105 protein-coding genes, 3 tRNA genes and 1 pseudogene (2 of these 109 running past the window's edge) are annotated in these 114,945 nt (G+C 70.3%); 54 read left to right on the forward strand and 55 right to left on the reverse strand.

What is annotated here, in order from left to right; genetic code table 11:
- Positions 1–488, forward strand: the 3' portion of a protein-coding gene (locus CK206_RS10475) for a 4Fe-4S dicluster domain-containing protein (protein ID WP_096906357.1). Its footprint begins 478 nt before the window's first position; the window shows 488 of its 966 coding nt (coding positions 479–966); the start codon falls outside the window, past its left edge; it ends in the stop codon at positions 486–488.
- A complete protein-coding gene (nrfD, locus tag CK206_RS10480) occupies positions 488–1,594 on the forward strand; it encodes an NrfD/PsrC family molybdoenzyme membrane anchor subunit (RefSeq protein WP_096906358.1) in 1,107 nt (368 codons plus the stop codon). Before CK206_RS10475 ends, nrfD begins: the two co-directional genes overlap by 1 nt.
- Before the next feature lie 71 nt (positions 1,595–1,665).
- Here nrfD and selB read toward each other — a convergent pair whose 3' ends face one another.
- From selB to CK206_RS10495, 3 genes are all read right to left on the reverse strand, one after another.
- Positions 1,666–3,429 carry a selenocysteine-specific translation elongation factor gene (gene selB, locus CK206_RS10485; RefSeq protein ID WP_173674786.1) on the reverse strand — a complete coding sequence of 588 codons (1,764 nt, stop codon included), beginning with the start codon at positions 3,427–3,429 and terminating at the stop codon, positions 1,666–1,668.
- The gene (gene selA / locus CK206_RS10490) at positions 3,429–4,691 is read right to left on the reverse strand and encodes an L-seryl-tRNA(Sec) selenium transferase (RefSeq protein WP_254050688.1); all 1,263 of its coding nucleotides are present in this window, start codon (positions 4,689–4,691) and stop codon (positions 3,429–3,431) included. The genes selB and selA overlap by 1 nt, the downstream gene beginning before the upstream one ends.
- Positions 4,692–4,810: 119 nt before the next feature.
- Positions 4,811–4,906: transfer RNA gene (locus CK206_RS10495), tRNA-Sec, on the reverse strand.
- A gap of 71 nt (positions 4,907–4,977) precedes the next feature.
- On the opposite strand from CK206_RS10495, the gene selD reads away from it, so the two are divergent.
- Positions 4,978–5,988 carry a selenide, water dikinase SelD gene (selD, locus tag CK206_RS10500; protein ID WP_096906360.1) on the forward strand — a complete coding sequence of 337 codons (1,011 nt, stop codon included), beginning with the start codon at positions 4,978–4,980 and terminating at the stop codon, positions 5,986–5,988.
- Positions 5,989–6,178: 190 nt separating this feature from the next.
- Here selD and CK206_RS10505 read toward each other — a convergent pair whose 3' ends face one another.
- From CK206_RS10505 to CK206_RS10525, 5 genes are all read right to left on the reverse strand, one after another.
- Positions 6,179–7,366 (reverse strand): M20 family metallopeptidase, encoded by a 1,188-nt coding sequence (locus CK206_RS10505; RefSeq protein WP_096906361.1) that lies wholly within the window; start codon positions 7,364–7,366, stop codon positions 6,179–6,181.
- Positions 7,344–9,233, reverse strand: a complete 1,890-nt coding sequence (locus CK206_RS10510; protein WP_096906362.1) for a prolyl oligopeptidase family serine peptidase — start codon at positions 9,231–9,233, stop codon at positions 7,344–7,346. The genes CK206_RS10505 and CK206_RS10510 overlap by 23 nt, the downstream gene beginning before the upstream one ends.
- Positions 9,226–11,832 (reverse strand): glutamate-cysteine ligase family protein, encoded by a 2,607-nt coding sequence (locus CK206_RS10515; RefSeq protein ID WP_096906363.1) that lies wholly within the window; start codon positions 11,830–11,832, stop codon positions 9,226–9,228. Before CK206_RS10515 ends, CK206_RS10510 begins: the two co-directional genes overlap by 8 nt.
- A 67-nt stretch (positions 11,833–11,899) precedes the next feature.
- The gene (locus tag CK206_RS10520; protein WP_254050545.1) at positions 11,900–14,482 is read right to left on the reverse strand and encodes a carboxylate--amine ligase/circularly permuted type 2 ATP-grasp protein; all 2,583 of its coding nucleotides are present in this window, start codon (positions 14,480–14,482) and stop codon (positions 11,900–11,902) included.
- Between the two features lie 73 nt (positions 14,483–14,555).
- Entirely contained in the window at positions 14,556–15,356 is an 801-nt protein-coding gene (locus tag CK206_RS10525) for a crotonase/enoyl-CoA hydratase family protein (protein WP_096906365.1), read from the reverse strand.
- Between the two features lie 500 nt (positions 15,357–15,856).
- On the opposite strand from CK206_RS10525, the gene CK206_RS10530 reads away from it, so the two are divergent.
- Entirely contained in the window at positions 15,857–16,567 is a 711-nt protein-coding gene (locus tag CK206_RS10530; RefSeq protein ID WP_007627198.1) for a GntR family transcriptional regulator, read from the forward strand.
- Positions 16,568–16,820: 253 nt separating this feature from the next.
- Here CK206_RS10530 and fadD5 read toward each other — a convergent pair whose 3' ends face one another.
- From fadD5 to CK206_RS10555, 5 genes are all read right to left on the reverse strand, one after another.
- A complete protein-coding gene (gene fadD5, locus CK206_RS10535) occupies positions 16,821–18,413 on the reverse strand; it encodes a fatty-acid--CoA ligase FadD5 (RefSeq protein ID WP_096906366.1) in 1,593 nt (530 codons plus the stop codon).
- Between the two features lie 59 nt (positions 18,414–18,472).
- Positions 18,473–19,264 (reverse strand): enoyl-CoA hydratase-related protein, encoded by a 792-nt coding sequence (locus CK206_RS10540; RefSeq protein WP_096906367.1) that lies wholly within the window; start codon positions 19,262–19,264, stop codon positions 18,473–18,475.
- Positions 19,261–20,247 (reverse strand): nitronate monooxygenase family protein, encoded by a 987-nt coding sequence (locus CK206_RS10545; protein ID WP_173674843.1) that lies wholly within the window; start codon positions 20,245–20,247, stop codon positions 19,261–19,263. The genes CK206_RS10540 and CK206_RS10545 overlap by 4 nt, the downstream gene beginning before the upstream one ends.
- A gap of 313 nt (positions 20,248–20,560) precedes the next feature.
- Positions 20,561–21,640, reverse strand: coding sequence for an oxygenase MpaB family protein (locus tag CK206_RS10550; protein ID WP_096906369.1), 1,080 nt, complete (start codon positions 21,638–21,640; stop codon positions 20,561–20,563).
- Positions 21,641–21,646: 6 nt separating this feature from the next.
- On the reverse strand, positions 21,647–23,143 hold the full coding sequence (locus CK206_RS10555; protein ID WP_007627191.1) for an aldehyde dehydrogenase family protein: 1,497 nt from the start codon (positions 23,141–23,143) through the stop codon (positions 21,647–21,649).
- Between the two features lie 134 nt (positions 23,144–23,277).
- Between CK206_RS10555 and CK206_RS10560 the strand changes: the two genes are divergently transcribed.
- The 4 genes from CK206_RS10560 to CK206_RS10570 are packed head-to-tail and all read left to right on the forward strand — an operon-like array spanning position 23,278 to position 25,693.
- Positions 23,278–24,420: an acyl-CoA dehydrogenase family protein gene (locus tag CK206_RS10560; protein ID WP_096906370.1), complete on the forward strand. Its 1,143-nt coding sequence runs from the start codon at positions 23,278–23,280 to the stop codon at positions 24,418–24,420.
- 45 nt (positions 24,421–24,465) lie between these two features.
- The gene (locus tag CK206_RS20320; RefSeq protein ID WP_254050546.1) at positions 24,466–24,699 is read left to right on the forward strand and encodes a GXWXG domain-containing protein; all 234 of its coding nucleotides are present in this window, start codon (positions 24,466–24,468) and stop codon (positions 24,697–24,699) included.
- An 8-nt stretch (positions 24,700–24,707) separates the two neighbouring features.
- A complete protein-coding gene (locus CK206_RS20325) occupies positions 24,708–24,842 on the forward strand; it encodes a DUF4334 domain-containing protein (RefSeq protein ID WP_253702292.1) in 135 nt (44 codons plus the stop codon).
- A gap of 50 nt (positions 24,843–24,892) precedes the next feature.
- Entirely contained in the window at positions 24,893–25,693 is an 801-nt protein-coding gene (locus CK206_RS10570; protein ID WP_096906371.1) for an LLM class F420-dependent oxidoreductase, read from the forward strand.
- Between the two features lie 202 nt (positions 25,694–25,895).
- On the opposite strand, the gene CK206_RS10575 is transcribed toward CK206_RS10570, so the two are convergent.
- From CK206_RS10575 to CK206_RS10595, 5 genes are all read right to left on the reverse strand, one after another.
- On the reverse strand, positions 25,896–26,120 hold the full coding sequence (locus CK206_RS10575; protein ID WP_007627187.1) for a hypothetical protein: 225 nt from the start codon (positions 26,118–26,120) through the stop codon (positions 25,896–25,898).
- A gap of 6 nt (positions 26,121–26,126) precedes the next feature.
- The gene (locus tag CK206_RS10580) at positions 26,127–26,972 is read right to left on the reverse strand and encodes a carbohydrate ABC transporter permease (protein ID WP_067720228.1); all 846 of its coding nucleotides are present in this window, start codon (positions 26,970–26,972) and stop codon (positions 26,127–26,129) included.
- A gap of 98 nt (positions 26,973–27,070) precedes the next feature.
- Entirely contained in the window at positions 27,071–28,060 is a 990-nt protein-coding gene (locus CK206_RS10585; RefSeq protein WP_096906372.1) for a carbohydrate ABC transporter permease, read from the reverse strand.
- Positions 28,061–28,249: 189 nt separating this feature from the next.
- Positions 28,250–29,518, reverse strand: a complete 1,269-nt coding sequence (locus CK206_RS10590) for an ABC transporter substrate-binding protein (protein ID WP_096906373.1) — start codon at positions 29,516–29,518, stop codon at positions 28,250–28,252.
- Between the two features lie 279 nt (positions 29,519–29,797).
- On the reverse strand, positions 29,798–30,853 hold the full coding sequence (locus CK206_RS10595; RefSeq protein WP_096906374.1) for an ABC transporter ATP-binding protein: 1,056 nt from the start codon (positions 30,851–30,853) through the stop codon (positions 29,798–29,800).
- Between the two features lie 206 nt (positions 30,854–31,059).
- Here CK206_RS10595 and CK206_RS10600 point away from each other — a divergent pair, with 206 nt between their 5' ends.
- The gene (locus CK206_RS10600) at positions 31,060–33,174 is read left to right on the forward strand and encodes a PhoX family phosphatase (RefSeq protein WP_096906375.1); all 2,115 of its coding nucleotides are present in this window, start codon (positions 31,060–31,062) and stop codon (positions 33,172–33,174) included.
- Between the two features lie 87 nt (positions 33,175–33,261).
- Here CK206_RS10600 and CK206_RS10605 read toward each other — a convergent pair whose 3' ends face one another.
- Complete coding sequence (locus tag CK206_RS10605; protein ID WP_096906376.1) at positions 33,262–34,074, reverse strand: alpha/beta fold hydrolase; 813 nt, start codon at positions 34,072–34,074, stop codon at positions 33,262–33,264.
- A 112-nt stretch (positions 34,075–34,186) separates the two neighbouring features.
- Here CK206_RS10605 and CK206_RS20605 point away from each other — a divergent pair, with 112 nt between their 5' ends.
- The 3 genes from CK206_RS20605 (at position 34,187) to CK206_RS10620 (ending at position 36,565) form a co-directional block, all read left to right on the forward strand.
- The gene (locus CK206_RS20605) at positions 34,187–34,720 is read left to right on the forward strand and encodes a MarR family winged helix-turn-helix transcriptional regulator (RefSeq protein WP_069389855.1); all 534 of its coding nucleotides are present in this window, start codon (positions 34,187–34,189) and stop codon (positions 34,718–34,720) included.
- Positions 34,721–34,729: 9 nt separating this feature from the next.
- The gene (locus CK206_RS10615) at positions 34,730–35,404 is read left to right on the forward strand and encodes an SDR family oxidoreductase (protein WP_096906377.1); all 675 of its coding nucleotides are present in this window, start codon (positions 34,730–34,732) and stop codon (positions 35,402–35,404) included.
- A gap of 72 nt (positions 35,405–35,476) precedes the next feature.
- On the forward strand, positions 35,477–36,565 hold the full coding sequence (locus CK206_RS10620; RefSeq protein WP_096906378.1) for a 2-dehydropantoate 2-reductase: 1,089 nt from the start codon (positions 35,477–35,479) through the stop codon (positions 36,563–36,565).
- 57 nt (positions 36,566–36,622) lie between these two features.
- Here CK206_RS10620 and CK206_RS10625 read toward each other — a convergent pair whose 3' ends face one another.
- Complete coding sequence (locus CK206_RS10625; protein WP_067720093.1) at positions 36,623–36,904, reverse strand: Lrp/AsnC family transcriptional regulator; 282 nt, start codon at positions 36,902–36,904, stop codon at positions 36,623–36,625.
- A gap of 38 nt (positions 36,905–36,942) precedes the next feature.
- On the opposite strand from CK206_RS10625, the gene CK206_RS10630 reads away from it, so the two are divergent.
- Positions 36,943–37,632, forward strand: coding sequence for an AIM24 family protein (locus CK206_RS10630; RefSeq protein ID WP_096906379.1), 690 nt, complete (start codon positions 36,943–36,945; stop codon positions 37,630–37,632).
- A 49-nt stretch (positions 37,633–37,681) separates the two neighbouring features.
- Here the strand turns inward: CK206_RS10630 and CK206_RS10635 are convergent, their stop codons facing one another.
- Positions 37,682–38,056 (reverse strand): SgcJ/EcaC family oxidoreductase, encoded by a 375-nt coding sequence (locus CK206_RS10635; RefSeq protein WP_096906380.1) that lies wholly within the window; start codon positions 38,054–38,056, stop codon positions 37,682–37,684.
- 180 nt (positions 38,057–38,236) lie between these two features.
- Here CK206_RS10635 and CK206_RS10640 point away from each other — a divergent pair, with 180 nt between their 5' ends.
- The gene (locus tag CK206_RS10640; RefSeq protein ID WP_096906381.1) at positions 38,237–39,667 is read left to right on the forward strand and encodes a sugar porter family MFS transporter; all 1,431 of its coding nucleotides are present in this window, start codon (positions 38,237–38,239) and stop codon (positions 39,665–39,667) included.
- 175 nt (positions 39,668–39,842) lie between these two features.
- On the opposite strand, the gene CK206_RS10645 is transcribed toward CK206_RS10640, so the two are convergent.
- Positions 39,843–40,451: a GyrI-like domain-containing protein gene (locus CK206_RS10645; protein ID WP_096906382.1), complete on the reverse strand. Its 609-nt coding sequence runs from the start codon at positions 40,449–40,451 to the stop codon at positions 39,843–39,845.
- A 187-nt stretch (positions 40,452–40,638) separates the two neighbouring features.
- Here CK206_RS10645 and CK206_RS10650 point away from each other — a divergent pair, with 187 nt between their 5' ends.
- Together CK206_RS10650 and CK206_RS10655 are read left to right on the forward strand one after the other, a co-directional pair.
- The gene (locus CK206_RS10650) at positions 40,639–40,821 is read left to right on the forward strand and encodes a hypothetical protein (protein ID WP_069389860.1); all 183 of its coding nucleotides are present in this window, start codon (positions 40,639–40,641) and stop codon (positions 40,819–40,821) included.
- Positions 40,818–41,705, forward strand: coding sequence for a hydrolase (locus CK206_RS10655; RefSeq protein WP_096906383.1), 888 nt, complete (start codon positions 40,818–40,820; stop codon positions 41,703–41,705). Before CK206_RS10650 ends, CK206_RS10655 begins: the two co-directional genes overlap by 4 nt.
- 7 nt (positions 41,706–41,712) lie before the next feature.
- Here the strand turns inward: CK206_RS10655 and CK206_RS10660 are convergent, their stop codons facing one another.
- The 3 genes from CK206_RS10660 to CK206_RS10670 form a co-directional block, all read right to left on the reverse strand.
- Positions 41,713–42,114, reverse strand: coding sequence for a helix-turn-helix transcriptional regulator (locus CK206_RS10660; protein ID WP_254050548.1), 402 nt, complete (start codon positions 42,112–42,114; stop codon positions 41,713–41,715).
- Complete coding sequence (locus CK206_RS10665) at positions 42,111–42,599, reverse strand: SRPBCC domain-containing protein (protein ID WP_096906384.1); 489 nt, start codon at positions 42,597–42,599, stop codon at positions 42,111–42,113. Before CK206_RS10665 ends, CK206_RS10660 begins: the two co-directional genes overlap by 4 nt.
- Positions 42,600–42,748: 149 nt before the next feature.
- Entirely contained in the window at positions 42,749–43,723 is a 975-nt protein-coding gene (locus tag CK206_RS10670) for an SDR family NAD(P)-dependent oxidoreductase (protein ID WP_096907403.1), read from the reverse strand.
- Positions 43,724–43,883: 160 nt separating this feature from the next.
- Between CK206_RS10670 and CK206_RS10675 the strand changes: the two genes are divergently transcribed.
- From CK206_RS10675 to CK206_RS10685, 3 genes are all read left to right on the forward strand, one after another.
- On the forward strand, positions 43,884–45,098 hold the full coding sequence (locus tag CK206_RS10675; RefSeq protein ID WP_096906385.1) for a lipase family protein: 1,215 nt from the start codon (positions 43,884–43,886) through the stop codon (positions 45,096–45,098).
- 278 nt (positions 45,099–45,376) lie between these two features.
- Entirely contained in the window at positions 45,377–46,246 is an 870-nt protein-coding gene (locus tag CK206_RS10680) for an alpha/beta fold hydrolase (protein WP_096906386.1), read from the forward strand.
- A gap of 89 nt (positions 46,247–46,335) precedes the next feature.
- The gene (locus CK206_RS10685) at positions 46,336–47,193 is read left to right on the forward strand and encodes a hypothetical protein (RefSeq protein WP_096906387.1); all 858 of its coding nucleotides are present in this window, start codon (positions 46,336–46,338) and stop codon (positions 47,191–47,193) included.
- A 23-nt stretch (positions 47,194–47,216) separates the two neighbouring features.
- Here CK206_RS10685 and CK206_RS10690 read toward each other — a convergent pair whose 3' ends face one another.
- Entirely contained in the window at positions 47,217–47,939 is a 723-nt protein-coding gene (locus tag CK206_RS10690; protein ID WP_096906388.1) for a methyltransferase domain-containing protein, read from the reverse strand.
- Positions 47,940–48,336: 397 nt separating this feature from the next.
- On the opposite strand from CK206_RS10690, the gene CK206_RS10695 reads away from it, so the two are divergent.
- Positions 48,337–49,704: a lipase family protein gene (locus tag CK206_RS10695; RefSeq protein ID WP_096906389.1), complete on the forward strand. Its 1,368-nt coding sequence runs from the start codon at positions 48,337–48,339 to the stop codon at positions 49,702–49,704.
- Positions 49,705–49,761: 57 nt separating this feature from the next.
- On the opposite strand, the gene CK206_RS10700 is transcribed toward CK206_RS10695, so the two are convergent.
- Positions 49,762–50,196, reverse strand: a complete 435-nt coding sequence (locus tag CK206_RS10700; RefSeq protein ID WP_096906390.1) for a nuclear transport factor 2 family protein — start codon at positions 50,194–50,196, stop codon at positions 49,762–49,764.
- Positions 50,197–50,220: 24 nt separating this feature from the next.
- Between CK206_RS10700 and CK206_RS10705 the strand changes: the two genes are divergently transcribed.
- From CK206_RS10705 to CK206_RS10715, 3 genes are read left to right on the forward strand one after another with little or no spacing between them, the layout of a single operon-like run.
- Complete coding sequence (locus tag CK206_RS10705) at positions 50,221–50,751, forward strand: nuclear transport factor 2 family protein (protein WP_096906391.1); 531 nt, start codon at positions 50,221–50,223, stop codon at positions 50,749–50,751.
- Positions 50,748–51,644, forward strand: a complete 897-nt coding sequence (locus CK206_RS10710; RefSeq protein ID WP_096906392.1) for an SDR family NAD(P)-dependent oxidoreductase — start codon at positions 50,748–50,750, stop codon at positions 51,642–51,644. The genes CK206_RS10705 and CK206_RS10710 overlap by 4 nt, the downstream gene beginning before the upstream one ends.
- Before the next feature lie 2 nt (positions 51,645–51,646).
- Complete coding sequence (locus CK206_RS10715) at positions 51,647–52,072, forward strand: hypothetical protein (RefSeq protein WP_096906393.1); 426 nt, start codon at positions 51,647–51,649, stop codon at positions 52,070–52,072.
- Between the two features lie 152 nt (positions 52,073–52,224).
- Here CK206_RS10715 and CK206_RS10720 read toward each other — a convergent pair whose 3' ends face one another.
- Both CK206_RS10720 and CK206_RS10725 read right to left on the reverse strand, forming a co-directional pair.
- On the reverse strand, positions 52,225–55,278 hold the full coding sequence (locus tag CK206_RS10720) for a leucine--tRNA ligase (RefSeq protein WP_173674787.1): 3,054 nt from the start codon (positions 55,276–55,278) through the stop codon (positions 52,225–52,227).
- 122 nt (positions 55,279–55,400) lie between these two features.
- Positions 55,401–55,595: a hypothetical protein gene (locus tag CK206_RS10725; protein ID WP_143337727.1), complete on the reverse strand. Its 195-nt coding sequence runs from the start codon at positions 55,593–55,595 to the stop codon at positions 55,401–55,403.
- Positions 55,596–55,711: 116 nt separating this feature from the next.
- On the opposite strand from CK206_RS10725, the gene CK206_RS10730 reads away from it, so the two are divergent.
- The 3 genes from CK206_RS10730 (at position 55,712) to CK206_RS10740 (ending at position 57,525) form a co-directional block, all read left to right on the forward strand.
- Positions 55,712–56,227: a MarR family winged helix-turn-helix transcriptional regulator gene (locus CK206_RS10730; protein WP_096906394.1), complete on the forward strand. Its 516-nt coding sequence runs from the start codon at positions 55,712–55,714 to the stop codon at positions 56,225–56,227.
- Positions 56,224–56,817, forward strand: a complete 594-nt coding sequence (locus tag CK206_RS10735; protein WP_096906395.1) for an SdpI family protein — start codon at positions 56,224–56,226, stop codon at positions 56,815–56,817. The genes CK206_RS10730 and CK206_RS10735 overlap by 4 nt, the downstream gene beginning before the upstream one ends.
- 138 nt (positions 56,818–56,955) lie before the next feature.
- The gene (locus CK206_RS10740) at positions 56,956–57,525 is read left to right on the forward strand and encodes a hemerythrin domain-containing protein (protein WP_096907405.1); all 570 of its coding nucleotides are present in this window, start codon (positions 56,956–56,958) and stop codon (positions 57,523–57,525) included.
- Between the two features lie 60 nt (positions 57,526–57,585).
- Here the strand turns inward: CK206_RS10740 and CK206_RS10745 are convergent, their stop codons facing one another.
- A complete protein-coding gene (locus tag CK206_RS10745; RefSeq protein ID WP_096906396.1) occupies positions 57,586–57,957 on the reverse strand; it encodes a DUF202 domain-containing protein in 372 nt (123 codons plus the stop codon).
- Positions 57,954–58,355, reverse strand: a complete 402-nt coding sequence (locus tag CK206_RS10750) for a YidH family protein (protein ID WP_096906397.1) — start codon at positions 58,353–58,355, stop codon at positions 57,954–57,956. The genes CK206_RS10745 and CK206_RS10750 overlap by 4 nt, the downstream gene beginning before the upstream one ends.
- Before the next feature lie 68 nt (positions 58,356–58,423).
- Between CK206_RS10750 and CK206_RS10755 the strand changes: the two genes are divergently transcribed.
- On the forward strand, positions 58,424–59,428 hold the full coding sequence (locus CK206_RS10755; protein WP_096906398.1) for a bile acid:sodium symporter family protein: 1,005 nt from the start codon (positions 58,424–58,426) through the stop codon (positions 59,426–59,428).
- A gap of 33 nt (positions 59,429–59,461) precedes the next feature.
- On the opposite strand, the gene CK206_RS10760 is transcribed toward CK206_RS10755, so the two are convergent.
- From CK206_RS10760 to CK206_RS10770, 4 genes are all read right to left on the reverse strand, one after another.
- A complete protein-coding gene (locus CK206_RS10760; RefSeq protein ID WP_256385629.1) occupies positions 59,462–60,034 on the reverse strand; it encodes a VanZ family protein in 573 nt (190 codons plus the stop codon).
- A gap of 83 nt (positions 60,035–60,117) precedes the next feature.
- Entirely contained in the window at positions 60,118–60,633 is a 516-nt protein-coding gene (locus CK206_RS10765; RefSeq protein WP_254050549.1) for an alpha/beta fold hydrolase, read from the reverse strand.
- The gene (locus CK206_RS20115; protein ID WP_216824130.1) at positions 60,603–60,968 is read right to left on the reverse strand and encodes an alpha/beta fold hydrolase; all 366 of its coding nucleotides are present in this window, start codon (positions 60,966–60,968) and stop codon (positions 60,603–60,605) included. The genes CK206_RS10765 and CK206_RS20115 overlap by 31 nt, the downstream gene beginning before the upstream one ends.
- Positions 60,969–60,978: 10 nt before the next feature.
- A complete protein-coding gene (locus CK206_RS10770; protein WP_096906399.1) occupies positions 60,979–61,677 on the reverse strand; it encodes a type 1 glutamine amidotransferase domain-containing protein in 699 nt (232 codons plus the stop codon).
- Between the two features lie 913 nt (positions 61,678–62,590).
- Between CK206_RS10770 and CK206_RS10775 the strand changes: the two genes are divergently transcribed.
- Positions 62,591–62,920 carry a hypothetical protein gene (locus CK206_RS10775; protein ID WP_096906400.1) on the forward strand — a complete coding sequence of 110 codons (330 nt, stop codon included), beginning with the start codon at positions 62,591–62,593 and terminating at the stop codon, positions 62,918–62,920.
- Positions 62,921–63,040: 120 nt separating this feature from the next.
- Entirely contained in the window at positions 63,041–63,598 is a 558-nt protein-coding gene (locus tag CK206_RS10780) for a GNAT family N-acetyltransferase (protein WP_096906401.1), read from the forward strand.
- A gap of 53 nt (positions 63,599–63,651) precedes the next feature.
- Here the strand turns inward: CK206_RS10780 and CK206_RS10785 are convergent, their stop codons facing one another.
- Positions 63,652–64,104: a MarR family winged helix-turn-helix transcriptional regulator gene (locus CK206_RS10785; RefSeq protein WP_235027764.1), complete on the reverse strand. Its 453-nt coding sequence runs from the start codon at positions 64,102–64,104 to the stop codon at positions 63,652–63,654.
- A gap of 72 nt (positions 64,105–64,176) precedes the next feature.
- Between CK206_RS10785 and CK206_RS10790 the strand changes: the two genes are divergently transcribed.
- A complete protein-coding gene (locus tag CK206_RS10790) occupies positions 64,177–65,421 on the forward strand; it encodes a cytochrome P450 (protein WP_096906402.1) in 1,245 nt (414 codons plus the stop codon).
- Between the two features lie 22 nt (positions 65,422–65,443).
- Here CK206_RS10790 and CK206_RS10795 read toward each other — a convergent pair whose 3' ends face one another.
- Positions 65,444–65,779 carry a branched-chain amino acid transporter permease gene (locus CK206_RS10795; protein ID WP_096906403.1) on the reverse strand — a complete coding sequence of 112 codons (336 nt, stop codon included), beginning with the start codon at positions 65,777–65,779 and terminating at the stop codon, positions 65,444–65,446.
- Positions 65,776–66,480, reverse strand: a complete 705-nt coding sequence (locus CK206_RS10800) for an AzlC family ABC transporter permease (protein WP_096906404.1) — start codon at positions 66,478–66,480, stop codon at positions 65,776–65,778. The genes CK206_RS10795 and CK206_RS10800 overlap by 4 nt, the downstream gene beginning before the upstream one ends.
- 84 nt (positions 66,481–66,564) lie before the next feature.
- Here CK206_RS10800 and CK206_RS10805 point away from each other — a divergent pair, with 84 nt between their 5' ends.
- Positions 66,565–66,996, forward strand: a complete 432-nt coding sequence (locus tag CK206_RS10805) for a VOC family protein (RefSeq protein ID WP_096906405.1) — start codon at positions 66,565–66,567, stop codon at positions 66,994–66,996.
- Positions 66,997–67,159: 163 nt separating this feature from the next.
- On the forward strand, positions 67,160–68,905 hold the full coding sequence (locus tag CK206_RS10810) for an RNA-binding domain-containing protein (RefSeq protein ID WP_096906406.1): 1,746 nt from the start codon (positions 67,160–67,162) through the stop codon (positions 68,903–68,905).
- A gap of 160 nt (positions 68,906–69,065) precedes the next feature.
- On the opposite strand, the gene CK206_RS10815 is transcribed toward CK206_RS10810, so the two are convergent.
- Complete coding sequence (locus tag CK206_RS10815) at positions 69,066–70,313, reverse strand: MFS transporter (protein WP_254050550.1); 1,248 nt, start codon at positions 70,311–70,313, stop codon at positions 69,066–69,068.
- Between the two features lie 85 nt (positions 70,314–70,398).
- Positions 70,399–71,031 carry a YqgE/AlgH family protein gene (locus CK206_RS10820; protein WP_067720162.1) on the reverse strand — a complete coding sequence of 211 codons (633 nt, stop codon included), beginning with the start codon at positions 71,029–71,031 and terminating at the stop codon, positions 70,399–70,401.
- A gap of 103 nt (positions 71,032–71,134) precedes the next feature.
- Here CK206_RS10820 and CK206_RS10825 point away from each other — a divergent pair, with 103 nt between their 5' ends.
- Positions 71,135–72,541 (forward strand): MFS transporter, encoded by a 1,407-nt coding sequence (locus CK206_RS10825; protein ID WP_096906407.1) that lies wholly within the window; start codon positions 71,135–71,137, stop codon positions 72,539–72,541.
- Here CK206_RS10825 and CK206_RS10830 read toward each other — a convergent pair.
- From CK206_RS10830 to CK206_RS10845, 4 genes are all read right to left on the reverse strand, one after another.
- Positions 72,476–73,774, reverse strand: coding sequence for a hypothetical protein (locus tag CK206_RS10830; protein ID WP_096906408.1), 1,299 nt, complete (start codon positions 73,772–73,774; stop codon positions 72,476–72,478). The genes CK206_RS10825 and CK206_RS10830 overlap by 66 nt on opposite strands.
- Positions 73,775–73,809: 35 nt before the next feature.
- Positions 73,810–75,093 carry a glycosyltransferase 87 family protein gene (locus CK206_RS10835; RefSeq protein WP_096906409.1) on the reverse strand — a complete coding sequence of 428 codons (1,284 nt, stop codon included), beginning with the start codon at positions 75,091–75,093 and terminating at the stop codon, positions 73,810–73,812.
- Entirely contained in the window at positions 75,090–76,643 is a 1,554-nt protein-coding gene (locus CK206_RS10840) for a CCA tRNA nucleotidyltransferase (protein ID WP_069389326.1), read from the reverse strand. Before CK206_RS10840 ends, CK206_RS10835 begins: the two co-directional genes overlap by 4 nt.
- A gap of 312 nt (positions 76,644–76,955) precedes the next feature.
- On the reverse strand, positions 76,956–77,288 hold the full coding sequence (locus CK206_RS10845; RefSeq protein WP_069389324.1) for a putative quinol monooxygenase: 333 nt from the start codon (positions 77,286–77,288) through the stop codon (positions 76,956–76,958).
- A 225-nt stretch (positions 77,289–77,513) separates the two neighbouring features.
- Between CK206_RS10845 and CK206_RS20340 the strand changes: the two genes are divergently transcribed.
- From CK206_RS20340 to CK206_RS10885, 8 genes are all read left to right on the forward strand, one after another.
- Positions 77,514–78,839, forward strand: a complete 1,326-nt coding sequence (locus CK206_RS20340) for an NUDIX hydrolase (protein WP_254050551.1) — start codon at positions 77,514–77,516, stop codon at positions 78,837–78,839.
- Positions 78,836–81,481, forward strand: a complete 2,646-nt coding sequence (locus tag CK206_RS10855; protein WP_096906410.1) for a hypothetical protein — start codon at positions 78,836–78,838, stop codon at positions 81,479–81,481. Before CK206_RS20340 ends, CK206_RS10855 begins: the two co-directional genes overlap by 4 nt.
- Positions 81,478–83,349, forward strand: coding sequence for a lipid II flippase MurJ (locus CK206_RS10860; protein WP_096906411.1), 1,872 nt, complete (start codon positions 81,478–81,480; stop codon positions 83,347–83,349). The genes CK206_RS10855 and CK206_RS10860 overlap by 4 nt, the downstream gene beginning before the upstream one ends.
- A gap of 89 nt (positions 83,350–83,438) precedes the next feature.
- Entirely contained in the window at positions 83,439–85,124 is a 1,686-nt protein-coding gene (locus CK206_RS10865) for a protein kinase family protein (protein ID WP_096906412.1), read from the forward strand.
- Between the two features lie 192 nt (positions 85,125–85,316).
- Positions 85,317–85,874, forward strand: a complete 558-nt coding sequence (gene sigM, locus CK206_RS10870) for an RNA polymerase sigma factor SigM (RefSeq protein ID WP_067720252.1) — start codon at positions 85,317–85,319, stop codon at positions 85,872–85,874.
- Positions 85,875–86,012: 138 nt separating this feature from the next.
- Positions 86,013–86,945, forward strand: coding sequence for a thioredoxin-disulfide reductase (gene trxB / locus CK206_RS10875; protein ID WP_069389400.1), 933 nt, complete (start codon positions 86,013–86,015; stop codon positions 86,943–86,945).
- Between the two features lie 57 nt (positions 86,946–87,002).
- Positions 87,003–87,347: a thioredoxin gene (trxA, locus tag CK206_RS10880; protein WP_096906413.1), complete on the forward strand. Its 345-nt coding sequence runs from the start codon at positions 87,003–87,005 to the stop codon at positions 87,345–87,347.
- A 156-nt stretch (positions 87,348–87,503) separates the two neighbouring features.
- Positions 87,504–88,694, forward strand: coding sequence for an N-acetylmuramoyl-L-alanine amidase (locus tag CK206_RS10885; protein WP_096906414.1), 1,191 nt, complete (start codon positions 87,504–87,506; stop codon positions 88,692–88,694).
- Between the two features lie 58 nt (positions 88,695–88,752).
- Here CK206_RS10885 and CK206_RS10890 read toward each other — a convergent pair whose 3' ends face one another.
- The 9 genes from CK206_RS10890 to rpmH form a co-directional block, all read right to left on the reverse strand.
- Entirely contained in the window at positions 88,753–89,421 is a 669-nt protein-coding gene (locus CK206_RS10890) for a hypothetical protein (RefSeq protein ID WP_096906415.1), read from the reverse strand.
- Positions 89,418–90,536, reverse strand: a complete 1,119-nt coding sequence (locus CK206_RS10895; protein WP_096906416.1) for a ParB/RepB/Spo0J family partition protein — start codon at positions 90,534–90,536, stop codon at positions 89,418–89,420. The genes CK206_RS10890 and CK206_RS10895 overlap by 4 nt, the downstream gene beginning before the upstream one ends.
- Positions 90,536–91,477 carry a ParA family protein gene (locus CK206_RS10900; protein ID WP_254050552.1) on the reverse strand — a complete coding sequence of 314 codons (942 nt, stop codon included), beginning with the start codon at positions 91,475–91,477 and terminating at the stop codon, positions 90,536–90,538. Before CK206_RS10900 ends, CK206_RS10895 begins: the two co-directional genes overlap by 1 nt.
- Before the next feature lie 100 nt (positions 91,478–91,577).
- Positions 91,578–92,273, reverse strand: coding sequence for a 16S rRNA (guanine(527)-N(7))-methyltransferase RsmG (gene rsmG / locus CK206_RS10905; protein ID WP_254050553.1), 696 nt, complete (start codon positions 92,271–92,273; stop codon positions 91,578–91,580).
- A 228-nt stretch (positions 92,274–92,501) separates the two neighbouring features.
- The gene (locus CK206_RS10910) at positions 92,502–92,990 is read right to left on the reverse strand and encodes a R3H domain-containing nucleic acid-binding protein (protein ID WP_096906418.1); all 489 of its coding nucleotides are present in this window, start codon (positions 92,988–92,990) and stop codon (positions 92,502–92,504) included.
- Between the two features lie 129 nt (positions 92,991–93,119).
- Entirely contained in the window at positions 93,120–94,313 is a 1,194-nt protein-coding gene (gene yidC, locus CK206_RS10915) for a membrane protein insertase YidC (protein WP_096906419.1), read from the reverse strand.
- A gap of 17 nt (positions 94,314–94,330) precedes the next feature.
- Positions 94,331–94,627, reverse strand: coding sequence for a membrane protein insertion efficiency factor YidD (gene yidD / locus CK206_RS10920; protein ID WP_082924143.1), 297 nt, complete (start codon positions 94,625–94,627; stop codon positions 94,331–94,333).
- On the reverse strand, positions 94,624–94,986 hold the full coding sequence (gene rnpA / locus CK206_RS10925; protein ID WP_067720195.1) for a ribonuclease P protein component: 363 nt from the start codon (positions 94,984–94,986) through the stop codon (positions 94,624–94,626). The genes yidD and rnpA overlap by 4 nt, the downstream gene beginning before the upstream one ends.
- A gap of 18 nt (positions 94,987–95,004) precedes the next feature.
- Positions 95,005–95,148: a 50S ribosomal protein L34 gene (gene rpmH, locus CK206_RS10930; RefSeq protein WP_007629603.1), complete on the reverse strand. Its 144-nt coding sequence runs from the start codon at positions 95,146–95,148 to the stop codon at positions 95,005–95,007.
- 538 nt (positions 95,149–95,686) lie between these two features.
- Between rpmH and dnaA the strand changes: the two genes are divergently transcribed.
- From dnaA to CK206_RS10990, 12 genes are all read left to right on the forward strand, one after another.
- Positions 95,687–97,192, forward strand: a complete 1,506-nt coding sequence (dnaA, locus tag CK206_RS10935) for a chromosomal replication initiator protein DnaA (RefSeq protein WP_067720197.1) — start codon at positions 95,687–95,689, stop codon at positions 97,190–97,192.
- Between the two features lie 884 nt (positions 97,193–98,076).
- On the forward strand, positions 98,077–99,252 hold the full coding sequence (dnaN, locus tag CK206_RS10940; protein WP_096906420.1) for a DNA polymerase III subunit beta: 1,176 nt from the start codon (positions 98,077–98,079) through the stop codon (positions 99,250–99,252).
- A 25-nt stretch (positions 99,253–99,277) separates the two neighbouring features.
- A complete protein-coding gene (recF, locus tag CK206_RS10945) occupies positions 99,278–100,567 on the forward strand; it encodes a DNA replication/repair protein RecF (protein WP_096906421.1) in 1,290 nt (429 codons plus the stop codon).
- Positions 100,564–101,118 carry a DciA family protein gene (locus tag CK206_RS10950; RefSeq protein ID WP_067720203.1) on the forward strand — a complete coding sequence of 185 codons (555 nt, stop codon included), beginning with the start codon at positions 100,564–100,566 and terminating at the stop codon, positions 101,116–101,118. Before recF ends, CK206_RS10950 begins: the two co-directional genes overlap by 4 nt.
- Before the next feature lie 86 nt (positions 101,119–101,204).
- Positions 101,205–103,334: a DNA topoisomerase (ATP-hydrolyzing) subunit B gene (gene gyrB / locus CK206_RS10955; RefSeq protein WP_096906422.1), complete on the forward strand. Its 2,130-nt coding sequence runs from the start codon at positions 101,205–101,207 to the stop codon at positions 103,332–103,334.
- Positions 103,335–103,931: 597 nt separating this feature from the next.
- A complete protein-coding gene (gene gyrA, locus CK206_RS10960; RefSeq protein WP_096906423.1) occupies positions 103,932–106,460 on the forward strand; it encodes a DNA gyrase subunit A in 2,529 nt (842 codons plus the stop codon).
- Positions 106,461–106,463: 3 nt separating this feature from the next.
- Positions 106,464–107,093, forward strand: a complete 630-nt coding sequence (locus tag CK206_RS10965; RefSeq protein WP_096906424.1) for a DUF3566 domain-containing protein — start codon at positions 106,464–106,466, stop codon at positions 107,091–107,093.
- 78 nt (positions 107,094–107,171) lie between these two features.
- Positions 107,172–107,245, forward strand: a tRNA-Ile gene (locus CK206_RS10970).
- A gap of 59 nt (positions 107,246–107,304) precedes the next feature.
- Positions 107,305–107,377 (forward strand) — tRNA-Ala (locus CK206_RS10975).
- Between the two features lie 448 nt (positions 107,378–107,825).
- Entirely contained in the window at positions 107,826–108,833 is a 1,008-nt protein-coding gene (locus tag CK206_RS10980; protein WP_254050554.1) for an EAL domain-containing protein, read from the forward strand.
- 317 nt (positions 108,834–109,150) lie between these two features.
- A complete protein-coding gene (locus CK206_RS10985) occupies positions 109,151–110,179 on the forward strand; it encodes an NAD(P)-dependent oxidoreductase (RefSeq protein ID WP_096906426.1) in 1,029 nt (342 codons plus the stop codon).
- Complete coding sequence (locus CK206_RS10990) at positions 110,176–111,540, forward strand: sugar transferase (protein ID WP_096906427.1); 1,365 nt, start codon at positions 110,176–110,178, stop codon at positions 111,538–111,540. Before CK206_RS10985 ends, CK206_RS10990 begins: the two co-directional genes overlap by 4 nt.
- A gap of 12 nt (positions 111,541–111,552) precedes the next feature.
- Here the strand turns inward: CK206_RS10990 and CK206_RS10995 are convergent, their stop codons facing one another.
- Positions 111,553–113,736, reverse strand: a complete 2,184-nt coding sequence (locus tag CK206_RS10995) for an Rv1355c family protein (protein WP_096906428.1) — start codon at positions 113,734–113,736, stop codon at positions 111,553–111,555.
- Positions 113,729–114,247: a hypothetical protein gene (locus CK206_RS11000; RefSeq protein ID WP_254050555.1), complete on the reverse strand. Its 519-nt coding sequence runs from the start codon at positions 114,245–114,247 to the stop codon at positions 113,729–113,731. Before CK206_RS11000 ends, CK206_RS10995 begins: the two co-directional genes overlap by 8 nt.
- Positions 114,248–114,875: 628 nt before the next feature.
- On the opposite strand from CK206_RS11000, the pseudogene CK206_RS11005 reads away from it, so the two are divergent.
- Positions 114,876–114,945, forward strand: a pseudogene (locus CK206_RS11005) (IS110 family transposase); its annotated part runs 1,115 nt beyond the window's last position; the annotation flags it as partial.

The raw sequence follows: 114,945 nt of genomic DNA on the forward strand, positions 1-114,945 counted from the left end.
GCACCGTCGTGGTGCAGAGCGACATCTGCAACGGCTGCGGATACTGCGTGAGCGCGTGTCCGTACGGTGTGATCGAGCGCCGCTCGGGCCCCGCGGGCGACCCCGCCGTGGGCATCGCCCAGAAGTGCACGCTCTGCTACGACCGGCTCACCGAGGGCCAGACCCCCGCCTGTGCCAAGGCGTGCCCCACGGAGTCGATCCAGTTCGGTGACCTCGACGAACTCCGCGAGCGCGCTGCCGGCCGCCTGGACCAGCTGGTCGAGGCGGGCGAGCCGAACGCCCAGCTCTACGGGCACGACTCGAACAACGGAGTCGGCGGCACGGGCGCGTTCTTCCTCCTGCTGGACGACCCGGAGGTGTACGGACTGCCGCCGGATCCGGTGGTGACGACCCGGTTCGTGGGGAAGATGTGGCGGCAGGCCGCTCTGGCCGCGGTGACGCTGCTCGGCGGCGCGGTGGCCGCCTTCGCCGTGGGAGGCGGGGCCTGATGAGCGACGGCGACGGGGCCGACCACAACCGGGCCGACCACAACCGGGCCGACCACAACCGTGCCGACGACGACAAGGTGGGCATCCCCGGAGGACCGGGGCAGCAGACCCGGACCCGCCGAAAGGGCAAGGGGGGCCGCGAGCAGCTCGTGGTGCCCCCCGCGGAATTCCGCTCGTACTACGGCACGCCGATCGTCAAGGCCCCGCCGTGGGAGTACGACATCGCGGCCTACCTCTTCCTCGGCGGCCTGGCCGGTGGCTCCTCACTGCTCGCCGCCGGGGCCGACCTGGCGGGCCTGCCGAGCCAGCGCCGCTCCGCGCGGATCGTCGCTCTCGGCGGAATCACCGGCAGCCTGTACTACCTGGTCCGCGACCTGGGGCGCCCGGAGCGGTTCCACCACATGCTGCGGGTGCTCAAGCTGACCTCCCCGATGAGCGTGGGCACCTGGCTCCTGTCGGCGTACGGCCCGTTCGTGGGTCTGGCCCTGGGGCAGGAGATCGTGCCGCTGCTGCCCGCCCGCCTCGCGCATCGCCTGCCCACCGACCTCATCACCCGCGCCTCGCGACCGGCCGGGATCGTCGCCGCCCTCGTGGCGCCGGCGGTCGCCTCGTACACGGCGGTACTGCTCACCGACACCGCCGCCCCCAGCTGGAGCGCCGCCCGCCGGGAGCTGCCGTTCGTCTTCGTCGGCAGCGCCGCGGCCGCGTCCGGCGGGGTGGGCCTGATGCTCAACCCGCTCCACGAGACGGGCCCCGCCCGACGGCTGGCCGTGGGCGGCGCGACGCTCGAGCTCGCCGCCGACCGGATCATGCAGCAGTCGATGGGCATCACCGCCGAACCGCTCCACGAGGGCCGGGCCGGGGCGTACCACCGCGCCGCCCAGATCCTCACCACCGCCGGCGCGGTGGGCGCCGTGCTCGGGCGACGCAACCGGGCGCTGTCCGCGGTCGCCGGCCTCGCGCTGGCGGCGGGGTCGGCGTGCACCCGGTGGGCGGTGTTCCACGCCGGGATGGCGTCGACGAAGGACCCGAAGTACGTGGTCATACCCCAGCGCGAGCGGCGTGACGCCCGCGGTGGCGGGGAGGCCTACGCGGGCGAGCGGTAACCGGACCTACCCGCGGGCTCGTCCGGCCGGCGGGGTCCGGGGCGGCCCGGCGCGGCAACCGACAGGTCGGGTCAGACAATGGCGTGGCCGTCGTCGCCCTCGCGGCGGGTGAGCCCGCGTTCGGCGAGCACCTCGAGCAGCGGCATCACCACACGCCTCGAGGTGTCGAGGTGGGTGCGCGCGCCGCTCGGGGTGAACGGCTGCGGTAGTTCACGGAGCCGCCGTACCGCCTCCCCGATCACGCCCGGACCCAGCCACACGCCGGGTCCGACGCCGGTGAGGAGCCCGGCCCGTTCGCAGGCGGCGAGCTCACGCGGTCCGAGGCCCAGCCCGGCCAACTCCCCGGCGGTCGGGGCGTCGAACGGCCCGACCCGGAACCGCTCGGCCAGGGTGTCCGCTGCCGCGCGGACCGCCGGGGGCAGGCCCGGCCCGTCCCCGGCGACCACCCGGCCCCCCTCCACCCGCAGCGAGGCCGCGGCCGGGTGATCGAGGACGGCCATGAGCAGGGATGCGTCGGGCAGCCCGAGCGCGCGGCGGGCGGCCTCGGTGGGCAGGCCCGGATCGAGCGGATCGGCGCGGTCGTGCTCGCGCACGGCCTCGACGAGGGTCTCGGCGAGGACGGCGACGCGCCCGGGGTCGATCAGCCACCCGCGGTGGGACTGGTCGCGGACCGGGATGGCGATCCCCCATGCGCGCAGGTCATCGACGTGGGCCACGCCGCGCCGACGCAGCTCCGAGGGCAGGTCGGGGCGCTCCGGTGTCGCCGCCAACTCCTCGGCGCGGTGGCGGGCCGCACCGCGGCGACGCAGCGCCGGCGGGGCGGGATCCAGCACGACGGCGCCCGCCGGGATACGGTCGGCTCCCGGCTCGCGCAGGATGAGCCGGTCCCCCACCCGCAGCGGCAGCGGGTCCGCGAGCGCGAGGCGGGCATGACCCTCGTCGAGGGGCCGCACGCGAGCGGCTGTCGAGGCGGATCCGATGTGCACCATCACCTGCTCCGGCAGCGCATCCGTCCGCCCGTCGACGCGCACGTCGAGGGTCCCGACCGAGCGCCACCGTCGCGGGGTGACCAGAGTGCTACCCCGCGGGATCTCGTCCGCGGCGACCCCGCGCAGATTCACGGCGACCCGCGCCACCGCCGCCACCTCGTCGCGCCGGTGCCCGAGCGACTGCAGACCACGGACGGTGACCTGGGGACCGCCCGGGCCCAGTTCCAGCGTGTCACCCGCCCGTATGGTGCCCGCGGGCAGCGTGCCGGTGACGACGGTGCCGGCTCCGCCGATGCTGAACGACCGGTCCACCCACAGCCGCACGTCGGCGCAGCGATCGGCCTCCGGCAGCAGCGTGCCCAGCCGGGCGAGCTCCCCGCGCAGCGCGTCCATCCCGGCGCCGGTGACGGCCGAGACGCACACCGCCGGTATGTCCGCCAGGGGTGTCCCGGCCATCGCGTCACGGGCCTCCGCCAGCGCGAGGTCCGGGTCCAACAGGTCGCTGCGCGTGATGACGAGGACGCCGTGCTCGACGCGCAGCGCCGTGAGCGCGTCGAGGTGTTCGGCGGACTGCGGCATCCACCCGTCGTCGGCGGCCACGACGAACATCACCGCGGGCACCGGCCCGACCCCGGCCAGCATGGTGGGGACGAACCGCCGGTGGCCGGGCACGTCGACAAAGGAGATGGTCTGGCCGTCGTCGAGGGTGGTCGAGGCGTACCCCAGACCGATGGTCAGGCCGCGGCGGCGTTCCTCGTCCCACCGGTCGGGCTCCTCGCCGGTGAGCGCGCGGACGAGCGTCGACTTCCCGTGATCGACGTGGCCGGCGGTGGCGACGACGAACATCAGGCGGGCGCCTCCGCCCGGAGCACGAGCCGCGCCAGCTCGTCGTCGTCCCCCGGCGGCACTGCACGCAGATCCAGGAGGCACCGGCCGTCGGTCACGCGCCCCAGGACGGCGGGGCGTCCCGCGCGCAACGTCTCGGCACAGCGCTCCGGCAGGGACACCGCGGCGCTCGAAAGGTCGACACCGGGCGCGCCCCCACCGCCGACGGCGGCGACGGACCGGACGGCCTCCGCATCCAACCCCGCCGCGCGCAGTAGTGCGGCGATCCGCTCGGCCCGCTCCCACAGTTCGGCGGGGTCGGCCTCGAGACCGGCGACGACGGGCGGACGCGGACCGCGCAGCGTCGCCTCGAGAGCGGCCAGCGTGAGCTTGTCGACGCGCAGCGCGCGGGCGAGCGGATGGCGGCGCAGGCGCTGCACGAGGGCGGCGTCGCCGGCCATGATCCCGGCCTGCGGGCCCCCGAGGAGCTTGTCGCCGCTGGACGTCACGAGGTCGACGCCCGCCGCCAGCGTCGTGGTCATGTCCGGTTCATCCGGAAGCGTGGGATGGGGCGCGAGCAGCCCCGAGCCGATGTCCACCACCAGCGGCACCCCGAGGTCCCGCAGCTCGGCGGGCGGGACGGACGAGGTGAAGCCGCTCACCACGAAGTTGGAGGGGTGGACCTTGAGGACGAAGGCCGTGGTGTCGTCGATCGCACGCGAGTAGTCCTCGGCGTTGACCCGATTGGTGGTGCCGACCTCCCGCAACCGGGTCCCCGTGGATTCCAGCAGCTCCGGCAGGCGGAACCCGTCGCCGATCTCCACCATCTCACCGCGCGCGATGACGATCGTCCGTCCCGGCCCGCCCAGCGCGGTCGCCGCGAGGGCCAGGGCGGCCGCGCCGTTGTTCACCACGTGGACGTCGCCCGCCGTGGGCACGGCGGCCCGCAGTGCGTCCAGCGCGCCGCGGCCCCGCCTGCCCCGGCGGCCCGTCACCAGGTCCAGCTCCACGTCATTGGTGCCCGCGGCCTCGGCGAGCGCGCGCACGGCGGCGTCCGACAGCGGCGCCCGACCGAGGTTGGTGTGCAGCAGGACGCCACTGGCGTTGAGGACGGGCGTCAACGTCACGGGCGCCGTGGGCAGCGCGTCGAGCACCGCGTCGACGATCCCGGCGGGCGGGAGCGCTCCCGACCGGGCGCGGTCCTGCGCGCCGCGGATCTCACCCTTGACCAGCTCGCGGCCCAGCCCGTCGACCGCCGCGGCGAGGCGGGGATCGCGGAGCAGGACGTCGGTGGACGGGATGAGGCGACGCGGATCGGGCGACGACGGCCCCGACCCCTCGTGCGGCTGCTCGGTGATCGTCCGTTCCCCTTTTCGGATCGGTGCCGGTGACGGTGAGGTTGTGGCGGAGGCGGACGGGAATCGAACCCGCCTGACCGAGATACTCGGCCACGTCGGTTTTGAAGACCGCGGGGACCACCAGGTGCCCGGACGCCTCCCTGCCCCACGAGACTAGGCGGTGTTCCCCGGCCGCGCCCACCGATCGGCGCCGCCTCGTTAGGGTCGGACCATGACCACCGAACCCATCTCGCCCGCCGCCCGGCTCACCTCGTACGCGCACGGTGGCGGGTGTGCCTGCAAGATCCCGCCCGGTGCTCTGGAGAACGTCGTTGCCGACCTCATCGGGGCCCCGGTCCGGGATCCGGCCGCGGAACTCATCGTGGGCCTCGACGACGGCGACGACGCGGCGGCGGTGCGGATCACCGGTGGCCGGGCCGTCATCAGCACCGCCGACTTCTTCACCCCCGTCGTCGACGACCCGTACGACTGGGGGCGCATCGCCGCGGCCAACGCGCTGTCCGACGTCTACGCGATGGGCGGGACGCCGATCATGGCGATCAACCTGCTGTGCTGGCCGATGGACGTCCTGCCGTACGAGATGGCCGGAGAGGTGCTGCGTGGCGCCCAGGAGGTGGCCGGCGCCGCCGGATGCCACGTGGCCGGCGGGCACAGCGTCGACGACCCCGAGCCCAAGTACGGCATGGCCGTCACCGGGCTGGCGGACCCGGACCGGCTGCTGCGCAATGACGCGGGCCGGGCCGGGATGCCGCTGTCGCTCACCAAGCCGCTGGGGATCGGGATGCTCAACTGTCGGCACAAGAACACCGGGGAGGTGAGCCGCGAGGCGATCGAGACGATGACCACCCTCAACGACGTCGCCTCCCGGGACGCCCTGGCCGCCGGGGTCGAGTGCGCCACGGACGTCACCGGGTTCGGCCTGCTCGGCCACCTGTACAAGATGGCCCGGGCCAGCGGCGTCTCGGCCGTGATCGACCCCGCCGCGGTGCCCTACCTCGAGGGCGCCCGTCAGGCGCTCGCCGACGGATACGTCAGCGGCGGGACGCGCCGCAACCTCGACTGGGTACGTCCGCACCTCGCGGCCGACGTGGACGAGGACGAGCTGCTCCTGCTCGCCGACGCCCAGACCTCCGGCGGGCTGCTCGTGGCCGGGGAGATCCCGGGGGGCACCGTGATCGGCGAACTCGTCCCCGCCGGAGACGCGGCGATCACCGTGCGCTGACGGGGCCGGTTTCCCCGCACCTCGCCGAGCAGAGGGTTTCGCACACCCGCTCTCGGGCGATACCGGCGAAATCCTCTGCTCGGCGGGAGAGTGAGCGCCCAAAGGCGGGAGGGTGAGCGCCCAAAGGCGGGAGGGTGAGCGCACGAGGGCGGGAGAGTGAGCGCGCGCGGCCGGGATCCGCCCCGCCAGCTCAGGCGGGGCGGTCGAGGCGGGCGAACGCGTCGAAGATGCGGGCACCGTGGGCCAGCGCCCGCTCGTCCAGCACGAAGCCCGGATGGTGGAGATCCGTCTCCTCGGACTCGCCGTCCCACACCCCCAACCGCAGGTAGACGCCGGGGATCTCCTCGGTGTACCAGGCGAAGTCCTCGCCGCCGCTGGACTGGTCGGCGGTGCCCACCCCGTCGGTTCCGAGCACCGATTGGACGGCCTTCGCCGCGAGGTCGGCGCACTCGTCGTCGTTCACCACGGGCGGCACACCCTGGATGTACTCGACCTCAGTGCGCGCCCCGTACAGGGCACCGATCCGCTCGACCGTCTCGCGGACCAGCGGCTCGACGGTCGCCCACACGTCCCGGTCCGCGCTGCGCAACGTGCCCCAGATCTCGCCCGAGTCGGGGATGACGTTGGGCGCGGACCCGCCGGCCTTGATCGAGGCCCACGTGAGCACGGTGCCGGACCGCGGGTCGATCCGCCGGTCGATCACGCCCGTGACGCCCGTGACGATCTGGGCGAGGGTGAAGACGGTGTCCTGGGTCTCGTGCGGACGCGCGGTGTGCCCGCCGTCCGAGTGGACGGTGATGCCGATCTTGGCGTTGGACGAGGTGATGGCCCCGCCGGTCACGCCCACCTCGCCGACCGGGCGGTGCGGGTCGCAGTGCAGCGCGAGGATGCGGTCGACGCCCTTGACCACGCCCTCCTCGACGCAGTCCTTGGCACCGCCGGGCATCGTCTCCTCGGCCGGCTGGAAAATCAGGCGCACCGGGCGGGGCGGCGGGTCGGCGACCAGCATCTCGGCGGCGCCCAGCAGCATCGCCGTGTGGCCGTCGTGCCCGCAGGAGTGGCTGACGCCCTCGACCTCGGAGGAGAAGGACTCGCCGGACTCCTCGCTCATGGCCAGCGCGTCGATGTCCGCGCGCAGCGCCACCACGTCGGTCGACGTGGCCCCGTCGGCGGCCGCGACGTCGCACCACAGCCCGGTGCCCACCTCGAACCGCTCGGGCTTGAGCCCCATCGAGCGGAGCTCGCCCTCGATGTACTCGGTCGTCTCCCGCTCCTCGTAGGACAGCTCGGGGTGGGCGTGGATGTGCCGCCGCCACCCGACGAGCCGGCCCTCGAACCCGGTCGGGTCGGGGGTCTCATTCTTCTTGCGTCCGAACATCGAACACCTCCTGGCAGAACTGGACCACCCGGTCGCCGAGACGCTGCCGGTTGGCCAATTTCACGAATTCATGACCTTCGTCCTCGAACAGCAGGACGTCCACCGGTACGCCGCGCCGGCGCAGGAACTCCACGGCCTGATCGGTCTCGCTGAGCGGCACATTGGTGTCGTGCGCGCCGTGGACGAAGAGCATCGGGACGTCCACGTGGTGGTACCGCCGTAGGGGCGAGGCCTCCCGCAGTAGCTCACGTTCCTGGAGCGGGTTGCCGTACTTGGGGTAGGCGGCCGCGGCGATCCACGGTTCGGTGGTGCGGTAGAAGGTCTGCAGGTCGCTCATCCCGCACGCGGCGATTCCGCCTCGCCACCTGCCGGGGTGGCGGACCAGGGTGGCGTTGACCAGGTAGCCGCCGTAGGACCGGCCCGAGACCACCGCCCGGCCTGGATCGGCGATGCCCTCGTCGATCAGGTGCAGCAACGCGTCCTCGACATCGTCGATGCCGGAGAAGCGACCGTAGCGGTCGTCGGCGTGACTGAAGAAACGCCCCGAGCCGGTGGAGCCGCGCACGTTGGGCAGGAAGTAGTTCACGCCGATGTCGAGGTAGCGGCGGGCGATGTCGTTGTACCCGGGGCGCGACTGCCCCTCGGGACCGCCGTGGAGGTGGACCACGGTCGGGCCCGGTTCGTCACCGATGTCGGGACGGTAGAGCCAGCCGCTGAGCTGGAGCCCGTCACGGGCGGTGAACTCGACCAACGTCGGCGCGGGGTCGGGTTGCTCGGGCGGCCGCCCGGTCCACCTGCGGTTGTCCACGTCGTACATCACCACGCGCGGCGGCTGGTCGAGGCTCTCGATGGTGAGCGCGAGCAACCGGCCGTCTGCGGTGAGCGTGGGTGAGGTCGCCACGACCTCGGGCAGCGGTGGCCGAACGATCACGCGGGGGCGCTCCGGCCGTAGGTCGAGGACCTCGATCTCCGACAGACCACCGCGCACGTTCCACAGCAGCACCGCGGTCGAGCGGTCCAGGCTCACCTCGACGCGGTCGAGATCGGCGTCGGTGCGGAACGCCACCGGCCAGGACTCGGTGGAGTCCTCGTCCGCCTCGACCGCGAGCAGACCCATCCGGTCCGCCGAATGGTCGCTGCGGACGACCATCCGCATGGGACGGTCGTCGTCCCCCGCGTCGAGGATGACCCCGGCGTCCGTGGTGGAGCCGGTGTCGACGGGTAGCAGTGGCCACCACCGGCCGTCGGGGACGATGCGCAGCAACTCGCGGTTACCGCGGGCACCCACCCGGAACAGCGCGGCTCCGTCCCACGCGTGGACCAGTGCACCGCCCATCCGTCGATCGACGACGGTGTGCTCCCCGGTCTCGGGGTCCACGAGGCGGCCCTCGGCCAGGCCCTCGGAGTCGAACGCCGTCACCGCGAGCAGGTCGCCGTCCCAGCCGACGATCTGGACGGTGGCGTCGCCCACGGTGTCGACGGGGTAGACGTCGTGATCGTCGGGGTCGGTGGTGACCAGCCAGATCCGTTCGCGCTCGCCGCCGTCCGGGGCGACCTCGCAGGCGAGCCACCTGCCGTTGGGCGAGTAGGCCACGCGGCGCACGGGGCCGTCGACGGGCAGCACGACGTCGCGCTCCGGCCCGGCCCCGTCCAGCCCACCCGGCCCCAGCGGCCGCTGCACGGCGCGCGGGTAGCCGGTGCGCTCGGTGACCACACACGCCAACATCGACCCGTCGGGCGACAGGTTGGGGGACGTGGTGTGGCGGATCTGGGTGGGCCCCCCGGCGGCGTCGTCGGGTGGTCCCGCGACGTCGCGGGACTCGGCCTCCTCGGTGACCTCGACGTCGACCTCGGTGGTGTCAGGCACGGTGAATCCAGGTGTCCTTTCCGCCGCCTCCGCTCGAGGCGTTGACGACCATGGTGCCCGCCGGGGCCACGCGCGTCAGTGCGACAGGCGGGGCCGTGGCGGCGATCTCTCCCCCCTCACCGTGCCGCAACATGACGAACGCCCGCATGTCGACGTGGCGTCGCTGCAGTTCGCGGCCGTCGAACGTCGGCAGGGTGGACAGCGACTGCACCTCTTGCGCGACGAACCGGTCCCCGTGGCGGCGCAGCTCGTCCCGACGCTCGTCGAGCTCCCGGGGCGAGCATTCCGGGCCCACGGTGATGTCGGACCCGCCGTAGCCGTCGATCGGCTTGACGACCAGCTCGCCGAGCCGGTCGAGGACCTGTCGACGCTGGTCCGGGTCGGCGCACAGGTACGTGTCGACCTGGCCGATGAGGGGCTTCTCGCCCAGGTAGAAATCGATGATCTTGGGGACCATCGCGTAGATCGCCTTGTCGTCGGCGGCCCCGTTCCCGGGCGCGTTGACCACGGCGACGCCGTGCTCCGCCATCGCGTTCAGAAGCCCACTGCGCAGCGCGGTGCCATCTGCGCCCGTAGAGGACAGGAGCATCTCCTCGTCCATACGGACGTAGAGCACGTCGATCTTCTGCCGCTCCCCGCCCTCGACCCGCCACAGGGCGGAGTCCTCGCACACCAGGTCCGAGGGCGTCACCAGGGTGCCACCGACCGCCTCCGTGACACTCTTGAGGTCGTACGCCTCGAGTTCGTCCTCGGCGACCACCACGCCGATGGCGGGATCGTCGACCCCCTCGGGCGCGGCCGCCCGCAGGGTGTCGGTCAGCATCGCCAGCGCCTCGCGGGGGTCGTGGACCTCCGACCGCGCACCGAACTCGGGGAAACCCTCGGCGATCCGGTCGCGCAGTGCGACCGCCATCGCCATCCCCCCGGGCATCCGCAGGTTGTCCTCGAGCACGATCCACTCGCCCGGCGCCGTGGAGACCAGGTCCACGCCACACACCGGGGCGTGCAGGACGCCCTCGGGCACCGCGCGTCCGGTGGGACGGAACCCCGGTGCGCGCTGGAGCGCCTCGGCGGGGACCACGCCGGCCCGGCTGATCTCGCCCGCCCCGTAGATGTCGCGCAGGAACATCTCCATCGCGCGCGCCCGCTGCTCGATGCCCGCGGAGATCCGTGCCCACTGGTCGGCCGGGACGATCCGCGGGACCGAGTCGAGCGGGAAGACCTGCGGCTCGTCCTTGCCGTACACCTTGAGCGTGATGCCCATGGAGCGCAGCGTGTCGTCCACCTGCTCCTTGCGCTCGCACAGGACCTCGGGGCCCATGTCGGACACGGCCTTGAGCAGGTCCACGTACTCGGGCCGCGGGTTGCCGTCCTCCGAGATGGCCTCGTCGTGCACCTCCTCGGTCACCGCCTCGCCGAGCGGCGAGTAGGAGGCGAGCATGTGTCGCATCCCGCGGTCGTCGGCGGTGTCCCGGGGACGGATCCGCTCGACGGTCTCGGCGAGCAGGACGGCGATCACGTCGCTGCGGCGTCCCCGTCGGCGGTGCGCCGCGCGTTGGCGGGTGGCCGAGGTCGCAGAACCGCGGACTCCGTCGAGCAGGTTCAGCACCAGGTCGAGTTCGCCTCCGGCCCGGAGGTGGTCGACGTGGTCGTCGACCAGTCCGGTGAGCACCTCGGTGGCGGGGCGGGGGCGCCCGGTCGCCACGTCCACGAGGTCCCCCTCGAGTCCGGAGCGTGCGGCGCGCCAGAACGCCGCGGCCAGCACGGCGTCGGAGGGTCCGTCCCACCCACCGGATCCGGAGTCCTGACCGGCGTCCCGTTCGGCGAGGACGCGGTCGACCGCCGCGCGGAACAGGGCGGCGACGACGACGAGGGTGTCGATCGTGCTGCAGGAGTCGCAGGCCACGAGTTCGATCCCGTCGCCGTCCCGGGAGGGGCGGACGTCGACCGCGATCCCCTCCCGTCCCGCGACGACGCCGGTGGCGACGATCTCGTCCTCGCAGGCCAGCGCCTCGTCGGCGGTGTCGGCGGCGTAGGCGGGCAGGTGTGCGGGCGACCACTGGCTCTCGAAGTAGCGGGTGGAGGCGTACCCGGAGTCGGTGCCGTCTGCCCAGTAGGGGGAACTCGCCGACAGTGCCAGCAGCACCGGCGCGAGGGCGGCGACCCGTCGGGCCGCGTACTGGGCCTCGTCGGCGTCGGCGGTCTCGACCACCACCCGGAAGCCGGCCGAGGCGCGGGTCTGCGACTCGCGGCCCGGCGCGGGGTGGGGGTCCTGCGGGGCGGGGTCGAACTCCACGCCGGGCGAGGCCAGCGACCCTGCCGCGACCACCCCGGTCCGCAGTCCGTTGGCGGCCTCCGCCAGGCGGGTCCGGTTGCGGCGGATGGTGTCCCCGAGCTCGCCGAGCCCGGTGTGGGCGCCCGCGTCCGCGACCACGATCGCGCCGTGTTGCTCCGGCCGGACGTGGCCCTCCTGTCCCCGTTGCCCGGTGTCGCCGAGAGCGGCGAGCACCTCCGTTGCCCGCCGAACCGGTCGCCGGGTCCTCGTGTCGACGAGGTGGAGTTCCTCTTCGACTCTGATCCATCGCTGTGCGTCGGTCATCATTCCCACGCTAAGGGAACCCGGGCGAGCCCGCACCCGCAGCAGCTCCCCGGGCCCGGCGCGGGGGTCACCGCATGATCCACGTGTCCTTGCCGCCGCCGCCCCGCGAGGAGTTGACGATCATCGATCCCGCCGGCGCGACCCGGGTGAGCCCGGCCGGGACCGCGTGCGCGGTGGTCCTGCCCCCCTCGCGTCGGACGTGGGCGAACGCGCGGAGGTCCACGTGCCGGCGCTGCATCCGGGTCCCGTCGAAGGTCGGCAACGTGGACAGGGGCACGACCTCCTGGGCGATGAACCCCTCCGGCCGGGTGAGCAGGTCCTCCCGGCGGGCGGCCAGCTCCGCCTCCGAGCACTCCGGCCCGATGGTGATCCCGAGTCCGCCGTACCCGTCGATCGGCTTGACCACCAGCTCGCCGAGGCGGTCCAACACGAGGTCCCGCTGCGTCCGGTCGGCACACAGGTAGGTGGGGACCTGCTCGAGGATCGGGGTCTCCCCCAGGTAGAAGTCGATCATGGCGGGGACGGAGGCGTAGACGGCCTTGTCGTCGGCCACCCCGTTGCCGAGGGCGTTGGCGATGGTCAGGCGTCCGGCCCCGAGCGCGTCGAGCAGCCCGTCGCGCAGCGGGATGCCGTCGTCGCCCGGCGAGCTGAGGAGCATGTCCTCGTCTATCCGGGCGTACATGACGTCCACCCGGTGCAGATCGCGGCCCGCGCGATGGTGCAGCACCCCGTCCCGGAAGGTGAGCCGGTCGGGCGTGACCAGCGGCAGTCCGGTGCGCTGCGCGATGAGTCGGTGCTCGAACCAGGCCGAGTCGGTCGGCCCGGAGGAGACGACCGCGAGCTGCGGCTCGTCCCCGGCGGCCGGCGGCGCGGCCGCCTCGAGCGTCTCGCGGATCATGCCGAACGCCTCGTCCGGCGCGTGGAGATCGAACCCGCCCGTGAGGTCGCCGAACAGGGAGGTGGTCATCTGTCGCAGGGCGTGGGAGAAGGCGATCCCGGAGGGCACCCGGACGTTGTCCTCCAGCACGAACCACGTGCCGTCGTCCCCGCACACCAGGTCGATCCCGCAGATGTGCGCCCGCGTCCGACCCGGCCGCTGTACGCGTCCCGTGCTGCGGTGACCGGGGGCGCGGTCCAGGGACTCGGGCGTCATGTGCCCCGCGCGCACGAACTCGCGCTGGCCGTAGATGTCGTCGAGGAAGGCGTCCAGGGCGCGGGCGCGCTGCTCCGTGCCGGCGGCCAGCACCCGCCACACTTCGGGCGAGATGATGCGGGGTACGAAGTCCATGGGGAACGCCTGGGGCCGCTCCTGTCCGGTGACCCGGAACGTCACCCCGGCCACCGAGGCCTCCTTCTCCGCCGTCACCTGTCGCGACCGGAGCCGCACGGTGCCCGCCCGGTCCAGGGCCGACATCACGGGAGCGTAGGCCTCACGGGGGGCACCCCCCTCCTCGACCGCCTCGTCCCAGCTCGGGTCGGCGTCGAGGCCCTCGATCGGTTCGTAGACGCCGAACAGTCGTGAGTGGGCATCGGGGACCGCCGACCGGGGACCGCTGATCCCGGCGGTCTCCGCCGCGAGCAGGTCGACCACGTCGTGGGGGTGCCCCCGCCGGCGGAGGGCCTGGCGCTGCCGGAACGCACTGCTGCCGTTGTAGAGCGCGTTGTCGAGCAGGGTGCGCACGGTGTCGAGGTCACCCGACCGGTTCAACTCGCCGGTCAGGGACTCCACCAGATCCGAGACGACGTCGGTGGCGGGCCGGGCCCGGAAGGTGACGGGGTCCACGAGATCACCCTCGAGGCCCGACCGGGCCGCGCGCCACAGGGCCGCCCGCAGCCTCGTCTCGGCGGGGGCCGCCGACCCGGCGCCGTCGGCGACGGCGGTCGCCTCGCGCTCGACGAGGGCCCGGAACAGGGCGGCGGCCAGAACGGTGGCTTCGGCGGAGGGACAGGCGTCGCCCACCTGCAGCTCCACGGACCGCCGGTCGGCCCCGGGCTGCACACCGAAGCCCACCATCGACGCATCGACGACCACCCCGCTGGCCACGAGGTCGGCCACCAACTCGTCGTACTCGGCGGCCGAGCACACGCCCGCCACGGGCGCCGCCGTGGGCCACTGCGAGGCCGCCACCGAGCGGCAACTCGCGTAGCCGGAGTCCGACCCGTCCCTCAGGAAGGGCGAGCTCGCCGTGAGCGCGAGGAACACCGGCAGGTACGGAGCGATCCGGCAGGACACCGCGACCGCCTCGTCTGCGCCATGGGCCTCGACCCGGATCCGGACGCCACAGTAGATCTGATCCCGGGCCAGGTACTCGTAGTCGGCCAGGAGTCGACGAGTCCTCGGCGTCTCGTCGACGAGGGCGGACCCGGGGGGCACGAGCGGGACGGCCCCGGCGGCGACCACCGCCAGCCCGAGCTCGGCCCCCGCCCCGTTGAGCCCCGCCCGCTCCGCGCGGAGGGCCGACCGCAGCTCCGTCGCGGACCCGGCAGGGGCGGTCGCGGCGCGGATGACGCAGTTGCGCAGTTCCTCTCCCGCGCCACCTCCACCCCGCAGGGCCAGCAGCTCCGCCGCCCGGGGCGTCAACTCCCTGCTCGCGGTGTCGAGGACGTGCAGGTCCTCTTCGACGACCATCGACCTCAACACTGCTTCCATAAAGGAAATGTAGGGCCGGGGGGCGGAGTTCACATCCGGTCGGATTGTGGGATGGGTCTCATCGGATCCGGGTTCAGCGCGCCTTCCACACCGGGGCACGCTTCTCCGCGAACGCCCTCGGGCCCTCGGCCGCGTCCTCGGAGGTCATGACGGTGATCGTCTCCGTGTCATTGACCTTCCACTTGTCGACCTCCGCCGGACGCCCGCCGTCGGTGATACCGAGCGCGACCCGCTTGGTCCCCTGGACCGCCAGCGGCGCGTTGGCGGCGATGGTCCCGGCGAGCTCGAGCGCGGTGTCGAGCAGCCGGTCGGCCGGGACGACGTGGTTGATCAGGTGCAGGTCGAGCGCCCGCCCGGCGGTGATCGGCTCGCCGGTGAGCATCATCTCCATGGCCACCCGGTGGGGCAGCTGGGCCGGCAGCCGGAACGCGCCACCGGCGGCGGCGATGAGCCCACGCCGCACCTCCGGCAGACCGAACACCGCGTGGTCGGCGGCCACCACGAGGTCGCAGGCCAGGGCGATCTCGCAGCCCCCACCCAGTGCGGTGCCGTTGACCGCGCCGATCACGGGGACCGAGACGTACTGCTGCATCATCCCCGCGAATCCCCACCGCCGGTTCTCGGCCGGGAAGATGTCCTCACCCCGGGAGATGGCCTTGAGGTCGGCGCCCGCGCAGAAGGACCGCTCTCCCGCGCCGGTGATCACCACGACCCGGATCTCGGGATCGGTGTCCGCCTCGTGCAGCGCGTTGCCCAGCAGCGTGCTGACCTCGCCGTTGACGGCGTTGCGGGCCTCCGGGCGGTCGAGGGTGACGAGTAGGACGTGGTCCCGGCGCTCGGTACGGACGGCGGGACGGTTCTCGGTTGACGTCATGGGCCCAGTCTCGCCCGGCGGTGGCTGCCACGCAGCCCCTCCGCGCTATTCGGCCCTCTCCGCAGGAAGGTTCGTGCGGATGTCCGCGCATCGCACGCTCGAGTGGCACGGCCGACGTCGCTGCGCGTAAACGCATCCTTCCCCTCGGCCGGTCCCGGTGCGGGCGGGCCCGGGCGCCCCGCCGGTCGGGCACCGTGCCCCGCCGGTCGGGCTCCATGTCGCGGGTCGGGGGCGCCACTCGCGGGTCGCCGACGGTCGCCGCGGGGCCACCGCCGAACTGTCGCCGATTCCGACCCGCGCTGCAGCGCCCCGAGGAGACGGGCCGGTCGAGGGTTGTCATAACCGAAACGAAGGCGAGCGAGAGATGTTTCACGTGAACCCTTCTCGGCGGTGGGTGGATGCCCCGCCCCCGGCGAGGTAGTGTGAGCCACTACAGATATATTTGATTTAGATCATCGGTCTCGGCGCTCCGGGTGGGTGCCCTTCTCTCGTGGAATGAGGTGGCGGACGTGGCCCCCACACGACTCGGCCAGCGCCCGCAGCTCTCCGAGGAGGTCGCCGACCACGTGCGGACTCGGATCATGAGCGGCGATGTCCGCCCGGGGTCCTTCATCCGGCTCGACGAGACCGCCTCCGCACTCGGGGTGAGCGTGACCCCGGTCCGGGAGGCACTACTCACCCTGCGCGGCGAGGGCCTCGTCGATCTGGTGCCGCGGCGCGGCTACCTGGTCTCGCCGATGAGCCGCCAGGACATCGAGGACATCTTCTGGCTCCAAGCGGAACTCTCCAAGCGCATCGTCGACCGGGCCATCACCCGCTACGACGCGGAAACTCTCGAGTTCCACGGTCGTCTGATCGACGAATTCGAGAAGGCATCCGCGTCAGATGACACCGACGGCGTGGTGCACGCCCAGTACGCGATCCACCGGTGCCTCAACCGGGCTTCCCGCTCGGACAAGCTGTCCCGGTTCCTGTCCAACGCCGCCCGCTACATGCCCTACCGGCTGTACGCGGACGACCCCGAGTGGCGTGCGGGCGCACTGACGGACAACCGCCGCATGCTCGAGGCGCTGCGTGACGGCGACGTCGAGACGGCCCACGAAGTGGTGGACGCCGAGTTCACCGGTGGCGCGAGTCTGCTCATCGCCCATCTCGAGCGAGCGGGCGTGTGGGACGACGAGCGCGCACCGGAACTCGACCCCGAGCACTGAGTCCCACTTCAGTGATCGGTCCGTCCGCACTCTCCACCTCAGATCGGTTTGAACAGGATGCGGTAGGTGGCCGTCCGAACCGTCCGGGGGAGTTCGTCGGGCCGCGTGCGAACTCCACGGGATTCCGAGTTCATTCCGGAACGGTCGCTGCAGGAAGCCGGTGGTCGCGCACCTGTGGATCCGGCCCGACGATAGAGCTGGTGAGCACTTCCCTGCTCTCCCGGAGTGGTCGGACGGGAGCCGTGACACCAGCTCAGACGCCCACGGTGCCGTGCTCGGAACGCAGTGTGCCCTTGACGACCTTGCCGCTGGCGTTGCGGGGGAGTTCGTCGACGTGGACCAGATGCTTGGGGAGCTTGAAGCCGGCGAGCTTGTCCCGCAGCCACTCGCTGAGCTCCTCGAGGGTGAGATCGGCAACGCCGTCCTCCACGTTCTGGGCGACCACTGCGACGGGGACCTCGCCCCACCTGTCGTCCTTGCGGCCGATCACCGCGACCTCGCGGATCCTCGGGTGCCCGGCGATGATGTTCTCCACCTCGGCGCAGTAGATGTTCTCGCCGCCGGAGATGATCATGTCCTTCTTGCGGTCCACCACGTAGACGAAGCCCTCGTCGTCCATGCGGACCAGGTCGCCGGAGTGGAACCACCCGCCCTCGAAGGCCTCCGCCGTCTCCTTGGGCTTGTTCCAGTAGCCGGACATGGTGGTGGGACCGCGGTAGACGATCTCGCCGACCTCACCCGGGCCGACGAGCTCGCCGAAGGCGTCGACGACGCGGGCCTGGAGGGTGGGGATGACCTTGCCGACGGAGCCGATCTTGCGGATCGCGTCATCGCCGTCGAGGGCACAGGTGATGGGGCTCATCTCGGTCTGGCCGAACACCGCGCAGTTCAGGGCGTCCGGGAAGGTCTCGGCCATGGCGCGCAGGATCGTGTCGGTGGACGGGGCCGCGCCCCAGGAGATGGTGCGCAGCACCAGGCTGCGCGGGCGGGCCTGCTGCTCGGCACAGACGGCCTGCCACTGCACGGGGACGAGGAAGATGCTGGTGATGTGCTCGGCCTCGAGGGTGTCCAGGACCGCTGCGGGGTCGAAGGCCTGCAGCGGGTGGACCACCGTGACGCCGCCGAGTTGGAGGCTCGGCGCGATCGAGCCGAGCGCCGCGATGTGGAACATCGGGGCGGCGCACAGTGCGCGCCCGTCCTCCTCGAACAGTCGGAACACCCGGATGCAGGTCAGGGACTGCGCCGTGAGGTTCTCGTAGGAGAGCATCGCGCCCTTGGGGCGACCCGTGGTGCCCGAGGTGTACATGATGAGCGCGGTGGAGTCCTCGGGGACGTCGACGGGCTCGTGCGGCTGGCCCTCCTCCGCGATCGCGTCCGCGTACGTGGTCTGGTCGGGCGTCCCCGGTTCACCGCCGATGACGATGTGGTGGCCCGGCTCCTCGCCCTGGGCGCGGATCGCGCCGACGAGCGGGGCGAGCATCGCGTCGGTGATGACGCCCTTCGGCGTGCAATCGCTGACCAGGTAGGCGAGCTCGCCGGGGGTGAGACGGAAGTTCACCGGGACCGCGATGGCACCCAGCTCGTTGATGCCCAGGACCGCCTCGACGAACTCCGGGTTGTTGAGCGTGATGAGCATGACCCGGTCGCCCCTGCCCACACCGCGGCGGGCCAACGCGTCGGCGAAGCGGTTGCTGCGGCCGTGCAGCTGGGACCACGTGGTGGTCTGGCCGAGGAACCGCAGCGCCTCGGCGTCGGGCTGCATCTCGGCGTGGGTGGCGACCCACGTGTTCCAGTTGTTGCGACGTGCCGCGTGGAGTTCGGCGATGGGATCCGTGGCGGTGGTCATGATCTCGGCCTTTCGTCGGGCGGTGGGTGACGGGAGGGGCAGGTGACAGGAGGGACGGTTCAGGAGAAGTTCGGGCGCCGTTTCTCGAGGATCGAGGACACGCCCTCGGCGAAGTCGGGGGAGATCAGCAGCTCGCACTGGCCCTCGTGTTCCCTGGCCAGGGCCGCGTCCAGCTCGGCGAGCGTGGCCCCGGTGACGGCCCTCTTGGTCAGTTCCAGGGCGCGGCGCGGACCCCGGGCCAGTCGGCGGGCGAGCTTCGCGGCGGCGGGCTCGAGGTCCGCGGTCGGGTGGACCTCCATGGCCAGTCCGACGTCGTGGGCCTCCGCGGCGGAGACGGCGTCGCCACGCAGCAGCATGCGCGAGGCGATCGACCGTCCGACGGCCGCGGGCAGCAGCACGCTGGCGCCGCCGTCGGGCATGAGTCCGATGTTGGTGAACGCGAACAGTAGGTAGGCGTCCTCCGACATGAGGACGAGGTCGGAGGCCAGCGCGAGCGAGACGCCCACCCCGGCCGCCGGGCCGGTGACGGCGGCGATTACCGGGACCGGGACCGTGAGGACCGCGCGGACCAGTGCGGCGGCCCCGGCCATGGTCGCGTCGGGGCTGGGCGCGTCCGCGCCGGCGTCCTTGATCGCCTGCAGGTCAGCTCCGGTGGTGAACGCCCCGCCCTCCCCTGAAAGCACGATGACCCGGGTGCCCGGATCGCTGCCGTGTTCGATGATGAGCTCGGTCAGCGCGGTGACGGTGGGGTGGTCGAGCGCGTTCATCCGGTCGGGCCGGTTGATACTGATCGTGGTCACGCCCAGGTCGTCATGGTCGACCTTGATGGCGTCACGTCCGGTCGCGGTCATCGGACCGTCTCCCCCGCCTCGACCATCCCGGCCAGCCTGCCGGTGATGATCTCCTCAGCCTCGGCCATCATCCGGTCGACGAGCTCCGCCGCGGTGGGCACGTCGTGGATCAGACCCTGACACTGGCCGGCGCTCCAGATGCCCGCGTCCAGGTCGCCGTCCTCGAAGACCTTGCGTCCGCGGGCTCCGGCGACGAGGTGCTGGATGTCGGAGAACTCGGCACCCTGGGCCTCTTTCGACACGACCTCGGCGGAGACGGCGTTGGCGGCCACCCGCGCGGTGTTGTGCAGTGTCCGGAAGATCAGCTTCGTGTCGAGCTCGGTGTTGGCCACGATCTGTTGTTTGACCTGCTCGGCCACCGGCGACTCGGCCGTGCACATGAAGCGGGTGCCCATGTTGGCGCCGTCGGCTCCCAGCGCCAGTGCTGCCACCATGCCGCGGGCGTCGGCGATCCCGCCGGAGGCGAGGATCGGGACGGACAGCCTCGCCGCCGCGGCAGGGATGAGCACCAGGCCGGGGACGTCGTCCTCCCCCGGGTGGCCCGCGCACTCGAAGCCGTCGATCGACACCGCGTCCACACCGAGCTGCTCGGCCTTGATCGCGTGGCGGACCGAGGTGCACTTGTGGATCACCTTGATGCCGGCCTCGTGGAACACCGGTAGGTGGTCCTTGGGATTGGACCCGGCCGTCTCGACGATCTTCACGCCCGACTCGACGATCGCCTGCCGGTACTCGGCGTACGGGGGCGGAGAGATCGCGGGAAGGATCGTGAGGTTGACGCCGAACGGCTGGTCGGTCATCTCCCGGCAGCGCGCGATCTCCTTGACCAGGTCCTCGGGCGTGGGTTGGGTGAGTCCGGTGATGATCCCCAGCGCGCCGGCCTCGGACACGGCGGCGGCGAGTTCGGCGCGGCCGACCCACATCATGCCGCCCTGGACGATGGGATGACGGACGCCGAACTCCACGGTGAATCGGGTGCGGATCACGGCTGGACCTCCTCGTAGGTGCCACCGGAGGTGGCCTCAGGACTTGGCATGGGCGACTGATCCCTTCTGCAACCGACCGCGATGACGTCGTCCCTCCAGAACGACCATGGATCCGATCACATATATGTGTAAGTGTCGCTACGCGATGCCCACTGTAGCCGGTGTTGTCAAGATCACACCGTGTTCCACCTAACCCGGAAAGCGCACCCATGTGCCCCTCACGCCCTCGTGGGTCACGCACCCTCTCCGGGCATCGGGTTCGGCGTCCCGACGTGCGGAAATCGCGGGGCGCGGCGGCAGTTCCGCCGGGTTAGGCGGCTCCGGTGGAGCCGGCGGCTGGAGCGTGCACGACCGGGCAGGCGACCACCCGGTCGCGCGGCTGGATGGGGCAGGCCCCCAGGTCGGCGGGACGGTAACCCTCCGGGTATCCCGGGTACGTCCGGTTCTCGGTCCCACGGGACCCGAGCTCGCGGCGGCGGACCGGCAGCCACCGCACCACCTTCGACCGCATCCGCAGCGCCGCGTAGGCGGCCTCGCGGAACGCCGGAGGTTGCCACGGGAAGCCGAAGGCGCGGGTCATGTCGTCGTCGATCAGCGCCTGCACGACCTTGCGGACCACCGGCCGGGCCGGCTCCGGGTACCAGGAACACATGAGATCGAGCGTGTACGTCCCGATGAGCTCGTTGGTCCGGGCGTAGCGCATGGTGCGCGCCTCGTAGTCGTCCCGCCAGCGCCGGAACTCCCCGATGCCCTGCGGGATCCCCTTGATCTTCATCCGCTCCCCGACTGCGCGGTAGAAGTGGAACGCCGCGAGCCGTTCGTTCGGATGCAGACGCCGCCAGCCGTTCGCATCGATCCACTCGAGCGGTTCGTAGATGAACGTCGACAACACATAGAGCATGTCGTCATTGGTGATCTCGTACATCGCGTGTTGGCGGTTGATCACCCGCAGCGCCTCCTTGCCGCGGGGCGAGTCGTACCCGTGCTCGACCAGCTCCACCATGAGCAGCGCGGTGTCGTCGTACCGCTTCTGCGGGTGATCGCGGAAGTTGCCCGCCTGCTCCAGGACCGCCGACACCGAAGGGATGCAGTAGGTCCGGTACAGCGCCAGCTCGAGCGCCCGCTGATAGTCCCACGGGAACTCGTACGCGGAGGTGATGCGGTGGATCTCCGCCGCGTCCGCCACCGGATCGAGAGTCGCGATGAGATCACGCCAGTACCAGCGCCCGGGCCTGAACGGGACCCCTGCCGTGAGCGGGTGGTCGACGGCGGCGTCGGCGACGAGGTCGGCCGGGATCGATCCGAACACCCCGGGCACGGCGGGCCGCTCGGTGGCCGCGGCCCTCGTCGTCGTCGTCATCTCCTCGGTTCTCTCGGAGGTGGCGGTCATCTCACCTCACATCCTTCCCTGGACGTTCGCGAGCATCCACTTGACGATCTTGATGTCACGCGGCTTGCGGGTCATGGTCATGAGGTTCAGCGGGGCCGCGAACTTCTGCGCGGTGATGGCCTTGGGACGGGCGAACTCGCGCAACCCGTCGGCGCCGTGGATGCGGCCGAAGCCCGAGTCACCCGAACCGCCGAACGGCAACGCCGGGATGCCGGCGAACGCGAGGAACGAGTTGACCGACACCATGCCCACGTCCAACTTCTCCGCCAGGGCCAGCCCCCGCTTCTTGTTGCCGGTGAAGATCGACCCGCCGAGGCCGTAGCTGCTGGCGTTCGCCTTCTCGATCGCCTCCTCCAGGTCCGCGACAGGGTTGATCACGACGGTGGGGCCGAAGGTCTCCTCGGTGATCGCGGACGAGTTCTCGGGGACGTCGACCAGGACGACCGGCTCGATGATCTTCTCGCCGACGGAGTCCTCGCCGCCGAGTACGGCCCTGCCCCCCTTCGCGAGTGCGTCCTTGACGTGCCTGCGGACGATGTCGACCTGTGCCGGCAGCGTCATGGGCCCGTAGCTGGAGGAGATCGAGTTGCCCGGGGTGAGCGCGCGGACCTTGGCCGTGAACTTCTGGACGAACGCGTCGTGGACGTCCGAGTGGACGTAGATCCGCTCCACGCCCGCGCAGGTCTGGCCCGCGTTGCCCATGGCGCCGAAGACCGCCTGGTCGGCGGCCGCGTCGAGATCCGCGTCCGAGTCGACGAGCAGGGCGTCCTTGCCACCGCCCTCGATGACGACCGGCGTGAGCGTCTCCGCGCAGGCGGCCATGACCTTGCGGCCCGTCGCGGCGGAGCCGGTGAACGCGAGCTTGTCCACGCCCGCCCGGCACAACGCCGCACCCGTCGAGCCGTCACCGGTGATCGTCTGGATGAGCGGCTGGGAGGCGCCCAGGGAATCCCACACCTCCGCCAGCCACACGCCCACACCCGGCGTGAGCTCGCTGGGCTTGAACACCACCGCGTTGCCCGCGGCCATGGCGTAGGACAGCGTGCCCATCGGGGTGAACGCGGGGTAGTTCCACGGGCCGATCGCGCCGACCACGCCGTAGGGCTGATATTCCACGTAGGCGGCCTGGTTGCTCATGAGCAGCCCGGCCGAGACGGAGCGCCGTCGCAGGACCTTGTCCGCGTTCTTGGCCGCCCACTCCAGATGGCTGACGGTGAGCATGACCTCGAGGGTCGCGTCCTCGTCCGGCTTCCCGGTCTCGGCGGAGATCAGGGACGCCAACTCCTCGGCCCTGGACGAGATCGCCCGCTTGTACTCCAGCAGCCACTCACGGCGACCCCGCGGACCCTGGTTCGCCCACCAGCGGGCCGCGGCACGCGCACGCTCCACGGCGAGGGCGACCTCCTCGGGACCGGCGACGGGGTACTCCGCGAGGACGGTGCCGTCGCGGGGGTCCAGGCTCGCGAACGTGGGGCCGGTCTTGCTGGGCTCGGTGGTCGTCATCTGAGGTCCTCTCGTTTCCGATCACATATATTTGATGTAGCGTACCGTGATACGGGCCACAGTAGTCCAGTGTGCACCCAACCGACACCCCGTGACAGATACCGGGGCAACCACACAGAAAGACGAGGCGAGAAGTGTTCGACATCCTCACCGAAGAGCAGCGTGACTTCGCCAAGTCGATCGATGACTTCTGCGCGCGCGAGGTCGGCGGCGTCGAGAAGCGACGCGAGCTCACCACCGAGGGCGGCACCCACTCGCCGCACATCTACTCCAAGATGGCCGAGCTCGGATGGTTGGGGCTGACCGTCCCCGAGGAGTACGGCGGCTCCGACGCCGGTGCCGTCGAACTGTGCCTCCTGCTCGAGCACTCCCTGCGCGGCCTCGCCCCGATCGGCGGCATCGGCCCCACCCTCATCACGGCCGCCGCGTACCAGAAGTTCGGGACCGAGGAGCAGCGCAGACGCGCGCTCGAGTTGGTCGTGAACGGCGGCACCCTGTCCATCTCGATGTCCGAGCCCGGCGCCGGGTCCGACGTCGCCGCCCTGCGCTGCAAGGCCGAGCGCGACGGCGACGACTGGGTGATCAACGGGCAGAAGACCTGGTGTTCCAACGCCCACTTCGCCGACCGCATCCTGCTCGTCGCCCGCACCGACTCGTCGGGCAAGAAGCACGAGGGCATCACGATGTTCGACGTGCCCGCGGACATCGAGGGCCTGCAGATCACCGGGATCGAGACCATGGGCGGCAAGGAGGTCAACGACCTCTACTTCACCGACGTCCGCCTGCCCGCCGACTCCGTGATCGGAGAGGTCGGCGGCGGCTGGGCGCAGCTCATGACCGGGCTCAACACCGAGCGCCTCATCCTCGCCGCCATGCAGCTCGGCGTGGCCCAGCGGGCGTTCGACGACTGCCTGACCTTCATCAAGGAGCGCGAGCAGTTCGGCCGCCCCGTCGGCTCCTTCCAGGTGCTCCGCCACCGTATGGCCGACCTCGCCACCGAGATCGAGGCCACGCGCCTGCTCGTCTACGCGGTCGCCAGGAAGGTCGACGAGGCCGACCCCACGGCCCTGTTCCCCCGCGAGGCCTCCATGGCCAAGCTCAAGGCGTCCGAGCTGAGCAAGCGGGTCACGCTCGAGTGCATGCAGTCCATGGGCGGATACGGGTACGCCACCGAGTACGGGATGGAACGTCTGGTCCGCCAGGCGGTGGTCTCCACCATCTACGGCGGCACCAACGAGGTCCAGCGGGACATCATCGGCAAGACGCTCGGCCTGTGAGCACCGCCGGTACAGCCGGGGCGGCCGGGACCGCCGGGACCGCGGGTGTCGCCGCGCGACGACATCGCGGGCAGCCGCTGGAGGGGCACCGGCCTGGACACCGGGCACCCCATGTTCGGCATGCTCGGGCAGATGCGCTGGTGGGGTAAGGACTTCACCGAGGCCCGCAAGGTGGACCCGATCCTCGTCACCGACGACTCCGGTGAGGTCGTGCCGGACACCTCGGCGACCGGCGGGGGCGGGGCGTCCCTGTGGGTGGTCTCCTTCCGCGGCCCCTGACCGCCTCCATGGTGTACGACCGCCTGCCGGTGATCGACCACTTCGCCGTCGTCGGACCCGACACCCTTCTCGCGGTGATGAACGGGCGCGGCACCGTGCACGAGGGCGAGCACTTCTGGTTCGTCCTGGAGCGCGAGCGCTGAGACGCACGGGCCGGGTGCGCGGGGCGGCGCCACGCCCCACAATGGGGCGCATGACCCCGAACCCCACGCGCCCGGTCCGCATCGCCGTCCAGCTCCAGCCGCAGCACTCGCCGGACTACGGACTGATCCGGGACGCCGTCCGACGTTCCGAGGATGCGGGCGTGGACGTGGTCTTCAACTGGGACCACTTCTTCCCGCTCTACGGTGATCCCGACGGCGCCCACTTCGAGTGTTGGACGATGCTGGCCGCGTGGGCCGAGCAGACCGAACGCGTCGAGATCGGCGCCCTGGTCACCTGCAACACCTATCGCAACCCCGACCTGCTCGCCGACATGGCCCGGACCGTCGACCACATCTCCGGCGGCCGCCTCATCCTGGGCCTGGGCAGCGGATGGTTCGAGCGGGACTACGCCGAGTACGGCTACGAGTTCGGCACCAAGGGCTCGCGGCTCGACGACCTCGGGCACTCCCTCGATCGGATCGAGCAGCGCTTCGCCACGCTCACCCCCGCCCCGACGAGGGATATCCCCTTGCTGCTCGGTGGCGGCGGTGAGAAGAAGACCCTGCGACACGTGGCCCGCCACGCCGACATCTGGCACTCGTTCGTGGACGTGGAGACCTACCGCCACAAGTCGGAGGTGCTCGCCGGGCACTGCGCGGACGTGGGGCGCGATCCGGGCGAGATCGAGCGGTCGACGGAGATCGGCGGGGCCAGCTCGCCCGACGAGGCGAAGCGGCTCGCCGAGGACCTGCACGCCGAGGGCGTCACCCTCTTCACGGTCGGGCTCAACGGCCCCGACTACCCGCTGGACCTGGTCGAGTCGCTGGTGGCCTGGCGCGACGGCCGCTGACTCGGCGCTGACCCTGCCCGTCGGCGCCGAGCCTGCCCGTCGGCGCCGGAAATCCGCTACTCCGAATCCGGATCCGCTATCCCGATCGGCGTAGCGAATCCGCATTCCGAGTAGCGGATTTCGGGTTGGGAGGGAACCGGGCGGGCTGAGGGGGAACCGGGGCGGGCTGGGGCGGGCGCGTGTCGGCGCGGGCCGCGGCGGGTCAGCCCCGCTTGACCGCCCGGTCGACCCGGCGCCACGTCCGGTACGTGTACCACGACGCCACCAGCATGAGCACCAGCACGAGCGAGGCGAAGATCGACGGTCGCCCGGTGAGGATCAAGCCCACCGCGTTGACCAACGCCAGCACGGTGAAGAACCCGACGAACCCGCCGATGACCTCCAGCCGCTGCCGGGCGCCCAGGGCGTCACCGCCGCTCCGAGCCACCGCCGATCAGCTCTTCAGGCCGCCGGCGGTGAGGCCGGAGATGATCCGTCGCTGGAAGATCAGCACCATGATCACCAGCGGCACGGTGACGAGCGCGCCGGCGGCCATGATCGCCGCGTGCGGCGGCAGGTACGGGTTGACCCCGGAGAACCGGGCGATCGCCACCGTCACGGGCTCGGTCGCGGTCGTGGACAGCTGCTGCGAGAGCACGAACTCGTTCCACGTGATGATGAACGCCAGGATCGCGGTGGTGAACAGGGCCGGCGCGGCGAGCGGGAGGATGATCTTGATGAACGCCTGGCCGCGGGTCGCACCATCGACGCGGGCAGCCTCCTCCAGCTCCCACGGCAGGTCGTTGAAGAACGACGTGAGCGTGTAGATGGTCAGCGGGAGCGCGAACGAGATGTTGGGGATGATGAGCGCCTGGTAGGTGCCGATCCAGCCGATGTCCGTGAACAGCTGGAACAGCGGCGTGACCAGGGCGACGCCGGGGAACATCGACGCGGCGAGGATGATCCCGGTGACGAGGAACTTGCCCCGGAAGTCGACCCTGGCGAGGGCGTAGGCGGTGAACACGCCGAACGTCAGCGCGAGGGCGGTGGTGATCGAGCTGATGAGCACGGAGTTGATGATCGCGCCCAGGAAGTTGTTGCCGCCGTCCGTGGCCAGCGCCTCACGGAAGTTGTCGAGCGTGAGGTGCGAGGGCACCGGGCTGGCGGAGAAGATGAACCGGTTGTCGCGGAACGCGGTCACCAGCATCCAGTAGAACGGCGCGAGTCCCCAGATGAGGATGAGTAGCGCGCCGACGTAGGTGCTGACGGTGGGGCCGAGCGGTTTGCGTGGTGGCTTGATGTCCTCGTCGTCGCGGCGCCGGTCGGGGCCGCGGGTCGACGACGACGAGGTGGTCGTCGGCGCGGTCGGCGAGGTGCTCGGTTCAGACGCTCGGTGGCTCACCGGATCTCCCCCTTCTTGCCCGTGCGATCCTCCACGACGTTCGCGCCGAGGAATTTGACCATGATGTACGCGACGGCGAAGACCAGCAGGAACACCAGTGTCGATATCGCGGAGGCACTGTTGAAGTTGCCCATTCTCATCTCGTTGACCACCAGCATCGACACGGTCGCGGTGGGCGAGTTGGAGTTGGCCGACACGAGGATGACGGGCAGGTCGTACATGCGCAGCGCGTCGAGGGTGCGGAACAGGATCGCCACCATGAGGGCGGGACGCACCAGCGGAAGGGTGATGCGGACGAATTGCTGCCAGCGGGACGCGCCGTCCACGCGGGCCGCCTCGTAGACGTCACCGGGGATCATCTGCAACCCGGCGAGGATGAGCAGCGCCATGAACGGCGCGGTCTTCCACACGTCGGCGATGATGATGGCCATACGGGCGTAGAACGGGTCGGTGGTCCAGGCGATGTTCGTGCCCAGGATGGTGTTGGCGATCCCGTTGGGGGCGAAGATGAACGCCCACAGCTTGGCCGTGACGGCGGTGGGGATCGCCCACGGGACGAGCACGGCGGCACGCAGCAGGGAGCGTCCCCAGATGCTCTTGCCCATGACCACGGCCATGGCGAAACCGAGCACCGTCTCGAGGGAGACGGTGGTGACGGTGAAGAACAGCGTGTTGCCCATGGCGGGCCAGAAGTCCACGGACGAGACGCCCGGCGGACAGGTGACCGTGCCGTCGCCGCCCGGAGCGGGGCAGGCCTGCGTCAGCCAGTAGAGGTAGTGCTGGAAGCCGGCGAACCCGCCCTCCGAGAACATGCCCGTGGCCGGGTCCAGGCCGCGGTCGGCCATGAACGACAGGTACACCGCGCGGATGACCGGATACCCGATCACCACCGCGAGGATGGCCAGGGCCGGACCCACCATCCACACCGGCCGCCAGTCGAACTTCTTCTCGACCAGTGGCGCCGGGGAGTTCTCGCTCGTCGTCATCGCCTCGCTCCTCGCCGGATTCGCGCCCGCCCCACCACGGAGACCGGTGGGCCCCGGGAACGTTACCCGGGGCCCACCTGCCCTGGTCCGACAGCCGTCTGCCACCGGACCGTGTGCCGATCACCCGGACCGCGGTGATCGTTGACCTCGTTCGATCACCGTGCTCGGTGGATCACTGTGCGTTGTGAATCACTGTGCCTGTTCGATCGCGGCCGTCATGTCGTTGAGGGCCTGCTCCACGTCCTTCTCCCCGCGAAGCGCCGCGAAGGTGTTGTCCTGGATCGCCTTGGACACGGAGGGATAGAACGGGGTGACCGGGCGCGGCTCGGCGTTGTCGAGCGCCGCCTTCAGGGCCGGCATGTAGGGGAACTCCTGCTGGAGCGCCTCGTCGTCATAAATCGAGGACAGCACCGGCGGGAACGACTGCTCGGCGAAGCCCATCTGGACGTCCTCGGAGATGATGAACTCGAGGAAGGCCCGCGCGGTCTCCTTGTTCTCGGAGAACACGTTGATCGCGTTGTTGTAGCCACCGAGCGTGGACTGACCGGCGCCGTCCTTGCCGACGATCGGGGCGACCTGGAAGTCACCCTGGACCTGCGACGTGGGGTCGGACTGGCCCGACTCGTACATGTACGGCCAGTTGTAGGAGTACATGGTCTCGCCGGCGAGGAAGGCCTGCGCGGTCTCCTCCTCCGTGAACGCGTCGGTCTTCTGGGGGATGACGCCGCCCTTGTAGGCGTCGACGAGGGCGGTCAGGCCCGCACGCGCCTCCTCGGTGTCGAGCTCGGGCGTCTTCCCGTCCTCACCGACGACCTGCCCGCCCCAGCTGTGGATGAACTGGGTGGCGGCGACGGTGAGACCCTCGTACTGGCTGAGCTGGGTCTGCAGGCAGTCGACGTTCGCACCCTCCGCGGCCTCGCAGGAGGAGACGAGCTCCTCCCAGTTGGCGGGCGCCTCCGGCTGGAGGTCGGTGCGGTAGTACAGGAGCTGGGCGTTGGTGTTCTGCGGCACGCCGTAGAGGGTGCCGTTGTAGGTCGCCGAGTCGACGGCGGCCTCGATCAGCCCGGAGGTGTCGACCTCGGTCTCGTTCTCGATCGGCTGCAGCCACCCGTTGGCCGCGAAGTACGCGGTGTCGGTGACGTCGAGGGCGAACACGTCGTACTCGCCGCTCTCGGTCTGGAGCGACTGCGTCAGGGTGTCGCGCTGCCCGTCCTGCTCGGCCGGCAGCTCGCGGAGGGTGACCTCCTGGTCGGGGTTCTCCGCGTTCCACTGCTCGATGACGGGACGGAGCTTGTCGGTGTCGTTGCTGCCCATCGCGAAGGTGATGGGGCCGACGCCCGAGGTGCCGGCCTGCGCCTGCTCGTCGGATTCATCGCCACCCGATCCACACGCCGTGGATACCAGGGCGACTACGGAGGCGGCCGCCGCCGCCTTGAGGAACCTGCCGTGAACGGCCATGCGCTCTCTCCTACTGTCGTGTCTCGACTCCCCTCGGCGAGTGCCGACGGGGCAGTGGACCGGTGCCGCCTGTGACGCGGGTCTCACTGAGGACCTGCTGAGCGTAACCCACGAGACGGCGGTGGCGCGGGACCACGTGCGGACACGCGACCGACGCGCCGTCGCTCCCGCCACCACGGATGGTCACGGGAGCGAGGTCACAGGAGTCACTCTAGCAACACCCGATCGGGGCGGACGCCGGCGTGCATCGCCGTTTGCACGGGCCCCGGCCCCACGGGGTCAGCGCAGTCTGAGACCGGATTCCACGTCGAAGAACCGCACCTCGTCGTCGAGCGCCTCGAGGTACATGGTGTCGCCCTTGCGGGGGTGGTCACCCGACTCCGCGCGATACACCACCGGGTGGTTCTCGCGGGTCGAGCAATGCAGGTAGCTGTCCGCCCCGAGCTCCTCCACCAGGTCCACCGTCACCTCCAGCCCGTGGCCTTCCGCGGCCATCCGCAGGTGCTCGGGCCGCACGCCGACGGTGACCCTCGACCCCGAGCCGGCGGGCACGGGCTCGCGGAACCCCTCGAGGTCCACCGCCCCGTCGGCGACCGGGGCGTCGAAGAGGTTCATGGACGGTGACCCGATGAAGCCGGCCACGAAGGCGTTGACCGGGTTGTTGTAGAGCTCGCGCGGGGCGTCGACCTGCTGGAGCACCCCGTCCTTGAGCACCGCGACGCGGTCGCCCATCGTCATGGCCTCGACCTGGTCGTGCGTCACGTAGATCATCGTGGTGTGCAGGTCCCGCTGCAGCTTGGCGATCTGGGCGCGCGTGGCCACCCGGAGCTTGGCGTCGAGGTTGGACAGCGGCTCGTCCATGAGGAAGACCTGCGGGTTGCGCACGATCGCCCGCCCCATGGCCACGCGCTGACGCTGGCCGCCGGACAGCTCCTTGGGCTTGCGGTCGAGATACGGCACCAGGTCGAGCATCTCCGCCGCGCGGTCGACGCGCTCCGTGATCTCCGACTTGGACGCCTTGGCCAGCTTCAGTGCGAAACCCATGTTCTCGCGGACCGTGTAATGCGGGTACAGCGCGTAGTTCTGGAACACCATCGCGATGTCGCGGTCCTTGGGCTCGGTGCCCGTCACGTCCCTGTCACCGATGAGGATCCGTCCCGCCGCCACGTCCTCCAGACCGGCCAGGGCGCGCAGGGTCGTCGATTTTCCGCAGCCGGAGGGTCCGACCAGGACGAGGAACTCGCCGTCGGCGATCTCCAGATCCAGACGGTCGACACTGCGTCGCGCGGCCCCCGGATAGATGATGGACACGTTCTCGAAGGTCACCGAGGCCATGAGAAATAATTCCCTTCACCGGCAGGAACGTGCCGGACGATCCGAGATAGAGGGCGAACACGGGTGACTGTAGCGGCCCGGGGCGGAGTTCACCCGCACTGCGCACACAGTTCACGCGGGCGTGGCCCGCGCGCGGCCGCCCGGTCGTCCCGCGCGCCTAGCGTGCATGCGTCCACTACGACTGTTGACGCCTCCAGGAGACCCGAATGTCCGCCCGCCGCCTGCTCCCGATCGCCACCGCCCCGACGCCGGGGATCTCCAACCGACAGCACGTGACCTGTGTCTACAAGTGCGGGGACCAGTGCGCCGCACCGGTGCCCAACACCACCGACAACCCGTACTTCGGGGATATCGCCACCGAGATCAGCCGCCGCGGTGCACTCAAGGCCGCGGGGGTCGTGGCGCTGGCGGTGGGCGCCACCCAGGTGCTGCCCGCGACCGCCGCGGCGCAGGGCTCGTCCGCCGCCGGCTCGCTCGGACCCACCGGGTCCACCGGCGGGGCCACGATCGACACGGGGTTCGCCCCGGTCGCGCCCAACACCGCCGACGCCGTCACCGTCCCGGCGGGATACTCGAGCGATGTGGTGATCCGGTGGGGCGACCCCGTGCTGCCGGGCGCCCCGGAGTTCGACTTCGAGAACCAGACCGCCGCCGCGCAGGCCATGCAGTACGGCTACAACTGCGATCTGGCGGTGATGTTCCCGATGGACGACCGCGACGAGCGCTTCCTGCTCACCGTCAACCACGAGTACACGACCGAGCCCTCGATGTTCCGCGAGTACGATTCCTCGGCCCCGACCCGCGAGCAGGTCGAGATCGCCTGGGCGGCCCACGGGCTGACGGTGGTCGAGCTGGCCAGCCGCGCCGGCGACGGCGGGCTCGACCCCGTCATGGGGTCCTACAACCGGCGCATCACCGCCACCACCCCGTTCGAGCTGCGCGGACCCGCCGTCGGCCCCCTGACCCGGACCACGGCCGACCCGACCGGCACCCGCGTGCTCGGCACACTGAACAACTGCGCCGGCGGGCACACACCGTGGGGCACCGTCCTGTCCGGGGAGGAGAACTTCAACCAGTACTTCGGCACCACCGGGACGGTCACCGACCCGGAGCGTCTCGAGGCCCTGCGCCGCTACGGCGTGTCCGTCTCCCGCTCGGGGCGCCGGTGGGAGGAGTTCGACGCCCGCTTCGACCCGGCCGCCGAGCCCAACGAGGTCAACCGCTTCGGTTACGTCGTCGAGGTGGATCCCTGGGATCCGACCTCGACCCCGGTCAAGCACTCCGCGATGGGCCGGTTCAAGCACGAGGGCGCCTCGGTCCACGTCACCGGTGACGGCACCGTCGTCGCCTATTCCGGCGACGACGAGCGCTTCGACTACCTCTACAAGTTCGTCTCCAGCCGCCGGATCACACCCGGGACCGGCTCGGCCGCGCGGGCCGGGAACATGAAGATCCTCGACGAGGGCACCCTCTACGTGGCGACGTTCACCGGCAACTCCCCCGCCGCGCAGATCGACGGCTCCGGGGCGCTGCCCGCCGACGGCGCGTTCGACGGCACCGGCACCTGGATCCCGCTGATGACCGTCGCGCCCGGTGGGAACGCCGTCTCACACGTGCCGGGCATGACCCCGGAGCAGGTCGCGGTGTACACCCGCATGGCCGGCGACCGCGTCGGCGCCACCAAGATGGACCGCCCCGAGGACGTCGAGCCCAGCCCGACCACCGGCAGGGTCTACATGGCGCTGACCAACAACACCCGCCGCACGACCGCGAACGTGGACGAGGCCAACCCGCGGCACAACAACAAGCACGGTCAGGTCGTCGAGATCACCGACGACCACGCCGGCACCACCTTCGGCTGGAACCTGCTGCTGGTGTGTGGCGACCCGGCCGAGGCGGACTCGTACTTCGGCGGCTTCGACAAGTCGAAGGTCAGCCCCATCTCCTGCCCGGACAACGTCGCCTTCGACCCGGCCGGGGGACTGTGGGTGTCCACCGACGGCAACGCCCTCGGCTTCAACGACGGCCTCTACTCGGTGGCGACCGAAGGTCCGAACCGCGGCGAGACCAAGCTGTTCCTCACGGTCCCCGTCGGGGCCGAGACCTGCGGACCGCTGGTGTTCGACAACCGGGCGATCGTCAACGTCCAGCACCCCGGCGAGAAGGACGGCGCGTCGATCGAGAACCCCGCCTCGCACTGGCCCGACGGCGGCACCTCGCAGCCGCGGCCGTCGACCGTGGTCGCGTGGCGCAACGGGTTCTCCGGTGGCGCCGGCTCTCTCGGTTCGGGCTCCCTGCCGACGGGCCTGATCGGCTCCTGACGGCGGACGGCCGGGGCGGGTAGGCGGACTGCCGGGCCGGCGGGTCGGGTCGGTCAGGCCCGGCTGCCGGGCCGGCAGGCGGGCCGGTCAGACCCGACTGCCGGCCCGCGCGTACGCCAGGCCGCGCTCGGCGCAGGCGGCGATCGACGCGGCGACGCCCTCCGGGTCGTCGGACATCGGCACGTGCCCGTCGGCGCTGACCTCGACCCTCGCCTGCGGGAACAACCGCGTGGCGAGTGAGACCTGCCGCACCGGCAGGACCATGTCGAACCGGCCCCACCGGATGGTGATCGGCAAATCCTCGTCGACGGGGGCGGAGAACACGAACGCCCGCCGGTCGGCCCGGTCGAGCACGGTGTTGGACACGATCGCCTCGCTGTCGATGGCCGCGGCCTCCGCCGGGTACCGCCACGGGCGGGCGCAGAACACTGCCATCATCACCGCGCGTCCGGCGGCCCGCTCGGTCAGGGCCGGGGTGTGGCGGCCGATCCGGCCCGCCGCCCGGCGGAGACTCCGGAACACGGTGACCGTGTAGCGCCACTCGGCGTGCGAGCGGAAGAACCCGGCGGGCGACAGCGCGGTGACGCTGCTCGCCAGTCCGCGGGCGCCGAGCTCCAGCGCGAGGAAGCCCCCCAGGGAGTTGCCGGCGATGTGGGGGCGCTCCCCGGCCGGGACGACCTCCTCCAGGAGGCCGACGAGCTCGGAGACGACGTAGTCGAGCACGTCGCCGGTGTCCGGCAGATCCGCGGACCTGCCGTGGCCGGGCAGGTCCACGACCACCACGCGGAAACGGTCCGCGAGCAGCGGCACGACCGGATCCCAGGCGTGCGCCCGGTGGCACACGCCGTGCAGTAGGACGATGGTCGGGCCGGCCCCGGTGATCTGGTGATACAAACCCATGCGATCAGTATCCACCCCGGGACGAGGTGGCGCCCCATGACGGGAGAAGTTCGGCCTAGATTCGGTGCCGCGAGGCTTCCGGGGCGGAAGCCGGTGTCGAGGGAGCAGGGTCATGGAGACGACGACGAGCGATCCGGCGATACGGGAAGGTGAGCCCGGGCGGGGACTCGCCGAGAAGTTCCGACCCATCCTGTTGCGCCTGGACCTGCTTGTCCGCCGGCAGAGCACCCAGTACGCGCTGAGTCGCGCGCAGACCTCGATCCTGCACACCCTGGCCTGCCACGGGAGGCTGCGGATGTCGGACCTCGCCCGACTCGAGAACGTCCGCGTACCGACCACCAGCAATTCGGTGAGCGTCATCGAGGCCATGGGGTACGTCGAGCGCGAACCCGACGCCTCCGACCGACGCGGGGTCTGTGTCCGCCTCACCGACCTCGGTCGGGCCCGCATCGAACAGGTCCTCGCCGATCGTGACCGGGACTTCGCCGAGCGGATGTCCTATCTGAGCCCCGAACACCGCGATCTGCTCTCCTCGGCGGTGCCCGCCCTCACCGCCCTCCTCGACGCCTTCGACGGCGATGTCGACGCCCTTCCCGACTCTCAGCAGTCCGACCCGCAGCACTCCGACGCCCCCCGGTCCGTCTAGCCTCGGGGCATGAGCACGGTTCTCGTCACCGGCGCCTCCCGCGGGATCGGGGCGGCGACCGCCCGCACGCTGTCCGCCCACCACGACCTGGTCCTCGTGGGCAGGGACGTCGATGCGCTGCAGGCCGTGGCCGCTGATTGCCGCTCAGCTCGGGTGGTGGAGGCCGACCTCACCACCGGCGACGGGGTCGCGCGCGCCGCCCGCGACATCAGCACCCTCGACGGCCTCGTCCACTGCGCCGGCGTCGCCGAACTCGGCCGGATCGACGAGTCCGAGGCCGGCCAGTGGCGCCGGGCGTTCGAGGTCAACGTGCTGGCCATCGTCGAGCTGACCCGGGCACTGCTCCCGGCGCTGCGCGCGGCACGGGGCCACCTCGTCGTCGTCAACTCCGGCGCGGGGACCACCGCCAAACCGGGCTGGGGCTCCTACAGCGCCTCCAAGTTCGCCCTCCGCGCCGTCACCGACACCCTTCGCGGCGAGGAACCCGACCTGCGCGTCACGTCCATCCACCCCGGCCGCGTGGACACCGACATGCAGCGCGCGATCGTCGCCGCCGAGGGGCGCGACTACGACCCGGGCGCCTTCCTCCGCCCGGACTCGGTGGCCACCGCCGTCCGGCAGGCGTTGGGGTCCACTCCGGATACGCACCCCACCGAGGTCGTCCTGCGGCCGCGCCCGCACTGATTCCCCCGTCCGGCGGACAGGTACGTCGAACGGCTCCCCCGCCGCCGCGCGTGTCGTATCCTCTGCACCACCATGACCAGCCCGAACCCTCCTCTTCGGATCACCGTGATCGGCGCGGGCGTGATCGGCTGCTACCTGGGCGGCCGGCTCGCCCGCCACGCCGACGTGACCCTGGTCGGGCGCCCCCACGTGCTCGACCCGATCCGGGCGGTGGGACTGACCGTCGAGTCCGGAGACGGCGAGGACGCCCGGCTCCACATCCCCGCCGACGCCCTCACCCTGGCCACCGGGCCCGAGAGCGTCCGCCGCTCGGACGTCGTGCTGGTGTGCACCAAGGCCGGACAGACGGCCGCCGCCACCGCCGAGTTCTCTCCCTACCTTCGGCCGGACACGCTGGTCGTGGGCCTGCAGAACGGTCTGCACTCGGCGGACCTCATCCGGGAACTGGTCGACAGGACCACGGTGATCCCCGGCGTCATACCGTTCAATGTCGCGCGCACCGGACCCGCCACCTATCGGCGGACCTCCACCGGGGTGATCCGGCTCGCCGAACACCCCATGGCCGTCCCGCTGATCCGCACCATGGCGGCGGCCGAGCTGCCGGTGAGGCCCACCGACGACATCCAGGCGGTCCTCCACGGCAAGGTCCTGCTCAACCTCAACAACGCCGTCCAGGCGCTGTCCGGACTCCCGCTGCGCACGGAGCTGCTGGACCGGGACCTGCGGCGCTGCGTCGCCCTGTGTCAGGCGGAGGCCAACCGCGTGTTCACCGCGGCCGGGGTGGTGCCGCGGGTGCCGCTGGCCATCCCCGCCGGCGCCCTCCCGGTGGTGATGCGGCTGCCCAACCCGCTGTTCCGCCGCCTCGCCCGGGCCGCGGTCCGCGTCGACGCGGACGGCACCTCGTCCATGACGGACGATCTCGTGCGCGGCCGGCCCACCGAGGTCGAGTACCTGCAGGGCAAGGTCGTGAAGATGGCCGGTCAGCTCGGACTGGGGGCTCCGGCCTGCGCGCGGATGGTGGAGCTGGTGCACGAGGCCGAGGCGGCCGGCGAGGACCGGCGGCAATGGACCGGCAGGGAGCTCCTCACCGAGCTTCAGCGGGCCCGACGCCGGGCCCGCCGCCTGGCCCGGATACAGCAGATGACCGGCCAGCCGACCTGACTCCCGGTCCCCGTAGCCGATGCGGCCCCCGTAGCCGGTTCGGTCCCCGTACCCGGTTCAGTCCTCGTACCCGATCGAGAACGCGGCCTCGAGATCGTGCTTGGACTGGGTGCGGAACGCGATGTGGGTCTCGGTGTCCACCACGCCGGGGACCTTGTTGAGGCGGTCCGAGACAATGTCGGCGATCTCGTCGTTGCGCCGGGCCCGCACCAGCACGATGAGGTCGATGGTGCCGGTGACCGAGTAGACCTCGGAGACTCCGTCGATATCGGCGATGGCCCCGGCGACCTCGGGGATCCGCGCCGTCTCGGCGTGGACGAAGACGATTGCGGTGATCATGACCCCAAGGCTAGTGGAGCGGGCGTACCGTTCGCGCCATGATCCACGGGGACCTCTTCCAGTCGGCGCGCGAGACGGAGACGAACCGCCCGTTCGCCCTCCAGAACTCCAAGATGCTCAAGGTGACGCTCGCCGACCAGCCGATCCTCGCGCGGACCGGATCGATGGTCGCCTACCAGGGGCAGGTCGGGTTCGAGAACGTCGGCAGCGGCGGGATCGGCAGGATGTTCAAGGCGGCGGCGACGGGGGAGGGTGTGCCCCTCATGCGCTGCACCGGGCGGGGTGAGCTGTTCCTCGCCGACCAGGCCTCCGAGGTCCAGGTCCTCTACCTGGAGGACGACATGATCTCGGTCAACGGTGCGAGCGTGCTGGCGTTCTCCGAGGGGATCGCGTGGGACATCCACCGCATCGCCGCCAAGGGCGCCGTGATGACCGGCGGGTTGTTCAACGTCTCCCTGCGGGGGACCGGGTTCGTGGCGGTGACCACCAAGGGCCAGCCGGTCGCGCTCGACGTGACCTCCGCGCCGACGTTCGCCGATCCCCAGGCCGTGGTCCTGTGGACCGCCGGCGTGACGATGGACATCCGGGTGGACACGGGCGGGGTGAAGTCCCTGCTCCGGGGCGGGTCCGGGGAGACGTTCCAGTTGGCGTTCGGCGGCGCGGGACTGGTGGTCGTGCAGCCGTCGGAGAACGTGCCCCAGGGGGCCGGGAGCCAGGGCGGCGCGTAGTCCGCGCGCCCCGGCGACCCCGGCCGGCGCGGGGTTCAGGGGCGCGGGGTCAGCGCATGTTCTCCGGGGTCCAGTAGGCGCGCATCGAGGTGACTTTGCCCTGCTCGTCGTGGGTCATGAGGTCCCACACGTTGATGGTGGCCTTGGAGTCGGCGTCGAAGTGCGTGGTGATCTCGAAGTTGAACAGCAGGTCGTCGCCGCACACGCGGGCCTCGAGCACCTCGCCCTCGATCTTCATCGCCACGACGCTGGCGTAGAACTCGCGGATGGCCGCCTTGCCCTCGTGGACGGTGCCATTGCCCACCGGGTCCTCGACGGTGGCGCCCTCGGCGTAGAGGTCCATCACGGCCTCGAGGTCGCCGGCGGTCAGTGCAGCGATGTAGGAGTCGGCGGTGGAACGGATCTGTTCGGGTGAGGCGCTCAAGGCGGTGGCCCTTTCGGTGACGACGACGAGGTGACCCCGAGCCTAGAACGTGTTCTCGTCCCGCGGGGGCGGGCCGGGCGGAACAACGGTTTCCTTTATCGCTTGCGTCACTTGCACCGCGTGCCTACGCTCCCTTCACCACCTGGAGCAGGTGCGTCGGACAACAGAGCGGGGTACGTCATGTCCACGCAGCAGACCTCACCCACACCCGCCGAGGAGGAGACGTTCAACACCGGCCGGGTGGTGCTCATCTCCCTGGTCGCAGCGTTGGGCGGCTTCCTGTTCGGCTTCGACACCGCGGTGATCAACGGTGCCGTGGACGCCGTGCAGGAGACCTTCGAGATGAACGCCGGGCTGACCGGCTTCGCCGTGTCCTCCGCCCTGCTCGGGTGCATGGTCGGCGCTTACGTCGCCGGTCGTCTGGCCGACCACTGGGGTCGCACCCGCGTGATGATCCTCGCGTCGGTGCTGTTCACCGCGAGCGCCCTGGGGACCGGGTTCGCCTTCGGCCCCGTCGACCTCATCATCTGGCGGCTGGTCGGCGGGCTCGGGGTGGGCGCGGCGTCCGTCATCGCACCGGCCTACATCGCCGAGGTCGCCCCACCGGCGATCCGCGGTCGGCTGGGATCGCTGCAGCAGCTCGCGATCGTCTCCGGCATCTTCGTCGCACTGCTCTCCGACGCCTGGCTGGCCGGCATCGCGGGCGGCGCGATCGAGGAACTGTGGTTCGGCGCCGAGGCGTGGCGGTGGATGTTCTGGGCGGAGGTGATCCCCGCCGTGACCTACGGCGTGCTCGCGCTCACCATCCCGGAATCACCGCGCTACCTGGTGGGCAAGGGCATGGTCGACCGGGCTCGCGAGGTCCTCCGCTCCATTCAGCAGGGCGGTGTCGACTCCCGGATCAGGGAGATCCGCGCGACGGTCCGCGACGACCGCAAGCGCTCGTGGCGCGACCTGGTCAAGCCGGGCGGGGTCAACCTGCTGCCCATCGTGTGGATCGGCATCATCCTGTCGGTCTTCCAGCAGGCCGTGGGCATCAACGTGATCTTCTACTACTCCACCTCGCTGTGGCAGTCGGTCGGCTTCACCGAGGAGGACGCGCTCACCCAGACGGTCATCACGTCCGTGACGAACATCGTGGTGACGATCGTGGCGATCGCACTCATCGACAAGATCGGCCGCCGCAAGCTCCTCATCACCGGGTCCGTGGGCATGACGATCTCGCTGGCCGTGATGGCGCTGATGTTCAGCACCGCCACCATGGGACCGGGCCCGGACGGCGAACTCGCCCCGCAGCTCGCCGACACCCAGGGGCTGATCGCGCTCATCGCCGCGAACGGGTTCGTCGTGTTCTTCGGCATGTCGTGGGGCCCGGCCGTGTGGGTGCTGCTCGGCGAGATGTTCAACAACCGCATCCGCTCCGCGGCCCTCGGCCTGGCGGCCGCCGCGCAGTGGCTGGCGAACTTCGCCGTGTCCACCGCGTTCCCGCCGATGGCCGAGTTCAGCCTGACGTTCACCTATGGCTTCTACGCGGTCTCCGCGCTGCTGTCGCTGCTGTTCGTGGCGAAGTTCATCCCGGAGACAAACGGTCGGTCGCTGGAGGACATGTAGCGGCGCGGCCTACCCTGCCGCCCGGCCCGTCGCCCGCAGCGACGGCGCTGGGCGGCGATGGCCTGTGAGCGCTCGCCGAGAAGAGGAATTCGCGCACTGCTTCTCGAGAGATACAGGCGAAATCCTCTGCTCGGCGACGGGCGACGGGCGGGGGGCGACGGGCGATGAACCCGGGTCAGGCGGCGTCGTCCGGGGTGGGGGCGGGGCAGAACAGGTCGGTCCGCAGGGTGGCCGGGTCCATGTCGGGGCTCGGCTCGGTCACGTAGACCTCCCAGAACGGGCTGCCCGGCGCGCGCCCCATCGCGCCGATCGCGCCCATGAACTCGCCCCAGGCCTGCCCGAGCCCGTCGTAGGAGCCGAGATGACTGGTCACCGCCACATCCCCGGCCGGGAGCTCGGACGCGATGACCTGCATCCCGTCGATCTCGGTCGGCTCGTCGGGGTGCAGCTCGGGCAGCGGACGCGCGAGGGGGAACCCGATCTCCAGGTCCGCGGCGGGTTCGGGTTCCTCGGTGGTGCGCGTGTAGAGCGCGAACGCCGGCCCGGCCGGGGTGACGCCGGCGGCGAACAGGGCAGGAAAGGCCGTGCCGAAGGCCGAATCGAAGAACCCGGCGATCGTGGCCATGGGCACGCCGGTGGCGCGGACGACGGCGGTCGGCACGGCCGGTGCGCGCAGCAGCCGCACCCCCTCCACCGGCTCGGGCCCGAGGTCGGGGTACCCGGGCGGCGGGTCGGCCGGCGCGGCGTCGCGTGGGTCGTGGGACGGGGAGGATGACGACGACATGGTGTGCCCTCTCGCTGCGGCGGCGGTCTGTCCAGTGTGCGCCGCGGACGCGCACCGGGGAAGACCCGCCGGGCAGCCGGGACCGTCGCGCGTCGGTCATCGGTGGTCGTCGGTCTCCTGTCGACGGCGGGGGCCACCGGCCTGTCGGTCGGATGCGACCCGGGCGTACGGCAGGAACAATCGTGGCATGCCCCACTACCGCCTCCACACCCCCGACCAGACGATCGACCTCGGCGACTTCGACAACGCCCAGGAGGCACTTGAGTCCGCCGTCTCCAGCCAGTCCGAGAAGATCCCCGTCGACGGGTCGCTCGAGCTGCAGATAGGCGACGACTGGCATGCCGTCGACATCGAGGGGGACATGCCGTGAGCCCCGGTCGCGGTGCGGACGCGGGCGGCGCACCCGTGGGCTCGGTGACCCAGTGCGCGACCTGCGGGGTCGAGCGCGCGCAGCCGCTACCGGAGGTGTGCCCGATCTGCGCGGACGAGCGCCAGTACGTGCCGTCCGGTGGGCAGCGGTGGACCGACCCGGAGGAGTCCCGGGCCCGTGGCGCGTCGATCGAGTTCGCCGAGCGCGAGACCGACGTCATCAACCTCGTGCAGATCAACTCCCCCGGCATCGGGCAGAAGCCGGCGCTCATCCGCACCGAGCACGGCAATGTGCTGGTCGAGGCGCCGAACTACATCAGCGACGAGGCGGTCGCCGCGGTGCGCGGGTGGGGCGGCCTCGCCGCGATCATCGCCTCGCATCCGCACATGTACGGGGTGCAATCACTGTGGTCGTCGGCGTTCGACGACTGCCCGGTCTACGTCTCCGCGCCGGACGAGAAGTGGCTGGGCCTGCGGCCGGGCAACACGGTGGTGTGGGGCGGGGGCCACGCCGCGGACCCGGCGGACGGCGGCGAGATCGAGATCGTGCCGGGCGTGCGCGCGTCCCAGCCCGGCGGGCATTTCCCGGGCAGCGTGGTGGTGCACTGGACCGCCCCCGACGGTCGCGGCGTGTTGTTCACCGGTGACACGATCGGTTCGGTCGCGGATCCGGGGTGGGTGACCTTCATGCGCTCGTTCCCCAACTGGATGCCGCTGTCCGGCGCCGTCGTCCGCCGGATCGCCGACCACGTCTCGCGTTACGACTTCGACCGCATCTACAGCAACTTCGGGGGCTGCGTGCCGCAGGACGCCCGCGGTGCCGTCCAGCGCTCGGCGGAACGCTACGCCGCCTGGGTTGACGGCGAGTTCGACCACCTCACCTGACCGGCGGTCACTCAGCGGGCTCGGCGCGCTCGGCGTGTTCGGCGTGTTCCGCGTGCTCCTTGACCAGGGCGAGCCTGCGATCCCAACCCCGGGACACCGCGCCGAGCAGATCGGAGATCTCGCGGATCCGATCGGGCCGGACCGCATGAACCTGCCGTCGCTGCTGTGGGCTCGCGATGACGAGCCCGGAGTCCACCAGTATTCGCAGGTGTTTGGCCACCGCCTGCCTGCTGATCCCGAGGTCGGCGGCCACCGCGCCGGCGTCGTCCGGCCGATCGGCCAACCGGACGAGGATGCGGCGGCGGGTCCGGTCGGCGAGAGCGGCGAAGACGCCGTCCGCCTCGGGCGCGAGCAGGTCCGACAGCCCCTCCCCCTCGGCCGCGCGGGAGTCGGTGGGGGCGTCGCTCACGCCCGATCCTCCGCCCGGCGCCGGGCGAGGTCGAGTTCGGTCGCCCACCCGGCGGAGTTATCCTCGAACCGCTGGCGGCGCACCACTGCGTCGCTGCTCAGGCCGGCGAATCCGGTCTCCCGCACCGTGAGCACCACGCCGGAACCCTGCGGCTCGACCGTGAACTCGATCGTGTTGGACGGGAACTCGTCGACGCTGCCGACCTGCCCGCCCAGCCAGCGGAACACCGCCCGGCGGGGCGGGTCCAGCTCGACGGTGCGGATGCTGAACTCGCCGTGCACCGGGTCCACCACGCGCGAGACGTCCCCCTCGGTGGTGATCTCGTGCTCGGTCCACTCGCCGTCGTTGATGAACCACCCCGGTTCCGAGATGATGCCCCACACGGTCTGCGCCTCGGCGTCGATGCGGATGCTGCGGACGATCTCGTCCGGCACGTCATCGGTCGTAGCGGCGGGGCTGGTTCCGGCCGTTCGGTTCTCGCTCATCGGGCTTCCTTCCCTCACGGTGCGTTCCGCTCGGTGGATGCTGGGTCGCGGGGTGCACCTGTGCTTCCAAGTTGGCACGCGCAGAGCCGTAGTGCAACCCCTCGGTTGCACTAACCCTCGGACGAGCCCGCGGGCTGCCCGCGGCGGCCTCAGTCCGTCGCCGTCTCCGCCGCGGCGAACTCCCAGAAGCGCTCCGCGATCGCCGGGTCCGACGCCTCGGCGCTGCGGCCGATGAGCGTCGGCATCCCCCGCAGGTGCCGCATCGCGTCCGGCCCGGTGTAGCTGCACGGCGGCAGCGGACGGGTCGCGGCGAACATCGTCGTGAGCGCGGCCTGCGCGGCGGGCTGGGCGAAGATCGAACAGACGCCGGTCACCACCCGGTCGATCGCCGCGTTGCCGGTGGCGTTCGAGATCCCCGTGGCCGCCCAGCCGGGGTGGGTGAGCTGCACGTCCACCCCCGCCGCCGCCGCCTCGGCCCTCCCGTCCCGCAGCCGCTGGTCCAGCGCCAAGCCCCACAGCATGTCGCCGAACTTGGACTGGGCGTAGGCCGCGGCGGGGGTCCACCGTCGACGGCGACAATGCGGGTCATCGACATCGAAGGATCCACTCTTGTGCGCGTTGGACGCGACGATCACCACCCGTCGCCGCACCAGCGGCAACAGCAGGTTCGTCAGCAGGAACGGGCCCAGCACGTTGACGCCGAGAAGCATCTCGAACCCGTCGGCGGTCTCGCACCGGCGCGGGCTTATGGCGCCGGCGTTGTTGACCAGCACGTCGATCTGCTCGACCTCCCCGTCGGCTTTCTCGCCGGCCACCCTGCCGATCTGCCCGCCGATCTGCCCGCCGACCCGCCCTTCCGCGTCGCCACCACCGACGCCGGTCAGCTCGCCCGCCGCCCGACGGACGCTCTCGAGCGAGGCGAGGTCGACCTCCACCACCCGGGTTTCACCGGGCAACCGCGCCGCCACCTGCCGCCCGCGCTCGGTGTCACGGACGGCGAGGATCACCCGCGCTCCCGCCCGGGACGCCGCCCTGGCCGTCTCCAACCCGACCCCGCTCGTCGCGCCGGTGATGAGCCAGGTCTGTCCGGCGAGGTCAGGGATGTCGATCGTCTCCTCAGGCACCGTCGCAGCCCACGACGCTCCCGCGTGGAATTCGGCCGTCGCCACGGACAGGCCGGCCGTAGCCGCGGGGGCGGATCGGCCGACGGGGCTCCCGCCGAGCTCTCGCCGGGGCATCGTCAACAGCCCCGAAGCGGGGCGAGGAACCGACTACCCTCCGGGTATGAACTCCCTCACTCCTCGGCGCTCCCCGCGGACGCTCACGGTGGCGGCAGCGGCCCTCGTCGTCGTCGCTTCCCTCACCGCTCCGACCGCGAACGCGCAGCCCGCGCCCAACCCCGAGCCCACCTGGTCCGGGCTCGACACCCGCGAATGGAACCTACCCGTCCCCTCCCCCGGCGTCGCCGCGGCGACGGTCCCGCTCGACCCGGCCCTCTCGCTGCCGCAGGCCGGGCGGGCGGTGCGGCAGGCGTACGGGACGGTCGACCAGCACGGCCGCACCGCGATCGCCACGTCCGCCGTGTTCCTCCCGCACGGAACCCCGCCCCCCGGCGGCTGGCCCGTCGTGGCGTGGGCGCACGGCACGACCGGCCTCGGCGACGACTGCGCTCCGTCCACCCAGCCACGCTCCGAGCGCGACGCCGACTACCTCGGCCACTGGCTGGACCGCGGATACGCCGTGGTGGCCGCGGATTACGTGGGACTCGGCACCCCCGGGCTGCTCAGCTACCTCAACGGGCAGGCGGCCGCAAGCGGGATCGTCGACTCGATCACCGCGGCGCGAGCAGACGGACTGCCGCTGTCCGCCAGGTGGGGACTCGTCGGGCAGTCGCAGGGCGCCGGCGCCGCACTCGTCACCGCGACCCGTGCCACCGCACTGGGCGCGCCGGCGGGCCTCGACTACCGGGGCGTCGTGGCGACCGGCGCGCCGGCGAACATAGAGCACTTGTTCCAGTGGGGCGGCCCCGGATTCCCGCCGGTGAACCTCCCGACCGGGCTCAACCTGTACGCGATGTACATCCTCGCCGGGTTCCGCGACCAGCACCCGGAGCTCGACATCAACGGGCTCCTCACACCGCAGGGTCGCGAGATGGTCGACGCCGCCGAGACGCTCTGCTACTCCGCGATGCGGGAGAAGGTCGGCGGCTTCCAGGTTTCGCAGGCGCTGGCGCGGCCACTGCAGGAGATCCCCGACGTCTTCGGACACCTCCGCCGCTACATGGGCACGCCGGCAATGGGCTACGACCGGCCCGTGTTCCTCGGCCAGGGGCTGCTCGACATGGACGTGCCCGCCCCCTCGGCGCTGTCACTGGCTGCGGAGATGTCCCTCAACGCGCAGCCGCTCGAGCTGCACGTCTACCCGGACCGGGACCACAGCGGGACCGTTTACGCCGCCATCCCGGACGCCACCGCGTTCCTCGACCGGGTCATGAGGTGACGCCGGGGTGACGAGCCCGGGGTGGCCAAGCGGTCATCGCCACCCCCATCTACACCGACCGTCCATATGTGGCACTTCATAAATGCTGGCCAGCGTCAACGGCGTTAGTGCAGCCGGCGTGACACCCGTCATAATTGTTACCGACTTGTCACCCAGCGCGATTTCAGGTTAGAGTTTCGCCATCGCCGCGCGGGGATGTTTCAGGGACTCCCCGCGCGGCTGACTTAATTTCGGACGACGGTGGGATTCCTAGAACGTGTTCTAGTAGCGTGGGGGGCATGAGCGCCCTCGACTTCGAGTCCACCAGCAAGACCATCACCGCCGGCCGCTTCGAGCTGCACTACCACGAGGCGGGCGAGCAGAGCGTCGCCGAGCCCGAGAGCGCGGTCCCCGTCCTCTTCCTGCACGGATCCGGCCCCGGCGTGACCGCGTGGTCCAACTTCGCCGGCAACTTCCCCGTCTTCGCCGAGCGTTTCCACACCATCCTGCTGGACATGCCGGGATTCGGGAAGAGCTCCGACCTGGAGTGGGAGAAGGCCTACCCGCTCATCGCCGCCGAGGCTATCGACGCGTTCTGCGAGGCCAAGGGCATCGAGAAGGTCGACATCATCGGTAACTCCATGGGCGGCAACGTCGCCTGCGAGACCGCTCTGGCCTACCCGCGCCGGGTCCGCAAGATGGCGCTCATGGGCCCCGGCGGCCTGGCTGCTCCCCTGTTCACGCCCGAGCCGAGCGAGGGATCGCGTCGGCTGTTCGAATTCCTCGCGGAGCCGTCCGACAAGGCCATGGCGGCCTGGGTCGACACGATGGTCGGCAACAAGAAGGTCGTGGACGAGGACCTAATCCGCGCCCGAGCCGAGGCCGCCACCGCCCCAGGCGCCGTCGAGCGGATGTACTCCGTGTTCGGCTCGATCCTCAAGCCCGAAAACGCCTACACGCCGCTGTACGCCCGCGCCTCGCAGATCCGGCAGGAGACCATGCTCATCTGGGGCCGCGACGACCGCATGCTCCCCTACGAGCAGGCCCACTTCGCCTTCCGCCAGCTCCCGCGCGCCGAGCTCCACGCCTTCTCCCGCTGTGGCCACTGGGCGATGATCGAGCAGAAGGACAAGTTCGAGCGCCTGGTGATCGACTTCCTGCTCAACTGACCCGGCGGCATCGCGGGCTGGGCGGCGGTGCGGGCGCGGTGGCCGGTCGCGGCAGTGCTGCGGCAGGGGCGAGGCGTTAGCCTCGGGCCATGACCGACACGCCGCAGCCCGACCAGCCCGCCGTCGACCCGCAGACCGGCGAGGACCTGTCGTGGAAGCAGACCCCGGTGGCGATCGTCCTGCTCGACCGGCCCGCCCCCGGCCACGACGAGGTCGGTGAACTCCTCACGGAGATCTTCGAGGGGTCGTACGAGGTCGAGCAGGGCAGCGACGACGACCCCGCCACCGCCGTCTACGTCGAGGACGCGACGGTCATCGTGTCCGCGGTCGACGCGCCGGTGCCGGAGGCCATCGAGTACACGCGTGACCTTGCCGCCTGGAACGGCGGCGAGGCCGTGGTGGAGACGCACCGGTCCCAGGTCGTCGTGGCGGGGTTCCGGTGGGGACCGATCGGGGACGACGGCGAGCCGGGCGAACCCGAGTACCTGGACCCCCGGCTCGACACGCTCCGTTGCGAGTTGGCGGTCGCGAACGTCACGGCGGCCCTGACCGCGCTGCCCGGCGCGGTGGCCGTGAGCGTGGGCGGCGCCGCGGCGACCCTGCCGGCCGGCCCGTACCGCGATCTCGTGACGGGCAACCCCGTGCCGGCGCCGGCGCTCGTCGGGGTGCGGGCCGGGATGCAGACCGAGACCACCTCGTGCGTCTACACCAGCGGGTTGGGCCGGTTCGGCAGGATGGACCTCGAGCGACTCGACGTGGACGCTCCGCCCGCCGCCGTCTACGCCGAGATGTGCAACCTCGTGGCCTACTCGCTGGCCACCGGGACGATCTTCCAGCCCGGCCTGACCCTCGAGGTGGGCGGCCCACAGCCGCTCGTCGCCACCGCCGGGGTCTCACCGTTCACCGGGCAGGAGATCCTCCGGTTGGCGCCCGCCGACCAGCCGTGAACCCTGCCGGCCCACCGTGAACCCTAGGGGCGTTGGCGGCCGTTCCGCTCGACGACCAACCGGGTGGTGGCGGCCAGCTGGAAAGGCCGGATCACCGGCTCGATGCGGCTGATCAGCCGCTCCTTCTTGAGCTTGGCGATCACACTGCGCACCAGTTCCGGCAGCGGGTTGCCAGCGTGGTCGACCAGCGGGTAGATCCGCACCTCCGGCGCCACGCGGGCCATCTCCACGATCGCGTCGGCATGGTCGGCCAGATCCATGCGGTCGGCATAGGTGAACAGCAGGTGCGAGCACAGCACCAGGTCGGCCGAGTCGTCGGCGAGAGGGAGCGAGGGAAGAGCCCCGGCCACATACCGCTCGGGGGCGGTGGCCAGGTGGCCCAGCATCCGGTCGGCCGCCGAGCGGCGGATGACCTCGTGCCCCACGACCCCGCCGCGGACGTCCCAGTCATAGTCGAACTCGCGCGCGTGTTTCTGCGCCAAAGACCGCTCGACGTCCTCGAGGATCCGGCCGCGGAGGTCGTCCGCGCCGAGCGCGTACTGCGGGTCCACCGCGACGGCGTCGCCACCGGCCGCACAGATCTCGGCCACCACGCTGGCCGCGCCACCGGGGCAGTCGACGATGCGCCCCTTCAGGTCGGCCTCGTCCAGGCCGAACATATCGGTGTACTCGTCCAGCGACCGTGCACTGACGAGGACATCGGTGTCCTCGAGCGCGTGGAAGGTGGTGTGGGGACTTGCGGTCACCTGGGGACTCTCCTGAAGTCGGCTGGCCCGGTCCTGTCCCGAGCCGTGGGGTCTGAATCGTTGACCCGGGTTCCGTCGGAGACCGCCTCGCATGGCGGATGCGGCCCGACCGATCCCGGCGGGCCCTCGCATCGTCGGTACTACGCCAAGACGGCGTGGGCGATGCGGGACCACGTCGGTCCGGATCGCCAGCACATCAGCACGTCTTTGGGCACGCCCTCACCGTAACAGCGGGGTCGGACACCGGCCACCGGGAAGTTCACGGTGTTCAGGAGGGGCTGCCACACGAGGGCCCGGACGGCCGTGAGGTGGGACACACCTACGACTCGACACGCGTTAGGGTTCTGCCCCATCGGCGCGGGTCCCCTGCCGCGCGGTCTCGACCCCGGGAGCATTCGTGAGAACACCGTCCAGCCGGCGCACATCATCCGGACCATCCACCGTCGCCGGAGCCCTCGCGCTGGGTGTCGCGGTCGGGCTGGCCCCCGCCCTGGCCCTTGTCGGCGCCCCCGAGGCCGCCGCCCAAACCTCCGCCGAGGGCTCATCCACCGCGCCGGATCGCACCGCGTTCTACGTCCCGCCGGCCGAGCTCCCCGCCGACCCGGGCGCGATCATCCGCACGCAGCCGATGACCATCACGCCGAGCCTGCCCGATGTGATGAACGGCGGTGCGCTGCCCGCCGACGCCCAGCGGATCATGTACCGCTCCACCGGCGCCGCGGGCGGTCCGATCGCCGTCACCGGCACGTTCCTGCAGCCCGAGGCACCCTGGACCGGCCCCGGGCCGCGCCCGCTCGCGGTGGTGACGCCCGGAACGCAGGGGCAGGGCGACCAGTGCGCGCCGTCGCGCTCCATGGAGGTGGGCCTGGGTATCCAGACCGCGCCCCCGTCGATGGCCGCCGGGTACGCGATCATCGACGCGCTCACGATGGTGATGGAAGGCTTCGCCGTCGTCGTCACCGACTACGAGGGGCTCGGCACGCCCGGCCACCACCCGTACGTCAACCGCGACTCCCAGGGCCGGTCGGCCCTCGACGCCGCCCGCGCGGCGCTGCGGATTCCCGGCGCGGACCTCGCGCCCGACTCCAAGACCGTGGTCAGCGGCTACTCGCAGGGCGGTGGTGCCGCCGCCGCGGCCGGGGAGATGCAGCCGGACTACGCACCCGACGTGAACCTGGTCGGCATCGCGGCCGGGGCGCCGCCGTCCGACATGCTCGGCACGCTCGACCGCGTGGACGGCGGACTGCTCACCGGCGCGGTGGGGTACGCGATCAACGGCATCCTGCAGGTCCACCCCGAGCTGCGTCCGGCATTCGACCGGCATCTCAACGCCGAGGGGCAGCGCATGCTCGAGGTGACCGCCGGGCAGTGCGTCGCCGAGACCGCGTTCGCCTACGGCCTGAAGCGTACGAACGAGTTCACCGTGGACGGCCGCTCGCTCGGCGATGCCGCGCGGTCGGAGCCGGAGATCGTCCGGGTGCTCGAGGGCTACAACCTGGGCAGGGTCGCGCCGGCGGTGCCGGCGCTGGTCATGATCGGCAGGAACGACGACGTCGTGCCGCACCACACGGCCGTGGACCTCGTCCGCGACTGGTGCGAACAGGGCACCACCGTGGAGCTGCGGACGGCCGAGGTGCCGTCGATCGCCCCCGGCCTGGTGATCGACCACGCCATCCCGATGCTCTCCGAGCGGTCCACGAACGCCCGCTACCTCCTGGACCGTGTCCTCGACCGCCCGGCGACGAGTTCCTGCGGGACCGTCTGAGGCGGCCGGCGCGAACCGGGCCGGGCCGGGGCCGGGCCGGGGCGGGCCCACCCCGGCTCAGGGCAGGTTGTGGTGGAACGCCTGCTGCTGGCTGAGGCGGGAAATCCGCCAGCCGTCGCCCGTGCGGGCGAAGTCGAGCAAGTACCAGAGCCCGTAGAAGAACACCTGCTGGTCCTTCTCCTCCACCGGCTTCAGCGCCATCGGGTTGAAGCACATGCAGCGCCCGGTGGCCGAGTCGCCGTCAAGACGGACCTCGAGGTTGCCCATGAGGTGCTGTGTGGCGGCGAAGATCGGCAACATCTCGGCCAACCACGCGCGCACCGCCGGGTAGTCGTCGTCCGGGCCGCCGGACGCGGCGTAACTCACGCGGGCGTCCGGCGTGAACACCCGGTCCAACCCGTCGAAGTCGCGCGAATCGATGCAGGTCGCGTACCTGGTCATGAGGTCCTGCAGGTCCCAGCGGTCGGATAGTTCGACCAGTGTTCGGCTCATGCCCCCTACGCTAACGTGAGCCCTATGCAGTACGAGGAGGAAGTCCGCGCCCGCGAGGCGATCGAACAGCTCAAGTACCGGTACTGGCGGGCGTGCGACGCCAAGGACCCCGAGGGCTTCCGGTCCTGCTTCGTGGCCTCCGGCGGGGTGCTGGACTTCGGACCCCTCGGGCGGACCGACCCGGACACGATGGTCGGGATCTTCCGCCAGATCGCGCTGGCGACCGCCTCCGACGGCGGCCCGCGGATCCTCGACATGCACCACGGCTTCATGCCGTCTATCAGCGTGCAGGGCGGCGGGCCGAGCAGCCCGCCGCAGCGCGCCACCGGCACCTGGACCCTGCAGTTCCGCCAGGTGGACCGCGAGAAGGGCACCGAGACGCTCTCCACCGGCGAGTACTCGGATGCGTATGTCATCGAGGACGGCCGCTGGGTGATGGCCGAATGCCTGTTCACCCCGGGCTGGTCGGTCACCCGCACCCTCGACGACGCCACCGTGACCTACCCCGAGGTCCACACCGTCCCGGGGGCCGCCACCGCCGGAGCGGACTCGTGAGCGCCCGCGTCGCCCTGGTGACCGGTGGCAGCCGCGGCGTCGGACGCGGGGTGGCCACCGCACTCGCGCAGGCCGGGTGGACGGTCTACGTGACCGGCCGGTCCGCCGAGCGCCTGCAGGGCACGATCGACGCGGCCTCCGGCGCCCCGGGCGAGATCCGCCCACTCGAATGCGACCACTCCCGGAACGACGAGATCGTCGCCGTCGTCGCCCGGATCGCCGAGCAGGCCGGACGCCTGGACCTGCTGGTCAACAACGTGTGGACCAACCCCAAGGGCTTCATGGGGTTCAACGGCAAGTTCTGGGAGCGGCCCGCCGGCGACTGGGACGCCCTCATGGGCGTCGGTCTGCGCGCGCACTACGTCGCCAGCTGCGAGGCCGCCAAGGTGATGGTGCCGCAGGGCTCCGGGCTGATGGTGAGCATCTCGTCGTTCGGTTCTCGCGCACCGTTCCACACCGTGCTCTACGGGATGAGCAAGACCGCCCTCGACAAAATGGCCTCCGACATGGCGCACGAACTCGCCGGCACCGGGGTCTCCACCCTCTCGCTGTGGTTGGGCCTCATCCGCACGGAACTGCTGCTGTCGCTGGGGATGGACGACTTCAACGGCTTCCCGCTGGACCGCGCCGAGGACCCCACCTTCGTCGGACGGGTCATCGCCGCCCTCGCCGAGGACCCCGACCTGACCCGGATAAGCGGCTCGACCGTCATCACCGCCGAGTACGGGCGCGAGAAGGGAATAAGGAACGACGACGGCGAGGTGCCCTTGTCGCACCGCGGTGCTTTCGGCGGGGGTCCGCTCTTCCCGCCGGTGACCGACGAGCAGCTGGGTCTGGACACGGTGGACGAGGTGGCCGCGGCGGGCGGTCACAACGGGTTCGGCGGGCGGTAGGGATGACATCCGGCGACCACGGGAACCGCAGCGACGGCGGAGACCACAGCGCCCACGGGGACTTCGACGACCCGCTCGAACGCCTCGAGCGGAACGAGCGGCAGGCCAACCAGGCCTTCCGGTACGTGCTGCTGTCGATCGTCGCGATCGTGGTCATGGCGACCGTGATCGTGATGCTGGAGGGCGGCATCGACGAGGAGTGCACGGACGAGGGGGCGCTGTGTATGACCGCCGACCGCGTCGAGGTGGTCGTCCTGCCACTGCTGCTGTCGGTCATCCTGGCGGTGACGGCGGGCGTGACGACCTACCGGCGGTGGAAGCAGCGCATCCGGTGGCGGCCGTGGCTGTTCGCGACCTACGCGATGTGGATGGTCACCACCGCGTACCTCATCGTCTCCTCTTCGGCGGTGTTCGTCCGGGCCGGCTGAGGGCGGCCACTTCCCTAAAGACCTCGCCCACGCACGAAATGCGCTACCCGGATTCCGGATCGGCTACCCGCACGGGAGTAGCGGATCCGGAATCCGGGTAGCGGATTCGGGGCCGGGCCGGGGCCAGGTCGGCCAGCCGCATCGCCCAGCCCTCAGGGGACGATGTTGACCATCTTGCCCGGCACCACGATGACCTTCTTCGGCGCCGCCCCGCCGAGATTCTCCTGCACCTTGGCATCCGCCAGGGCCGCGGCCTCGACATCAGCGGGCGTGGCGTCGGCGGGAACGGTGATGCGCGAGCGCACCTTGCCCTTGATCTGCACCGGGTACTCGACGGAGTCCTCGACCAGGTAGGACTCGTCGTGCTCGGGGAACGGCCCGTGGGCGAGCGACCCGGTGTGCCCGAGCCGCGACCACAGTTCCTCGGCCAGGTGCGGGGCGACGGGCGCCACCATGAGCACCAGCGGCTCGACGACCGAGCGCGGCGCGCCCGGCCCCTCGGTCGGGTACGTCTTGGTCAGGGTGTTGACGTACTCGATGAGCTTGGCGATCGCGGTGTTGTCGCGCAGGCCGGCGAAGTCGTCGCGGACCCCGGCGATGGTCTTGTGCAGCGCCTTGAGCACGTCCTCGCCCGGCGCGCCGTCCGTCGACTCGGTGTCGGTCACGCGGACCTCGCCGGTGTTCTCGTCGATCACCACGCGCCAGAGCCGCTGCAGGAAGCGGTGCGCGCCCACGACGTCCTTGGTGGCCCAGGGCCGGGAGGTGTCGAGCGGGCCCATGGACATCTCGTATACGCGCAGGGTGTCGGCGCCGTAGGAGTCGCAGATCTCGTCCGGGGAGACGGAGTTCTTGAGCGACTTGCCCATTTTCCCGTACTCCTGGAACACCTCGATCTCGGCGGCGTCGGCACCGGCGGAGGTGTCGGTCCAGTAGAACTTCCCGTCGCGCTCGGTCACCTCGGCCGCCGGCACGTACACACCGCGGGCGTCGGTGTAGGCGAAGGCCTGGATGTAACCCTGGTTGTACAGGCGTCGGTAGGGCTCCTCGCTGGTGACGTGGCCCAGGTCGAACAGCACCTTGTGCCAGAAGCGGGAGTAGAGCAGGTGCAACACGGCATGCTCGACTCCACCGACGTAGAGGTCCACTCCCCCGGGGTCGCCCTCGCCGTGGATCTCGGGCCGGGGCCCGGTCCAGTAGCGCTCGTTCTCCAGTGCGCACAGCTGCTCGGAGTTGGTGGGGTCGATGTAGCGCAGCTGGTACCAGCTCGAGCCGGCCCAGTTGGGCATGACGTTGGCGTCGCGGGTGTAGGTCTGCAGGCCGTCCCCGAGGTCGAGCTCGACGGTCATCCAGTCGGTGGCCTTGGCCAGCGGCGGGGACGGCACGGAGTCGGCGTCGTCGGGGTCGAACGAGACGGGCTTGTAGTCCTCGACCTCGGGCAGCTCGACGGGCAGCAGCTCGTCGGGCAGGGCGTGGGGCACACCGTCGGAGTCGTAGACCACCGGGAACGGCTCGCCCCAGTAGCGCTGGCGGGCGAACAGCCAGTCGCGCAGCTTGTACTGGATGGTGCCCTCGCCGGTGCCCTGGCCCTCGAGCCACGCGATGGTGGCGGCCTTGGCCTCGTCCACGGCCAGCCCGTCGAGCACCAGCCCGCCGGAGTTGGTGGAGTTCACGGCCACGCCGTCGCCGGTGAAGGCCTCGGCCTGCTCGTCGATCTCCGAGCCGTCCGCCGGCGCCACGACCTGCACGATGGGTAGGCCGAAGGCTCCTGCGAACTCGTGGTCGCGGGCGTCGTGGCCGGGCACGGCCATGATCGCGCCGGTGCCGTAGCCCATGAGCACGTAGTCGGCGACGAACACGGGGATCTGCTCGCCGTTGACCGGGTTGATGGCGTGGACGCCGAGGAAGACGCCGGTCTTCTCCTTGTTCTCCTGGCGTTCCAGGTCGGTCTTCTGCGCTGCGCGCCGGCGGTACTCCACCACGGCCTCGGCGGGCGAGGAGTGGCCGCCGGTCCAGCGCTCGTCGAGCCCGCCCCCGGCGCCCGCACCGGTCGCACCGGTCGCACCGCCCGCGCCGGTCTCCGGCCAGAACGGGCCGGCCAGCTCGTCGACCAGCGGGTGCTCGGGCGACAGGACCATGTAGGTGGCGCCGAAGAGGGTATCGGGGCGGGTGGTGAACACCTCGATGGACTGGTCGGCCACGGCGAAGCGGACGCGGGCGCCCTGCGAGCGGCCGATCCAGTTGCGCTGCATGGACTTGACCTTGTCGGTCCAGTCGAGGCGGTCGAGATCGTCGACCAGCCGGTCGGCGTAGGCGGTGATCCGCATCATCCACTGGCTCAGGTTCTTGCGGAAGACGGGGAAGTTGCCTCGCTCGGAGCGGCCCTCGGCGGTGACCTCCTCGTTGGCCAGGACGGTGCCCAGCCCGGGGCACCAGTTGACCGTGGAGTCGGAGAGGTACACCAGCCGGTGGGCGTCGAGGACCTTCTCCTGCTCGGCGCGTGAGAGCTCGGCCCAGTCGCGGCCGGCGTGCTCGCCCGGCAGGGGGCGGGCACCGGAGACGAACTGCTCGACCAGCTCGGCGATGGGCCGGGCGCGGCCGGTGCGGGTGGGGTGCTCGCCGCCGTCGATCGCGCGGGCGGGGGCCTCGGGGTCGTACCAGGAGCCGTGGATCTGCAGGAAGATCCACTGGGTCCAGCGGTAGAAGTCGGTGTCGGTGGTGGCGAACACGCGGCGGCGGTCGTGGCCCAGGCCGAGGCGGCCGAGCTGGCGCTCCATGTTGGCGATGTTGGCCTCGGTGGTCACGCGCGGGTGCTGGCCGGTCTGGACGGCGTACTGCTCGGCGGGCAGGCCGAAGGCGTCGTAGCCCAGGGTGTGCAGGACGTTGGTGCCGAGCATGCGGTTGTAGCGGGCGAAGACGTCGGTGGCGATGTAGCCGAGCGGGTGGCCGACGTGCAGGCCGGCGCCCGACGGGTAGGGGAACATGTCCTGGACGAAGAGCTTGTCCTCGGGCGGGGCGGCGCCGTCCGGGTCGGCGAGGGGGCCGACGGGGTTCGGGGCCTCGAATGTGCCGCGCTCGGCCCATTCGGTCTGCCAGCGCGACTCGATCTCCCCGGCCAACCCGGCTCCGTAGCGGTGGGCCGGTCCGGTGTCGGACTGCGGTCCGGTCTCGGACTGCACGCCGGTGACGGTCTGGTCGCTGCTGCTCACGGTTGTCTGCTCTCCCTGGTATCGCCGGTGCCCACACGCAGGCGGTGTCCAGCCTAAACCCTGGGGCGGGTCGGGCCGCGTCAGCGTGTGGGCACCGCCCCGTCGGCCGAGGGCGGGGTTGATCAGCCCCTGGCGGCGCGACGCCCGGCGATGAGGGCGTCGAGGCTGTAGCGCCCGGTGCCGACCAGACCGAACACGGCGACGGCCAGGCCGATCACGGCGACGAGCTCCCAGCCACCGTCGGCGGCGTAGATGCCGGCGGCCTTGTGGACGTAGGCGTAGGCACCGACCATGACGACGACGACGAGGACGGCCACCGCCTGGGTGAGTGGTGGCGGTCGTGGTCGGCATGCGACTCCCTCAGTAGATGATGTGACACACATTCCTAACCGGGCCCTATGTGTTGTGTCAACTAACCGGGTACGCTGGGTGCATGGCTGAACAGGTTCCGGGTCAGGACGTGCGATGGTTGGACGACGAGGAAAAGGCGCTGTGGCGTGACTACCTCGCGATCCAGGGGCGCCTGCATCTGGAGATCCAGCGCGACCTCAAGACCTCGTCGAGCCTCACGGAGCCCGAGTTCGAGGTGCTGGTCTACCTCAGCGAGGCCGACGGTCCGCTGCGGATGACCGCGCTCGCCGACGCGTTGCAGTGGGAGCGCAGCCGCCTGTCCCACCAGGTCACCCGGATGGTCAAGCGCGGACTCGTGGAGCGCACCAGCTGCCCCGACGACGGCCGCGGGGCGTTCGTGTCCACCACCGACGAGGGCATGGCCGAGATCGAGAAAGCCGCGCCCGATCACGTCGCCACGGTGCGGCGGGAGTTCCTCGACCGCCTCAGCGCGAAGGACAAGCGCGAACTCGCCCGGTTGCTCGCCCAGGTCCGGGGTCCCGGCGGGGCTGAGTCGAATCGGAGATCCGACGTCGCGGGCGTACCCTCGGTGGCGTGAACGCAGTGCTCGTGGTGGTCATGGTGCTCCTCGTGGGGCTCGCCCTCGTGCTCGCGGGCACGGGTGTCGCGGCGCTCGTCGGCAGACTGCCCGGCAACGGCGTCCTGGGCGTACGCACCCCGGAGACCCGCCGCTCCCCCGAGGCCTGGGAGCTCGCCAACCGCGCCGCCGCACCCTCGTTCCTCGGCTCCGGTCTCGTCCTGCTGCTCGGTGCGCTCGCCCTGGGACTGATCGGCGGATGGGTCGGCGGCCTCGTCGTCGTCGTCTCCCTCGTCGCCTCCCTCGCCCTGCTCAGCGTCGCCGGCCTGGCCGGGGCACGCGCGGCGGCCAGGTGGGACGCCACATCCGGCGACCAGGGCGGCTGTGGCTGCGGCCCCGACGGCTGCGGCGGCCACTCCGCCGGCGCACCCGACCCCGCCGCCTCCGACGCCTCCACCTGCGGTGACGCGGGCTCCTCCCCCGACGGCGCCGCCTCCTGCTCCCCCGCCGGCTCCACGCCCGGCGACCCCGCCGCCGACTGCGGCGTCACCGGCGGCTGCGGCACCTGCGTCCTGCAGGGCATGTGCGAGACGGAGAGCACGGGCCCCTGACCCGGCCGCGAGCCGGCCACTGAGCCCCCACCGAACCGGCCACCGGCTCGTCCCGTGGCAGTCGGTCCGGTGGCCGTCGCGCACGGCCGCCTCTACGGTCGAGAGGTCCATCCGTCTCACACCGCGAAGGAGAGCCTCATGGCCGACACCGCAGCCGCCGGGGACGTCGTCGACATCCTCACCGCCGACCACCGCGAGATGGTCGGACTCCTCGAGTTGATCGAGGACACCGCCGACCCGGAGGAGCGTCGCTCGCTGGCGGACTCCGCCATCGCCGAGGTCGTGCGCCACTCCGTGGCCGAGGAACTGTTCGTCTACCCCGTCTACGAGCGCGAGGTCCCGGACGGCGCGGACGAGGTCGAGCACGACAAGGAAGAGCACCAGGAACTCGAAGAGGTGATGAAGGAGCTCGAGGGCCTGGACGCCGGGAGCGCCGAGTTCATCGCCACCGTGAAGCGGTTCAAGGAACTCCTCGACCACCACGCCGACGACGAGGAGGCGGACCAGTTCCCCAAGATGCGGAAGCACATCTCCGCCGAGGACCTGGTCGACCTGGGCCGCAAGGTCGAGGCCGCCAAGAAGATCGCCCCCACCCGGCCGCACCCCGGCTCACCGCACTCCGAGCTGTTCCACATGACCCTGGGGCCCGGCGTCGGCATGGTCGACCGCCTCCGCGACGCCCTCAGCGGGCGGGCCAAGAACACCTGACACCTCCGCTCCCGGCCCCGGCGACCACCCGCGCGGGGCCGGGCCGCGCGCTCTCAGCTGCTAGTTCGACAGGCTGACCAGCACGGCGACCAGGCCGCAGGTGGCCATCACGACGACCAACACCACCAGACCGACGTTGTGGGCCGCCCGGGTCTGCGGCACCTCGGCCCCGCGGACGAACCGCCCGACCCGCCGCTCGTGGTGGCGCTGCACCCGGAGCAGCGCCAGCAGCGGGACCACGGTGAGCAACGAGAACACCGACGCCCAGAACACCGACGTCTCCGCCACCAGCTTGGCGATGAGGATGATGTTCACGCCCACCACGGCCCACGTCCGGGCCCACGACAGGCTGGTGCGCTCGGCGGCCAGTCCCGCGTCGGGCGGCACCGCCCGCGGCTCCACGCCGATCCGCCGCTGCCGGGGCGTGCTCATGCGAAGGTGCCGCCCAGGATCGCCACGATGAGCAGGACCGCGCCGATCGAGATCCCCAGCACCAGCAGGATGGATGCCTGCGGCATGGGCAGCGGCCGCTGGTGACGCATCGAGGCCTCGATCCGGATCCACCGCCGGAACGCCACGATCGCGAGGACCGCCGCCAGCACCAACAGGATGCAGGCCAGCGGCGTGCGGACGATCTCCGGGATCTCGTCCCCCGCGAAGGCCTCCATCGCCACCGCGCCCGCCGTCAACCCGAGGCTGGTGCGGATCCAGGCCAGGAAGGTGCGCTCGTTGGCGAGCGTGAACCGCGGGTCCGGTTCCTCGCCGTCCCGCAACGCCCTGGGCCGCCACCCCTCCGGGGCCTGGCCGGCCTGTCCGGCCTGTCCGGTCATCGCCTGCGCTCCGTCATGGTGCCGAGCCTATCGGTCGCCCCCCGACGCCCTGGTGGTGGAATAGGCGGATGGGCATTCTGCGTCGTCTCCGGATCGAGCCGTTCATCCTGGCGATCCTGGCGGCGGTGGTGGTCGCCGCGTTCCTGCCCGCCACCGGTGGCGCGGCCGACGCGCTCGACTGGGTGACGACGATCGGCATCGCCGTGCTGTTCTTCCTCTACGGCGCGCGCCTCGAGCCCCGGGAGCTGGTGGTCGGCCTCACGCACTGGCGGCTCCACTCGGTCGTGCTCGCCTCGACGTATCTCCTGTTCCCGCTCCTCGGCCTGCTCGGCCAGTGGCTCCTCACGCCCGTGCTCGGCGCCTCCCTGGCCGCCGGGTTCCTGTTCCTCACGCTGGTCCCGTCGACCGTCCAGTCGTCCATCACCTTCGTGGCGATCGCCCGCGGGCACGTCAGCGCGGCGGTGGTGTCGGCGTCGGTGTCCAACCTGCTGGGTGTGGTGATCACTCCCCTGCTGGTCTTCGCCCTGATGACCACCGACGGGTCCGTGGTCATCACGTGGGACTCGGTCGGCACGATCGCCCTGCAGCTGCTCCTGCCGTTCGTGGTGGGCCAGCTCCTGCGGACCTGGGTCCTGCCGGTCATCCGCAGGATCAAGCGGATCGCCCTGTTCGACAAGACCGTCATCGTGCTGGTGGTCTACGCGGCGTTCTCCGACGGGGTCGCCGACGGGATCTGGTCGACGATCGGCGTCGGCGAGTTGGCCTGGCTGATCGTCGCGTGCTGCGTGCTGCTCGCGGTGGTGCTGGGTCTGACCGAACTCGCCTCCCGGGCCCTGGGTTTCGAGGACCGGGACAAGCGCGTCGTGCAGTTCTGCGGGTCCAAGAAGTCGCTGGCCACGGGGTTGCCGATGGCGGCCGTGCTGTTCGTCGGCCAGCCGATCGGGCTCCTGGTCCTGCCGCTGATGCTGTTCCACCAGATCCAGTTGATCGTGTGCGCGTGGCTGGCCGGCCGGTACGGGCGGGCCGCAGACACTGGCACCGACGCCGACACCGACCGCGGCGCGGGAGCGTAGGAGGCTCCGGGGGCGTGACGAGCCCGCCGCGGGTCACCGCGCCGGCGGCCTGTCCGTCCCCAGCTCCACCACTGCGGCGGGGTCGCCCAGGCGCGGACCGAGGACGACAAGGACGGCGAACACCGCAGCGGTGGTGAGCGCGAGACCGATCCACAGTGGGTGGAGGCGCGGGCCGCAGGCGCGCGCTATGAGGGCGCCGACCAGCGCCCCGGCTGTGTTGAACAGCAGGTCCGTGACGTCGGAGTGTCCCAGGGCGAGGACGTACTGGAGGACCTCGACCGTCGCGCTGATCGCCGCTCCGGTGACGACGACGACGAGGACCGCCCTGGCCCGGCCCTCCAGCAGGATGTACAGGAGCACCCCGAGCGGCACGAAGAAGGCCAGGTTGCCGAGTGCGTCGAACAGTGGGCCGAACCAGGTCTGGGCGTCCCGGAACTGGGCGAACGGTACCCATTCGACCGAGCGACCGCGCTGGGATTCCGGTCGCCACAGCAGCCCGATCACGAAGAAGGCCTTGAGCATGGTCAGCGCCACCACCACGGCGCCGTAGGCGACCACGGCGAGCGCGGCCCAGCCTCGGACCTTCGACTCTGACGGTTGCGTCACGGGCACAATCCTCACACGGGCCCCGGCAACGGCGGCGGTCCCGGGTCGGCCGGGACCTCGGGCCCGGAGCGCCGTGGGTCCCGTCAGCCCCGGTGTGCGTCGAGGAATGCCCGGAGTGCCGCGGCGACCTCGGCCGGGCGTTCCTCCGGCGCGAAGTGGCCACAGTTCTCGATGAGATGCAGTTCGCTGCCGGGGATCGCGGCGTGGAGGCGGTGCGCCCAGTCGGTGACCTGCCAGGTGTCGTCGGCGCCCCAGACCAGCTGCACCGGGATCCGACCGAGCCTGTCCAGCTGGTCGGAGATCTCCAGCGTGTGGCGCGGGTCGTAGTGCGCGACCTGGTGCCGGAAGAAGCTCGGTTGGCCGATCGGCCCGCTGATGAGGTCGACATACACGTCGAGCGCGGCGGGGTCGAAGTTCGCCGGGTCGCTGTGCGTCGACAGCAGCCAGTCCCGGAAGTGGGCCCGGTGCTCGGCGTCCGGCGTGCGGGCCAGCTCGTCAAGCCCGTCGGCCATCTGTTCCCGGGTCCGCTCGGAGGGGTAGCTGTCGAAGCTCACCACGTCGATGAGGGTCAGGGACCGCAGGCGCCCGGTCGACTGCACGCCGAAGCGTTGCGCGATCCCGCCGCCGATGTCGTGGGCCCCAAGTGGAACGTGTCGAGTCCCCACTCCCCCAACAGCCCCTCGAGGACGGCGACCTGACCGGTGATCGACGTGTCGACGTCGGGGTTCCGCGGCCGCTCCGACAGCCCGTATCCGAGGAGATCGAAGACGTGGACGCGGTACCCGGCCTCGGTGAGGACGGGCACCACGTCGCGCCAGATGTACGACGACGAGGGCGTTCCGTGGAGACGGACGACGGGTTCGCCCTCGCCGTGCACGCCGAACGAGGTCCGGTGGCCGTCGACGACGGCGTGCCGGTCGACGATGTGGCTCACCGGCACGGAGTCAGCCGAGGTCGGAGACGATCCGCTTGGCGAGCTCCTCCGAGGACTGGGGGTTCTGACCCGTGTACAGGTTGCGGTCCACCACCACGTGCGAGGCCCACGGCTCGGCGGCCGAGGAGTAGTCGGCGCCCAGCTCGACGAGCTTGTCCTCGAGCAGCCAGGGCGCCCCCTCGGCCAACCCGACCTGCTCCTCCTCGACGTTGGAGAACCCGGTCATCTTGTACCCGGCGAACGGCGAGGACGACGCGTCCTCCGAGGCCGCGAGCACGGCCGCGGGGGCGTGGCACAGCATGGCCAGCGGCTTCTCCGCGGTCACCCGCTCGGCGAGAATCGCACCGGAGGTCTTGTCCACGGCGAGGTCCTGCAGGGGACCGTGACCGCCCGGGTAGAACACGACGTCGAACTCGTTGTGATCGACGGAGGCCAGGTCGGCCGGGGAGTTCAGGACGGGCGCGAGCCGGTCGAGCGAGGCCTTCACCTTGTCCAGGGTCTCGGGGTCGCCGGCGCCTTCGCCGAGGCTGGCCTGGTCGACGGTGGGAGCACGCCCACCCGGGGTCGCGACGGTGACGGACCAGCCGGCGTCGGTGAACACCTCGTACGGGGCCACGAACTCCTCGGCCCAGAAACCGGTGGGATGCTCCGACCCGTCCTTGAGGGTCCAGTGGTCGGCTGCGGACATGATCATCAGTACGTTAGCCATGCCGCGACAGTACGGATCTCGGGGCGACTCGCAACTGGGCACGCGATATCCGTGCGGGTTACCTTCCGCTGTGATCCCGATCACTCATCGGAGTCTTCTCACACAATCGTGATGTCACCGCGATTCACTTACCGATCGCTGTTACCTGCGGGTTCACCTGAGGCCCCGAGTTAGGCGACATATCAGCAGGCCACAGGATTATTCGCCAGTCGATCTCGTTAGGGAGGAAAACGTTGAGGCACCGCCGACACAGTCTTAATGTTCACGCCGCATGAGCTGAGGGGTTCAGCATCCGCCCGGACGACTGGCGCACGGGCATATGACTCGAGGAGGGGTGCCCATGCGGTCAACGCGTCCGCCATTCGCCCGATCCATGTCGCTCATGGTTCTCGCCGGACTGGCCCTGCTCGGGTTTTCGGCGGGAGCGGGAGCAGCTTGGCTCTCCGGGGGAACGGCGACAGCCACAGCGGCTGGGCCGGTGGCGTCCTCGGTGCAGCAGTCCGGTCTCACATCAGCCGCACCCTCCCCTACCTCGACGCAACCTTCGTCCTCCACCTCCGCGACCTCGACCGCGCCGGTGAGCAGCGAGCGCCTGCCTTCGTCGAGACGCGAGCCGTCGCCGGCCCGCCCGGCCGCCGCGCACGCGCCGGTCGTGCCAGCTCCGCCGCCGGTCGTCCGGGCGCCGGTGTTCCCCGCGCAGCCGGCCGCTCCGGCCCCGTACCGGCCCGCACCGGCGCCCGCTCCGGCTCCCGCGCCAGCGCCTGCACCAGCGCCACCGGCCCCCGAAACCATCACCATCGACCTCGGCGGACGCGGGGAGATCATCCCCCAGGCGCCAATCGCCCCCAGACAGCTCAACATCCCCTGACGCCGAACACGTCAGGTCCACCCACCAAGAGAAAGAAGATTACTCATGCTCGCAGCAGCCACCGCCATCTCCGGAATGATCATCTCCGCCCTGATGGCTCTCGGCCCCATCGCAGCACCTGTCGTCGGCGCCGCGATGGCGGCCGGCCCAGTCGCCACCGCTGGCACCGCGATCGCTGGCATGGTCGGCACTGGCGCTGCAGCAGGCGGTTCAGCCGCCCTGGGTGCAGGTGCAGGTGCCATCGGAGCCAATCCCCACGCCGCAGTCGGAGTGCAGAACGGAATCACCGATGCGCTCAACCAGGCGAAGGACGCCGCTGCCGGGTCCGTCAACGACCTGAACCTCCCGGGTGTTCCGCACATCTCGTTCAACTGAATCGGTACGACAAGCGGTCAGCCGAACAGCGCAGGTTCCGCCCCTCGCGTGGCTGATCTCCTCGCCGCCCTCCCCCCGCGAATGTTGGGTCTGGGAGGGCGGCGGTGCTTCAATAACCCGATGACCAGCGTGACCTACTTCCAGCAGACCGACGCCGACCACCTGCGTCCCGCTGGCCGTGCGGAGCTGACCATCTCCCGCGTCTTCCCCGCCGAGCCGTCGTTCAACTCGCGGATGTACCGCGAGATCGGCGGCGACTGGAACTGGATCGATCGGTTGGAGTGGGCAGAGGGCGACTGGGCTTCGTACTGCTCCGACCCGTGCGTCAGCACGTTGCGAGCGACCCGGGGCGGCGAGGTCGTCGGGTTCGCCGAACTCCGCATGAGCCCCTGCGACGAGACCACCGGCCCAGTCTTCAACAACTCCGGCGGCGTCGGGGACGACGGCGTCGACGTGGAGATCGTCTACTTCGGCCTGCTCCCCCGATTCGCCGGCCGCGGCCTGGGCGGATGGTTCCTCTCCGAGGTCTGCCGCATCGCCTGGAACGTGCCCGGGTGCCGCCGGGTGTGGCTGCACACCTGCGACGACGACTCCCCCGCCGCCGTCCCCAACTACCTCTCCCGCGGGTTCGTCGAGTACGCCCGCGCGGACACCGGCTGCGCTACCTGCTCGGCCTGATTCAACGACCGATCTGATTCAACGGCCGGCGTGCCCCATCGGCCGAACTCGACTCACTGCTCGGGGAGCCGGCTCAGCGCCCGCCCGCTCATCCGGGAGACCAACTTCTCGGACACCGCGCCGAACGCCTGCAGCTCGTCGTCGTCGAATCCTTCGAACAACCACTCGGCGAGTCCGACGCGCGCGGTCACCACCTCATCCACGATCCGGCGTGACTTCTCCGTCAGGTTGACCAGCCGCACCCGCCGGTCGTCCGGCGGCATCGTGCGCTCCACGTGCCCACTGGCCACCAGACCGTCCACCAGCGCGGTCACCTGGCGCGGCGAGCAGTCGAGATAGGTGGCGAGTTCCACCTGCTTGCACTCGCCCTGCAGACCCAGGACGAACAACAGCTCGAGCCGCGGCACCGTCAGGTCGTAGTTCGCCGCCGCGCGCGCGATCGATCCCGACATCTGCTCCGCCAGCATCAGAGCGCGGTCGAGAATCTCACTCGAGGATAGTGCCACGTGTATATAGTTACCACTATTCACGGTTTCATCCCCGCCAGACCCGGCGGGCGACCAGCCCCAGGAGACACCATGGACGTCACCATCCCGGCAGGCTTCGACTTCACCGACCCCGACCTGTTCGAGAAGCGGCTCCCCCACGACGAGTGGCGCAAGCTCCGGCAAACCGAACCGATCCACCGCGTCGACAAGCGCGCGGGCTCCGACGGGTTCGACGACGACCACTACTGGCTGGTCACCAAGCATGCCGACGTCAAGGAGATCTCGCGCCTGACCGGGGAGGTGTTCTCCGCCGGCGAGAACACGATGATCCCGCGATTCGCCGAGGGAACCGACCGATCGATCATCGAGGCCCAGCGGTCGATGCTCGTCAACGAGGACGGCGAGATCCACAAGAAGCACCGGCGCATCATCTCCCGCGGGTTCACCCCCCGGGGCGTGGCCGGCATGCGCGACGAGCTCGCCGACCGGGCACGCAAGATCGTCACCGCCGCCGCCGAGTCGAACGCCGACGACTTCGTCACCGCCATCGCCTCCGAGCTGCCGCTCCAGGCGATCGCCGACCTACTGGGCGTGCCGCAAGAGGACCGCCACAAGATCTTCGAGTGGTCCAACATCATGACCAGCTACGACGCCGGCGGCGACCCTGACGCTCCCGCCATCGCGTCCATGGAGCTCATCGGGTACGCGAACGCCATGGCCGAGGACCGCGCCGCCAACCCGCGCGACGACATCGTGACCAAGCTCGTCCAGGCCGACGTCGACGGCGAACATCTCTCCGCCGAGGAGTTCGGTTGGTTCGTCACCCTCCTGGCCGTGGCCGGCAACGAGACCACCCGCAACGCCACCACCCACGGCATGGTCGCCATGCTCGAGCACCCCGAGCAGTGGGAACTGTTCAAGCGCGAGCGGCCCGAGACCGCCTACGACGAGATCCTGCGGTGGGCCTCGCCGATCACCCAGTTCCAGCGCACCGCCATGGAGGACACCGAGATCGGAGGCGTGTCGATCGCGAAGGGCGACCGCGTCCTGATCTGCTACGGCTCCGCGAACTTCGACGAGGAGGTCTTCGACGACCCCTTCAGTTTCAACATCCTGCGCGATCCGAACCCCCACGTCACCTTCGGCGGCCAGGGCCCGCACTACTGCCTCGGCGCCAACCTCGCGAAGATGCAGCTCGAGCTGATCTTCAACGCCGTCGCCGACTACTTCCCGGATCTGACCGCGCTCGGCGACCCCACGCGGCTCCGGTCGGGGTGGCTCAACGGCCTGACCGAGTGGAAGGTCGACCTGGGCACGTGCCCGGTGGTCCACTGAGCGGCAGGCGGGGTCGGCAGGCTCACACCAGCAGGGTCTGCAGCAGCATGTAGGTCGCGGTGCCCAGCACGATGCTCGCCGCGGCCCGTCGAAACGCCAGGTGCACAGCAAGAGTGAGCCCCAACGCGACGGCCGCCGGCACCCACGAGCCGAGCTCGGTGGTCGTGTCCCGCAGGGTGTAGACCACCAGCACGACCATCACGCCGGCGGGCATCGTGCGGCCGAGGTAGCGGACGACGCCGGAATCGCGCAACCGGGTCAGCGCCACGAACGGGGCGGCCCGCAGCGCGAGCGTCACGAGGAACATCACGCCCAGCCCGGCGAGCAGGTAGGCGGTCCCGGGCACCGCGGCGGTCACGTCGCGGCCCGCTCGGTGCGCGCGGCCCAGACGTAGCGCAGCAACAACACCACGACGAACGCGCACAGGCCCACGATGAGCATCTGCCCGGGCGCGACCACCGCCGCGACCAGGCCGCAGACCAGGCCGATCACCGGCGCCGGCAGGTCTCCCGAGGACCGCCACGCGTCCACCGCCAGCACGGCGAACAGGGCGGTCAGCGCGAACTGCAGCCCGTCCAGTCCTTCCGGCAGCGCGGATCCCACGAGCGCACCGACGATGCCCGGCACCACCCACAGCGACTGGCAGGTGATCGCGATGGTCAGCGTCCGGGCGCCGGTCATCTCCACGCGCCGCTTGGTGGCGGTGATCGCGTACACCTCGTCGGTGAGGGCGTAGACGGCATAGAGCCGACCGAGCCGCGAGCGGATGGTCTCGATCGGGAAGCTCAGCCCGTAGAAGACGTGCCGGAAGTTCACCAGGAACGCCGCGGCGGCCAGCGAGTACAGGGGAGTGACCGCGGTGAGCAGGCCGATCGCGAGGAACTCCATGGAGCCGGCGTAGATGACGATGGAGAACACCGGTGCCCACCACCAGTCGAACCCGGCCTGCGTCATCAGCACCCCGAACGCCAGACCGAGCGGGACGAGTCCCAGCCCGACGGTCGAGCAGTCGGCAAGACCCTTGCGGATCTCTGCGCTGGTGGAGGGGGCGTGCGGCACGCCGGGCAGTCTAGCCAGCCACGATTTGGCATCACCCCCGTCGGAGCCCTTCCGCGCTCGCGCCGGTCGGCGCAGACTCGGGGCATGAGCGCACACCAGCCCGGGACCCAGCCCGCTCCCACCGTGTGGCACTGCTTCCGGTGCTCGGACGCCCACGCCGTCATCGACTGGTTGGTCGAGGCACTGGGTTTCGTCGAAACCGTCTCCCATGCCGAGGACGGCCGCATCGTGCACGCCGAACTGCTGTGGCCCGAGGGTGGCGGCATCATGCTCGGTGACCAACGGCCGGGGCCGGATGATCCCCATGCGATGCCGCCGGGAACCGGGTTGGCCTACGTGGTCACCGCCGACGCGGATGTCGTCTACGAGCGCGCCCGGGCGGCGGGCGCCGAGATCGTCATGGAGCTCCACGACACCGACTACGGGGATCACACCTTCTCCGTCCGCGACCCGGAGGGCAACGTGTGGTCGGTGGGGCAGTACCGAGGCGAACCATTTCCGGAACCGGCACCGTGACATAACCGGGGTCGGAACCACCAAGGACAACGCAGAACAACTCAGAACAACTACACACGAGGCTCTGAACTGCACCGACGCTATAAGCCAACATCCCTGGCAGGCCGAAGTTGTTTGCTAGTTGTTTCAATAACTCCACAACAACTCGGGCTACTCTGTTCCCATGATGAGCACGCTCCCTCAAGAAGTGGCCCACGCGCTGGACGCGATCAGAGCGGGAGCCACTGGCGATGCGCTCGAATCCTCGACGCTTGATTTCAAAGAAGACCCCGCCCGGGTACCGACCAGACAGCGTGGCAGCGGAAACCCGGACGCCAAGGTGGTCGAGTCCGTTCTCGATGCGGCGATTTGCTTTGCAAACGGCTCCGCCGGAGAAGCCCACATCGTCCTCGGGGTGGCGGACAAACGTGCTGGACTGGAAGCGTTCAGCGGGACGGATCGCGACGCACAGTGGGTCGAGCGGAAAGTATTCGAGAGCACGATCCCACATTTGCGGGTCGAGGCGCGCGACCTCAGCTACCACGAAGTTCGTCTGCTGTTGATCCGGGTCCCCGAAGGTCTGTCTGTCTACACGAGGACGAATGGCGCAGCGCGTCGCCGAGTCGGCACCCAGTGTGTACCAATGACTGAAAACGATCGGCGCGCCCTGCAGTATGCGCGTGCGAATCCGGATCTCACCGCCCGACCCTCCTCGTCGACCCTCGACGATCTCGACTACCTCGCCCTGAAACGGGCAACAGAACTACTGTCCGCAAGACGAGCCGCCACCGGTGATGGCACCGCCGCCCCCGCAGAGCCGCTGGCACTGCTGAGAGAACTGGGCCTACTCACCGACTCCGGAGAAATCACCGAGGCCGCAGTCCTCTTGTTCGGCCGCAGTCGCCCGGGGGCGGTAGTCGCCAGGCACCTGCTTCGTCAGGTTCCAGGCGGCGATCCGACCGTTACTGAAATCTCAGGGCCCGTCGTGCTCGCAACAGAACAACTGCAAACCCTCATTCAACGGCACTCCGACGCTGAAATCGCTCGGGTCGACCTCGGGACCGGCCAGGAGGTCCCTGTCCCGGCTTTTCCATCGACCGCCGTTGACGAGGTGGTGTCTAACGCGTTGGTCCACCGAGACTGGTCAATGTCATCACCCGTCGTCGTCGACCAGGCTCCTCGTCTGCTGAAAGTCTGGTCGCCGGGCGCGCTTCCGTTCGGAGTGGATATTCACCGACTACTCACTGTTCAATCGGTTCCGCGAAATAACAAACTAATGGCGGGAATGCGCCAACTGGGCCTCGCGGAGGAATCCTCTCGTGGCTTCGATCGAATGTGGCGGTCGATGTTGGCCACAGGGCGGGAAGCCCCCGAGGTCGATGCCGACGACTTCCACGTTGAGGTGAGACTCGTCGCATCTAGACCTGACACCAATTTCATAGCCGCTCTTAACCGATTCAGGAGGCAGTTCGGCGACAACATCATCGACGCGGTTTCCACGTTAATCGTGCTGCGACATCTGTCCCGCGCGCCTCTGATGACAGTTCGTCAGGTGCAGCGCGAGACTCAAGGTGGGCCGGCTGAATCACTTCAGGTAATGATTTGGCTCGAGGACGAGGGACTGGTGCAGCCGGTGACGAGCCGTGGCGACGAGTGGGTTTTGACTTCCGCTGCTCTCGCTTGTCTGGGGTCCGCGGTGCCGGCAGGGTTGTCGACGGTATCGGTTCAGGAGTGGGTGGAGGAGCACCTCAGAGCCGGTGACTCCTTGACCAATCGCGACATTGTCGAAGCGACGGGGCTGGACGGGCGGGAAGTAACCCAGCTCCTGCGGTACCTGCGGCAGACAGGCCGCGCACAGATCGACCCGGACGGACCGAGCCGGGGTCCCACGGTGCGATGGCGGGCGGCCGGTACGGGGCCCGCGGGATAGGCAGCGGGAACTGGCCGGAGCAGGTCGAGAACAACTCTGAACAACTTGCGTAAACGCCTATCGGAGTCCTGAACTGGGCTTTCGCTCCGGTCTAGTCGGTCGAGCCTGCGGCAGTTGTGCAGCCTGACCGGCTCACAAACAACTACCCACCAGCCCCTCGTCAGACCCGCACGACGTCTGCGCGCGGCACCAGCGGGATCGCCACCGCGGCGACCACCGCCGCGCCCGCGAACACCGGCCAGTAGCCGACCGCCTCGATCACGGCAGCGACCAGGGGAGTGGACGCCGCGATCGCCACGAACTGCGCGGTGTTCTGCACGCCCAGCGCGCGCCCGCTCCACCGCGGGCCGGCGTACTCGGCGACGGCGGTGAACGCCAGGCCGTTGTCGGACACCGAGAGCACGGTCGCGACCACGCCGAGCGTCACGGCGATCACCCCGGGAGCTCCCAGCGCCTCGGCCACAGCGAGGGCTGCCAGGCCGCCGGTGACCGAGATCGCCACAGCGCGAAGGGGTCTCATCCGCGATCCGACGCGGTCCGACACCGCTCCGGCCACGATCCTGGCGACCGCCCCGAGCACCTGACTCGCCGTCACCACGATTCCCGCGGAGACCGCCGACCAGCCGTGCCCCAGCACGAGCCACGCCAGCAGGAACGCCTGCAGCATGCCCTGCGGCAGGACGAGGAGCACCGACGCGCCGTGCACCCGGGCCAGGTAGCCCGAACCGCGGTACGGCGACCCGTCCGACGGGGGACGGGTCGCTGACGCCGTGCCGGTCACCCTGGGAGCCGCGGCGCTCGGCGCCGGCGGGGGAGCAGCCAGGTGGCCAGGCGGGTCGGTGACGACGACGAGGGCCGCGACCGCCGAGACCACGGCCATGGCCAGGGGTACCGCGAAGGCCGCGGCCAGACCGTACGACTGCGCGAGGAGCGGCATGGTCATGGCCGCGACCGCGGATCCGGCGGGCTGCGACATCTGCCGGACTCCCATGGCGAGCCCGCGGCGGTGGGCCGGGAACCAGCTGACGACCAGCCGCCCGCTCGCGGAGTTCCCCGAGGCGGTGAAGGCGCCGGTAACCAGCAACAGGATCGCCAGCAGCGTGAACGACTCGACGAACAGTGCGGCGGTGAGGGCGAGCGCGGCACCGACCGAGCCGGAGACCAGGACCAGCTTCTCGCTCGTCCGGTCGACGAGCCAACCCCACGCGATCAGCGCCGTGGCCATCCCCACCAGCGGCATCGCGACCAGCACCCCGGCCCGCGAGAGTGACAGCCCTTCGACGGTCGTGAGGTGGGGGAGCAGGAAGCCCACGCCGACGACGAACGCCGAGCCCGACGCCGCGACGAACGTGGCGACCGCCAGCACCAGCCAGTGCCGCGGGGTCACCGCGGTCGACTCATGCTTCACCGTCTCCACCTGCACGAGCCTAGACTCGATCCCACAAACTAGAACCTGTCTCCCATATCATGAGACCCATCCGGGGCGCCGGCCGTCAGTTGACGTCCCCGTCCTGCAGGAAGGTGGCGTACAGCGGCAGCGGCATCTCCTGACGCCGCAGTACCGCACCCCACACGTCGACGCGGGCGGGGGCGAGCAGGTCGCTGGGCAGGCTGGGGGCGACGTACCAGTCGCCGCGGTCGAGTTCGTCCTGCAGCTGTCCGGGGGCCCAGCCGGTGTATCCGACGAACACCCGCATCCCTTCGACATGGTCGCGCAGGAGATCGGGGTCGCTGTCCAGGTCCACCACGTGCACCCGACCCTCGATCTGCTGGAGCCCGACGAACCGGTCACCGTCCACGCCGGAACCGAGCACCACCAGTGCGATCCCGGTGTCGGGTTTGACGGGACCGCCGATGTGGAAGACGGACGGGGGAGCGCAGATCTCGGCCCAGGCGGGCAGGATCGACTCCACCTCGGTCTCGCTCGGGCGGGTGATGACGACGCCCAGGGAGCCCGAGTGGTCGTGCTCGATCATGTAGATGATCGCGCGCTGGAAGTTGGGATCGGGCATGTCGGGCGCCGCGATGAGCAGCGACCCGGCGACGGGGTCACGCTTGTCCATCGCGGAGTAGAGGCGGTCGCCGAACAGGCCGCCACCGCCCAGATCGTCCGGTCCCGTGTCCATGTCCCCATGATGCCCCCGTCGCCGACGACCCACACGCGCGTCCCCTCGATCGGGTCCCGCCGCGGTGGTCACCGCTCGTGCGGCGAGCGCTACGGTGATTCGCGTGACCTCACTGTCCGCCGATCCGGTCGGCCCCCCGCGCGGACGACTGGCGGCCGCACTGCGGGAGTCGGACGGCCTCGGCCGGTTGTCCACGGCGCGCCTGGCCGCCCTGCTCAGTGAGGGGATCCACCAGGCCGCGCTGGGCGGAATCGTGCTGTTCAGCCCCGAGTCCGCGACGACGCCCGCCGCCATCGTCGGCGGGTTCGCCGTCATGCTGCTGCCGTACTCGGTCGTCGGACCCTTCGCCGCCGCCGCGCTCGACCGCTGGGATCGTCGGGTCGTCGTCGCGGTCGCGGCGCTGGTCAGGACGGTGTCCATCATCGCGACCATCGCGCTGGTCGCCGCCGGCGCCGTGCACACGGGGGCGGGCCTGGCGGCGTTGTTCGCGCTCTCGCTCGTGGCCATCGGGCTGGGCCGCCTCATCAACACCGGAATGACCGCGGCCATGCCCAAGGTGGTGCCCGATCGGATCCTCGCCGCCGCCAACTCGGTTCTGGTCACCGTGGGGTCGATCATCACGGCCGTCGGCGCGGTCGCGGCGTTCGCCGTCCTGGCCGTCCTCGGCGCCGGGGACGCCGCGGTGTCGTGGACCCTCGTGCCGTCCGTGGTCGCCGCGCTGGTGGGGGTGTGGGCGATCCTGGCGCTGCCGCGCCGGCACCTGGGACCCGACGACGACGAGCTCAGCGCTGATCCCGGCCGGGGCGTGGCACTAGATGCGCTGTCCCTGTTCGCCGGTGGATTGGCCGAGGGCGCCCGGGCCGCCCGGTCCACGGCCCTCGTGTGGGTGTCGCTGACCGGCGTGACGCTCGGCCGGGCGGCGTTCGGGATCACCACGATGCTGGCGATCCTGCTACTGCGCGACGCCGAGTCCGGCGGCGTGGGCGGCCCTGTCGTGGCCGGGATGGGTGGATTCGGACTGATGTCGGCGGCGGTGGCCGCAGGAATGGGCCTGGCCGCCGTCGTCACCCCCTGGGCCATCGCCCGTCGGCGGCGGATCGTCGTCGTGGCATCGGGCGCGGTGCTGTCGGGGGTCGCGCAGCTCGCGGTCGGCCCGACCCTCGAGCCGACGGCGCTGGTCGTGGGCGCGGTGGCGATCGGTCTGGGCGCCCAGGTGGTCAAGCTCGTCGCGGACAACGCCATGCAGACCGACGTCCCCGACGCCCGCCGCGGCGGGGTCTTCGCACTGCAGGACGCGCTGTTCAACTCGGCGTTCGTCGTGGGGATGGTCGCGGTCCTGCCGTTGGTGCCCGCCGACGGACGGTCGGTGTCGTTGATGCTGGTCCCGGCCGCGCTGTACGCCGCCGCCGCGGTGATCGCGGCGTTCGTCGCCGCGCGCAGGCGGTCAGGAGCCGAGCCCGAGCGAACCCGCGGCGATCGAACCGCCACCGACCGAGCCACCACCGACTGACCCTCCGCCCACAGAACCACCGCCCACAGAGCCCGCGGCGACCGAACCGCCACTCACCGAGCCTGCACCCACCGAGCCGCCACCGACCGAACCTGCGCCGACCGAACCCGCCCCGACCGAACCCGCGCCCATCGACCCGGCGGCAGCGGAACCCGCCGCAGCCGAGCCCGCCGCGGCGGAACCGACAGCTCCGGCGTCCCCACCGGCCGAGCCACCACCAACCGAGCCACCGCCGAGCGCGCCGGCGTCGATGACCCCCACGTCGAGCGATCCGGCAGCCGAGCCCGCGTCGATGTGCGGGAGCTCCAGGTGAGGCGGCTCGAAGGGCAGCGCGGCGTCGAGCCGCCCGTCGCCGTTCATGTCCGCCACGGACAGCATCCCGCTGCCCGTGTCGACGGTGATGGAGCCGTCGTCCTCGACGACCGGTTCCGCGGGTTCGGGAACGGTCCCGCCCTGCACCGGCGCGGGTTCCGGGGCCGGGGTGTGCGCGACGGGCGGGGGCGGCGGCACCGGATCGGGTTCCGTGACCGGGGGAGTGGACCACCTTGCCGAGTCCGCTGCAGCGGCCGACCCGTGGTGGATCGCGCCGATGGCATCCGACAGCAGGGCGCCCCAGTCCGGCAAGCCGCCCATCGCGTCCGACCCGGCGGCCAGCCCGTCCGCCCCTGCGGCCAGCGAACCGCCCATCAGCGCGCCCGCACCCTCGGCTCCTGCCAGCACCGATCCGGCCGCCAGGGAGCCGGCCCCGACGGACCCCGTGCCGAGCGAGCCGCCCCCCACCGACCCCGCGCCGACAGACCCACCGCCCGCCGAACCGGCGGCAACTGATCCACCACCCACCGAGCCACCGCCCACAGACCCGCCCGCGACAGACCCGCCGCCCACGGACCCCGCGGCGAGCGCGCCGGCTCCCCCGGCGTAGACGTTCCACACGCCGCGTCCGCCGTCATCGGCGTAGGCGGCCTGGGCGCCGGTGCCCACGTCGGTCACCACGCGATCGGCGGCGCCGTCGAGGTCCGAGTCCCACAGGGCGTCGTCGGCGTATCCGTCGCCGTCGAAGTCCAGCCACAGCGCGTCCGCGGCACCGGTTCCGAGGGTGAGGTCGGGCTCGCCCTGCCACTGCGTCGGGTCCCCGACGCCGTCTCCGAAAAAGTAGTCCATGGCCAGAATCGTGTCCCGGGAGCCCTGATCGGACCAGCCCCGATCCGCGATCTGTGGAGCGAGGAACCGCATTCCACAGATCGTCGTTCCGCCTTGACGGCGGGCGCTCAGCTGCTCCCGGTGGCCCTGACGAGCAACGCGGGTCGTTCGGGATCGCCGCCCAGGTCGCGACGCCCGAGTCGAGAGGCCCGGGCACCCACGACGACGAGGAAGACCGCCGCCCAGATCAGGTAGGCGTTGCCGACGAGGTGCTCCAGCGGGCCCCAGCCGAGTTCGCGGCCCTCGCTGTGCGGCACCCACCACTGCGGAGTGCCCAGGAAGATCACCACGCCGCTGCCGGCCAGGGTTAGCCAGCCGCGCTCGTCGTCGTCGCCGTCTCGTCCCGCGCGGTCGGCCCACAGCAGGGTGAGCACGACCGCGGGCACCGCCCACACCCAGTGGTGTCCCCATGACACGGGCGAGCAGAACAACGCCACGTTGCCCACCGCGACCGCGGCGGCCACCTCGTGGCCGGACCGCAGCAACCGCCACGCCACCCACGCGATCCCCAGGCCGATCGCCGCGGACACCACGAACCACGCGACCGACGCGGCGGTGTCCTCGAAGCCGAGTCGGTGCACGAACCCGTTCACCGACTGGTTGGACGTGAACGCCAGACCGCCGATCCGGGCCGGGTCGCGGATGGCGAAGGTCCAGTAGCGGGCGGAGTCGTCCGGGGTGAGCAGGTGCCCGATCCCGGTGAACGCCAGCGCCGAGACGACCGCCGTGGCCAGCCCACGCCAGTCGCGCCGCAGCACGAAGTACAGCAGGAACACCGCCGGGGTGAGCTTGATGGCCATCGCCAACCCGGTGAGGGTGCCGCCCCACCAGCGGCCGCGGCCGCGGATCACGTCGACCAGCACCAGCGCCATGAGGAAGACGTTGACCTGCCCGAACCCGATCGTCTCGCGCACCGGGCCGAACCACAGTGCCACCGCCACGATGGCTGCCGTGAGCCACCACAACTCCCGCTGCGGGCGTTCGCACGTGCGCGTGAGCACCAGGTGCACGACATAGGCCAGCACCGCGATGGTCGCCAGCGTGATCAGCGCGGACGCGACCGCCAACGGCACCAGCGTGAGCAGTGAGAAGAGCTGCGCCGACAGCGGGGGATAGGTGAACGGCAGGTGGGCGCCCTGGGCGAGCTGCGGCAGCTCGCCGTAGAGGTCGCCACCGTCGCGGAACACCTGCCCGCCGACGCGGTAGACGTCGAGGTCGATGCGGTACGGCGGGGTCTGCTGCAGCCCCGGGATTCCGACGGTGTGCAGCAGCGTGCCGACGACGGCGAGGACGGCGACGACGACCCGCGCAGCGGCCGAACCGAGGTAGCGGTCGACCGCTCCGCCAATCATGCCGGGTCGCCGTTCTGCTCGGCGGAGCCCCCGGACCCGCCGTTCTGCTGCGGTTCGTTCTGTCCCGCCCACCAGCTCAGGAGCGCGGCCTCGGCCTCAGCCCGGTCGAGCGGGCCGCGGTCGAGGCGCAACTCCTTGAGATACGCCCACGCGCGACCGACATCGGGCCCCGGCTTGAGGTCGAGCAGCGTCATGATCTCGTTGCCGTCGAGGTCGGGGCGGACCCGGGCGAGGTCCTCCTTCTCCTCGATCTCGGCGATCCGCCGTTCCAGCGAGTCGTAGTTGGCCTGCAGCTTGGCCGCCCGCCGCTTGTTGCGGGTCGTGCAGTCCGCCCGGACCAGCCGGTGCAGGCGCGGGAGCAGGTGTCCGGCGTCGGAGACGTAGCGGCGCACCGCGGAGTCCGTCCACTGACCCTCGCCGTACCCGTGGAAGCGCAGGTGGAGGAACACCAGGCCGGAGACGTCCTCGATCATCTGTTTGGAGTACTTGAGCGCACGCATGCGCTTGCGCACCATCTTCGCGCCGACCACCTCGTGGTGGTGGAAGGTCACGCCGCCGCCGGGCTTGGGCGCCCGTGTGGCGGGCTTGCCCACGTCGTGCAGCAACGCCGCCCAGCGGAGCACCAGGTCGGGCCCCTCGGGTTCGAGGTCGATGGCCTGCTTGAGCACCGTGAGCGAGTGCCAGTACACGTCCTTGTGCTGCATGTGCTCGTCGCGCTCGAGCTTCATGCCGGGCACCTCGGGCAACACCCGGTCGGCCAACCCGGCCTCGCACAGCATGTTGATGCCGTCGATCGGGTAGTCGCCGAGGATGGTCTTGTCGAGTTCGGTCCGCACTCGTTCGACGGTGATGCGGTCGATCTCCCCGGTCATCTCCGCCATCGCACGGAACACCCGCGGCGCGAGGGTGAACCCCAGCTGGGAGACGAACCGGCAGGCCCTCAGCATGCGCAGCGGGTCGTCGGAGAACGACTGCTCCGGTGCGGCCGGGGTGTCCAGGACGCCGGCGAGCAGGGCGTCCATCCCGTTCAGGGGGTCGACGAACTCCTGGCGCCCGTCCGGGTGCAGACGCACCGCCATGGCGTTGACCGTGAAGTCGCGCCGGATCAGGTCACCGTCGAGGGTGTCACCGAAGACGACCTCGGGGTTCCGGGTCACCCCGTCATAGGAGTCGGCACGGAACGTGGTGATCTCGATCTGCTGCTCGATCCCGCCACCGTCCCGCTTGACGGCCGACAGCGTGCCGAACTCGATCCCGGTGTCCCACACCGCGTCCGCGTAGTCGTCGAGGATGGCCCGCACCGTCTCGGGCCGGGCGTCCGTGGTGAAGTCCAGGTCGGTGCCCAGTCGGCCGAGCACGGCGTCGCGGACACTGCCACCCACCAGGTAGAGCTCGTGCCCGGCGCCACCGAACGCCGTCGCGAGCGGGGCCAGCACGTCGGCCAGGTCGTTCATCGTGGTCTGGGCGCCCGCGAGCAACCGGACCCGGCGCGCCTCGACCTCCGCCGGGTCGGGCCGGGAACCCGGTCCGTCCTGCAACGCCGAGAACACCGCGGCGTCGTGTCGATCGGAGGCGGATCGTTCGGCGGCGGCGCTGCTGTCGGCGGCACTGCGGTCGGGGGTCGGTCTGCGGGCTGTCACGGGCCCGACTTTACCGAGTGGACCCGACAATCCCTGACCCGCGCGCTCGGGGCCGGGCGGGATCAGCCCCGGGTACGCCGCCACGCCGACCGCCGCTGCCGGAATGTACGTCGATCACCGGGTCGTGCTGCGGGAATGGACCATTCGGGGCGCGCAAGTCGACCAGGCAGCGCATCCGAGCCGGATCCGGGCCGGATGCCCTGCCGGAATGCCCGGCGGGACTCACTCGCCGGGCGCGACCGCCTTCGACCACAGCGGGTCCACGGCCTCGACCTCGGGCGGCCCGCTCAGCAGCGGGCTCGACTCCGCCAGATACCGCAGGTAGGCGGGGTTGCCGAGGAACTCCTGGGCGGCCGCGGCGTCCCGGTAGTGCTGGAACACCACCATCACGTCCGGGTCCACGTGGGATGCGCACAGTACATAGGCCCGGTGCCCGGCGTTGGCCTGCACGGCCTCGGGCATGTGCCGGCGCCACACCTCGATCAACTGGTCACGACGGCCCGGCTTGGCCCGGTGTCGGAGGACCAGGGCGTGGGCGGACGGGCCAGAGCTCATACTGCGGACTCTAGCCGCGCCCGCCGCCGCGGGACCGTCCCCGGCCGGCACGGCCCCGAGGCCCTGACCGCTGGGACGGCAAGGTACGCGAGTGACGGGAGTGTCTCGTCGTCGTCGTCGTGACTTCCCACGCCTGCCACCCTCGCGCCCGGGCACCCGCACGCGGCCGGGCCGCGGCGCGCCGTGGATTCCGGTCCACTCACCCCCGGCCGGTAGCATCGATGGGTGTCCGAAGCCGATCGTCCCGCCGAACCGCGCGCCAACGCGCCGCGGCGTCGTCGTGCGCGTCGGCCCGCCGGACCCGGCGCCGCGGGACGCGACGCCGCAGGTCAGAAGCGGGACAGCGCTGCCGCGAAGGGGTCCGACGGCCAGCGCGGCGCGCAGGGCGACAAGCAGAAGTCGACGCCCCGGGACGCCGGGGGCGGCGGCCAGAAGCCAGGTCAGAAGTCCGGCCAGGGGGGCCAGTCCGGGCCCACCGGCTCCACCGGTCCGTCCGGCGACGGTCAGTCACGGCAGGGACGGCGTCGCCGCCGCGGCGGACGCGGTCGGCGGGGCGGCCGGGGACAGGGCCGCGCACCCGAGAACCAGAACCAGCCGTCGAGCCCCGACGCCACCCACACGGTGAAGACCGGCGACGGCACCGCCGGCGCCACCTCCCGCCAGGCCCCCCGTCACCCGCGTCAGCCCGGCCGGTCCAAGTCGGGCGGCGGTGGCCAGGCGAGCTCCACCAACACCACCCGCACGTCCGCGCCCGCGAAGGCCGGCGGCGGCACCGGGTCCAAAACCGGCTCCAAGGCCGGCTCCAAGGCCGGTGGCAAGGGCGGGTCCAAGGCCACGGCCAAGACCACCAAGCCCGGCACCCACCAGGGCGGCAAGGCCGGAGCCAAGAACGCCCGCGGCGGTCGCGGGGGCGCGCGGCATCCCCGCGGTGGCCAGCGACTCAAGACGGTGCTGGAGACCTCGGCCGGCGGCCTGGTGGTCCGGAACCTCGCGGAGGCGGGGGAGGGGCCCGAGGCCGACCTGTCCCGGTTGGAGGTCGCACTCATCGGTCGGCTGGACCGACGAGGCCGCATGCTGTGGTCCATGCCGAAGGGGCACATCGAGCCGGGGGAGACGGTCGCGGAGACGGCCCGGCGCGAGGTGCTCGAGGAGACCGGTGTCGACGGCACCGTCCTGGCCCCGCTGGGCACCATCGACTACTGGTTCGTCGCCGAGGGCCGGCGCATCCACAAGACCGTCCACCACCACCTCGTCCGCTACGACCACGGCGAGTTGTGCGACGAGGACCCGGAGATCACCGAGGTCGCCTGGTTCGCGTTCAACGACTTGCCCCGGCGCCTCGCCTACCCGGACGAGCGGCGACTGGTCGAGTCCGCGCGCACCCTGCTCCCGGACTTCGCGCGCGCCGAACTGGCCGGCGACAATCCCCCGCCCGCCGACGCGCAGATGGTGGACCCGTCCCGCCGGGCGGACGGCCCCGAGCCGGTCCGCCGCACCGGGGCGCACGGCGTGACCCCCCGCGACCACGCGCCGGAGGAGTCCGGGCCGTGACCGGGCGGCCGGTTGGGCGCGCAGTCCGGGCGGTCGTCCCGACGGCACTGTGTGCGGCGCTGGCGCTCGGCCCGCTGTGGGGTGTCCAGCCGGCCGGGGCCATCACCCCCGCGGAGGCCGCGGCGGCCGGGTACATCCCCAACCCGGCGCCGACACTGGCCCGGATCACCATCGACGAGATCTCCCCGACCGTCCTCGACGGGGCGGGGGGCCCCGGCGGGGCGGGTGGCGGGGGCCGGGTCGCGGTCGGCACCGAGTCCGGGGTCCCGGTCGTCACGGTGTCCGGCACCATCACCAACGTCGGCGACATCCCCCTCGAGTCGGTCGACGTCCGGCTCCAGCGCGGGCCCCGCGCCGCCGACGCGGAGGCGGTGCGCGAACCGCTGGTGTGGTCCGAGCCGTCGTTCGCGGTCCGCGGCGAGTTCCTGCGGGTGGCCGAGACCGTGGCGCCGGGGCAGTCCGTGCCGTACCGCGTGTCCATGCCGGCCCGGGAGATCCCCGGCGACCCGGCCCCTGACCTGCAGCTGACCGAACCCGGCATCTATCCGCTCCTCGTCAACGTCAACGGCACGCCGGAGGGCGGGTCGCCCGCGCGACTCGACGACGCCCGCACCCAGTTGCCCGTGCTCGAGGCGCCGCAGCCGGCGGCCCTACCGGGGATCGACGACGACGAGGTGGTCGCACCCGGGCCGGCGGACGGGCGGGGCCCGACTCCGGTCCCGCTGACCATGATGTGGCCGCTGGCGGCGGCACCCACGCGGATCGCGACGGTGCCCGGAGCGGAAGGCCCGGACCCGGTGGTCGCGTTGACCGACGACTCGCTCCTGCGCGAGCTGTCCGAGGGCGGTCGGCTCACCGGGCTGGTCCGGGCGGCCGACGACGCGTTCGACGGGCCCGGCGGGCAGGACCTGCGCCGGGCGGTGTGCCTGGGCGTGGACCCGGAGCTACTGGGGACCGTGTCCGAGATCGCCGACGGCCGCGCCGTGCTCATCGGGAACGGCAGCGGCGACGACGACGGGGGTTCCTCCGGGCGGAACCGGGGCGGCCGGGGGGACCCGGAGCGGTCCGCCCCCGCCGATCCCGGGGCGGTGGAAGCCGACGCCGAACGCTGGCTGGACGAGCTGCGGGCGTTGGCCGAGGGCACCTGCGTGGTGACGCTGCCGGCCGCCCAGGCCGGCCTCGAGATGGTCGGCGCGGTGGGGTCCACCGAGCTCACCCGGGCGGCGCTGGACAGCGACGATTCCGTGGAGCGGATCCTCGGTGTGTCCCCGATCCCCGACGTGCTGGTCCCCGCGTCCGGGACCCTGCTGCCCGGCACCGCCGAGGCGCTGGGGGAGCCCGGCGCCACCGCCGTGGTGGCGGCCCCGTCGACGCGGACCGACACCGGTCTCGTCCCGCCCCCCGGGATGGTGGGGCTGGCCGGGACCGACGGCGGACGCGCACTGACGTATTCGGCGGCGATCGGGGCGGCCCTCGCCGCGACCGGGTCCGCGCCGGAGAACCCGCGCTATTCCGACCCCGACACCCGGTACTGGCTGACCGCCGACTCCGCGGCGGCCCGACTCCAGAACGCGAGGGCCGCGCTCCTCGCGCCGGTCGTGGACGCCATCGACGCCGGGCCCGCCCCCATCGCCCCGCTCGAGGCCGCCGGCGCGGCCGGCGCGGCCGGCGCGGCCGGCGCAGGGCCTTCCGCGGGCACCGGTCCCGCTGCCGACACCGGCCCCTCGGGCCCGTCCGACGATCAGGGGGTCCTGGCCGTGCCGCCGCAGGTGTGGAGCGTCGACGGCGAGGCCGCCGGCTCGCTGCTGGAGACCCTCGGCGCCCAACTGGCAGCGGGGAGGATGCGCGCGGTGCCGCTCACCGAGCGCCTGGCCGGACCGGTCACCGTCCCGGACGGCTCCCTGGCGGACGACCCCACGGGCGCCGTCGACCCGGGAGCCGTGGACCTGGCCGGGGTGGACCGTCGCGTCTCCGACGCCCTGCGGGGGGTCGGCACGCTGCGGTCACTGGTCGACGCCGCCGATCCCACCTCGGCGGACGCCGAGGGCCACCTCGACCCGATGGTGACCGAGGCCCTCCGGGCCCTGTCGGAGACCGGCCGGCGGGCGGGGGGAGACGGCACGTCGCCCGGGTCCGGTACCGGGGCGGACGCCCGCGCCGCCACCGCCGAGCGTCTCGACCGCCTCGAGCAGACGGTCTCCCGCTCGCTCGGCAGGGTGGACCTGCTTCCGCCCGGCAGCGTGTTCACCATGGCCAGCCCCAACAGCCCACTGCTGCTGGTGACCCGGAACGCGTTGCCCTTCCCGGTGCGGGTCGGCGTCACCGTCACCGCGCCGGACGACATCACGGTGGAGCCGGTGGGGGTCGTCCAGATCCCGGCCTCGGGCTCGCGGACCCTGCAGGTGCCCACCCAGTCCGATGCCGAGGGCGGCGTACGCCACACCGTGGCGTTCGTCCTCGAGGGTCCCGACGGGCGCCCGCTGTCGGAGCCGGTGGAGCTGTCCGTCCAGACCGGTGGCTACCCGGTCGCCCAGGCGTTCGCGTTGGCCGCGGCCGCCCTCGCCCTCGTCCTCGGGGGGCGGCGGTACCTGCGCTACCGTCGGGGCATCCTCGACCCCGCGGACGAAGGGCACCGACCGTGAACGACGAGCAGGGGTCCCCCGGACCCGAACTGCGCAGACCGGATCCCGGCCTCCGCGGCCGACGCCGTGAGGCGGGCAGTTGCGTGCTGCCGGGCCCGGCCTCCCCGCCGCCGGTCGCCGACTCGTTCATCCCGGACGCCGCGCCCGCGCCGTCGATCGAGCGGCCGATCGCGCGGCCGATCGCCCCGACCCCGGAGCGGTCCGCAGCGGGCCCGGCGACGCCCGGCGGGGGGACCGGGGCACGGAACCGCGACTCCTCCGACGCGTCGGTGATGCGCTCGACGGGATCGATGGCCGTGGCCAACCTCGCGAGCCGCATCACCGGGTTCGTCCGGATGATCCTCATCCTCACCGTGCTCGGCCCCGCCGTGGCGTCCGCCTTCAACACCGCCAACACGCTGCCCAACATGATCACCGAGCTCGTCCTGGGTTCGGTGCTCACCGCGATGTTCATGCCGCTGCTGGCCAAGGCCGCGCAGGAGGACGAGGACGGGGGCGTGTCCTTCATCCGTCGCCTGCTCACCGTGACCTCGGTCCTGGCACTGGGGGCGACCGTCGTGGCGGTGGCGTGCGCGCCGCTGCTCACCGAGCTCAACCTGGGCGACGGCGAGGTCAACACGAACCTGGCCACCGCGTTCGCGTTCCTGCTGCTGCCGCAGATCTTCTTCTACGGCGTGTTCTCGGTGATGCTCGCGATCCTCAACTACAACGGTGTCTTCCGTCCCGGGGCGTGGGCGCCGGTGTGGAACAACCTGGTGGCCATCGCGACACTGGTGCTGTTCGCGGTGGTCGGCAGCGGCATCGACCCGGCCGCGCCGGTCAACCTGCTCAGCGCGCCCATCCTGCTGTTGGGCCTGGGCACCACCCTGGGCGTGGTGTTGCAGGCGGCGGTATTGGTGCCGGCCCTGCGTCGCGCGGGCGTGGACCTGCGCCCCCAGTGGGGTCTGGACCCCCGCATCAAGCAGTTCGGCGGGCACGCGCTCGCCGGTGTGACCTATGTCCTCATCTCGCAGGTCGGTCTGGTCATGACCAACCGCATCGGGTCGGCGGCGGACGAGGCCGCCATCGCCATCTACCAGACCTACTGGCTGCTGTTGCAGGTCCCGTACGGGATCATCGGCGTCACCCTGCTCACCGCCATCAACCCCCGCCTGGCGGACAACGGGGTGGCCGGCCGCAACGACGCGGTGGTGCGGGACATCTCGCTGGGGACGCGGCTGTCCCTGTTCGGGCTGCTGCCGATCATCGCGTTCATGACCGCGTTCGGCCCGACGATCGCCACCGGCCTGTTCCGCTACGGGAACTTCGACGCCGAGAGCGCCCAGGTGCTCGGCCTGACCCTGGCCTTCGGCGCGTTCACGCTGGTGCCCTACGCCGTGGTCCTGCTGCAGCAGCGGGTGTTCTACGCCCGCGAGGACTACTGGACGCCGACGGCGATGATCCTCGCGATCACCGTGGTCCGCGTGATCCTGTCGCTCCTCGTCCCCGTGGTCGCCGACCAGCGGTCCCACGTGGTGATCGGCCTGGCCCTGGCCAACGGCATCGGCTGGGTCGTCGGCGCCGTCGCCGGGTTCATCCTGCTTCGGTCGAAACTGGGGTCCCTGCGTGGTCGCGAGACCCTCCGGTCGGCCTCGTGGACCCTCGGCGCGTCGATCGTCGGCGCCCTGGTCGCACTCGCGGTGGACACGATCCTGCCGATGGACGCCCTCACCGACGCCGTCGGAAGCATCGGGTTCGTCCTGCGTGCCGGTGTCGCCGCCGTCATCACCCTCGCGGTGACCGGTCTGATCCTGTCGCGGTCCCGGTTGCCGGAACTCGACTCGATCACCCCCGTTCTCCGCGGACTCGTGGGGCGTCTGAGGAGATAGTCGAATCCACGCGGGGCCGGTACGTACACTCAGGGATCACAAGCGGCGCCTCCTGACGGGCTGCCGCACCAGGCGAGGAGGGTCAACGGGTGGGTGAACAGACTGGAGCCCCGGCACCGGACACCGCCTCGTCGCCACCGCGTCTGACCGTCGGAGGCCTGGTCTCCGGCGGCAGGTACGAGCTCCTCGAACCGTGCGGTGGTGTCGCCGGCCAGTCCTTCTGGAAGGCCCGCGACCGGCGCCTGGGGAGGTTCGTCGCCCTGACCTTCGTCGACCCGCTCCCCGGCGAGCAGCCCCCGGGTTCGGCGACGGGGGTGCTCGACCGTACCGTCGCGCTCACCACGGTCTACGCGGACGGGTTGGCGCGCGTGCTCGACGTCATCCGCGGCCGCGCGGGCGGCATCGTGGTCTCGGAGTGGATCCCCGGACGCAGTCTCGCCGCGGCCGTGGCCGAGCCGGATCCCGACTCCGCCGTGGGTGCGGTGTGGGGTCTGGCGGACGCCGCGACCCGTGCCGAGGAGGTGGGCCTGGCCCTGGGCCTCGACTCGCCGGACCGGATCCGTCTCACCGAGGACGGGCGCGCCGTCCTGGCCTTCCCCGGCGTCCGCGAGGGGGACGACGCCCGGTCCGACGTGCGGGGCCTGGGCGCTACCCTCTATGCGCTGCTCACCGGAGCGTGGCCGCTCCCGCTGCCCGGGGGCTCCGATCTGTACGAACCGACCGACGGTCGGCCCGGTCCCGCCCGGAGGGACGACGACGAGGTCCTCGACCCCACGGTGGCCGGTTCCGGGGTGGCGCCGGAATCCGCGGTGCTGGCCATGCGGTCGCTCGACGGGTCGTCGGTCAGCTCGGCGGCCACCGTGAGGGCGATGGTGACCGATCGCGTCGGCGGGCCGCGGCGCGCCGCCCCCGGGGCCTCCTCCCGGGTCGCCTACCCGGCGGGCGCCGCGACGACGGGATGGACGTCGGGGGTGTGGTCGTCGGGGGAGTGGTCGTCGGCGGAGTGGTTCTCGGCGGAGGCGGGTTTCGAACCCGCGCCGTACAGCGAGCCGGACCCGGAGGTCCAGAAGCGCCGCTGGCAGATCATGGCCGGGACCGGCGCGGCCGCGGTCGTGGTGATCGCCTTGCTGTTCACGTGGATGCTCGGGGGGTTCGGCGGCACCCGCAACGACACCCCGCTCTCACAGCAGCTCGACGCGATCGAACGGGCCGCCCAGGCCAGTCGCGCCGCCCAGACCGCCGAGCCCGCGGCCGATGACTCCGCCGCAGGTGACACCGGGGACGAGGCGGACGAGGCGGAGGAGGCCACCCCGACCACCCCGGTCTCCGTGTCGACCGTCACCACCTGGCAGCCCTCGTCCTCGAACGGCGTCGCGGAGAACTCGGCGGATGCCCCCAACGTGGTCGACGGTGACCGGTCCACCTCGTGGTCCAGCGACGCCTACCGATCCCAGATCGGCGACGGCCCGTCGGCCTACAAGCCGGGTATCGGGTTGATGCTCACACTGGACGGTGAGCAGGAGGTCCGACGGGTGGTGCTCCGCTCGGGGGATGACGGCGTGCGCTTCGAGGTGCGGTCCGCGCCCGGTGCCTCTCCGGAGTCACTCGACGAGACCACCCGTCTCGGAGCGGGCACCGTCCGCGACGGGTCGGCCACCGTGACGATCGATGACCCGCGGGAGTCCGGGTACGTCCTGGTGTGGATCACCCGCCTGGGTACCTCCGGTGCCCAGTCCTACGAGGCCACGATCAGCGAGGTCGAACTGACCCGCTGACCGGCCGGGAGACGTCCCCACGGGCGGCCCGGCCGGGTTACGGTGACGGCCGTGAACACCGGTACCGCCGTCCCGACAGCGGCGGGTTCCCCTGCCCCGCCCACAGGCGCGGAATCCCCGCTCAGCGACCCGTCCGCTCCCAAGGCAGAGTCCGTTCTCAGGGCAGAGTCCGTTCTCAGGTCCCGGCCCGCATTGACAGCCGAGTCCCCGCTGTCCGACGCCGAACTGTTGGACGCGCACGTCGCCGGCGACCCCGACGCCTTCTCCGCCCTCGTCCGGCGGCACTACGACTACCTCTGGCGGTTGGCCATCCGCACGTCGTTCAACCGCGACGACGCCGCCGAGGCCCTGCAGGAGGCTCTCGTCTCGGCGTACCGGAAGGCGGACACGTTCCGCCACGCATGCCCGGTGCAGGGGTGGCTCTACCGCATCGTGGTCAACGCCTGCCTGGACAAGATGCGGGCCCAGCGCCTGCGCACCCACACCCAGCTCACCCCGTCCCTGCACGAACAGGTCACCCTGCGTGACCACTTCCACCAGGACCCGGCGTACGCGATCATCGTGGCCGAGGCGTTGGCGGAACTGCCCGACGATCAGCGGGACGCCGTCGTCGTCGTCGACATGCTGCGGTGCACCGTCGCCGAGGCGAGCCACCTGCTCAACATCCCCCCGGGCACCGTGAAGAGCCGGTGCTCCCGTGGCCGCGCGAAACTCGCGGCCCTGCTCGAGGGGGTCACCCTCACCGTGTGAGGGTGTTCCTCCCGTCACCCGGTGGGCGGGCGCGGGAACAAGGCAGCCCCCCGGGGTGTTGTGGCCTCTAGAAGACCCGGCACCTGATGCCGGTTCCGACTCACGAGCCACCAACCGCCCGAGGAGCCCCGAGAACTCATGAGCGACACCGTCCACGACGTCATCATCGTCGGATCCGGTCCGGCCGGGTACACCGCCGCCATCTACTCCGCGCGGGCCGAGCTCAAGCCCGTCGTCTTCGAGGGCTCCCAGTTCGGTGGCGCGCTCATGACCACGACCGAGGTCGAGAACTTCCCCGGCTTCGCCGAGGGCATGATGGGCCCCGATCTCATGATGCAGATGCGTGAGCAGGCCGAGCGGTTCGGGGCCGACCTCCGGATGGAGGACGTGACGTCCATGGACCTCGCCGGGGACATCAAGACCGTCCGGGTCGGGGAAGAGGAACACCGCGCCCGCGCCGTGATCCTCGCGATGGGTGCCGCGGCACGCTACCTCGGGGTCCCGGGGGAGCAGGAGTTCCTCGGCCGGGGCGTGAGCTCGTGCGCCACGTGTGACGGATTCTTCTTCCGCGACAAGCCGATCGTCGTGGTCGGCGGCGGCGACTCCGCCATGGAGGAGGCCACCTTCCTCACCAAGTTCGGTTCCTCCGTGACGATCGTGCACCGCCGTGAGGAGTTCCGGGCCTCCAAGATCATGCTCGAGCGGGCACGGGAGAACGAGAAGATCTCGTTCGTCCTCAACACGGCCGTGGACGAGGTGCTGGCCGGCGCGACCGGTTCGGTCGAGAAGCTCCGTCTGCGCGACACCGTCACCGGTGAGACCAGTGAGCTCGAGACCGCCGCCATGTTCGTCGCGATCGGCCACGATCCCCGTTCCGAGCTGGCCCGCGACCAGGTCGAGGTCGACGAGGACGGCTACGTCCTCACCGGTCAGACCACCGCCACCTCCCTTCCCGGGGTGTTCGCCTGTGGCGACCTCGTCGACAAGCGCTACCGCCAGGCCATCACCGCCGCCGGTTCGGGGTGCGCCGCCTCGATCGACGCCGAGCGCTGGCTCGCCGAGCAGGCCTGAACCCGCACCGGGCCCGGAACAACCGGGCCCCGTCCACCCACCCGAAAGGACCACCTCATGGCCGACACCCCTAACATCATCGACGTCACCGAGGCCGACTTCGCCGACGCCGTGCTCACCTCCAGCGGCTCCAAGCCCGTTCTCGTGGACTTCTGGGCCACATGGTGCCGCCCGTGCACCATGATGGCGCCGGTCCTCGACGAGCTGGCGGGCTCGGAGGCGGACAAGCTGACCGTGGCCAAGGTCGACGTCGAAGCCAACCAGGAACTCGCCGCCGAGTACCAGATCACCGCGATCCCCGCGATGCTGTTGTTCTCGGAGGGACAGCCGGTCAAGCGCATCACGGGCGCCAAGTCCAAGTCGGCGCTCCGAGCCGAGCTGGGCGACGTTCTCGGCGCCTGACACACACGCCGGCGGCACCGGGTCGCTACCCTGTGTCGCTACGCTGTGACGCTCCCCCGTGGCGTTCCCCCACCGCCCGGCGCGGACGGGGCATGTCCGCGTGTGAGGCGGTAAGTTCATCCGGGTACCCAACACTAGGAGAGCGGGAGGAGACCCATGGCGTGGAGGCGTGGTGACCGTGGGCCCGAGGTGGCCGCCATCCGGGCCACCCTCGCGGGCATGGGTCTGCTGCACAACATCGAGTCGGTCGGGGTCACCGAGCCCGAGACCGGGTCAGTGCTCGCGCGTACCGACGCCGTCTTCGACGCCGACCTGGAGAAGGCCGTTCTGGCCTTCCAGCAGGCGCGTGCGCTGATCTCCGACGGAATCGTGGGTCCGGCCACCCAGGCCGCGCTCCACGACGCCAGCCACGTGCTGGGGACCCGGGACCTGAGCTATATCGTCTCCAGGCCGATGGCGGGGGACGATATCGCCCAACTGCAGCGACGACTCGGCGAGCTCGGGTTCTACGCCGGCCTGGTGGACGGGACCTTCGGCCCCCTCACGCACGCGGCCGTCACCGACTTCCAGCGCGACTGCGCGCTCCCCACGGACGGTGTGGTCGGTGCCGAGACCCTGGACACCCTGAGCCGCTTCTCGACCCTGTTCAAGGGCGGGGACGTCGCCTCTCTCGTCGAGAAGGAGCGGGCCCGCACCTCCGGTCCCATGCTCGCCGGTAAACGGATCGTCCTCGATCCCGGCCCCAGTGGGTCCGAGAATCCGATCCGGATCGACACCCCCTACGGGACCATCACCGACGCGGAACTGCTCTGGGACATCACCCGGCGGCTCTCCGAGCGGATGAACCAGGCCGGCGTGGAGGTCTTCCTCTCCCGGCCCGAGGCGATGATCCCGACCGATCCCGAGCGCGCCGAGATAGCCAACGCGTTCAACGCCGATCTCATCATCTCGCTCCGCCTGGACCGCCACCCGAATCCGGTGGGCAACGGGGTCGCGACGTTCTACTTCGGAAACTCGCTCGGCGCGGAGTCCATGCTCGGTGAGGCCCTCTCCGGCTTCATCCAGCGGGAGATCGTCAGCCGCACCACTCTTCGCGACTGCCGGACCCATGGCCGGAGCTGGCCGTTGCTGCGAATGACCCGCATGCCGTCCGTGCAGATCTACCTGGGCTACGCGTACAACCCGCAGGATCTCGAGATCCTCGGCGATCGTGCCGCCCAGGACACCATCATCGACTCGATCCTCGTGGGTGTGAAACGTCTGTACCTCCTCGACGAGGACGATCATCCCACCGGGTCGATGTCCGTCGACGCCCTCATCGACTACGAGCAGCGCCAGCGCGACTGATCGCGGCTCCGGCCACCCCGGGGGAGTCGGGGTCCGGGGTGTCGTGAGTCCCGGGGTGTCAGAGCCCCCGGGCGACGGCGCTCGCCGACGCGCCCGACAGCACCCCGAGCCGCCGGGTGGCGAATCCGTGTTCGGCGAAGAGCTGATCGAGGGCGCGCTCCACATCCGCCTTCCACAAGTGCTCGCTCTCGATATCGAGCCGGAGGCGGGGATGGGTCTCGTGAGGTGCCACCACCGTGAAACCGTGCTCGACCAGAAAGCTCATCCCCGGCACGCACGAGTCCGCCCCGCACCCGTCACGTGACGTAACATGCCCGAGGTCCTCGGACGTGACCCCGAAGGCCTCGATGGCCTTGATTCCGCGGCTTCGAACATCGACGACGACGGCGTCGAGCAACGCGGTCAGTACCCCTGCCGGTGCGCCGTGCTCGACACTCATGCCGGCGAGCAGCACAGCGTCAGCGCCGACGGGCGAGGTCGGGAAGCACGTCGCCCGCGGCACCATCCCCGGGGGGGCGTAGAAGGCGGCAGCCGTCGATCGGTCCCCGTAGGTGGCGAGCTGGCCGCAGACACCCCATTCCAGGGATACGTGTGAGATCCACGCTTCCTTCTCGAACTCCGGATCTCCCGGGGACTGCTCACCGTCGGTCTGCCAATAGACGCAACGCCGGGCGCGAGGACCCAACTGGTCCACCGCCGACAGGTCCAGCGGGCGGAGGGAGATCATCGCGGCGCTGCGGTCGACCCGCCCTCGAGAAGTGCGAGTACCCGGGCCAGATCATCGGTGTCACCGACGTCGATGGTGATACGTCCCTTGCGGCGCCCCATCGTCACGGACACCGACGTCTCGAAACGGTCGGACAGCCGACCCGCCACCGCCTCCAGCTCCGGGTTGCGCTGGCGTCCGCGGGGCGCGGGCTTGGGCTTGTCCGTGGTGTCCCCGGGATCGCGGTTGGCGAGGGTGACGAGCTCTTCGGTCGCCCGCACTGACAGGCCCTCGGCGACGATCCGGGCGGCGAGCTCGTCCTGTGCCGGCGCCCCCGCCTCGAGGCCCAGGAGTGCGCGCGCATGTCCCGCTGACAGGACACCAGCCGCGACCCGCCGCTGTACGGCGGTCGGCAGCTGGAGCAGGCGGATGCTGTTGGTGATCGCGGGGCGGGATCGGCCGATGCGGGTCGCGAGTTCTGACTGGGTCACGTCGAACTCTTCCAGCAGCTGCTGGTAGGCGGCGGCTTCTTCGAGAGGGTTGAGCTGTACCCGGTGGATGTTCTCGAGCAGAGCGTCCCGCAGCAGATCCTCGTCGTCGGTCTGCCGAACGATCGCCGGAATCGTCTCGAGCTTCGCGCGCTGGCTCGCCCGCCAGCGTCGCTCACCCATGATGAGCTGATAGCGCCCACCGGACATCTCACGGACGACGATGGGCTGGAGGAGTCCGAATTCCTTGACGGAATGAGCGAGTTCGGCCAACGCCTCCTCATCGAAGTGGGTGCGGGGCTGCTTCGGGTTGGGGTCGATCTCGGCCGGGGAGATCTCGCGGTAGACGGCGCCGGGGTCCACCAACTCGGTTGTTTCACGTGAAACGGGTGAACCATCGTCAGCGTGCGAGCCGGTCTCGGCCGCTCGGGCCGTCGATGACGCGGTACCGGTGAGCTCCGTATCCGCCGGGCCCCGATTCCCGGCGACGGACGAGCGCGGACGTGGGGGAGTGGTACGCGGACCGCCACCCCGCGGCCCCAGGATCAGGTCGGCGGCGTCGTTTCCGAGCCGAGGCCCTTCGTCGGGGCCGGTGGGGATCAGGGCCGCGAGACCCCGCCCGAGACCGCCCTTACGCTGCTGGCTCATCAGTTCTCCTCCGGGCGGTCGACGCCCTCAGCTTCACCCGCGGTGGGCGTGGATACGAGGTCTCGCGGACCGAACGGCCCTCCCCGTGCGTTGATCTCGCGGGCGGCGTCCAGGTATGCCAGCGCGCCGCGTGACCCGGCGTCGTACTGGAGGATGGTCATCCCGTACCCGGGCGCCTCGGACACTTTGACGCTTCGCGGGATCACCGTCCGCAACACTGTGTCCCCGAAGTGCTTCCGGACCTCACCGGCGACCTGCTCGGCGAGCTTCGTGCGTCCGTCGTACATCGTCAGCATGATGGTCGAGATCTCCAGATCCGTATTCAGATGTTGTTGGATGAGTTCGACGTTACGGAGAAGCTGACCCACTCCCTCGAGGGCGTAGTACTCACACTGGATCGGGATGAGGACCTCGCGAGCAGCGACCATCGCATTGACGGTGAGCAGACCGAGCGAGGGCGGACAGTCAAGAAAGACGTAGTCGATACCGAGCGACTGCAAGTCCTCCGGCAGGAGGACTTCGGCGAGACGTCGTTCCCGCTGGGGGAGCCCGACCAGCTCGATCTCCGATCCCGCGAGATCGATGGTCGCAGGTACGCAAAACAAGCGCTCGGCGTGGGGACTCTTCTGCATCAACTCATCGACGGACGCCTCCCACATCAAAAGGTCATAGCTCGACGGTGTGCCCTCGCGGTGATCGACACCGAGCGCCGTACTCGCATTGCCCTGCGGATCCATATCGATCACGAGCACCCCGAGCCCACCCAGAGCGAGAGCAGCGGCGAGGTTGACGGTGGACGTGGTCTTGCCCACCCCGCCCTTCTGGTTAGCGATCGTCACGATCCGCGGCGACTCGGGACGGGGGAGTGCCGGTGCATCCCCGTGGAGGACCTCGTTCGCCTGGCGCGCGGCCGCGAAGATCGGGGTCTCGTCGTAGGACATCCGTCACCTTTCGAGTTGCATCGTGAGCGCGGCGAGCCTGCCGCCGTGTCGGTGCCATTGTTTCACGTGAAACCGACACTGGACACGTCCCCGTCAGGCCTCAGCGAGACCGACACCCGCGTCCGCGGGATCGGGAGCCACGGCCCCCCATCCTAGTCGCCAGGGTGCCGATCACCAGCCTCGTCGGTTCGGCATCCGGGGCAGCGACGGTCTCGACGCGAACGTCGTCGAACCCTAGTTTGCGGAGCGCCGCACGATCACGCTCGACCTCGTCGACTGCCGACTCGCCCTTGAGGGCAACCATACGGCCGCCCACCTTCAGCAGCGGAGCAGACCACCCGGCGAGCTTCGCCAGCGGTGCCACTGCCCGGGACGTCACGACGTCCGCCTCGCCCGCCTCGATGATGACCGGTTCCTCCTCGGCGCGACCCCGAATGACACGGACATCGATGCCGAGCTCGGCGATGATCTCCTCGAGAAACGTGACCCGACGGAGAAGTGGCTCGACCAGAGTGATCGTCAGATCTGGGCGCGCGAGCGCCAGGGGGATACCAGGGAGGCCTGCGCCGCTTCCGATATCGACGACGGACTCGCCCTGCGCCAGCTGCGATTCAGCAGCCGCACTGTTGAGGACGTGCCGATCCCACAGTCGAGGACGCTCACGCGGACCCATCAACCCGCGCTCGAGCCCGGCCGTCGCGAGGAAATCGACGTACCGCGTCGCGAGACCCAACCGATCACCGAACACTTCAGCGGCAGCGGGCGGGGGCGAGGGCAGATCACCGGAGCCGGACATCGAGCCCGGTTCGGGCGGTGTCTCACCCGCAGTCCTGGAAGCCCCGTCGCTGTCACGTGACGCTTCGTGGCCCGTGTGTCCGTTCATGGTCTCGCGCTCCTTCTCGCGGCCGCAAAGCCACTGTTTCACGTGAAACACCGCCGGTGAATCACATCATTGTCATTAGATCCTCAGACACAGATCAGGGGTGCGAGCCGTCCGGCTCGCACCCCTGCCCCAAGCCTCCCGTCACCCGGGCAGGACGACCACCCGCCGGTTGGGCTCGACGCCGGTCGAGTCCGAGGTGACACCCTCGATCTCCGCGATCGCATCGTGGATGATCTTGCGTTCGAACGGCGTCATGGGCTCGAGCTCTTCCGACTCACCTGACTCGAGAACCCGCTGCGCTGCCACGCGTCCGGACTCGCTAAACGCCTCACGCTTCGCCTCACGCCAACCGGCGATGTCGAGCATCAACCGGCTCCGATCGCCGAGTTCCTGTTGCACCGCGAGACGCGTCAACTCCTGGATAGCGTCCAGGACCGAGCCGTCCGAGCCGACCAAGGTATCCAAGTCGTCGCCGCCCACGATGCTCACCACAGCCCGATCGCCCTCGACGTCCAGATCGATGTCCCCGTCGAAATCGAGGATGTCGAGGAACTGCTCGAGATAGTCGCCAGCGACCTCGCCCTCCTCGACCAATCGTTCCTCGGACACCTCGATGTTCCTCTTGGACATGGACCCGCCTCCGTCGTGACCGCCGATCGCCGAACCCCGGGGGTGCGACGACTATCTACCCCAAGTATGGGACAAGGTCCCCGACGCCGGAGCATCGGGGACCTTGTCCACTCACGTTTTTCTAGCGGGTCATCGCTTCTTTTTCTTCTTCTTGTTCTTGGGACGCGAACCTGATCCCTTCTGGGCCGGCCTACTGCGCTGCCCGCCGGGAGCCTGAGGCCGTTGACCCGGGCGTGGAGCGGATGCCGGAGCGACCGCAGGCCCCGGGTCGGAGTCGATCACCTCGTCGTCGTCCACCGTCGCGGTACCCACCTCCCCGGCCGGATCCGACACCACCCCGGTTCCCGTCGCGGCGGCGGCGCGATTCTTCTTGGGCTTGGTGGGCTTCACACCCACCCGCGGAGCGAGCGCCTTCTGCTCCTCGCGCCGCAGGAGGGCCGCGGCGTCGTCCTCCTTGGCCATCTTCTCGTACAGGAAGTACTGCTGGCCGAGGGTCCAGAGGTTATTCGTGACCATGTACACGAGGATCGCCATCGGCCAGAACGCACCGGTCACCAGGATGCCGATGGGGAAGGCCCACAGCATGAGCTGGTTCATGATCTTGGCCTGCGGGTTGGCCGCGGCCTCAGGGGACTGGCGGGACAGGGAGATCCGCGCGTTGAAGTGGGTCGTGACCGCCGAGACGATCATCAGCGGAAGGGCGACGAGAATGATGTTCCACCGGGCGAAGTCGAGCATCGCGCCCGGCTCCACGAAGGCCTGGAACTGTTCGACCGGCTGGGAGATGAAGGACGAGAGCGGAGCACCGAACAGGCGGGCGTCGAGGAAGCTCTGCACCTCGTCCGCGTTGAACACGTAGTTGCCCGTGTTGCGCGTCTCCTCGGCGCTCATCCCGAGCGCGCCGAACTGCGAGCCCATCCGGTTGAACGACCGCAGCACGTGGAACAAACCCAGGAATACGGGGATCTGGATCAGCATCGGTAGGCAACCCAGGAGGGGGTTGAACCCCTCCTGCTTCTGCAACTTCCGGGTCTCGACCGCCAATTTTTCGCGGTCGTTCTTGTACCGCTTCTGCAGCTCCTTCATCTTGGGCTGCATCTCCTGCATCTTGCGGGAGAAGCGAATCTGTTTTGCCGCCGGCCAGAACAGCATCGCGCGGAGGGTGAAGACGAGGAAGATCACCGACAGGGCCCAGATGACCCCGTTGGAATCCGGCGCCTCGACCCAGGGGAGCAGACCGCCGAGGAACGCGAAGATCTTGTGCCAGAACCAGAGGATGCCGGAGATCGGGTAATAGACCAACGGGTTGGTGATGAACGACATGGGTGGTGGAGTCCTAGCTACGTTCGAGAATTGTCGGTGTGCTCGTGGGGCTCGTGGCCCGGTGGATCAGGTGCACGGGGCCGGGGGACCGGATCCCACCCGCCCGGTGTCCACGGCCCACAGCGCAGGAGGCGCCACACCGAGAGCCAGGTGCCGTACCAGGCTCCGTGGACGCGTACCGCCTCGACGGCGTAACTACTGCACGTGGGTTCGAATCGGCAGCTCGGTGGGGTCCAGGGGGAGATGCCCTTCTGGTAGAAGTCGAGCATCCACAACAGGATCCGCGCGATGGGACCCGGGCGCCCCGTGCTCACGACGTGCCCCTCGCGCGAGCGGCCGCAGCGACCAGCCCCGCGCGCATATCCCGCACGAGGTCGGCGTGCGACGCACCCGCGGAGGCCGGGTTGGCCCGGATCACCACCATGAGATCGTCGCCGGCCTCGTCCAGCAGGCCGCCCGCGATATGACGAAGCCGTCGGCTGACGCGGTGACGAGTCACCGAGTCCCCGACGGCTTTGCTGACAACCAGCCCGAAACGCGGACCGCCCACGCGGACATCCGAGGAGTCCACGTGGGCGTGTACGACCATGGTGCGGCGGCCCTTCCTGGCACCCTTGCGCACCACCGTCGCGAAGTCAGCGGAACGGTGGAGCCGGTGCGACCTGGGGAGCACCCGCCACCCCGGCCGGAATCAGGCCGTCAGCGACGCGCGGCCCTTACGCCGGCGGGCGCCGACGATGCCGCGACCGGCGCGGGTGCGCATGCGCAGACGGAAGCCGTGCACCTTGGCACGACGACGGTTGTTCGGCTGGAAGGTCCGCTTGCCCTTGGCCATGGTTGGCTCCTCACGTGAAGTCGGCGCCGTGTCCAGCGCCCGATCGAGTTCGAGACGTCGTCGAATCACCGAAGGACGGCGGCACCACGACGCGCCGGGCGCCCACGGGCGCACGACAGACTGCTCAAGATTACGCGCCCGATGCGCCGGCCGCCAAACCGTGTAATCCCATTGGTCTCACTGATACCAGTTTCCTGGCCACAACGACACGCCCACGGCCGCGATGCTTGACATCCGCCCTCCAGTCAATCTTGAGGGTTGCCCCCCGGTTCACCATGTTGTTACCGTCATTCCTCAGGCGAGCCCCACCAGGGCTGCAAGACGCGACGTGAATCCGAACAAGCACCTCCGACCCCTCCCCACTGACGACCTACCCGCGAACCGACGGGAGGGGTCTGTCTTCCCACAGCTGTGGACAACCATGTGGATACCTCGGTGGACCTGGGTCGGAGCCTGTGGATAGAGTGTGGTTCCCGGCGCCGCCGGCGACCCGGACCACCAGCAACGCCCGACACCCGACGAGAGGAGACCGCCCACCGTGTCTCCTGAACTCGAACACGTGTGGAGTGCCGTCCTCGACAAGCTGACTGATCCGGAACTGGCCAGTGACGACAATCCGGCCCTGTCGCGCCAGCAGCAGGCGTGGCTCCGGCTCGTCCAGCCGATCGCCGTGGTCAACGGTTTCGCGATGCTCGCCGCCCCGTCGGCCTTCGCCCGCGACAACATCGAGTCCATCCTCCGCGGTCCCATCACGCGCGCACTGAGCTCGCAGCTCGGGGAGCCGATCGATCTGGCCGTCAAGGTGGACACGTCACTCGCCGGGGCTCAACTACCGACGGACGACGCCGACCACCCGGCCATCGACGCGGAGGACATCCACGGCCCCGGCGCGGAGGACGAGCATCCGCCCGCCACGACCCGCCCCCGGCGGATGACCGAGGAGCAGATCGCCGCCGAGCGCCTCCTCCACGGCAGCGACCGCGACGAGGCGTTGTCCGCCGCGTCCGCGCCCGGGTTGAACGAGCGCTACACGTTCAGCGCCTTCGTCCAGGGCAACTCGAACCGCTTCGCCCGGGCCGCCGCACTGGCTGTCGCCGAGGCACCGGCCCGTGCGTACAACCCGCTGTTCATCTGGGGCGAGTCCGGTCTGGGCAAGACCCACCTGCTCCACGCGATCGGGCACTACTCCCTGCGGATGTACTCCGAACAGAAGGTCAAGTACGTCTCGACCGAGGAGTTCACCAACGACTTCATCAACTCCGTCCGCGACGGCCGCCAGAACATGTTCAAGAAGCGGTACCGCGAGGCGGACATCCTCCTGGTGGACGACATCCAGTTCCTCATCGGCAAGGAACAGGTCCAGGAGGAGTTCTTCCACACCTTCAACACGATCCACAACGCGCAGAAGCAGATCGTGATCTCGTCCGACCGGCCACCCAAGCAACTGCAGCCGCTGGAGGACCGCCTGCGCACCCGCTTCGAGTGGGGTCTGATCACCGACATCCAGCCGCCCGAGCTGGAGACGCGTATCGCGATCATCGACAAGAAGGCCAAGTCCGAGAACTACGTGGTCCCGAGGGACGTCCTCGAGCTCATCGCGACGCGGGTCCAGCGCAACATCCGTGAGCTCGAGGGAGCTCTCATCCGGGTGGTGGCGTTCGCCTCCCTCAACGGCCACGAGATCGATGTGCCGCTCGCGGAGGTCGTGCTCCGTGATGTCGTCTCGGACGACGACTCCCTACAAATCTCGGCCGCGACCATCATGGCGGTGACCGCGGAGTTCTTCTCCACGAGCATCGACGAACTGTGCGGCACCTCCAAGACCCGGTCGTTGTCGCGGGCCCGCCAGATCGCCATGTACCTGTGTCGCGAGCTGACCGATCTGTCGCTTCCCAAGATCGGCGTCACCTTCGGTGGCAAGGACCACACGACGGTCATGTACGCCCAGCGCAAGATCCTCAAGGAGATCAAGGACGACCGGCGCACGTACGACCAGATCCAGGAGCTGACGGCCCGGATCAAGGAGCGTTCGCGGTCCCTCTGAGCTCCACGCCGGAACTCACCCACGCTGTGCGCTCGCGCCGCCGCTTGTGCCCGGCCCCGCTTGTTCTCGCCCCCGCGGACGTCCACCGACGCCCCGCGTCTCCGGCCGGCCCTCTGCCGACACCGAACGCGACGCAGATGACGGTCGGCGACGGCGACAGCAACAGATCGGCGCCCGACGGCGTCCGCACGCCCGGGTGCGCGGACCCAGGACGGCTGCGAGAGGTCGTAACAGGCCCTGTGCGGCCCTCTGCCGAGTCCGGCGTTCCGCCCCGAACGGATACCCGCCCCGATTCGCGAGAAAGACCCCGCCCGACGGAAGACGAACCGTGGGACTCCCGGGTCTCGCTGTCGGGTCGCGCACACTTCGTCTGATTCGAGGGCCTCACACGGGTCATTCCACACGCATCAGGACACGCCGTACGACACATCCGGGACCCCCACACACCCTTTGTCACACCCTTCACAGCTGTGGACAACCCTGTGGAGTCTTGTGGACCGACGGTGGACAGACGGTGGACGGACTCTTGTGATTCCACCGGGGTCGGGAGGCAAATCACAAGATCGCACGGTTGCGTCCACACGACGAAATCGTCACAGACCTGTGATTACAGGCCTCGGCTCACAATTTCACAGGACCTACTACTACCTCTTATCTCTCTAGATAGTTCTTGTTAGAAGTAGGGATGTGGAGCGGCGAGCCTGCTTGACCCGGTTACGCCGAGTCCGTGTGTCCGCTGTCGGTCCGAGCGGTTACTCTCATGGAGACGCTCCGCCCCCAGCGGCGGAAACGTGCAATACGAGCTTGAACCAATACGAGCTTGAACCGACCAATCGTCCAGATACCGGATCCCGGTATCCACCCCCGCCTGAAAGAGGTCATCGATGGAGATCACGGATCCGACGTTCCGCGTCACCCGCGAGGACTTCGCGGATTCCGTGGCCTGGGTGGCACGCACGCTGCCCTCGCGTCCCTCGGTCCCGATCCTCGGCGGGGTGCTGCTCGAGGCCGATTCGGGACTGACGATCTCCGGGTTCGACTACGAGACCTCGGCGCAGGTATCCGTGCCGGCCGAGGTCTCCGAGCCCGGCAGCACGCTGGTGTCCGGCCGACTCCTGGCGGACATCGCCCGTGCCCTGCCGGACCGTCCGGTCGAGGTCGTCGTCACCGCCCAGAAGATGTACATCTCCTGCGGTACCGCGAAGTTCACGCTCCCGACCATGCCGGTCGAGGATTACCCGCAGCTGCCGGCGATGCCGGAGGTCACCGGTTCCGCCGAGGTCGACGCGTTCTCCGAGGCCGTGTCCCAGGTCGTCGTCGCAGCGGGCAAGGACGACACCCTGCCGATGCTCACCGGCATCCGGATGGAGATCGAGGGCACCCGCGTCACGCTCATCGCGACCGACCGGTTCCGTCTCGCCATCCGGGAGTTCGACTGGGAGCCGGCCCGCGAGGATGTCGCGGTCGAGGTGCTCATCCCGGCCAAGGCACTGTCCGAGGTCACCCGTTCCGCCGGCCACGGCGGTCGCGTGGATCTGAGCCTGGGAGCCGGCTCCGATGTGGGCGCCGAGGGCATTCTGGGTGTGCTGGTGTCCGGTCAGCGGACCACCACCCGCCTTCTCGACGCGGAATTCCCCAAGGTCCGCCAGCTGCTCCCGCCGCAGCACACCTCACTCGCGATCGTCGAGGTGGACTCGCTCGTCCAGGCGATCAAGCGGGTCGCGCTCGTCGCCGACCGCGGCGTGCAGGTGCGAATGGCGTTCTCGGAAGGTGAGCTCGCACTGTCGGCCGGAGGCGATGACGCCGCCCAGGCCAACGAGACCCTTCCGGTGGACTTCGTCGGCGAGCCGCTGACCATCGCGTTCAACCCGGGCTACCTACTCGACGGTCTCGGCAGTGTCCACGCAGGCCGCGTCGCCTTCGGGTTCACCCAGGCAAGCCGGCCGGCCGTGCTGCGTCCGGCACCCGAGACCCTCCCGGAGCCCGGCGCGGACGGCGCGATCCAGCCGGTGGATTCCGACCACACCTACTTGCTCATGCCCGTGCGCCTGCCGGGCTGAGGCCCCGCCCCGGAACCGATCCGGTATGCACCTGCGTCATCTCAGGCTCCTCGATTTCCGCTCCTGGCCCCTGCTCGAACTCGAGCTCGAGCCCGGGGTCACCACCCTGGTCGGACGCAACGGGCACGGCAAGACCAACGTTCTCGAGGCGGTCGGGGTCCTCGCCAGCCTGCGGTCCCACCGCGTGGCGACCGACGCGCCGATGATCAGGACCGGTGCCGGAACCGCACTGGTGGGCGCACTCGCACACAACGCGGGACGTGAATTGACCGTCGAACTCGCGCTCAACTCCGGCAAGGCCAACCGGGCGCGACTCAACACCTCCCCGTGCCGACGACTGTCCGACGTCCTCGGGGTGGTCCAGTCGGTGCTGTTCGCGCCGGAGGACCTGGCGCTCGTCCGTGGTGAGCCGGCCGAACGTCGCCGGCTTCTCGATGAGCTCATGATCCAGCGGCGCCCGGCACTGGGTGGTGACCTCAGCGAGTACTCCTCGGTGCTGCGCCAGCGGACCGCCCTGCTCAAGTCGGCCTCCGGTGCACTGCGGCGTGGGGGCCCCGAGGACTCCGCGACCGTGCTGGACACCCTCGACGTGTGGGACGGGCGGTTGGCCGAACTCGGAGCACGCGTGGTGGCCGGTCGGATCGCCCTCCTCCGTCAGTTGCGGCCCCTCGTCGTCGACGCCTATCGGGGTCTGGCCCCCGAGTCCCGTCCCGCCGATCTCACCTATCGCTTCCGCGTGGCGGACGCGCCCGACGAGTCGGAGCTGACGGATCCGGAACTCGTCGAGGCCGTGTTGCTCGCCGAGCTCGGGCGGCGGCGTCGCGACGAGATCGACCGCGGGATGTCACTCGTCGGACCGCACCGCGACGACCTGATCCTGAGTCTCGGCGACGAGCCGGCGAAGGGGTTCGCGAGTCACGGTGAGACGTGGTCGTTCGCCCTGGCGCTGCGACTGGGATCGCTCGAGCTGTTCCGTGCCGACGGGGCGGAACCGGTCCTTCTCCTGGACGACGTTTTCGCCGAACTCGACCGGCACCGCCGGGCCGCGCTGGCCGACGTCGCGGCCGGTGTCGAACAGGTCCTCATCACGGCCGCAGTGGGCGAGGACGTGCCGGGCTCGCTGCGCGGGGTCCGTCATGACGTCGTGATGACGGGCGAGGGAGCGGATCGTCACTCGGCGATGACGGTGTCACGACGCCAGCATGACGGTGCGGACGCCCGCGAGCACGCCGGCGGGGAGGATGGGGTCAGCGACGCGGACAGTGGCGGGGACGACGACGACAACACCGATACCGGAAGCAGGGCAACACCGTGACGGACCGAACCGGCAAGGACTCCGTAACACCGTCTGACCCGCCACAACGCGGTTATGACGTCGCCAAGCAGGCCCTCGAGGAGGCCCGCGCCCGGGCCCGGGCGGAGGGCAAGCAGGTCGGCCGGGGTCGGACCGGCCCGGTGGGGGCGGGCAAGCGGCTGCGCAAGCGCGGGTGGACCGGATCCGGTGCCGACCCGTGGGACCCACAGCCCCTCGGCAAACTCGTGGGCCAGGTCGCCAAGAAACGGGGTTGGGACGACAAGGTCACCACCGGGCGTCTGTTCGCGGAGTGGGACCGGATCGTCGGGGAGGACGTCTCGGCGCACGCCACCCCGGAGCGCCTCGAGGAGGGAATCCTGTACGTCCGTGCGGCGAGTACCGCATGGGCCACGCAGCTGCGGCTCATGTCCGCCGACATCCTCCGCAAGATCGCGGCCGCCATGGGGCCGGGTCATGTCCGTCGTCTCAAGGTGGAGGGGCCGGAGAAACCGAGCTGGCGCAAGGGGCCCCTGCACGTGTCCGGTCGCGGCCCCCGTGACACATACGGGTGACGGCCGGGCGTGCCCGTGGCCCGCGTGACGGTTGTCGCAGGTAGACTGGGCCGGTCCCAGACCCCCGAGACGCGAGGAGTTCGCACGTGGCGGACGCCAAGAGCAAGGCCAACAACAGCGGGCCCAAGGAATACGGTGCATCATCGATCACCGTTCTCGAAGGGCTCGAGGCCGTCCGGATGCGGCCGGGTATGTACATCGGCTCCACCGGACCGCGGGGACTGCACCACCTGATCTGGGAGGTCGTCGACAACTCCATCGACGAGGCGATGGCGGGTCACGCGACCGGCGTCAAGGTCACGTTGCTGGAGGACGGCGGCGTCGAGGTCATCGACGACGGCCGGGGCATCCCCGTGGAGATGCACGAGCAGGGCATGCCCACCGTCCAGGTCGTCATGACCCAGCTGCACGCGGGCGGCAAGTTCGACTCGGACTCCTATGCGGTGTCCGGTGGTCTGCACGGGGTCGGCATCTCCGTGGTCAACGCGCTGTCCACCCGGGTCGAGGTCCAGATCAAGCGCGACGGGCGCCTGTGGAAGCAGGACTTCGACATGGCGGTCCCGGCAGAGCTGGTCGACGCCGGCCCCGCCGAGGGTACCGGGACCAGGGTCCGGTTCTGGGCGGATCCGACGATCTTCGAGAGCACCGAGTACGACTTCGACGTGGTGGCACGCCGCCTCCAGGAGATGGCGTTCCTCAACAAGGGACTCACCATCACGCTCACGGACCGGCGACCGCGTGCCGAGAAGGCCGCCGAGCTGGACGCGATCGCGGACAGCGAGGGCAGCGGCTCGGAGGCGGCGCCCGGTTCCGACGAGGGGTCGGATCTCGCCCACGCGGTGGATGCGGAGCAGGCGTTCGCCGAGGGCGCGCAGGCAGCCGACGCCGTCGAGGTGACGCCCGTCGAGCCGGTCAAGGTCCGCGAGCGTAAGCGCACCTTCCACTACCCGGACGGTCTGAAGGACTACGTCACGGCGATCAACAAGTCCAAGACCTCGATCCACCCGACGATCCTCTACTTCGAGGGCAAGGGGCCCGGCCACGAGGTCGAGGTCGCCATGCAGTGGAACTCCGGTTACTCCGAGTCCGTCCACACCTTCGCCAACACCATCAACACCCATGAGGGCGGCACCCACGAGGAGGGCTTCCGCGCCGCGCTGACCTCCCTGGTCAACAAGTACGCGCGCGAGAAGAAGCTCATCAAGGAGAAGGACCCCAACCTCACGGGAGATGACATCCGCGAGGGCCTGGCGGCCGTGCTCTCCGCGAAGATCTCGGATCCGCAGTTCGAGGGTCAGACCAAGACCAAGCTCGGCAACACCGAGGTCAAGGGCTTCGTCCAGCGACAGGTGTCGGAGCACGTCGGGCACTGGTTCGAGGCCAACCCCGCCGAGGCCAAGGTCATCATCAACAAGGCGATCGCCTCGAGCCAGGCCCGCGTCGCAGCCCGCAAGGCTCGCGAGATGGTGCGTCGCAAGTCGGCCACCGACATCGGCGGGCTGCCCGGCAAGCTCGCCGACTGCCGCTCCAAGGATCCGGCGAAGTCCGAACTGTACATCGTGGAGGGCGACTCCGCCGGCGGCTCGGCCAAGTCCGGTCGGGACTCGATGTTCCAGGCGATCCTGCCGCTGCGCGGGAAGATCATCAACGTCGAGAAGTCGCGGATCGACAAGGTCCTCAAGAACGCCGAGGTCCAGGCCATCATCACGGCGCTGGGAACCGGCATTCACGAAGAGTTCGACATCGACAAGCTGCGCTATCACAAGATCGTGCTGATGGCGGATGCCGACGTGGATGGTCAGCACATCTCCACGCTGCTGCTGACGCTCATCTTCCGGTTCATGAAGCCGCTGGTGGAGAACGGGTACGTCTACCTGGCGCAGCCGCCGCTCTACAAGCTCAAGTGGGGCAAGGGCGAGCCGGACTTCGCCTACACGGACCGCGAGCGGGACGAACTGCTCAAGATCGGCCTCGAGAACAAGCGCAAGATCAACGTCGACGACGGCATCCAGCGCTACAAGGGTCTCGGCGAGATGAACCCCAAGGAGCTGTGGGAGACCACGATGGACCCCGCGATCCGCACGCTCCGCCAGGTCACCCTCGACGACGCCGCCGCGGCGGACGAACTGTTCTCGATCCTCATGGGCGAGGACGTGGACGCCCGCCGCAACTTCATCACCCGCAACGCACGAGATGTGCGGTTCCTCGACGTCTGACACCGTCGCCGGACAGACACGGGAAAAAGGGGGGCGTCCGCCGAACTCGGCGGACGCCCCCCTTCGTGTCCCGGGTGGCCCGAACGACGTGGAGCGTTGCGCAGTCGTTCGTGGCGGGCAGCCCGGCGAGGTGGTCACGTAGATACTGCACGGCGGGCCCGAAGTTGGTCACCGCGGCCGCGGCCTGCGTGATCCCGGGGTCAAACGACGTGGTCTCGTAGCGGAGATGTACGTCCGCACCCTGAGCGCACCAGCCACGGCTGGTGGCACACGGAGAATACGGCTGATTTTCAGGCGGTGCCTACCTCCGGCGGTGGCACGATCGTCTGGCGACGTACGTTCTCATCAGTAAAAATTGAATCAGTGCGAGGTAGAGCGCGGGACGCCTGACCATTGAGACCACGTCGCTAGCGGCCTACGGGCCGGGCGCGAACGCGCCGGGTCTGGCGTCCCCCGATCGGGTCACTCGTCCCCCGGGAGGCCTCCGAGTCGCCGACCCCCCGCGTGCCCGTGCCCGTGTTTTCGCTGGACCTATAGACTGGCGAGGTCGGAGCGTGCCCTCGTGGTGGCGTTTCGAGCGCGACAGAAGAGGAGCCCATGACGGACACGACGTTGCCGCCCGAAGCCGGGGGTCACGACCGGATCGAGCCGGTCGACATCCAGGCGGAGATGCAGAAAAGCTACATCGACTATTCGATGAGCGTCATCGTCGGACGAGCGCTACCTGACGTACGGGACGGGCTCAAGCCCGTCCACCGCCGGATCCTCTACGCGATGTGGGACAACGGCTACCGGCCCGAGCGCAGCTACGTGAAGTCGGCCAAGCCCGTCGCCGACACCATGGGTAACTATCACCCCCACGGCGACTCGGCGATCTACGACACCCTGGTGCGCCTCGCCCAGCCGTGGGCGATGCGTTATCCGATGGTCGACGGCCAGGGGAACTTCGGCTCGCGCGGCAACGACGGCGCCGCCGCCATGCGCTACACCGAGTGCAAGATGACCCCGTTGGCCATGGAGATGGTCCGGGACATCGACAAGAACACGGTCGATTTCCAGCCCAACTACGACGGCAAGACGTCCGAACCGGTAGTCCTCCCGTCGCGAATCCCCAATCTGCTGGTCAACGGCTCCAGCGGCATCGCGGTCGGAATGGCCACCAAGATGCCGCCGCACAACCTGCGCGAGGTCGCCGAGGCGATCTACTGGTGTCTGGACAACCCTGACGCCGACGAGGAGGAGACCCTCGCGGCGTGCATGGATCGGATCAAGGGTCCCGACTTCCCCACCCACGGCTTCATCGTGGGCGAGCAGGGGATCAGGGACGCCTACACGACCGGCCGCGGTTCGATCCGCATGCGGGGCAAGACCTCCATCGAGGAGGAGGGCAACCGGACGGTCATCGTCATCACGGAGCTGCCCTACGAGGTCAACCCGGACAACATGATCCTGTCGATCGCCGAGCAGCTGCGTGACGGCAAGATCGCCGGCATCTCGAAGATCGACGACGAGTCCTCGGACCGGGTCGGCCTTCGCATCGTGGTCACACTCAAGCGTGACGCAGTGGCCAAGGTCGTGCTCAACAACCTCTACAAGCACTCGCAGCTTCAGACGTCCTTCGGCGCGAACATGTTGTCGATCGTGGACGGTGTTCCCCGGACCCTCGCCATCAACCACCTCGTGCGGTTGTACGTCACGCACCAGATCGAGGTCATCGTCCGGCGGACCCAGTACCTGCTGGACGAGGCGGAGAAGCGGGCCCACATCCTGCGCGGCTTGGTCAAGGCGCTCGACGCGCTGGACGAGGTCATCGCTCTGATCCGCGCCTCGGAGACCGTGGACATCGCGCGGCAGGGCCTCAAGGACCTGCTGGACATCGACGACGACCAGGCGCAGGCCATCCTCGACATGCAGCTGCGGCGCCTCGCGGCGCTCGAGCGGCAGAAGATCATCGATCAGCTCGCCGCGATCGAGGACGAGATCGCAGATTACAAGGACATCCTCGCCAAGCCCGATCGGCAGCGTGCGATCGTCGCCGACGAGCTCCGCGAGATCGTCGAGAAGTACGGGGACGACCGCCGGACCAGGATCATCCCGGCGGACGGGGACGTCACAGACGAGGATCTGATCGCCCGCGAGGACGTCGTCGTCACCATCACCGAGACCGGTTACGCCAAGCGGACCCGCACCGATCTGTACCGCGCCCAGAAGCGCGGCGGCAAGGGTGTGCGCGGCGCCGAGCTCAAGCAGGACGACATCGTCCGGCACTTCTTCGTCTCCTCCACCCACGACTGGCTGCTGTTCTTCACCACCAAGGGCCGCGTCTACCGGATCAAGGCCTACGAGCTGCCCGAGGCGAACCGCACCGCCAGAGGTCAGCACGTGGCCAACCTGCTGGCGTTCCAGCCTGAGGAGCGCATCGCCGGCGTCATCCGGATCAAGGGCTACCAGGACGCGCCGTACCTGGTACTGGCCACCCGCAACGGACTGGTCAAGAAGTCCCGGCTCGAGGACTACGACTCGCCGCGCTCCGGCGGCCTGATCGCCGTGAACCTGCGTGACGGGGACGAGCTGGTCGGGGCGGCACTGGCCGGACCCGACGACGACCTGCTGCTGGTCTCGGAGAAGGGCCAGTCGATCCGGTTCCACGCCAACGACGACACGCTCCGCCCGATGGGCCGCGCGACCTCCGGCGTGATGGGCATGCGGTTCAACGACGGCGACGCCCTGCTGAGCATGTCCGTCGTGCGAGCCGAGTCCTCGGACCAGGAGAAGTACTTCCTCCTGGTGGCCACCGAACGCGGCTACTCCAAGCGCACCGCCCTGAGCGAGTACACGGCCCAGGGCCGGGGCGGCAAGGGCGTGCTCACGCTCATGTTCGACCCCAAGCGCGGGAAGCTCGTCGGTGCGACGATCGTGGAGTTGCAGGACGAGCTCTACGCCATCACCTCCAGCGGTGGCGTCATCCGCACGTTCGCCAAGCAGGTCCGCAAGGCGGGCCGGCAGACCAAGGGCGTGCGGCTGATGAACCTCGCCGAGGGTGACTCGCTTCTGGCCATCGCCCGCAACGCCGACGAGCCCGACGACGAGGACCGGTCCGCTGCCGAGTCCGCCAAGGAGGAGTAGGCGATGACCGAGCCGACCGATCCAGCCGACCGGACCGACCCGACCGAGATGTCCGACGCGGTCACCGACGGCCCCGCGCACGGGGGGTCGTCCCCGGCGCCCGGTTACGGCGGGTCGGGGGCCGGCACCGACCACTCCGGCACGTCGGCCACCACCGCCTTTCCGGCGGCCACCCAGAACCGCGCCGAGGGCGCGAACGGGGGCGTCTCCAAGGCGTACTCGGGGGGCGCGGCCGGGCGCGCCGCACCGATCGTCCCGCCCACCGAGCGCCGGGGGCCCATGGAGTCGGTCCTGGTGCTGCGCCGGATCGACCCGTGGTCGGCCTTCACCACCGTGCTGGGCCTGATGTTCGCCCTCTACCTGGTGTGGATGGTGGCCATCGGGGTGACGTACCTGCTGCTGTCCGGTATGGGCGTGTGGGACCGGCTCGGGGGCCTGTTGTCCGGCGTGGCGGGCGACGAGTCGGCAGCCGTGATCGGGCCGTCGACGATCTTCCTCTACAGCGGGGGAGTGGGACTGCTCAACGTCCTCCTGCTGTCGATCCTGGCCACGCTCGCGGTGTTCATCTACAACCTCGCGGCCGGCCTGACCAGCGGCGGCGTGCAGGTCACGCTCGCCGATCCCCGGTACTGACGGTGCCCGCGGCGCACGGCGGAGGGCGCCGATTTGGGCGGTGGCGCGCACGTCGGGTAGATTAACTTTTCGGTACGAGGGCCTATAGCTCAGGTGGTTAGAGCGCCAAACTGATAATTTGGAGGTCGGAGGTTCAAGTCCTCCTAGGCCCACTCCGCCAGGCAGACGCCGGATCCGCTCGATGCGGTCCGGCGTTTATCCTTGGAAGTACGGGGCCTTAGCTCAGTTGGTAGAGCGCTGCCTTTGCAAGGCAGATGTCAGGGGTTCGAATCCCCTAGGCTCCACTCACAGCCTGCGGTGAGGCCAGTTCGTGAGGCGCCCGGGCGACACGCGACCGTCGGATGGCACACTAAAGTTCTCTTTTCGGACGAGCTGCGTTAGCAGGAGCTGCCCGCATGAGCTACATTCAGCCAGAGCGGTCCGCTCGTCAAGGAGCGGCGGTCGGTCTGGGCTTCACGAGTGGTGAGCCTTCAACCTGCAGGGTGAGCGTGTCCGGAAGAGAACTGACGGGAGCTTTTGATGGACGATCTTACCGCCGTCACCGGTACTGGCGCCCGCTCTCGTCCCACTGAGCCCGGTGTCATCGCGATCTCGCTGGATCACTCGGGCGTGCTGATCCCCTCCCTCGGCTTCGCCACCGCCCGAGCGGTCTATTCGGCCGCGCTGGACGCGGTGCGGAGCGAACTCGGCGACCGGGCCAGGGTGTCCTCCGGCCCGCCCGACCAGGTTCTGGTGGTGCTGTTCGATGCCGCCGTCGTGGCCGCCGAAGATATGACGGCGGCGACGATCGACCGCCTCAGCCGGCCGGTCAGCGTCGACGGCCGAGAGTTCTTCGTCCAATCCCGGGTTGGGCTCGCCACCGCAGCGAGATTCGGTGATTCAGACCCGAAAATTCTGTCCGAGGCCGCCCTGGGGGCGGCTCACATCGCGATCAATACCGGCGTGCACTGCCATGAGGCCGACAGCGCGCTTCTCTCAGAACTCCGGCGAGAAGTAGAGCTCCGGACCGCGATAGCCAAGGCGGTCGACACAGACTTCGAGATGCACTACCAGCCCATCGTCAGCCTGGATTCGAAAGAGGTGCTGGGCTACGAATCCCTGTTGCGGTGGCGGGCGGGCGACCGGCTTCTCGCGCCGGGCGAGTTCCTCGAGGCGGCGGAGGAGACGTCGCTGATCCTTCCCATCGGCAAGGCGGGGATCTCGGCTGCGTTGAAGCAGCTCGACCGATGGAACGAGTGCACGTCCTCCAAGTCGTTCTTCGTGGCGGTCAACTTCTCCGCCCGACAATTGTCCGATCCCGTACTGCTTCCCCATATCGAACGCCTGTTGGCCGAATTCGAAATCGATCCCTCCGCCATCTGGGTCGAGATCACCGAGCAGGATCTCATCAAGTTCGCCTCGCCCGCGGTCCGGACCATCGAGGCGCTCGCCGAGTTGGGATGCTCGATCTGCGTGGATGATCTCGGCACCGGGTTCGCTGCGTTGCGGTACCTCGCCGACCTGCCGATCAGCGTCGTGAAGATCGATCGATCGCTGATCTCCTCACTCATGGATCAGAAGTCCCTGCGGAGCATAGTCGAGGCCATCTGTGACATCTCGCGTGCCCTGGGGATCGACACCGTGGCGGAGGGGGTCGAGAGCGAGGATCAGCTTCCGCTGCTGAAGGACTTGGGTTTCACCCATGCGCAGGGCTACTACTTCGGCCGACCGGCGGCTGCGCCCGATATCGCTCTCGCCTGACAGGGAGCCCGCGTCGGCGTGGCTCGCCGCCCGGCGGCGCCGTCGCGAAGTCACATCCGTTCACGTTCGCCCGGGAAGCGGGTGGCCGCCGTGTCGACGTTGTGACCAGTCGACGGACCTGCCACTCGAAGTTCGTTTCACGTGGAACGACCATTCAGATCAGGATAAGGTCATCTCGATGGCAATGAGCGTCACGAGGAAGAGACCATCCGGGGAGCGAGCGGCGGAGCACTCGCGTAGCGGGCCCGGGTCACCACCCACCCGCATCCCAGGTACGATGAAGGTCCTCGTCTCGCCCTCACGGGTCGGAGGGTTGAATGCAGGTCATGATCACCTGTAGCCAGGGCTACGTGGGCACCGTGGTCGCCCAGGAACTGTCCGCGGCGGGTCACGAGGTCACCGGCTTCGACAGGGCCTCTTCGCGGGGTGTGTCCTGGGGTCGGGAACGCCGGACCCCCCCGAGACTCGCGTCCAATATCCGTGACGTCACCACCGCGGACCTCACGGGATTCGACGCGGTGATCCATCTGGCTACGTTGTCCCCCCTGCCGGACAACCTTGATGTTTCACGGGTCGCGCATCAGATCAATTATCTCGCTGCGATCCGCCTGGCTAAAGCGCCCAGAGAGGCGGGAGTGGCGCGCCTCATCGTTGCTTCCGCCTGTCTGCCCCACGCCAGGGCGGACCGAACACGGGTGGGCGAATCAGCCCCCGATCATCCGCTCTCCTCGTGCGCCCCGGCCGGCGCCGGGGTCGAGAAGCAGGTGGTAGCACTCGCGGATTCGTCGTTTGTTCCCGTGCTTCTCCGTCTAGCTGACATCTTCGGTGCCTCACCCAAATATCGCTCCGACACGCTTCTCAATCGGATGGTGGGTGTCACCGTGGCCAGGGGCGAGATCTCGGTCGCGGAGAATGGTAATGCCCGGCGGTCGATGGTGCATGTCCTCGATGTCGCTGACGCGCTTCTCCGGTGTCTCGCCGCAACTGCCGAGTTCATACGCGGTACCGTCCTCGACGTCGGAAGTAAAACCACCACCGTCTCGCAGGCCGATATCGCGTCGGCGGTGCGTGACGAGATACCCGGTGCCACTGTGAATTCCACGGGCCCGGTCACGTCAGACCCGGTGGCCTGTCCGACCGACTTCGGGGCTGTTCATCGAATCCTCGGCTTCAGGGCCACAAGGGGAATCGCTGATGGTGTCGCCGAGATACACCGTCTCTACGCGCACGCCGGTGTTCCCGCCGACGACCTCAACTCGAGGTTCTGCCGCGAGAGTCAGCTGCGCCGGATACGCAGCACAGGTGAGATCGACGTCCAGGCCCGGCGAGTGGAGAAGATGCCGTGAGCTCGAACCGCACTGCCGTCATGGCGGAACCGATCGAACGTGTGCGCCTCACGCGGACACGGACCGACTTCGTTCTCTTGGCGCTCGATACTATGGTCCTCGCCGTGGTGATGGCCGCCTTCGTTGGAACCGTACTCGAAGCCGTCGCGGCCACCTTCGCGGTGGCCCTGGCCGTGGAGCTCACGGGGAACTACCGATCGCTCATCACCCTGTCCGTGCTCAATGATGCGCCCAGGCTCGCCGGGAGCGCACTAGTCGGGTCACTGGTGGTGGAGTTCGCGCTCGGGGGCGACGACTCCATACGTGCACTTCTGCTCAAGATCGGCTGCGTGTTCCTGTCGCTGTTCGTCATCCGTGCCCTGTACTACTCGGCGCTTCGTCACCTTCGTCGGCGTTCCGTGGGCGCTCGGCGACGGACCGTCATCGTCGGCGGCGGTCTGGTCGCCTTGGAGTTACTCGAGAGCATTTATCGATTCCCCGAGTTGGGCCTGACGCCGGTGGCAGTCGTCGACTCCGATCCCCTGCTGGGCGCCGATCAGTTGCCGGTCCCCATCCTCGACAGACCTCTCCACGAGGTGGTGAGGGAACTGGACGTGCAGACCGTGATCGTGGCGTTCCGCAATGCGCCGGACTCGTTGCTGGTCTCACCGTTGCGCCAGTGCGACCAGCTGGATTGCGAGATTTTTCTGGTCCCTCGCCTGTTCGAGTTCGTTCACCTCAACTCCGACATGGACCGGATCCACACCATCCCCCTCATCCGGGTACGGCGACACATTCATCGCACCTGGTACTGGCATGCCAAGCGGGTCTTCGACGTGACGGTCGCCGGTACCTCCCTGATACTGCTGGCCCCACTGCTTGCCGTCACCGCGCTGGCCGTGAAGCTGACCAGCCCCGGAGAACCAGTGTTGTTCCGCCAGGTCCGGGTGGGCGGCGACGAACGCGAGTTCCTGCTCTACAAGTTCCGGACGATGCGCCCGGTCGACGCCGAGGCGTCCGACACCGCCTGGCATCCCGAGGACAGGATCAGCCCACTCGGGCGATTCCTCCGCACCACCTCGATCGACGAGCTACCACAACTGTGGAACGTCGTTCGCGGGGACATGTCCCTAGTGGGGCCCAGGCCGGAGCGTCCGCACTTCGTCGAGCAGTTCGCCCAGACCGTGCCGTCCTACGGTGACCGCCACCGGGTGACGGCCGGACTCACCGGGTGGGCCGCCGTAAACGGGCTCCGAGGAGACACGAGCATCACCGACCGGGCTCTCTACGACAACTTCTATATCCAGAACTGGTCGATCTGGCTCGACATCAAGGTCCTGTTGCTCACCGTCCGGGCCGTTGTCGCCAGAACAGGAGCCTGACGCGGTTCGTCTTCAGTCGAGAAGATCCGCCACGCCTCGGCGACGGCTCACCGGTCCGGTGGCCGGGGCGTGGGACAACAAGAGGAGCATCGCGGGGACCTCGCAGTCGATCGGACGGGCGAGCTGTCGGAACTGCTCGGCGAGCTCGCCCAGCTCATCCGCATGGTGCGGGGCCAGAACGGCGTGATCGGTCTGGGACACCGCGTGCAGGAAGATCGGCGTCAATGGGTGCACCGCCAGTCCTGCCGCGGTCGCCCGCACCCACAGGTCCGTTCCGACCCAGCCGGCACGGATATGGGCGCGTGGTGACTGATCAGTCGCGAAGACCACCGCTGCGGCGGACGCCGAGCCCACCCGCGCGGCGACGTCGGCGCCCAGAGCGGAGCCCGCATCCCATTCGCGCAGGCACGCCATCACCTCGGGTCGACGCAGGATGGTCTGCATCGGGACCTGCCCGGGGGCCAGGGCGAGCTCCGACTCGGGGACGCCGGTGGGTTCCGGGTGGCGGGGGTGCCGCGCGACCCAGTCCGCGTGCAGCTGGGGCGTGAGAAAGCGGAGGCGTTCGGCTCCGCCCAGCAGCGCCGCCAACTGCGACCGTTCAGCGGGATCGTCGAGCAGCAGTACACGCGGTGGCGCCTCGTCCCCCGGCGCGTCGGCGGTCGGACGGTCCAGAGCGGCGGCCACCTCCTCGCGGGTGAGCGAGGAGCCGTCGCCCGGGATCCTGCAGGTGTGCCGGGCCAGCAGGGACTCCAGCCCGCCCCGCCCATCGGGTTCCTCGGGCCGAGGGTCCAGCGCGGGAGTCAGGTCGACGACGAGGCGTGGGTCGTCGGACACGCCTCGAAACGTCGCCGTCCCGCGTAGACCGACCGCGCGGGCCGCGGTCGCGGCGGAGAACCACGCAGCCCCGAGTCCGACCGACGTCGAACGGCCCGCCAGGTCGACCGGCGCGCCGGCACCGGCGGCGTCGCGGATCTCGAGGGTTCCGTCCGCTAGGCCGAAGCGCCAGGGCTGCGAGTTGGCGTATGACGGAGCCCGCGAAGCGGCGTAGAGCACGGTCCCGAGCGTATCCTCGTCTCGTGCGACTTCGCGAGGATCCCTCGGGCGGATGGCCGTCTCTCGCGGGGCGACGCCGTCGGCCGTAGGGGTGGCGGGAGCGTCGGTCTCCGGTCGGAGCCCGTCGAGCGCCGTGTCGAGATCCACCCGGATACGGCCGGAGCACAGCGGTTGTCCGCGCACCATCCGCCGGACGGCGGCGGCGACGCTCGCACCGCCCAGTGCCACGTCCCCGCCCGTCTGTGGCCAGGTGGTCAGGGACCGGCCCACTTCCAGAGCTGACGCGGCCATCCTGGCCGTGATCCGGGATCCGTCCAGGATCTCCAGCGCCAGCGGGACTTTCTGCTCGGTGGTCAACGAGGCCAGCGAATCGCGGTCGAGTTCCCCCACGCGTCCGTGGAACAGTGGCCGCCCAGGCTCCAGATCAAACCGTTCCACATCGAGTACCCCGCCGTCGCTGGTCTCCATGAGAACGGGAATGCCCCTGGCTCGAGCCCGATCCCGGATCAGCACCTTCGCGTCGAAGGAATCGCATTCCTCTGCCACCAGGTCCAGACCGTCGAGGAACGAGTCGAAATTGTCCTCGGTGATCCCGTCCGGCTCCACCTCGATCTCGAGGTACGGGTCCAGCTCGGCGATCCTCCGGGCCGCGACCACCGCCTTGTTCACCCCGATGTCGAGGACCGTCGCCGGCACGCGATTGAGGTTGGACAACTCCATCCGGTCGAAGTCGGCGAGTCGTAGCCGTCCGCACAGGCCCTCGAGGGCCAGCGTGTGGGCGACGGCGTGGCCCACGCTCAGGCCCACCACGCCGATACTGAGAGCCCGCGCCCTCACCTGCTCCTCCGAGGTGATCTTGTTACGGTTCCGGTCGAGCCGCAGGCGGTGGAAGCCAGCCGGCGCCAGCACCCTGACCAGGTGTGACCTCCACGGGTAGTACACCCATCGGGTGTCGTGACAGTCGTTGTCGGACGACCCCGCGAGTGCGGCGAGCGCCTCGATCTGGCCCGCCGTGTGATCCACCACGGTCGCGCACATCGAGTTGAGGTACGCGAGACGATCGGCTTGGTCCGGATCGCGTTGGTCGATGATCTCCGCCCGGTGGGGCTCGATGCCGTGTGACACGTCCACTAGGTCAGTCACCGACCGACACCGAGTCCGCGACCGCGGCGGTGTCCCGGAGCATTTTCCGGTACACCTCCGGCTCCGCGTCCAGGTGGAGTCGCGCGCGGTCCCACCACATCAGACTCGTCCGGTACTTGTCGTTCGGGTAGGGCGACGGCGGGATGTGCTCGGCCACGCGTCCGCCGGACATCTCCCATCTCCGCAGCACGTGGTCGGCTGCGGTGGCCAGGATGAACCGCGCCCCCGTGAAGTGCATGGTGGGCAGGGCGGTGCGGGGCAGAAGGGAGGCGACGGCCGCGGCCGTCGAGCCCGGTGCCGTCCACGCCGTCTTCATTTCCACCACGCCTTCCGGCAGACGGCGACCGATCGAGTCGGCGACCAGGTCCAGGCCCGGTTGCCCCGCCCATTCCAACAGCGCGTGCGACTGGTGGTAACTGATATAGGGCCCCTGGGCTCGAACTCCGCCGACCACTGTGCCGGTGTGATCCAGGGCCGCGTAGAACAATGCCGTGGTCTCACCGCCGATCACCTCGTCGTACGATAGGGCCGCCGACACTCCGTGACCCGCATAGGTGGCACGAGCCCCGTTCAAGTACTCTTCCCAGAGGACTGGCGCCGCAGCGGGGGTGGCCAGAACAAGTGTCACACCACCCCGATGCATTACCGGCTGCGAAATTGGTGTCAGTGGACGGGTTGTCGAGAGAAGCGGCGATGCGCTCATGAGGGCTCCTTGGTTGGGCCGGTTAGGCGAGGTGACAAAAGGACCCTGAGGGAATGGGCCTCGCCTGTCATAGTGGGGGTATGACGTACCCGACGTTACTACCGAGGATTTCTGTTGGACAGTGAGTCCAGAAGCCGCTGTCTTATAACATTCGATGTTGTCGGTGATAGCAAGTTGGCGGGACGTTAGCACCGGCGACGCCCGTGATCGTTATTGGACCTCCGGTGGTCGGAGGTCTGGTCGCTCGAGTGGGCATGGCTTTCTTGCCCTGCCATCGATGGTCCGGGGGTGTTGCCACCTACTCGAGAGGCACGCGTTGACCGCCGATAGGGACGCGGCCCGCCTAAGGTCGGCGAGGTCTCTTCGCAGGCGTGGGTGTCGGCATCGGGTGTCAAGATGGTGACCAGCAGGGATACTTCAGAAGGGAAGTATCGCCATGTCCGAGAACTACGCCGTGTACGTGGGACTGGACGTCGGCAAGAGCGCCCATCACGCATGCGCTCTCG

It is taken from the genome of Dietzia sp. WMMA184 (assembly GCF_002441635.1).
Taxonomy (GTDB): domain Bacteria; phylum Actinomycetota; class Actinomycetes; order Mycobacteriales; family Mycobacteriaceae; genus Dietzia; species Dietzia kunjamensis.

What these genes read in the sequence shown, in the direction of transcription:
- CK206_RS10755 (WP_096906398.1), top strand. Translation starts at nt 58,424, where the DNA reads ATGGGCATTCTGCGTCGTCTCCGGATCGAGCCGTTCATCCTGGCGATC.
- trxA (WP_096906413.1), top strand. Translation starts at nt 87,003, where the DNA reads ATGGCCGACACCCCTAACATCATCGACGTCACCGAGGCCGACTTCGCC.
- CK206_RS10570 (WP_096906371.1), top strand. Translation starts at nt 24,893, where the DNA reads ATGACCCCGAACCCCACGCGCCCGGTCCGCATCGCCGTCCAGCTCCAG.
- CK206_RS10715 (WP_096906393.1), top strand. Translation starts at nt 51,647, where the DNA reads ATGACATCCGGCGACCACGGGAACCGCAGCGACGGCGGAGACCACAGC.
- CK206_RS10900 (WP_254050552.1), bottom strand. Translation starts at nt 91,477, where the DNA reads ATGTCCTACGACGAGACCCCGATCTTCGCGGCCGCGCGCCAGGCGAAC.
- CK206_RS10645 (WP_096906382.1), bottom strand. Translation starts at nt 40,451, where the DNA reads ATGTCGTCGTCATCCTCCCCGTCCCACGACCCACGCGACGCCGCGCCG.
- CK206_RS10830 (WP_096906408.1), bottom strand. Translation starts at nt 73,774, where the DNA reads ATGCGGTTCCTCGCTCCACAGATCGCGGATCGGGGCTGGTCCGATCAG.
- CK206_RS10595 (WP_096906374.1), bottom strand. Translation starts at nt 30,853, where the DNA reads ATGGCCTCGGTGACCTTCGAGAACGTGTCCATCATCTATCCGGGGGCC.
- CK206_RS20325 (WP_253702292.1), top strand. Translation starts at nt 24,708, where the DNA reads ATGGTGTACGACCGCCTGCCGGTGATCGACCACTTCGCCGTCGTCGGA.
- CK206_RS10515 (WP_096906363.1), bottom strand. Translation starts at nt 11,832, where the DNA reads ATGACCGACGCACAGCGATGGATCAGAGTCGAAGAGGAACTCCACCTC.
- CK206_RS10640 (WP_096906381.1), top strand. Translation starts at nt 38,237, where the DNA reads ATGTCCACGCAGCAGACCTCACCCACACCCGCCGAGGAGGAGACGTTC.
- CK206_RS10805 (WP_096906405.1), top strand. Translation starts at nt 66,565, where the DNA reads ATGAGCGCACACCAGCCCGGGACCCAGCCCGCTCCCACCGTGTGGCAC.
- CK206_RS10600 (WP_096906375.1), top strand. Translation starts at nt 31,060, where the DNA reads ATGTCCGCCCGCCGCCTGCTCCCGATCGCCACCGCCCCGACGCCGGGG.
- CK206_RS10790 (WP_096906402.1), top strand. Translation starts at nt 64,177, where the DNA reads ATGGACGTCACCATCCCGGCAGGCTTCGACTTCACCGACCCCGACCTG.
- dnaN (WP_096906420.1), top strand. Translation starts at nt 98,077, where the DNA reads ATGGAGATCACGGATCCGACGTTCCGCGTCACCCGCGAGGACTTCGCG.
- CK206_RS10740 (WP_096907405.1), top strand. Translation starts at nt 56,956, where the DNA reads ATGGCCGACACCGCAGCCGCCGGGGACGTCGTCGACATCCTCACCGCC.
- CK206_RS20605 (WP_069389855.1), top strand. Translation starts at nt 34,187, where the DNA reads ATGGAGACGACGACGAGCGATCCGGCGATACGGGAAGGTGAGCCCGGG.
- CK206_RS10780 (WP_096906401.1), top strand. Translation starts at nt 63,041, where the DNA reads ATGACCAGCGTGACCTACTTCCAGCAGACCGACGCCGACCACCTGCGT.
- CK206_RS10810 (WP_096906406.1), top strand. Translation starts at nt 67,160, where the DNA reads ATGATGAGCACGCTCCCTCAAGAAGTGGCCCACGCGCTGGACGCGATC.
- CK206_RS10685 (WP_096906387.1), top strand. Translation starts at nt 46,336, where the DNA reads ATGACCGACACGCCGCAGCCCGACCAGCCCGCCGTCGACCCGCAGACC.
- CK206_RS10620 (WP_096906378.1), top strand. Translation starts at nt 35,477, where the DNA reads ATGACCAGCCCGAACCCTCCTCTTCGGATCACCGTGATCGGCGCGGGC.
- CK206_RS10965 (WP_096906424.1), top strand. Translation starts at nt 106,464, where the DNA reads ATGACCGAGCCGACCGATCCAGCCGACCGGACCGACCCGACCGAGATG.
- CK206_RS10550 (WP_096906369.1), bottom strand. Translation starts at nt 21,640, where the DNA reads ATGACCGCCACCTCCGAGAGAACCGAGGAGATGACGACGACGACGAGG.
- CK206_RS10540 (WP_096906367.1), bottom strand. Translation starts at nt 19,264, where the DNA reads ATGACCGCGACCGGACGTGACGCCATCAAGGTCGACCATGACGACCTG.
- CK206_RS10845 (WP_069389324.1), bottom strand. Translation starts at nt 77,288, where the DNA reads ATGAGCTCTGGCCCGTCCGCCCACGCCCTGGTCCTCCGACACCGGGCC.
- CK206_RS10625 (WP_067720093.1), bottom strand. Translation starts at nt 36,904, where the DNA reads ATGATCACCGCAATCGTCTTCGTCCACGCCGAGACGGCGCGGATCCCC.
- CK206_RS10665 (WP_096906384.1), bottom strand. Translation starts at nt 42,599, where the DNA reads ATGAGCGAGAACCGAACGGCCGGAACCAGCCCCGCCGCTACGACCGAT.
- CK206_RS10590 (WP_096906373.1), bottom strand. Translation starts at nt 29,518, where the DNA reads ATGGCCGTTCACGGCAGGTTCCTCAAGGCGGCGGCGGCCGCCTCCGTA.
- CK206_RS10605 (WP_096906376.1), bottom strand. Translation starts at nt 34,074, where the DNA reads ATGGGTTTGTATCACCAGATCACCGGGGCCGGCCCGACCATCGTCCTA.
- rpmH (WP_007629603.1), bottom strand. Translation starts at nt 95,148, where the DNA reads ATGGCCAAGGGCAAGCGGACCTTCCAGCCGAACAACCGTCGTCGTGCC.
- CK206_RS10615 (WP_096906377.1), top strand. Translation starts at nt 34,730, where the DNA reads ATGAGCACGGTTCTCGTCACCGGCGCCTCCCGCGGGATCGGGGCGGCG.
- CK206_RS10895 (WP_096906416.1), bottom strand. Translation starts at nt 90,536, where the DNA reads ATGAGCCAGCAGCGTAAGGGCGGTCTCGGGCGGGGTCTCGCGGCCCTG.
- CK206_RS10555 (WP_007627191.1), bottom strand. Translation starts at nt 23,143, where the DNA reads ATGACGACCACCGAGCCCAGCAAGACCGGCCCCACGTTCGCGAGCCTG.
- CK206_RS10705 (WP_096906391.1), top strand. Translation starts at nt 50,221, where the DNA reads ATGCAGTACGAGGAGGAAGTCCGCGCCCGCGAGGCGATCGAACAGCTC.
- recF (WP_096906421.1), top strand. Translation starts at nt 99,278, where the DNA reads ATGCACCTGCGTCATCTCAGGCTCCTCGATTTCCGCTCCTGGCCCCTG.
- fadD5 (WP_096906366.1), bottom strand. Translation starts at nt 18,413, where the DNA reads ATGACCACCGCCACGGATCCCATCGCCGAACTCCACGCGGCACGTCGC.
- CK206_RS10985 (WP_096906426.1), top strand. Translation starts at nt 109,151, where the DNA reads ATGCAGGTCATGATCACCTGTAGCCAGGGCTACGTGGGCACCGTGGTC.
- CK206_RS10775 (WP_096906400.1), top strand. Translation starts at nt 62,591, where the DNA reads ATGCTCGCAGCAGCCACCGCCATCTCCGGAATGATCATCTCCGCCCTG.
- CK206_RS10750 (WP_096906397.1), bottom strand. Translation starts at nt 58,355, where the DNA reads ATGACCGGACAGGCCGGACAGGCCGGCCAGGCCCCGGAGGGGTGGCGG.
- CK206_RS10770 (WP_096906399.1), bottom strand. Translation starts at nt 61,677, where the DNA reads ATGGCTAACGTACTGATGATCATGTCCGCAGCCGACCACTGGACCCTC.
- CK206_RS10675 (WP_096906385.1), top strand. Translation starts at nt 43,884, where the DNA reads ATGAACTCCCTCACTCCTCGGCGCTCCCCGCGGACGCTCACGGTGGCG.
- CK206_RS10505 (WP_096906361.1), bottom strand. Translation starts at nt 7,366, where the DNA reads ATGTTCGGACGCAAGAAGAATGAGACCCCCGACCCGACCGGGTTCGAG.
- CK206_RS10820 (WP_067720162.1), bottom strand. Translation starts at nt 71,031, where the DNA reads ATGGACACGGGACCGGACGATCTGGGCGGTGGCGGCCTGTTCGGCGAC.
- selD (WP_096906360.1), top strand. Translation starts at nt 4,978, where the DNA reads ATGACCACCGAACCCATCTCGCCCGCCGCCCGGCTCACCTCGTACGCG.
- CK206_RS10520 (WP_254050545.1), bottom strand. Translation starts at nt 14,482, where the DNA reads ATGGAAGCAGTGTTGAGGTCGATGGTCGTCGAAGAGGACCTGCACGTC.
- nrfD (WP_096906358.1), top strand. Translation starts at nt 488, where the DNA reads ATGAGCGACGGCGACGGGGCCGACCACAACCGGGCCGACCACAACCGG.
- CK206_RS10885 (WP_096906414.1), top strand. Translation starts at nt 87,504, where the DNA reads ATGGCGTGGAGGCGTGGTGACCGTGGGCCCGAGGTGGCCGCCATCCGG.
- selB (WP_173674786.1), bottom strand. Translation starts at nt 3,429, where the DNA reads ATGTTCGTCGTCGCCACCGCCGGCCACGTCGATCACGGGAAGTCGACG.
- CK206_RS10680 (WP_096906386.1), top strand. Translation starts at nt 45,377, where the DNA reads ATGAGCGCCCTCGACTTCGAGTCCACCAGCAAGACCATCACCGCCGGC.
- rsmG (WP_254050553.1), bottom strand. Translation starts at nt 92,273, where the DNA reads ATGTCCGGCTCCGGTGATCTGCCCTCGCCCCCGCCCGCTGCCGCTGAA.
- CK206_RS10585 (WP_096906372.1), bottom strand. Translation starts at nt 28,060, where the DNA reads ATGACGACGAGCGAGAACTCCCCGGCGCCACTGGTCGAGAAGAAGTTC.
- CK206_RS10650 (WP_069389860.1), top strand. Translation starts at nt 40,639, where the DNA reads ATGCCCCACTACCGCCTCCACACCCCCGACCAGACGATCGACCTCGGC.
- CK206_RS10890 (WP_096906415.1), bottom strand. Translation starts at nt 89,421, where the DNA reads ATGATCTCCCTCCGCCCGCTGGACCTGTCGGCGGTGGACCAGTTGGGT.
- trxB (WP_069389400.1), top strand. Translation starts at nt 86,013, where the DNA reads ATGAGCGACACCGTCCACGACGTCATCATCGTCGGATCCGGTCCGGCC.
- CK206_RS10730 (WP_096906394.1), top strand. Translation starts at nt 55,712, where the DNA reads ATGGCTGAACAGGTTCCGGGTCAGGACGTGCGATGGTTGGACGACGAG.
- gyrA (WP_096906423.1), top strand. Translation starts at nt 103,932, where the DNA reads ATGACGGACACGACGTTGCCGCCCGAAGCCGGGGGTCACGACCGGATC.
- CK206_RS10700 (WP_096906390.1), bottom strand. Translation starts at nt 50,196, where the DNA reads ATGAGCCGAACACTGGTCGAACTATCCGACCGCTGGGACCTGCAGGAC.
- yidC (WP_096906419.1), bottom strand. Translation starts at nt 94,313, where the DNA reads ATGTCGTTCATCACCAACCCGTTGGTCTATTACCCGATCTCCGGCATC.
- CK206_RS10910 (WP_096906418.1), bottom strand. Translation starts at nt 92,990, where the DNA reads ATGTCCAAGAGGAACATCGAGGTGTCCGAGGAACGATTGGTCGAGGAG.
- CK206_RS10835 (WP_096906409.1), bottom strand. Translation starts at nt 75,093, where the DNA reads ATGATTGGCGGAGCGGTCGACCGCTACCTCGGTTCGGCCGCTGCGCGG.
- CK206_RS10630 (WP_096906379.1), top strand. Translation starts at nt 36,943, where the DNA reads ATGATCCACGGGGACCTCTTCCAGTCGGCGCGCGAGACGGAGACGAAC.
- CK206_RS10525 (WP_096906365.1), bottom strand. Translation starts at nt 15,356, where the DNA reads ATGACGTCAACCGAGAACCGTCCCGCCGTCCGTACCGAGCGCCGGGAC.
- CK206_RS10745 (WP_096906396.1), bottom strand. Translation starts at nt 57,957, where the DNA reads ATGAGCACGCCCCGGCAGCGGCGGATCGGCGTGGAGCCGCGGGCGGTG.